Annotated in this window: 105 protein-coding genes, 3 tRNA genes and 1 pseudogene (1 of these 109 running past the window's edge); 64 read left to right on the plus strand and 45 right to left on the minus strand. The window is 70.4% G+C overall.

The genetic code is table 11. From position 1 onward, the window contains the following. Positions 1 to 83: 83 nt before the first annotated feature. The 5 genes from ABD743_RS20860 (at position 84) to mftR (ending at position 2,726) form a co-directional block, all read left to right on the plus strand. Positions 84 to 156: transfer RNA gene (locus tag ABD743_RS20860), tRNA-Glu, on the plus strand. A gap of 37 nt (positions 157 to 193) precedes the next feature. Beyond that, a tRNA-Asp gene (locus ABD743_RS20865) sits at positions 194 to 267 on the plus strand. Positions 268 to 294: 27 nt separating this feature from the next. Continuing rightward, a tRNA-Phe gene (locus ABD743_RS20870) sits at positions 295 to 368 on the plus strand. 285 nt (positions 369 to 653) lie between these two features. Continuing rightward, positions 654 to 2,003: a sensor domain-containing diguanylate cyclase gene (locus ABD743_RS20875; RefSeq protein ID WP_344723807.1), complete on the plus strand. Its 1,350-nt coding sequence runs from the start codon at positions 654 to 656 to the stop codon at positions 2,001 to 2,003. Positions 2,004 to 2,105: 102 nt separating this feature from the next. After that, positions 2,106 to 2,726 (plus strand): mycofactocin system transcriptional regulator, encoded by a 621-nt coding sequence (gene mftR, locus ABD743_RS20880; RefSeq protein WP_344723808.1) that lies wholly within the window; start codon positions 2,106 to 2,108, stop codon positions 2,724 to 2,726. 21 nt (positions 2,727 to 2,747) lie between these two features. Here the strand turns inward: mftR and ABD743_RS20885 are convergent, their stop codons facing one another. Beyond that, positions 2,748 to 3,677, minus strand: coding sequence for an acyl-CoA desaturase (locus tag ABD743_RS20885; RefSeq protein ID WP_344723809.1), 930 nt, complete (start codon positions 3,675 to 3,677; stop codon positions 2,748 to 2,750). 299 nt (positions 3,678 to 3,976) lie between these two features. On the opposite strand from ABD743_RS20885, the gene ABD743_RS20890 reads away from it, so the two are divergent. Then, positions 3,977 to 4,180: a cold-shock protein gene (locus ABD743_RS20890; RefSeq protein WP_142059975.1), complete on the plus strand. Its 204-nt coding sequence runs from the start codon at positions 3,977 to 3,979 to the stop codon at positions 4,178 to 4,180. A gap of 82 nt (positions 4,181 to 4,262) precedes the next feature. Here ABD743_RS20890 and ABD743_RS20895 read toward each other — a convergent pair whose 3' ends face one another. Next, positions 4,263 to 5,171: an NAD-dependent epimerase/dehydratase family protein gene (locus ABD743_RS20895; RefSeq protein WP_344723949.1), complete on the minus strand. Its 909-nt coding sequence runs from the start codon at positions 5,169 to 5,171 to the stop codon at positions 4,263 to 4,265. A 275-nt stretch (positions 5,172 to 5,446) separates the two neighbouring features. On the opposite strand from ABD743_RS20895, the gene ABD743_RS20900 reads away from it, so the two are divergent. From ABD743_RS20900 to lon, 7 genes are all read left to right on the plus strand, one after another. After that, the gene (locus ABD743_RS20900; RefSeq protein ID WP_344723810.1) at positions 5,447 to 5,965 is read left to right on the plus strand and encodes a bifunctional DNA primase/polymerase; all 519 of its coding nucleotides are present in this window, start codon (positions 5,447 to 5,449) and stop codon (positions 5,963 to 5,965) included. A 368-nt stretch (positions 5,966 to 6,333) separates the two neighbouring features. Continuing rightward, a complete protein-coding gene (locus ABD743_RS20905) occupies positions 6,334 to 7,548 on the plus strand; it encodes a DUF445 domain-containing protein (protein WP_344723950.1) in 1,215 nt (404 codons plus the stop codon). Positions 7,549 to 7,874: 326 nt separating this feature from the next. Next, entirely contained in the window at positions 7,875 to 8,225 is a 351-nt protein-coding gene (locus ABD743_RS20910; RefSeq protein ID WP_344723951.1) for a helix-turn-helix domain-containing protein, read from the plus strand. Positions 8,226 to 8,246: 21 nt separating this feature from the next. Further along, positions 8,247 to 9,002, plus strand: coding sequence for a hypothetical protein (locus ABD743_RS20915; RefSeq protein WP_344723811.1), 756 nt, complete (start codon positions 8,247 to 8,249; stop codon positions 9,000 to 9,002). Between the two features lie 112 nt (positions 9,003 to 9,114). Further along, complete coding sequence (locus ABD743_RS20920; protein WP_241038661.1) at positions 9,115 to 9,417, plus strand: DUF2516 family protein; 303 nt, start codon at positions 9,115 to 9,117, stop codon at positions 9,415 to 9,417. Beyond that, positions 9,414 to 9,965: a YbaK/EbsC family protein gene (locus ABD743_RS20925; RefSeq protein WP_344723812.1), complete on the plus strand. Its 552-nt coding sequence runs from the start codon at positions 9,414 to 9,416 to the stop codon at positions 9,963 to 9,965. The genes ABD743_RS20920 and ABD743_RS20925 overlap by 4 nt, the downstream gene beginning before the upstream one ends. A 173-nt stretch (positions 9,966 to 10,138) precedes the next feature. Next, on the plus strand, positions 10,139 to 12,448 hold the full coding sequence (gene lon / locus ABD743_RS20930; RefSeq protein WP_344723813.1) for an endopeptidase La: 2,310 nt from the start codon (positions 10,139 to 10,141) through the stop codon (positions 12,446 to 12,448). Positions 12,449 to 12,524: 76 nt separating this feature from the next. On the opposite strand, the gene purU is transcribed toward lon, so the two are convergent. Next, a complete protein-coding gene (purU, locus tag ABD743_RS20935; protein ID WP_344723814.1) occupies positions 12,525 to 13,418 on the minus strand; it encodes a formyltetrahydrofolate deformylase in 894 nt (297 codons plus the stop codon). A 144-nt stretch (positions 13,419 to 13,562) separates the two neighbouring features. Between purU and ABD743_RS20940 the strand changes: the two genes are divergently transcribed. Further along, positions 13,563 to 14,759: an MFS transporter gene (locus ABD743_RS20940; protein WP_344723815.1), complete on the plus strand. Its 1,197-nt coding sequence runs from the start codon at positions 13,563 to 13,565 to the stop codon at positions 14,757 to 14,759. Here ABD743_RS20940 and ABD743_RS20945 read toward each other — a convergent pair. Next, a complete protein-coding gene (locus ABD743_RS20945; protein ID WP_344723816.1) occupies positions 14,728 to 15,231 on the minus strand; it encodes a DUF2505 domain-containing protein in 504 nt (167 codons plus the stop codon). The genes ABD743_RS20940 and ABD743_RS20945 overlap by 32 nt on opposite strands. A gap of 24 nt (positions 15,232 to 15,255) precedes the next feature. Here ABD743_RS20945 and ABD743_RS20950 point away from each other — a divergent pair, with 24 nt between their 5' ends. The 3 genes from ABD743_RS20950 to ABD743_RS20960 all read left to right on the plus strand — a co-directional run bounded on the left by ABD743_RS20950 (position 15,256) and on the right by ABD743_RS20960 (position 17,997). Continuing rightward, positions 15,256 to 16,293, plus strand: coding sequence for a UDP-N-acetylmuramate dehydrogenase (locus tag ABD743_RS20950; RefSeq protein WP_344723817.1), 1,038 nt, complete (start codon positions 15,256 to 15,258; stop codon positions 16,291 to 16,293). 95 nt (positions 16,294 to 16,388) lie between these two features. Next, a complete protein-coding gene (locus tag ABD743_RS20955) occupies positions 16,389 to 17,585 on the plus strand; it encodes a L,D-transpeptidase (protein ID WP_344723818.1) in 1,197 nt (398 codons plus the stop codon). A 202-nt stretch (positions 17,586 to 17,787) separates the two neighbouring features. Beyond that, positions 17,788 to 17,997 carry a hypothetical protein gene (locus tag ABD743_RS20960; RefSeq protein WP_344723819.1) on the plus strand — a complete coding sequence of 70 codons (210 nt, stop codon included), beginning with the start codon at positions 17,788 to 17,790 and terminating at the stop codon, positions 17,995 to 17,997. Positions 17,998 to 18,009: 12 nt separating this feature from the next. Here the strand turns inward: ABD743_RS20960 and ABD743_RS20965 are convergent, their stop codons facing one another. From ABD743_RS20965 to ABD743_RS20975, 3 genes are read right to left on the minus strand one after another with little or no spacing between them, the layout of a single operon-like run. After that, positions 18,010 to 18,930: an SMP-30/gluconolactonase/LRE family protein gene (locus tag ABD743_RS20965; RefSeq protein WP_344723820.1), complete on the minus strand. Its 921-nt coding sequence runs from the start codon at positions 18,928 to 18,930 to the stop codon at positions 18,010 to 18,012. Then, the gene (locus ABD743_RS20970; protein WP_344723821.1) at positions 18,930 to 19,667 is read right to left on the minus strand and encodes an SDR family NAD(P)-dependent oxidoreductase; all 738 of its coding nucleotides are present in this window, start codon (positions 19,665 to 19,667) and stop codon (positions 18,930 to 18,932) included. Before ABD743_RS20970 ends, ABD743_RS20965 begins: the two co-directional genes overlap by 1 nt. 28 nt (positions 19,668 to 19,695) lie before the next feature. Then, on the minus strand, positions 19,696 to 19,947 hold the full coding sequence (locus ABD743_RS20975) for a DUF2530 domain-containing protein (RefSeq protein WP_344723822.1): 252 nt from the start codon (positions 19,945 to 19,947) through the stop codon (positions 19,696 to 19,698). A 44-nt stretch (positions 19,948 to 19,991) separates the two neighbouring features. Between ABD743_RS20975 and ABD743_RS20980 the strand changes: the two genes are divergently transcribed. Beyond that, entirely contained in the window at positions 19,992 to 21,428 is a 1,437-nt protein-coding gene (locus tag ABD743_RS20980) for an NCS2 family permease (protein WP_344723823.1), read from the plus strand. A 142-nt stretch (positions 21,429 to 21,570) separates the two neighbouring features. On the opposite strand, the gene ABD743_RS20985 is transcribed toward ABD743_RS20980, so the two are convergent. From ABD743_RS20985 to ABD743_RS21015, 7 genes are all read right to left on the minus strand, one after another. Beyond that, positions 21,571 to 22,485, minus strand: a complete 915-nt coding sequence (locus ABD743_RS20985) for a glycoside hydrolase family 16 protein (RefSeq protein WP_344723824.1) — start codon at positions 22,483 to 22,485, stop codon at positions 21,571 to 21,573. A gap of 57 nt (positions 22,486 to 22,542) precedes the next feature. Continuing rightward, positions 22,543 to 24,129, minus strand: coding sequence for a family 16 glycosylhydrolase (locus ABD743_RS20990; protein WP_344723825.1), 1,587 nt, complete (start codon positions 24,127 to 24,129; stop codon positions 22,543 to 22,545). Positions 24,130 to 24,148: 19 nt separating this feature from the next. Further along, complete coding sequence (locus ABD743_RS20995) at positions 24,149 to 24,760, minus strand: hypothetical protein (protein ID WP_344723826.1); 612 nt, start codon at positions 24,758 to 24,760, stop codon at positions 24,149 to 24,151. Between the two features lie 4 nt (positions 24,761 to 24,764). After that, positions 24,765 to 25,901, minus strand: coding sequence for a VldE C-terminal domain-containing protein (locus tag ABD743_RS21000; protein ID WP_344723827.1), 1,137 nt, complete (start codon positions 25,899 to 25,901; stop codon positions 24,765 to 24,767). Positions 25,902 to 25,904: 3 nt separating this feature from the next. Then, positions 25,905 to 26,576 carry a hypothetical protein gene (locus ABD743_RS21005; RefSeq protein WP_344723828.1) on the minus strand — a complete coding sequence of 224 codons (672 nt, stop codon included), beginning with the start codon at positions 26,574 to 26,576 and terminating at the stop codon, positions 25,905 to 25,907. Then, the gene (locus ABD743_RS21010) at positions 26,573 to 27,484 is read right to left on the minus strand and encodes a hypothetical protein (RefSeq protein WP_344723829.1); all 912 of its coding nucleotides are present in this window, start codon (positions 27,482 to 27,484) and stop codon (positions 26,573 to 26,575) included. The genes ABD743_RS21005 and ABD743_RS21010 overlap by 4 nt, the downstream gene beginning before the upstream one ends. Before the next feature lie 280 nt (positions 27,485 to 27,764). Next, entirely contained in the window at positions 27,765 to 29,273 is a 1,509-nt protein-coding gene (locus tag ABD743_RS21015) for a glutamate-cysteine ligase family protein (protein WP_344723830.1), read from the minus strand. A 177-nt stretch (positions 29,274 to 29,450) separates the two neighbouring features. Here ABD743_RS21015 and ABD743_RS21020 point away from each other — a divergent pair, with 177 nt between their 5' ends. Further along, positions 29,451 to 30,263 (plus strand): TrmH family RNA methyltransferase, encoded by an 813-nt coding sequence (locus ABD743_RS21020; RefSeq protein WP_344723831.1) that lies wholly within the window; start codon positions 29,451 to 29,453, stop codon positions 30,261 to 30,263. 4 nt (positions 30,264 to 30,267) lie between these two features. Beyond that, positions 30,268 to 30,825 carry a DUF2537 domain-containing protein gene (locus ABD743_RS21025; protein WP_344723832.1) on the plus strand — a complete coding sequence of 186 codons (558 nt, stop codon included), beginning with the start codon at positions 30,268 to 30,270 and terminating at the stop codon, positions 30,823 to 30,825. Positions 30,826 to 30,836: 11 nt separating this feature from the next. Here the strand turns inward: ABD743_RS21025 and sepH are convergent, their stop codons facing one another. The 3 genes from sepH to ABD743_RS21040 all read right to left on the minus strand — a co-directional run bounded on the left by sepH (position 30,837) and on the right by ABD743_RS21040 (position 34,398). Continuing rightward, positions 30,837 to 31,919, minus strand: coding sequence for a septation protein SepH (gene sepH / locus ABD743_RS21030; RefSeq protein ID WP_344723833.1), 1,083 nt, complete (start codon positions 31,917 to 31,919; stop codon positions 30,837 to 30,839). Positions 31,920 to 32,158: 239 nt separating this feature from the next. Then, complete coding sequence (serC, locus tag ABD743_RS21035) at positions 32,159 to 33,295, minus strand: phosphoserine transaminase (protein WP_344723834.1); 1,137 nt, start codon at positions 33,293 to 33,295, stop codon at positions 32,159 to 32,161. Then, positions 33,292 to 34,398, minus strand: a complete 1,107-nt coding sequence (locus tag ABD743_RS21040; protein ID WP_344723835.1) for a GlxA family transcriptional regulator — start codon at positions 34,396 to 34,398, stop codon at positions 33,292 to 33,294. The genes serC and ABD743_RS21040 overlap by 4 nt, the downstream gene beginning before the upstream one ends. A gap of 71 nt (positions 34,399 to 34,469) precedes the next feature. On the opposite strand from ABD743_RS21040, the gene ABD743_RS21045 reads away from it, so the two are divergent. Further along, entirely contained in the window at positions 34,470 to 35,741 is a 1,272-nt protein-coding gene (locus ABD743_RS21045; RefSeq protein ID WP_344723836.1) for an MFS transporter, read from the plus strand. Positions 35,742 to 35,760: 19 nt separating this feature from the next. Here ABD743_RS21045 and ABD743_RS21050 read toward each other — a convergent pair whose 3' ends face one another. After that, complete coding sequence (locus ABD743_RS21050; RefSeq protein ID WP_344723952.1) at positions 35,761 to 36,876, minus strand: citrate synthase 2; 1,116 nt, start codon at positions 36,874 to 36,876, stop codon at positions 35,761 to 35,763. 364 nt (positions 36,877 to 37,240) lie between these two features. Here ABD743_RS21050 and pdxH point away from each other — a divergent pair, with 364 nt between their 5' ends. The 6 genes from pdxH to ABD743_RS21080 all read left to right on the plus strand — a co-directional run bounded on the left by pdxH (position 37,241) and on the right by ABD743_RS21080 (position 44,990). After that, positions 37,241 to 37,891 carry a pyridoxamine 5'-phosphate oxidase gene (gene pdxH / locus ABD743_RS21055; RefSeq protein WP_344723837.1) on the plus strand — a complete coding sequence of 217 codons (651 nt, stop codon included), beginning with the start codon at positions 37,241 to 37,243 and terminating at the stop codon, positions 37,889 to 37,891. A 205-nt stretch (positions 37,892 to 38,096) separates the two neighbouring features. Beyond that, positions 38,097 to 39,473: an MFS transporter gene (locus tag ABD743_RS21060; protein ID WP_344723838.1), complete on the plus strand. Its 1,377-nt coding sequence runs from the start codon at positions 38,097 to 38,099 to the stop codon at positions 39,471 to 39,473. A gap of 83 nt (positions 39,474 to 39,556) precedes the next feature. After that, the gene (locus ABD743_RS21065; protein ID WP_344723839.1) at positions 39,557 to 40,915 is read left to right on the plus strand and encodes an APC family permease; all 1,359 of its coding nucleotides are present in this window, start codon (positions 39,557 to 39,559) and stop codon (positions 40,913 to 40,915) included. A gap of 97 nt (positions 40,916 to 41,012) precedes the next feature. Beyond that, positions 41,013 to 42,311: a citrate synthase gene (locus ABD743_RS21070; RefSeq protein WP_344723840.1), complete on the plus strand. Its 1,299-nt coding sequence runs from the start codon at positions 41,013 to 41,015 to the stop codon at positions 42,309 to 42,311. Positions 42,312 to 42,449: 138 nt separating this feature from the next. Further along, a complete protein-coding gene (locus ABD743_RS21075; protein ID WP_344723841.1) occupies positions 42,450 to 43,838 on the plus strand; it encodes a cryptochrome/photolyase family protein in 1,389 nt (462 codons plus the stop codon). 96 nt (positions 43,839 to 43,934) lie between these two features. Then, positions 43,935 to 44,990, plus strand: a complete 1,056-nt coding sequence (locus ABD743_RS21080; protein ID WP_344723842.1) for a sunset domain-containing protein — start codon at positions 43,935 to 43,937, stop codon at positions 44,988 to 44,990. A 27-nt stretch (positions 44,991 to 45,017) separates the two neighbouring features. Here ABD743_RS21080 and ABD743_RS21085 read toward each other — a convergent pair whose 3' ends face one another. Both ABD743_RS21085 and ABD743_RS21090 read right to left on the minus strand, forming a co-directional pair. After that, positions 45,018 to 46,205 (minus strand): ABC transporter permease, encoded by a 1,188-nt coding sequence (locus tag ABD743_RS21085; protein WP_344723843.1) that lies wholly within the window; start codon positions 46,203 to 46,205, stop codon positions 45,018 to 45,020. Further along, the gene (locus ABD743_RS21090; protein ID WP_344723844.1) at positions 46,202 to 47,128 is read right to left on the minus strand and encodes an ABC transporter ATP-binding protein; all 927 of its coding nucleotides are present in this window, start codon (positions 47,126 to 47,128) and stop codon (positions 46,202 to 46,204) included. Before ABD743_RS21090 ends, ABD743_RS21085 begins: the two co-directional genes overlap by 4 nt. A 109-nt stretch (positions 47,129 to 47,237) precedes the next feature. Here ABD743_RS21090 and ABD743_RS21095 point away from each other — a divergent pair, with 109 nt between their 5' ends. Next, positions 47,238 to 48,113 (plus strand): SDR family oxidoreductase, encoded by an 876-nt coding sequence (locus ABD743_RS21095; protein WP_344723845.1) that lies wholly within the window; start codon positions 47,238 to 47,240, stop codon positions 48,111 to 48,113. Positions 48,114 to 48,124: 11 nt separating this feature from the next. Then, positions 48,125 to 48,616: a MerR family transcriptional regulator gene (locus ABD743_RS21100; protein ID WP_344723846.1), complete on the plus strand. Its 492-nt coding sequence runs from the start codon at positions 48,125 to 48,127 to the stop codon at positions 48,614 to 48,616. A gap of 23 nt (positions 48,617 to 48,639) precedes the next feature. Here ABD743_RS21100 and ABD743_RS21105 read toward each other — a convergent pair whose 3' ends face one another. Next, a complete protein-coding gene (locus ABD743_RS21105) occupies positions 48,640 to 50,457 on the minus strand; it encodes a sigma-54-dependent Fis family transcriptional regulator (RefSeq protein ID WP_344723847.1) in 1,818 nt (605 codons plus the stop codon). Between the two features lie 391 nt (positions 50,458 to 50,848). Between ABD743_RS21105 and ABD743_RS21110 the strand changes: the two genes are divergently transcribed. From ABD743_RS21110 to ABD743_RS21135, 6 genes are all read left to right on the plus strand, one after another. After that, positions 50,849 to 52,486: a ferritin family protein gene (locus ABD743_RS21110; RefSeq protein ID WP_344723953.1), complete on the plus strand. Its 1,638-nt coding sequence runs from the start codon at positions 50,849 to 50,851 to the stop codon at positions 52,484 to 52,486. Positions 52,487 to 52,591: 105 nt separating this feature from the next. Next, positions 52,592 to 53,647 carry an FAD-binding oxidoreductase gene (locus ABD743_RS21115; protein WP_344723848.1) on the plus strand — a complete coding sequence of 352 codons (1,056 nt, stop codon included), beginning with the start codon at positions 52,592 to 52,594 and terminating at the stop codon, positions 53,645 to 53,647. Then, positions 53,644 to 54,831, plus strand: a complete 1,188-nt coding sequence (locus ABD743_RS21120) for a ferritin family protein (protein ID WP_344723849.1) — start codon at positions 53,644 to 53,646, stop codon at positions 54,829 to 54,831. Before ABD743_RS21115 ends, ABD743_RS21120 begins: the two co-directional genes overlap by 4 nt. After that, positions 54,828 to 55,208: a propane 2-monooxygenase effector subunit MimD gene (gene mimD, locus ABD743_RS21125; protein WP_379659326.1), complete on the plus strand. Its 381-nt coding sequence runs from the start codon at positions 54,828 to 54,830 to the stop codon at positions 55,206 to 55,208. The genes ABD743_RS21120 and mimD overlap by 4 nt, the downstream gene beginning before the upstream one ends. Before the next feature lie 95 nt (positions 55,209 to 55,303). Then, positions 55,304 to 56,992: a chaperonin GroEL gene (gene groL / locus ABD743_RS21130; protein ID WP_344723850.1), complete on the plus strand. Its 1,689-nt coding sequence runs from the start codon at positions 55,304 to 55,306 to the stop codon at positions 56,990 to 56,992. A 7-nt stretch (positions 56,993 to 56,999) separates the two neighbouring features. Continuing rightward, the gene (locus tag ABD743_RS21135) at positions 57,000 to 58,112 is read left to right on the plus strand and encodes an amidohydrolase family protein (protein WP_344723851.1); all 1,113 of its coding nucleotides are present in this window, start codon (positions 57,000 to 57,002) and stop codon (positions 58,110 to 58,112) included. Positions 58,113 to 58,181: 69 nt separating this feature from the next. Here ABD743_RS21135 and ABD743_RS21140 read toward each other — a convergent pair whose 3' ends face one another. The 3 genes from ABD743_RS21140 to ABD743_RS21150 form a co-directional block, all read right to left on the minus strand. Next, entirely contained in the window at positions 58,182 to 59,390 is a 1,209-nt protein-coding gene (locus tag ABD743_RS21140) for an amidohydrolase family protein (protein ID WP_344723852.1), read from the minus strand. Positions 59,391 to 59,449: 59 nt separating this feature from the next. After that, on the minus strand, positions 59,450 to 60,811 hold the full coding sequence (locus ABD743_RS21145; protein ID WP_344723853.1) for an MFS transporter: 1,362 nt from the start codon (positions 60,809 to 60,811) through the stop codon (positions 59,450 to 59,452). Positions 60,812 to 60,891: 80 nt separating this feature from the next. Further along, positions 60,892 to 61,947, minus strand: a complete 1,056-nt coding sequence (locus ABD743_RS21150; RefSeq protein ID WP_344723854.1) for a gamma-glutamylcyclotransferase family protein — start codon at positions 61,945 to 61,947, stop codon at positions 60,892 to 60,894. A gap of 50 nt (positions 61,948 to 61,997) precedes the next feature. Here ABD743_RS21150 and mtnA point away from each other — a divergent pair, with 50 nt between their 5' ends. Beyond that, a complete protein-coding gene (gene mtnA, locus ABD743_RS21155) occupies positions 61,998 to 62,972 on the plus strand; it encodes an S-methyl-5-thioribose-1-phosphate isomerase (RefSeq protein WP_344723955.1) in 975 nt (324 codons plus the stop codon). A gap of 4 nt (positions 62,973 to 62,976) precedes the next feature. Here the strand turns inward: mtnA and ABD743_RS21160 are convergent, their stop codons facing one another. The 4 genes from ABD743_RS21160 to ABD743_RS21175 are packed head-to-tail and all read right to left on the minus strand — an operon-like array spanning position 62,977 to position 65,417. Further along, positions 62,977 to 63,369 carry a type II toxin-antitoxin system VapC family toxin gene (locus tag ABD743_RS21160; RefSeq protein ID WP_344723855.1) on the minus strand — a complete coding sequence of 131 codons (393 nt, stop codon included), beginning with the start codon at positions 63,367 to 63,369 and terminating at the stop codon, positions 62,977 to 62,979. Next, positions 63,366 to 63,653: a type II toxin-antitoxin system Phd/YefM family antitoxin gene (locus tag ABD743_RS21165; RefSeq protein WP_344723856.1), complete on the minus strand. Its 288-nt coding sequence runs from the start codon at positions 63,651 to 63,653 to the stop codon at positions 63,366 to 63,368. The genes ABD743_RS21160 and ABD743_RS21165 overlap by 4 nt, the downstream gene beginning before the upstream one ends. Positions 63,654 to 63,699: 46 nt before the next feature. Continuing rightward, the gene (locus ABD743_RS21170) at positions 63,700 to 64,335 is read right to left on the minus strand and encodes an MBL fold metallo-hydrolase (RefSeq protein ID WP_344723857.1); all 636 of its coding nucleotides are present in this window, start codon (positions 64,333 to 64,335) and stop codon (positions 63,700 to 63,702) included. Further along, positions 64,332 to 65,417: an S-(hydroxymethyl)mycothiol dehydrogenase gene (locus tag ABD743_RS21175; RefSeq protein WP_344723858.1), complete on the minus strand. Its 1,086-nt coding sequence runs from the start codon at positions 65,415 to 65,417 to the stop codon at positions 64,332 to 64,334. The genes ABD743_RS21170 and ABD743_RS21175 overlap by 4 nt, the downstream gene beginning before the upstream one ends. A gap of 77 nt (positions 65,418 to 65,494) precedes the next feature. Between ABD743_RS21175 and ABD743_RS21180 the strand changes: the two genes are divergently transcribed. After that, on the plus strand, positions 65,495 to 66,259 hold the full coding sequence (locus ABD743_RS21180) for an enoyl-CoA hydratase/isomerase family protein (protein ID WP_344723859.1): 765 nt from the start codon (positions 65,495 to 65,497) through the stop codon (positions 66,257 to 66,259). A gap of 277 nt (positions 66,260 to 66,536) precedes the next feature. Then, the gene (locus tag ABD743_RS21185; protein ID WP_344723860.1) at positions 66,537 to 67,373 is read left to right on the plus strand and encodes an alpha/beta fold hydrolase; all 837 of its coding nucleotides are present in this window, start codon (positions 66,537 to 66,539) and stop codon (positions 67,371 to 67,373) included. Between the two features lie 68 nt (positions 67,374 to 67,441). Here ABD743_RS21185 and ABD743_RS21190 read toward each other — a convergent pair whose 3' ends face one another. Together ABD743_RS21190 and ABD743_RS21195 are read right to left on the minus strand one after the other, a co-directional pair. After that, the gene (locus ABD743_RS21190; RefSeq protein ID WP_344723861.1) at positions 67,442 to 70,723 is read right to left on the minus strand and encodes an ATP-binding protein; all 3,282 of its coding nucleotides are present in this window, start codon (positions 70,721 to 70,723) and stop codon (positions 67,442 to 67,444) included. A gap of 267 nt (positions 70,724 to 70,990) precedes the next feature. Beyond that, positions 70,991 to 71,491 carry a dimethylsulfonioproprionate lyase family protein gene (locus ABD743_RS21195; RefSeq protein ID WP_344723862.1) on the minus strand — a complete coding sequence of 167 codons (501 nt, stop codon included), beginning with the start codon at positions 71,489 to 71,491 and terminating at the stop codon, positions 70,991 to 70,993. A gap of 167 nt (positions 71,492 to 71,658) precedes the next feature. Here ABD743_RS21195 and ABD743_RS21200 point away from each other — a divergent pair. Then, positions 71,659 to 71,808, plus strand: a pseudogene (locus ABD743_RS21200) (helix-turn-helix domain-containing protein); the annotation flags it as partial. Here the strand turns inward: ABD743_RS21200 and ABD743_RS21205 are convergent. Continuing rightward, a complete protein-coding gene (locus tag ABD743_RS21205) occupies positions 71,772 to 72,344 on the minus strand; it encodes a TetR/AcrR family transcriptional regulator (RefSeq protein WP_344723863.1) in 573 nt (190 codons plus the stop codon). The pseudogene ABD743_RS21200 and the gene ABD743_RS21205 sit on opposite strands and share 37 nt — an antisense overlap. A 240-nt stretch (positions 72,345 to 72,584) precedes the next feature. On the opposite strand from ABD743_RS21205, the gene ABD743_RS21210 reads away from it, so the two are divergent. Continuing rightward, complete coding sequence (locus ABD743_RS21210; protein WP_344723864.1) at positions 72,585 to 72,977, plus strand: DUF3224 domain-containing protein; 393 nt, start codon at positions 72,585 to 72,587, stop codon at positions 72,975 to 72,977. 6 nt (positions 72,978 to 72,983) lie between these two features. On the opposite strand, the gene ABD743_RS21215 is transcribed toward ABD743_RS21210, so the two are convergent. From ABD743_RS21215 to ABD743_RS21225, 3 genes are all read right to left on the minus strand, one after another. Beyond that, positions 72,984 to 73,403, minus strand: a complete 420-nt coding sequence (locus ABD743_RS21215; protein ID WP_344723865.1) for an acyl-CoA thioesterase — start codon at positions 73,401 to 73,403, stop codon at positions 72,984 to 72,986. Between the two features lies 1 nt (position 73,404). After that, positions 73,405 to 73,938 carry a YbhB/YbcL family Raf kinase inhibitor-like protein gene (locus ABD743_RS21220; RefSeq protein ID WP_344723866.1) on the minus strand — a complete coding sequence of 178 codons (534 nt, stop codon included), beginning with the start codon at positions 73,936 to 73,938 and terminating at the stop codon, positions 73,405 to 73,407. A gap of 73 nt (positions 73,939 to 74,011) precedes the next feature. Further along, positions 74,012 to 74,740, minus strand: coding sequence for a MerR family transcriptional regulator (locus ABD743_RS21225; protein ID WP_344723867.1), 729 nt, complete (start codon positions 74,738 to 74,740; stop codon positions 74,012 to 74,014). An 88-nt stretch (positions 74,741 to 74,828) separates the two neighbouring features. Between ABD743_RS21225 and ABD743_RS21230 the strand changes: the two genes are divergently transcribed. Both ABD743_RS21230 and ABD743_RS21235 read left to right on the plus strand, forming a co-directional pair. After that, positions 74,829 to 76,052, plus strand: a complete 1,224-nt coding sequence (locus ABD743_RS21230; RefSeq protein ID WP_344723868.1) for an acetyl-CoA C-acetyltransferase — start codon at positions 74,829 to 74,831, stop codon at positions 76,050 to 76,052. A gap of 17 nt (positions 76,053 to 76,069) precedes the next feature. Next, positions 76,070 to 78,226 carry a 3-hydroxyacyl-CoA dehydrogenase NAD-binding domain-containing protein gene (locus tag ABD743_RS21235; protein ID WP_344723869.1) on the plus strand — a complete coding sequence of 719 codons (2,157 nt, stop codon included), beginning with the start codon at positions 76,070 to 76,072 and terminating at the stop codon, positions 78,224 to 78,226. A 31-nt stretch (positions 78,227 to 78,257) separates the two neighbouring features. On the opposite strand, the gene ABD743_RS21240 is transcribed toward ABD743_RS21235, so the two are convergent. Continuing rightward, on the minus strand, positions 78,258 to 79,346 hold the full coding sequence (locus tag ABD743_RS21240; RefSeq protein ID WP_344723870.1) for a glutamate--cysteine ligase 2: 1,089 nt from the start codon (positions 79,344 to 79,346) through the stop codon (positions 78,258 to 78,260). A 106-nt stretch (positions 79,347 to 79,452) separates the two neighbouring features. Here ABD743_RS21240 and ABD743_RS21245 point away from each other — a divergent pair, with 106 nt between their 5' ends. The 9 genes from ABD743_RS21245 (at position 79,453) to ABD743_RS21285 (ending at position 87,756) form a co-directional block, all read left to right on the plus strand. Beyond that, positions 79,453 to 80,061 carry a DedA family protein gene (locus ABD743_RS21245; protein WP_344723871.1) on the plus strand — a complete coding sequence of 203 codons (609 nt, stop codon included), beginning with the start codon at positions 79,453 to 79,455 and terminating at the stop codon, positions 80,059 to 80,061. A gap of 148 nt (positions 80,062 to 80,209) precedes the next feature. After that, positions 80,210 to 80,998, plus strand: coding sequence for a GAF and ANTAR domain-containing protein (locus ABD743_RS21250; RefSeq protein ID WP_344723872.1), 789 nt, complete (start codon positions 80,210 to 80,212; stop codon positions 80,996 to 80,998). Between the two features lie 6 nt (positions 80,999 to 81,004). After that, the gene (locus ABD743_RS21255) at positions 81,005 to 81,838 is read left to right on the plus strand and encodes an ATP-binding cassette domain-containing protein (RefSeq protein WP_344723873.1); all 834 of its coding nucleotides are present in this window, start codon (positions 81,005 to 81,007) and stop codon (positions 81,836 to 81,838) included. 108 nt (positions 81,839 to 81,946) lie between these two features. After that, positions 81,947 to 82,318 carry a GntR family transcriptional regulator gene (locus ABD743_RS21260; RefSeq protein ID WP_344723874.1) on the plus strand — a complete coding sequence of 124 codons (372 nt, stop codon included), beginning with the start codon at positions 81,947 to 81,949 and terminating at the stop codon, positions 82,316 to 82,318. After that, a complete protein-coding gene (locus ABD743_RS21265) occupies positions 82,315 to 83,220 on the plus strand; it encodes an ABC transporter ATP-binding protein (RefSeq protein WP_344723875.1) in 906 nt (301 codons plus the stop codon). The genes ABD743_RS21260 and ABD743_RS21265 overlap by 4 nt, the downstream gene beginning before the upstream one ends. Beyond that, the gene (locus ABD743_RS21270; protein ID WP_344723876.1) at positions 83,217 to 83,915 is read left to right on the plus strand and encodes a hypothetical protein; all 699 of its coding nucleotides are present in this window, start codon (positions 83,217 to 83,219) and stop codon (positions 83,913 to 83,915) included. Before ABD743_RS21265 ends, ABD743_RS21270 begins: the two co-directional genes overlap by 4 nt. Before the next feature lie 146 nt (positions 83,916 to 84,061). Continuing rightward, positions 84,062 to 85,099: a maleylacetate reductase gene (locus tag ABD743_RS21275; RefSeq protein ID WP_344723877.1), complete on the plus strand. Its 1,038-nt coding sequence runs from the start codon at positions 84,062 to 84,064 to the stop codon at positions 85,097 to 85,099. Positions 85,100 to 85,135: 36 nt separating this feature from the next. Further along, entirely contained in the window at positions 85,136 to 86,008 is an 873-nt protein-coding gene (locus ABD743_RS21280) for an intradiol ring-cleavage dioxygenase (RefSeq protein WP_379659329.1), read from the plus strand. Continuing rightward, positions 86,005 to 87,756 carry an FAD-dependent oxidoreductase gene (locus ABD743_RS21285; protein WP_344723879.1) on the plus strand — a complete coding sequence of 584 codons (1,752 nt, stop codon included), beginning with the start codon at positions 86,005 to 86,007 and terminating at the stop codon, positions 87,754 to 87,756. Before ABD743_RS21280 ends, ABD743_RS21285 begins: the two co-directional genes overlap by 4 nt. A gap of 21 nt (positions 87,757 to 87,777) precedes the next feature. Here the strand turns inward: ABD743_RS21285 and ABD743_RS21290 are convergent, their stop codons facing one another. Both ABD743_RS21290 and ABD743_RS21295 read right to left on the minus strand, forming a co-directional pair. Beyond that, complete coding sequence (locus ABD743_RS21290; protein WP_344723880.1) at positions 87,778 to 88,914, minus strand: right-handed parallel beta-helix repeat-containing protein; 1,137 nt, start codon at positions 88,912 to 88,914, stop codon at positions 87,778 to 87,780. Between the two features lie 91 nt (positions 88,915 to 89,005). Then, positions 89,006 to 89,818, minus strand: coding sequence for an alpha/beta fold hydrolase (locus tag ABD743_RS21295; protein ID WP_344723881.1), 813 nt, complete (start codon positions 89,816 to 89,818; stop codon positions 89,006 to 89,008). Between the two features lie 81 nt (positions 89,819 to 89,899). Here ABD743_RS21295 and ABD743_RS21300 point away from each other — a divergent pair, with 81 nt between their 5' ends. Both ABD743_RS21300 and ABD743_RS21305 read left to right on the plus strand, forming a co-directional pair. Further along, positions 89,900 to 91,231: an aminotransferase-like domain-containing protein gene (locus tag ABD743_RS21300; protein WP_344723882.1), complete on the plus strand. Its 1,332-nt coding sequence runs from the start codon at positions 89,900 to 89,902 to the stop codon at positions 91,229 to 91,231. A gap of 22 nt (positions 91,232 to 91,253) precedes the next feature. After that, positions 91,254 to 91,865 carry a GNAT family N-acetyltransferase gene (locus ABD743_RS21305; protein ID WP_344723883.1) on the plus strand — a complete coding sequence of 204 codons (612 nt, stop codon included), beginning with the start codon at positions 91,254 to 91,256 and terminating at the stop codon, positions 91,863 to 91,865. 8 nt (positions 91,866 to 91,873) lie between these two features. On the opposite strand, the gene ABD743_RS21310 is transcribed toward ABD743_RS21305, so the two are convergent. The 3 genes from ABD743_RS21310 to ABD743_RS21320 all read right to left on the minus strand — a co-directional run bounded on the left by ABD743_RS21310 (position 91,874) and on the right by ABD743_RS21320 (position 94,161). After that, on the minus strand, positions 91,874 to 93,187 hold the full coding sequence (locus ABD743_RS21310) for an MFS transporter (RefSeq protein WP_379659330.1): 1,314 nt from the start codon (positions 93,185 to 93,187) through the stop codon (positions 91,874 to 91,876). Positions 93,188 to 93,262: 75 nt separating this feature from the next. Continuing rightward, positions 93,263 to 93,517, minus strand: a complete 255-nt coding sequence (locus tag ABD743_RS21315) for a hypothetical protein (protein ID WP_344723884.1) — start codon at positions 93,515 to 93,517, stop codon at positions 93,263 to 93,265. 2 nt (positions 93,518 to 93,519) lie between these two features. Continuing rightward, positions 93,520 to 94,161, minus strand: coding sequence for an HNH endonuclease family protein (locus ABD743_RS21320; protein ID WP_344723885.1), 642 nt, complete (start codon positions 94,159 to 94,161; stop codon positions 93,520 to 93,522). 246 nt (positions 94,162 to 94,407) lie between these two features. Between ABD743_RS21320 and ABD743_RS21325 the strand changes: the two genes are divergently transcribed. Next, positions 94,408 to 94,704, plus strand: coding sequence for a hypothetical protein (locus tag ABD743_RS21325; protein ID WP_344723886.1), 297 nt, complete (start codon positions 94,408 to 94,410; stop codon positions 94,702 to 94,704). A gap of 15 nt (positions 94,705 to 94,719) precedes the next feature. Here the strand turns inward: ABD743_RS21325 and ABD743_RS21330 are convergent, their stop codons facing one another. Beyond that, positions 94,720 to 95,661 (minus strand): LysR family transcriptional regulator, encoded by a 942-nt coding sequence (locus ABD743_RS21330; protein ID WP_344723887.1) that lies wholly within the window; start codon positions 95,659 to 95,661, stop codon positions 94,720 to 94,722. A 98-nt stretch (positions 95,662 to 95,759) separates the two neighbouring features. On the opposite strand from ABD743_RS21330, the gene ABD743_RS21335 reads away from it, so the two are divergent. From ABD743_RS21335 to ABD743_RS21345, 3 genes are read left to right on the plus strand one after another with little or no spacing between them, the layout of a single operon-like run. After that, positions 95,760 to 96,797 (plus strand): maleylacetate reductase, encoded by a 1,038-nt coding sequence (locus ABD743_RS21335; protein WP_344723888.1) that lies wholly within the window; start codon positions 95,760 to 95,762, stop codon positions 96,795 to 96,797. Then, positions 96,794 to 97,657, plus strand: a complete 864-nt coding sequence (locus ABD743_RS21340) for an intradiol ring-cleavage dioxygenase (protein WP_344723889.1) — start codon at positions 96,794 to 96,796, stop codon at positions 97,655 to 97,657. Before ABD743_RS21335 ends, ABD743_RS21340 begins: the two co-directional genes overlap by 4 nt. Continuing rightward, positions 97,654 to 99,405, plus strand: a complete 1,752-nt coding sequence (locus ABD743_RS21345; RefSeq protein ID WP_344723890.1) for an FAD-dependent oxidoreductase — start codon at positions 97,654 to 97,656, stop codon at positions 99,403 to 99,405. The genes ABD743_RS21340 and ABD743_RS21345 overlap by 4 nt, the downstream gene beginning before the upstream one ends. Before the next feature lie 70 nt (positions 99,406 to 99,475). Here the strand turns inward: ABD743_RS21345 and ABD743_RS21350 are convergent, their stop codons facing one another. Beyond that, a complete protein-coding gene (locus ABD743_RS21350) occupies positions 99,476 to 102,373 on the minus strand; it encodes an FAD-binding and (Fe-S)-binding domain-containing protein (RefSeq protein ID WP_344723891.1) in 2,898 nt (965 codons plus the stop codon). After that, entirely contained in the window at positions 102,370 to 103,539 is a 1,170-nt protein-coding gene (locus ABD743_RS21355) for a pyridoxal-phosphate-dependent aminotransferase family protein (RefSeq protein WP_344723892.1), read from the minus strand. The genes ABD743_RS21350 and ABD743_RS21355 overlap by 4 nt, the downstream gene beginning before the upstream one ends. A gap of 215 nt (positions 103,540 to 103,754) precedes the next feature. Here ABD743_RS21355 and ABD743_RS21360 point away from each other — a divergent pair, with 215 nt between their 5' ends. The 5 genes from ABD743_RS21360 to ABD743_RS21380 are packed head-to-tail and all read left to right on the plus strand — an operon-like array spanning position 103,755 to position 108,542. Then, complete coding sequence (locus ABD743_RS21360) at positions 103,755 to 105,146, plus strand: SLC13 family permease (RefSeq protein ID WP_344723893.1); 1,392 nt, start codon at positions 103,755 to 103,757, stop codon at positions 105,144 to 105,146. 2 nt (positions 105,147 to 105,148) lie between these two features. Further along, the gene (locus ABD743_RS21365; RefSeq protein WP_344723894.1) at positions 105,149 to 106,375 is read left to right on the plus strand and encodes a CaiB/BaiF CoA transferase family protein; all 1,227 of its coding nucleotides are present in this window, start codon (positions 105,149 to 105,151) and stop codon (positions 106,373 to 106,375) included. Next, complete coding sequence (locus tag ABD743_RS21370) at positions 106,372 to 107,142, plus strand: enoyl-CoA hydratase (RefSeq protein ID WP_344723895.1); 771 nt, start codon at positions 106,372 to 106,374, stop codon at positions 107,140 to 107,142. The genes ABD743_RS21365 and ABD743_RS21370 overlap by 4 nt, the downstream gene beginning before the upstream one ends. A gap of 57 nt (positions 107,143 to 107,199) precedes the next feature. Continuing rightward, complete coding sequence (locus tag ABD743_RS21375; RefSeq protein ID WP_379659331.1) at positions 107,200 to 107,979, plus strand: IclR family transcriptional regulator; 780 nt, start codon at positions 107,200 to 107,202, stop codon at positions 107,977 to 107,979. Continuing rightward, positions 107,979 to 108,542 (plus strand): class I SAM-dependent methyltransferase, encoded by a 564-nt coding sequence (locus ABD743_RS21380; RefSeq protein ID WP_344723897.1) that lies wholly within the window; start codon positions 107,979 to 107,981, stop codon positions 108,540 to 108,542. Before ABD743_RS21375 ends, ABD743_RS21380 begins: the two co-directional genes overlap by 1 nt. 59 nt (positions 108,543 to 108,601) lie before the next feature. Here the strand turns inward: ABD743_RS21380 and ABD743_RS21385 are convergent, their stop codons facing one another. Continuing rightward, complete coding sequence (locus ABD743_RS21385) at positions 108,602 to 109,609, minus strand: AraC family transcriptional regulator (RefSeq protein WP_344723898.1); 1,008 nt, start codon at positions 109,607 to 109,609, stop codon at positions 108,602 to 108,604. A 60-nt stretch (positions 109,610 to 109,669) separates the two neighbouring features. Beyond that, positions 109,670 to 111,349 carry an AMP-binding protein gene (locus ABD743_RS21390; protein WP_344723899.1) on the minus strand — a complete coding sequence of 560 codons (1,680 nt, stop codon included), beginning with the start codon at positions 111,347 to 111,349 and terminating at the stop codon, positions 109,670 to 109,672. Between the two features lie 233 nt (positions 111,350 to 111,582). On the opposite strand from ABD743_RS21390, the gene ABD743_RS21395 reads away from it, so the two are divergent. Beyond that, positions 111,583 to 112,590, plus strand: coding sequence for a LacI family DNA-binding transcriptional regulator (locus ABD743_RS21395; RefSeq protein ID WP_344723900.1), 1,008 nt, complete (start codon positions 111,583 to 111,585; stop codon positions 112,588 to 112,590). A gap of 100 nt (positions 112,591 to 112,690) precedes the next feature. Next, a protein-coding gene (locus ABD743_RS21400) for a glycoside hydrolase family 13 protein (protein WP_344723901.1) crosses the window boundary here: on the plus strand, positions 112,691 to 112,979 show its beginning. The gene runs 1,370 nt beyond the window's last position; only the first 289 of its 1,659 coding nucleotides appear in the window; its start codon is at positions 112,691 to 112,693; the stop codon falls past the right edge of the window.

Below are 112,979 nucleotides of genomic sequence, written 5' to 3' on the forward strand. Positions count from 1 at the left end.
GTCGGGCCCCTCAGGCCCTGTCATATGCTTATGCGGCTCCCAACGGACAGCCGTTGCGGGCGGGGACTGCCCTGGTGGTCCAAGCCCCCATCGTCTAGCGGCCTAGGACTCCGCCCTTTCAAGGCGGCAGCGCGGGTTCGAATCCCGTTGGGGGTACGTTTCACCGGCACGACCGTACGATGCAGTACAGCAAGGCCCAGTGGCGCAGTTGGTTAGCGCGTCGCCCTGTCACGGCGAAGGTCGCGGGTTCGAGTCCCGTCTGGGTCGCTCCACCTTCCGGCACACCGCCGGTTCGGCCAGGTAGCTCAGTTGGTACGAGCGACCGCCTGAAAAGCGGTAGGTCGGCGGTTCGACCCCGCCCCTGGCCACAACTTCTGCAGCGCTCGGCATCACGAGCTTTCCTGCTCCGTGGCGGTACGCCAGGTATCCTGGCCTGGCCATGTCGCGTTCGGCCTGCGGGAAAGGCTGGAAGCGCGGCCCCCTGGATGTATGTGCGGCGTGTGCCGCTGCCCGCCTCGCTGCGGCAGCTCACCGCTCGGCGGGTGGATCAGTCCGCCCGAGCCGCTGACGTAGGGTTGTCATCCGGCTACCATCCGTCGGGGGATGGGGGGCATGCGAACGTGACGACAGCCCGCTCGAAAGGGTTCTCGGGAATGCGACTGCCACGGCGCGGCCCTGCGGGCCTCACCCGTTGGGGCGTGTGGTCGCTACCCGCACCGGTACTCACCGTGATCCTGCTCGTCGAGCTGGTGGCTGTCGGCACACTCGCCGTGAGCCTGCGCCACGGCATCGGCCATCTACCGCACTCGTGGGCGCCCATCCTGGCCGTGCTGATCGCGGCCGGCATCGTCAGCACCGAGGCCTCGCTGGGCGTCGAGCGTGTCAGACGCCAGTCCGACGAGGGGCCGCACATCGACCTGAGCTCGGTCTGGACGTTCGCGGCTGCCGCGCTGCTTCCGGCGCCGATGGCCGTGGCCGTGGCGCTCGTGCTCTGCCTGCACATCTACGCGCGCGTGTGGCGCCGCTCGGGTGTGCCACCTCACCGGGCCCTGTTCAGCACGGCCACCGTCGTGCTCGCCGTGCAGGCCGCCGCGGCCGTGATGGCTCTGAGCGAGCCCGCTGTTCTCTTCCGCACTCTCTGGGGCCTGCTGACGGTGCTGCTCGCCCTGGTGGTGTACGCAGCGGTCAACATGACCCTGGTGGTCGCGGTGATCGTGTTGTGCGGCCCGAACCGCCGCTTCTCCACGTTCGTGCAGACGCTCTGTCACGGTGACGACGCCGTTCTGGAGTTCGCCACGCTCTCCATGGGGGCGCTCGCCGCGTGCGCGATGGCGTCCTTCGGACCTGGGTACGCGGTACTGGTGCTTCCCCCGCTGATCGTGCTCCACCGCACCGTCCTCGTGCGCCAGCTCGAGGAGGCCGCCAGCACCGACGGCAAGACGGGGCTGCTCAACGCCGCCGCGTGGCACGACCAGGCCAGCCGGGCGCTGCGCCGCATCGAGCGCTCGGGCGGGCACGCCACCGTGCTCGTGCTGGACCTCGACCACTTCAAGCACGTCAACGACCGGTACGGACACCTCGTGGGCGACCAGGTGCTGGCCACCGTCGCGGCGGCGGTGCGCAGCGAGGTGCGCGACGACGACATCGTCGGGCGTTTCGGGGGCGAGGAGTTCGTCGTCCTCCTGCCCGGTCTCGACGGTGAGGACGGTCACCCCGGGGCGGAGGCGGTGGCGGAGCGCATCCGCCGGAGGATCAGGGCGCTGCGGGTCGACGTCGCCGACCCGGTGGGGCAGGCGGTGATCGACCACCTCAGCGTCTCCATCGGGGGCGCGATGATGCCGGTCGACGGCAATGAGCTGGGACGGCTGCTCGAGGTGGCCGATGCCGCGATGTACTGCGCGAAGCACGCCGGTCGCAACACCGTGCGGATGGGGCTCTCCGCCGTGCCGAGCGCACCGGGAGGGGCTCGCGCCGCGAGGCCCTCGCCGTATCGCCGCGCCTGACAACCGGGGTTTGCGGCGGCGCGGCCCGGTGTCCATCAGCCCGCCGTGGGACGATCAGGCGGTTTGTGGCCGCCAGTGCTCGCGCCCGCCGAGGAATTCGACATGTCCGCACGCCCGATCGATGACACGGCTCCGGCCCGCAGAGCCGGCCGCCGTCCCGTCACCACGCGGTCCGAGATCGAACACATTGCTCTGGAGCTGTTCAGCGAACGCGGCTTCGACACCACCACCGTGGACGACATCGCCAATGCGGCGGGCATCGGACGGCGCACCGTCTTCCGCTACTACCGCTCGAAGAACGACATTCCATGGGGTGCGTTCGACGAGGAGCTCGACCGGATGCGCCGGACCTTCGCCGCGCTTCCCGCGGACCTGCCGATAATGGCGGGAGTCCGGCGCGCTGTCCTCGACTTCAACGAGGTTCATCCGCAGGAGCAACCGTGGCATCGGCGGCGGTTGCGACTGATCCTCGACACACCTGCGCTCCAGGCCCATTCGACATTGCGCTACGCGAAATGGCGTCGGGTGGTGGCGGAGTACGCCGCGTCACGACTCGGCCTGTCGCCCGACGATCTCGTGCCACAGACGATCGGGCACGCCAGTCTGGGCGTGGCGCTGGCCGCTTACGAGCGCTGGCTCACGGAGGGCGGCGACCTGCACGAGCTGCTCGACGTGGTCTTCCGCGCGCTGGAGAGCGGCCTGGTGCCGGAGCCGGCCCGATAGCGGCGCCGGCTCCGGGTGAGCTCACCGCGAGAGCCGCTCCAGCCTGCGAGCCGTGGGCCAGCGCACGGAGTGGGCCCAGCCGAGCTTCTCGAAGATCCGGATGACGCCGGCGGAGATGTCCACCTGTCCACGCTTCACCCCGTGCCGCGCGCAGGTCGGGTCGGCGTGGTGCAGGTTGTGCCACGACTCGCCGAAGGAGAGCACGGCGAGCCACCACACGTTCCCGGAGCGGTCGCGTGCGGCGAACGGGCGGTCGCCCACCATGTGGCAGATCGAGTTGATGGACCAGGTGACGTGGTGCAGCACCGCCACCCGGACGAGGCCGGCCCAGAAGAAAGCGGTCAAGGCGCCCCACCACGACCAGCTGACCAGACCGCCGATGAGGGCGGGCAGGCCGAGGCTCGCCAGCGTCAGCAGGATGAAGCACCTGTCGACCGCCGCGATGTCACGGTCGGCCAGCAGGTCGGGCGCGAAGCGGCGTGCGTTGGTGCGGTCGCGGCCCAGCAGCCAGCCCATGTGGGCGTGCCAGAAGCCGCGGACCAGGGCCGCCGGACCGGTGCCGAACAGCCAGGGCGAGTGAGGGTCGCCGTCCTTGTCGGAGAAGGCGTGGTGGCGCCGATGGTCGGCCACCCAGCCGACGACGCTGCCCTGGAACGCGATGCTCCCCGCCACGGCGAGAGCGACCCGCAACGGCCGCTTCGCCTTGAACGAGCCGTGCGTGAAGTAGCGATGGAAGCCGACAGTGACGCCCAGCCCGCTCAGGACGTAGAAGGCCACGGCGAGGCCGACGTCGAGCCAGCTGAGTCCCCACCCCCAGGCCAGCGGTACCGCGGCGGCCACCGCCAGCAGCGGTATCACCATGAACGCGATGACGAGGGCCTGCTCGGTGTCGGACTTGCGGCCCTCGATGAGGGCGGCGGCCGGCGGGCGTTCCTGCAGGACAGGGGGCATGTGGATCCTTCGCTTCGTCGCAGGGAGCTGAACAAAGGTCACGGTACGGCAACGGGCGGCTTTCGCTTTGGCCATGCGAACCAACCATCGGTCGAATCGAGTTACACGGGCTCACAGGCCCCCGTGATAGGTTCTGCCGCGGTTGCAGTCGTGTCTTCCTCGATCGTTGTGAAGCGTCCGTGGAGAGTGACGGTGGGCTTCACAGGCGATGCAGAGGTTCCAAGCGTTCGTCGGTGTTCCCGTGCAGCCCCCGGTCGGCACAGTGCCGGCAGGGTCCGCTTCACGTATGGAGAACAGGTATGCCGCAGGGCACCGTCAAGTGGTTCAACGCCGAGAAGGGCTTCGGCTTCATCGCGACCGACGACAACGGCCCGGACGTCTTCGTCCACTACTCGGCCATTCAGTCGGACGGCTTCCGCACCCTGGAGGAGAACCAGCGCGTCTCGTTCGAGGCGAGCCAGGGCGCCAAGGGCCCGCAGGCCGACACGGTCCGCCCCATCTGAGAGAGCTTCTCTCGGATCGCAGCTTCGATGCCGGCGCCCTTCATGGGCGCCGGCATCGGCGTCTCGGCGCCAGGCCGACCGGTCAGCTGCCCCCGGCCCATGCCGCCGTGCGGGCCACACCCTCGTCCACGCCGACCGGTGAGAAGCCCAGCGCCCGCGCGCCCGCGTCGTTCACCCGCACCGGCGGCAGGTGCCCGTAGACCTCGGAGCGGCGGGCGTAGGTGTCGGCGTCCTCCCCGAGCGATGAGCCCGGTGGCAGCGTGCGCACCCGCACGCCACCCACGTGGTCGGCGAAGGTGTGCAGAACGCGGCCGAACGTGGCGACCTCGCCGCTCAGCACGTACCGCCGGCCCGGCTCCCCACGCTCCAGCGCGAGCAGGTGCCCGGCTGCCGCGTCCTCTGCGAGGACCCATCCCACGGCGGCGTCCACCACGGCCGGCGCCTCACCACGCGCGGCCGCGATGAACAGACCGTTGTAGGACAACGGCCCCCGTGGGCTCGGGCCGTAGATACTCACCGGGTTGACGATGACCGCGCCCATACCGCCTGCGGCGGCCGTCAGCACAAGCTCCTCGGCAGCGGCCTTGCTCACGGAGTACGGATCGGTGAGGGCGTGCGCCCCCGTCGGGGACTCGGCCACCAGCCCCGAGGAGTCGATCACCGCCGCACTGCTGCTGGTGTAGACGAAGCGCGCCACCCCCGCATCCGCCGCCGCGGCCAGCACCGAGCGCGTGCCCTCGACGTTGGCCCTGCGGGTCGCCTCGGCCGAGCTCTCCACGGAGCCCGCGAGGTGGAGCACCGCGTGGCAGCCGTGCACGGCCCGGCGCACCGCATCGGTGTCGGCCAGATCGCCCACCACGACGTTCACGCCCTCAGGCAGCAGCTCAGCCGCCTTCGCCCGGTCTCGCGCGAGTACACGGACGTCGTGCCCCTCCCGCACGGCCAGCTCGACCAGCGCGCTCCCCAGATAGCCCGTCCCACCGGTGATCATCAGCACCGGAGCATCGTTTCAGCCGCTGGCCGACGATAACCGGCGACAAGTGACATACCTCCACACGGAGCAGCCGTCGATCCTCCGACGCCTACCGGTCGCCCGCCGTTCACGGAGGCCGAACGGACTACGCGCGGAGGCGCCCCCGCTCGTCTCGGAGTCGGGCTCGGTCGCCGCTATGAGCTCTGAAACGCGTGTCGGAACCGTCATGCTCAGTGTTGAGCCTCACAGAGACATGCCAACAGGGCGTGCTCGCGAAACATCGGAGGTCAAGGATGCCGGGCTGGGACAGCTACCGCGCGGTGTACGGCGCGGAGCTGCGCGCGGCGGCGCTGGAGTTCGTCGACCACGGGTGGCCCGTGGTGGAGGAGTCAGCCACGTCGCTCCTATTGATCACCGGCTCGGCCCTCGATGTCCTCGAGGTACCGGCGGCCTGTGGGCGCCAGGTCTGCGCACAGCTGCGCGCCGCAGGAGCGGTCGTGCCGGTCGCGGCCACGCCCACCGGGTCGTGGTGGTTCCCGGTCGCTACCGGGGGCGCGCTCACGGAGGAGCTGAGGGAGACCGCTGGCGTCGCCCTTCACACCGACGGTGCCCCGGTGCTGGCTCCGCCGTCCCAGGTGCCCGACGGCTGGGTGCACTGGCGGGTCGCGCCCGCGCTCACCGGCTACCGGGTGCCGTCGCCAGACCTGATCGTGCATGCCGCCGCCGACGCCGTTCGGTGGCGGGCCGACCGTGAGTTGCACCCGGGCGCCCAGCGGCCCGCCGGTGCGATGGCGGTCGGACTGCGGTTCTGACGGACCGCGCAGCCGGCACCCGGCTCACCTCCCGCTGACGCAGCTCGTCGCGCTGCGCCGGGAGGATCCGGACTCGCCGGTGGTGTGGCGCCCGAGGGCTACTCCCAGGGGGGAGATCCCTTGCTGTGCGGCCGCACCACGAACGTGGCCGGGGTCGGTGGAACACCATCGACCCCGGCCAGACCCAGTTCCGGACAACGGGACTGCGGTCGGGCAGGCAGTATGGGTTCGTGCAGATCTCGGAGAGCCCCGGATCGGAAGCGCCGGAGGCGAAGCGCCCCGCGGGCTCGTTCCCGCGACCTGTCGTCGAGGTCGGCCTGGGTTTCGGCCGGATCGACGCCGCCACCCGCGTGCGTGACCTGCGGCGGATGAAGCGCTTCGCCACTGGGCTGCTGCTGCTCGCCACGGTCATCTTCCTGGTGTCCCGTTGGTGGGAGGTCAACGACGGCCCGGCGTGGATCGGGTACATCCGCGCCACGGCCGAGGCGGGGATGGTGGGCGCGCTGGCCGACTGGTTCGCCGTCACCGCGCTCTTCCGGCGCCCGCTCGGGCTGCCGATCCCGCACACCGCGATCATCCCGACGAAAAAGGACATGATCGGCGACAGCCTCGGCGACTTCGTCGGGGAGAACTTCCTGGCCGAGGACGTGGTGCGCGACAAGCTCGCCCGCGTCCAGGTGTCGCAGCGGGTGGGGGCGTGGATCGGCCAGGAGGCCAACGCCTCCCGCATCACCGCCGAGCTCGCCACGGCCGCCCGCGGCGTCGTCACCGTGCTGCGCGACGAGGACGTGCAGGAGGTGATCGAGCAGATCCTCGTGCCGAAGCTCCTGGAGCGCCCGATCGGGCCGCCGCTCGGCACGGTGCTGGAGGGCGTGCTGGCCGACGGGTCGCACCTGCGCCTGGTCGACCTGGTGTGCGACCGCGCATACGACTGGGTCACGGCCAACCACGACATGGTCCTGCGGGTCGTGCACGAGAGGGCGCCGTCGTGGTCGCCCAGGTTCGTCGACGACCTCATCGCCGACCGGGTCTACCTCGAGGTGCAGAACTTCGCGTGGAACGTGAAGACCGACCCCGAGCACCCGCTGCGCAAGGCGGTCGACCGGTTCCTCGTCGAGTTCGCCACCGACCTGCAGCGCGACCCGGAGACCATCGAGCGCGCTGAGCGGATCAAGTTCCAGATCGTCGGGCACCCGGACGTGCAGAAGTTCATCGGCCAGGCCTGGAGCACCGTCAAGGGCATGATCCTCGACGCCGCCGCCGACCCGTCGAGCGCGCTGCGCAACCGGGTACGCGACGGGTTCATCGCACTCGGCACCCGCCTCAGCAACGACACGGAGCTCCGCGACAAGGTCGACGGCTGGCTGGCCGACGCGGCCGGCTACGTCGTACGGCACTACCGGGCGGAGATCACCACGCTGATCACCGACACCGTCGAGCGCTGGGACGCGGAGGAGACCTCACGCAAGGTGGAGCTGCAGGTGGGACGTGACCTGCAGTTCATCCGCATCAACGGCACGGTCGTCGGCGCGCTCGCCGGGCTCGTCATCTACACGGTCGGTCAGCTGGCGTTCGGCTCGTAGCGCCGGTGGCTCTCCGCGACTGTGCGACAGCGCACGGTGGCCTCCCGTCTCGCCGGTGCAGTCTTTAGCAAGCACACCTAACTCGACCCGTGGCGAGTCCTTGCTGCTCGAACCGGTGACGAAGGCCACGCATCGTGCAAGCTCTGTGCTTGCAACAGCTAGCGTTCGTGGGTAAAGTCGGCGGCGCGAACGGGAGGTGATCGGACGTGCCAGTACCGAGGGCCCCGAAACAGGACGGGCCCGGGGAGCGCGTCGGACACGCGGTCGAGCATGTCGGCCAGGTCGTCGAACAGGCGGGCCAGGCCGTCGGCCAGGCCGTCGACGACATCGGCGGCTACATCCGCAGCCAGCGGGAGAGTGCGCAGGTGTCGCTGCGCCAGCTGGCTCGCACTGCCGGCGTCAGCAATCCCTATCTCAGTCAGATCGAGCGGGGGCTGCGCAAGCCGTCGGCCGAGATCCTGCAGCAGATCGCGAAGGGGCTGCGTATCTCCGCGGAGGCCCTGTACGTGAAGGCCGGGATTCTCGACGAAAGGCCGGCGAGCGACGTCACCGACGCCGTGCTCGCTGATCCGACCCTGACGGAGCGCCAGAAGCAGGTGCTCCTCGAGATCTACCAGTCCTTCCGGCAGGAGGGTGGCAAGCACGTCGCCCCCGGCCACACCACCGAATCATCCTGACGAGGAGTGATCATCATGCCCGTGTCACTACCTACCGCCGCGGACGTCCGCAAGGCCCGTGAGCAGGCCGCCAAGAACGCCGCCGAGCGTGCCGAGGTCGCCCGCACCCCGTTGTTCGCCGTCCTGGGCGCAGGGGAGATCGCCGTCTCCGCCGTGTCCAAGGCCGCCGAGATCGCCCGTGCCCGCGCCGCCGTGGCCCGCACGCGTGCCTCGGCCCAGGCCGAGGACGTGCAGCACCGCGTCGCCGAGCTGCCGCAGCGCCTGTCATCCGAGGAGCTGCGCAAGACCGTGGCGGAGCTGCGCGCGCAGGCCGAGCAGGCCTACGCCGGCTTCGCGGAGCGCGGTGAGAAGACCTGGGGACGTATCCGCAAGCAGCCCCAGGTGGAGCAGGCACTCGCGACGTTCGGCTCCTACACGGAGAAGCTCGACGCGCGTGTCGACGGCCTGGTCGACGACGCCCACGATGCCGCCACCAAGGCCCTGGCCACGGTGACCACCCAGACCCGGTCCACCGGCGAGCGGGTGGCCCGTGCCAGCAAGCTCATCGGCGGGCGCACCGCCGACAAGGTCGCCGACGTGAGTGGTGACGCGTCGAAGGCCGTGGCCAAGGCCGGTGCCGAGACGGCCGGCGCGATCAACGAGGCCGGCGACGAGCTGGCCCACGACGCCCGCAGTGCCACCCGCAGGGCCGCCAACCGCACGGCCCCCAAGGATGCCACTCGCCGCCCGGCCACCCGCCGGACCGGCACGACGAACGGCACGGGTCCGAAGAGCTGACCTGGCCTGCCGCGTGCGCACCCGGTCATTCGACACAGCGCCCCTGAGGATCTCCTGCTCCTCAGGGGCGCTGTGTCGTGGTCGTCCAGGGTAGGCTGCCCGTGTGAGCCTGCTGTACGACCTCGATGACTGGGTGCTGTGGGCGCTGTGGCTGCTGGCCATCCCCGTGGGTGCCTATGCCTTCATTCACGCCCTGATGCAGCGTGCCGACGCGTTCACCGCGGCCGACAAGCTCACGAAGCCGGCCTGGCTCGGCATCACCGGTGCCAGTGTGCTGGTGCTGGTCGTGTTCCAGGGAGGTCCGCGCAGTAGCGGCACCCTGTTCTGGTTGGCGGCTCTGGTAGCCGTGCTCGTCTACATCGTCGACGTCAAGCCCGCGGTGGTGGGCGTGCAGGGCGGCGGTAATCGCTGGTGAGTGACTGGTCCGTCCTCGGCTCGCTGGAGGCGGTCCCCGCGCTCGACCGTCCCGATCTGTTGGGTGAGCCCGTCGCTCACGCCCTCAAGCTGCTAGATCCTGCCGACGCTGCGCTGGTCGGCGTCGCGGAGATCGACCCGGGGCTGGCCGACACAGCGGCGTTCTGCGAGGCCTACGGCTCCCCGCTCGACGGCTCGGCCAACTGCGTGGTCGTGGCCGGTCGGCGCGGCGAGGAGACCCGCTACGCGGCCTGCCTGGTGCTCGCCACCACTCGTGCCGACGTCAACGGGCTGGTCCGCAAGCGGCTGAACGCGCGCAAGGCCTCCTTCGCGCCGATGGACGACGCCGTCGCGCGCAGCGGCATGGAGTACGGCGGGATCACCCCGATCGGCCTGCCCGAAGACTGGCCGGTGCTCGTCGACGCTGCGGTGGCGGCAGCACCCGCCGTCGTGATCGGGAGCGGCGTGCGGCACTCGAAGCTCGCCCTGCCCGGGGAGTTGGCGGCTCGGCTGCGCGGCGCGGAAGTGGTCGACGGCCTGGGCCGGTAGGCCCGGCTCCACGACCAGGCCTTCCGTCGGAAGAGCTCTGGCCACGGTTTCCGTTCATCAGGTGTGGACCGTCAACAGAGTAGAGCCGGAGCGGCTCAAGCTTCCTGTGTTCGCTGCTGGCGGACTTACTTGAGAGCTGGAATTCGTTCAACGGTGTAAGCGTTGACTGGGGCATGACAGAGACGCTGAAGCTGCCGGTGCTTCCGCTCGCCGACTCGGTGGTGCTGCCCGGCATGGTGGTTCCTGTCCGGCTCGACGAGCCGGATGTGCAGGCAGCGGTCGATGCAGCGAACAGCGTCGATCGCAAGGTCCTGATCGTTCCGCGCCTCGACGGCAAGTACGCCGCAGTGGGCACGATCGCCGTCCTCGAGCAGGTCGGCAGGCTCCCCAGTGGAGAGCGCGCGGCCGTGGTGCGCGGTGAGGGCCGCGCGCAGATCGGGTCCGGTGTCACCGGCCCCGGTGCCGCCCTGTGGGTGGAGGCGACTCCCATCCCCGACCCGCCCGTCACGGGCAAGGCGACCGAGCTCGCCAAGGAGTACAAGGCCCTCGTCATCGGGATCCTGCAGCAGCGGGGTGCCTGGCAGGTCATCGACTCGGTGCAGCAGATCACCGACCCCGGCCAGCTCGCCGACACGGCAGGCTGGGCGTCCTACCTCGACCTGGACCACAAGTCCCAGCTGCTCGCCGAGACCGATCCGGTCAAGCGGCTGGAACTGCTGATCGAGTGGACGCGCGAGCACGTCGCCGAGCAGGAGGTCTCCGAGAAGATCGCCAACGACGTCCGCGAGGGCATGGAGAAGACCCAGCGCGAGTTCCTGCTGCGCCAGCAGCTGGCCGCGATCCGCAAGGAGCTGGGTGAGGACGAGCCCGAGGGCGCCGACGACTACCGCACACGGGTCGAGAACGCCGACCTGCCGGAGCACGTGCGCAAGGCCGCGCTCACCGAGGTGGGCAAGCTGGAGCGTGCGTCGGACCAGAGCCCGGAATCGGGCTGGATCCGTACCTGGCTGGACACCGTCCTCGACATCCCGTGGACGACGACCACCGAGGACACCGACGACCTCGTGGCCGCCAGGGCGATCCTCGACGCCGACCACGCGGGCCTCGACGACGTCAAGGAGCGGCTGATCGAGTTCCTGGCCGTCCGGGCTCGGCGCAACCGCCGTGGCCTCGACAAGGTCGGCGGACGTGGGTCGGGTGCCGTTCTGTCGCTGGTCGGCCCGCCCGGCGTCGGTAAGACGTCGCTGGGTGAGTCGGTCGCGCGGGCCCTGGGCCGCAAGTTCGTCCGCGTCGCCCTGGGTGGTGTGCGGGACGAGGCCGAGATCCGCGGGCACCGGCGCACCTACGTCGGCGCGCTGCCCGGCCGGATCGTGCGGGCCATCCGCGAGGCGGGCTCGATGAACCCGGTCGTGCTGCTCGACGAGATCGACAAGGTCGGCAGCGACTTCCGGGGTGACCCGACCGCGGCGCTGCTCGAGGTGCTCGACCCTGCGCAGAACCACACGTTCCGCGACCACTACCTCGAGGTCGACCTCGACCTGTCGGACGTGCTGTTCCTCGCCACGGCCAACGTGTACGAGGCCATCCCCGGCCCGCTGGCCGACCGGATGGAGATCGTGACGCTCGACGGCTACACCGAGGCGGAGAAGGTCGCCATCGCGCGCGACCACCTGCTGCCGCGGCAGGTCGAGAAGGCGGGCCTGGAGCCGTCCGACGTCGAGTTCTCCGAGGTCGCACTCGGCATGATCGCCGCCGAGTACACGCGCGAGGCGGGTGTGCGGCAGCTGGAGCGTGGCCTGGCGAAGGTCCTGCGGAAGGTCGCCGTGCAGGTCGACTCGTCGGACGTCGAGCGTCCGGTGCACATCGACGCCGACGCTCTGGTGGGCTACCTGGGGCGGCCGAAGTTCACGCCGGAGACGGCGGAGCGGACGTCCGTGCCTGGTGTCGCCACCGGGCTCGCGGTCACCGGCGCCGGCGGGGACGTGCTGTTCATCGAGGCCACCTCGATGGAGGGCGAGCCTGGTCTGACCCTGACCGGCCAGCTGGGTGACGTCATGAAGGAGTCGGTGTCGATCGCGCTGAGCTACCTGCGCTCCCGCGGCCTGGCCGGCGACCTGGCGTCGCGCAAGCTGCACGTCCACGTGCCGGCGGGCGCCGTGCCGAAGGACGGGCCGAGCGCCGGCATCACGATGACCACGGCTCTCGCGTCGCTCGCCAGCGGGCGACCGGTGAAGTCGAACGTCGGGATGACGGGTGAGGTCACGCTGCAGGGCAAGGTCCTCCCGATCGGTGGGGTCAAGCAGAAGCTGTTGGCCGCGCACCGGGCCGGGCTGACCGACGTGATCATCCCGAAGCGCAACGAGCCCGACCTCGACGATCTGCCGGAGTCGGTGCGCGGTGAGCTGCGGGTGCACCCGGTGGCCGACGTCGCCGACGTCCTGAAGCTGGCTCTCGAGCCGGTTCAGGTGGCTACCGCCGCCTGATTTCCCTACCCGCGACGAACGGCACTCTCGTCCGAAAGGATCGGACGGGAGTGCCGTTCGTACGTTCAGGGCGTCGTCAGCGGAACACCACCGTCTTGTTGCCGTGCACCAGCACCCGGTCCTCCAGGTGCCACCGCAGGCCGCGGGCCAGTACGAGCCGCTCGATGTCGCGGCCGCGGCGCACCATGTCGCTCGCGGTGTCGCTGTGGTCCACCCGGATCACGTCCTGCTCGATGATCGGTCCGGCGTCCAGGTCGGGTGTGACGTAGTGGCACGTGGCGCCGATCAGCTTCACCCCGCGCGCGTATGCCTGGTGGTAGGGCCGGGCGCCGACGAACGAGGGCAGGAAGCTGTGGTGGATGTTCAGAGCCCGCCCGGCCCACGCCCGGCAGACCTGGGCCGGAAGGATCTGCATGAAGCGGGCGAGCACGATCGCGTCGGGGTCGTAGCCCTCGACGAGCCCGCTCAGCTCGTCGAACGCCTTCTCCTTCTCCACCGCGTACCGCACGTTGCCCGGCGGCGGGAACTCGACGTGGTGGAACGGCACACCGTGCGCGCGCACGATGTCGCCGAGCTCGTCGTGGTTGCCGATCACGGCGTCGAGCTGCACCGGGAGCTCACCGGCCGCGACGCGGCCCAGCAGGTCGTGCAGGCAGTGCGGTTCCTTGGTCACCAGGAGCACGGCGCGCTTGGGCACCGCGGTGTCGGTGACCGTCCAGTCGGTCTGCCCGCCGAGCTCCGCGGCGACCTGGGCGAAGCGGTCCCGCAGCTCGTCGACCCCGTAGGGGAGCGAGTCGGCGCGCACGACCTGGCGGGTGAAGAACCATCCGGTGTCCGGGTCGGAGTGGTACCCCGCCTCCGTGATCCAGCCGCCGGCGTCCGCGAGGAAGCCTGCGATCCTCGCCACGATGCCGGTGGTGTCGGGACAGCTCAGGGTGATCACATAGCGCTGGTCGGCGGTCGCATCCACAAGGGGATCGTGCCTTGTGGCCGACGCGGTGTGGCAGACGGCATGCCCTAGACGGCGCAGCCGCAGCGCATCCTGTTCCCCGTGACTTCACGGGCAAACGGCACCGATGACAGAGCCCACACCCGGCGTCGCGCAGTAGCCGCAATGACGTTCGCGACCGGTGTCATCGTCGCCAACAACTACTACGCCCAACCGCTCGAAGACGCACTCGCCGAGGCTTTCCACGCCACCTCGTCGCAGGTCGGCGTGGTTCTCACCCTCATCCAGCTGGGCTACGCGTTCGGGCTCGCCACCATCGTGCCCCTGGGCGACCTGCTGGAACGCCGCAAGCTCGTCGTCACGATGCTGTCGATGACCGTGGCGGGCATGCTGGTCGTCGCCGTCGCCCCGTCGCTGAGCGTCCTCGGCGCGGCCGCGACGCTCGTCGGGCTCACGACGGTGGCCGCGCAGGTGCTCGTCCCCTTCGCCGCGCACCTCGCCCCTGAGGGCCAGCAGGGCAAGACGATCAGCACGGTGATGAGCGGGTTGCTGATCGGCGTGCTGGTCTCGCGGGTCGTGGCGGGGCTGGTGTCGCAAGCGCTCGGCTGGCGTGCGGTGTTCGTGCTCGGTGCCGTGCTCACAGCGGTGGCGGTCGTCCTGCTCTGGCGCACGCTGCCGGTGCTGCCACCCACCACGAAGATGCACTACTTCGCACTGCTGCGCTCGGTCGTCACCCTGCTGCGCGAGGAGCCGGTGCTGCGCTGGCGGGTGGTCTACAGCGCGACGAGCTACGCGGCGTTCAGCGCCCTCTGGACCAGCATCGGCTTCATGCTGGCCGCACCCCCGCACGACTTCGACCAGGGCGTCATCGGGCTCTTCGCCCTGTTTGGCGTGGCAGGGGCGGCGGCCGCTCGGTTCGCAGGCCGGTTGGCCGACCGTGGCTGGGCGCACCACGCGGTGGGCGGGTTCCTGCTCGTCTCGACGCTGGCCTGGCTGCTGATCGGCCAGGGCGCCGGTCCAGGGGCCGGCGCGGTGGTGGCGCTCGCGATCGGGCTGCTGCTGTTCGACCTCGGCGTGCAGGGCGTGCACGTCAGCAACCAGGCGATCGTCTACGCGCTGCGCCCCGAAGCGCGCAGCCGGCTCAACTCGGCCTACATGACGCTCTACTTCCTCGGCGGCGCGGTGGGAAGCGGCTTGTCGGCGGCGGCCTATGCGAGCAACGGCTGGCTCGGGGTGTCGGTGCTCGGCGGGGTGCTGCCGGCGGTCGGGCTCGCGTTCTGGCTGGTGGACACCGCAATGCGGCGTCGAGCCCGGGAGCGTGCCGGGGTGGTCAGTGTCGCTGCTCCAGCCACTCGCGCGTGAACTGTGTCTCCAGGTCGAACAGCTCTCCGATCCGCCCGACCACGACGTCCTCGATCCGGCCGCCGATCAGGGGGACCTTGACGCTGATGTCGAGGCGCAGGAGGAGCTCGCTGCCCGGGTTGGCGTCGTGCAGCTGCATGCCACCTGCGGCTGAGGCGGGCGTGTTGTGGATCGTCACCGCCACCGTGGCGTCGTAACGGCCCGGGCCCTGCTTCTTCCAGCTCTCGGCGCGCTCGATGGTGATGTTTCCCGGCAGCACCGTGCGGATCGCGGCCGGCATGTCCTGCGAGTCGAGCCCGTGCCGCAGGCGGTAGCGCACGCCGTCGGCATCGGGGTGGTGCTCCAGGAGTGCCGCGCCCGGGCCCCCGATCTTCGCCAGCCGCGCGCGTAGGTACTCGGGGTCGGTCATCGTGGCGTACACCTCGTCGGCGGGGTACGGCCACGTGGACCGGTAGTCGAATTCCCGTGGCATAGGGGGAGGCTACCGTTGACCCTCGTGCCGGTACCTGAAGTGGCCACGCGGCTCGCGCCGCTGACGACGTTGCGGCTCGGCGGACCGGCGCGCACGGTCGTCGCTGCGCCCTCCGCAGAGGCAGTCGTCGAGGCCGTTCGGGCGGCCGACACATCCCGGGAGCCCCTGCTGCTGCTCGGCGGCGGGTCGAACGTCGTCATCGCCGACGAGGGGTGGAAGGGCACCGTCGTGCGGATCGCCAGCACCGGACGGGCCGTGGAACACGGCGAGAACGGCTCCGTGGTGCTCACGGTTGAGGCGGGCGAGGACTGGGACGGGGTCGTCGCGGCCAGCGTGGCCGATGGGCTCGGCGGACTGGAGTGCCTCTCCGGGATCCCCGGCAGGACCGGCGCCACCCCCGTGCAGAACGTCGGTGCCTACGGTGTGGAGATCGCCGAACTGCTCCTCGACGTCGACCTCTACGACCGCGGCGCAGGCGTCGTCCGTGAACGCGTGCCTGCGGACGAGTTGGGCCTGGGGTATCGCACCAGCGCCCTCAAGGGCCGCGACGACGCCATCGTGTTGCGCGTCCGGCTCGCGCTCTCCACCGACGCCACGAGCGCGCCGATCCGCTACCCGGAACTCGCCAGGGCGCTCGAGGTCGAGCCCGGCTCGCGGGTTCCGGCGGCAGCGGCACGGGAGGCCGTGCTCGAGCTACGCCGCGGCAAGGGCATGGTGCTCGATGCGGCCGACCACGACACGTGGAGCGCCGGCTCGTTCTTCACCAACCCCGTGCTCCCGGAGGCCGAGGCTCCGGAGGGCGCGCCGCGCTGGCCGGCCGGTCCGGGACTGGTCAAGGTCCCGGCGGCCTGGCTGATCGAGCACTCCGGGTTCCGGAGGGGGCATCCCGGGCCCGGGGGGCGCGTCGCGCTGTCCGACAAGCACGTGCTCGCCCTCACCAACCGCGGCGACGGCACCACCGCCGACCTGCTCGCGCTGGCGAGCGACGTGCGGCGCGGCGTGCAGGAGCGGTTCGGGATCGAACTGGTGCCGGAGCCGGTGCTGGTCGGCTGCCGGATCTGATCAATGCGTACGCTCCGCAGAGCAGCGTTGCAGGGCAACCGGGCGGGGGGTCCGGGCGTCTCTCTCCCTGCGGGAAGTGCTGTGAGGGGAAGTTCATGAAGAGGATCCTGCTGGTCCTGGCAGTGGTGCTGATCGGTTCGCTGGGTGTGGTCACCGCGGCCACCGCCGCCGGACGGCAGGCCATGGAGTCGGTCTCGAGTGCAGCGCAGCCGGAGCCGGACCCTCCACAGGTCGCGGCTCCCGTGGCCAAGGTCTCCTACTCGCCCGCGGCCGGTTCGGACAGCACCAACCCGACGGCCACGGCCACGGCCACGGTCCGGGACGGAAAGTTCGACGAGGTCACCCTCACCGGTCCGAAGGGGAAGCCGGTCAAGGGCTCGTTCAACAGCGAGCACACGGAGTGGACCACCGAGGGTCCCCTCGCCTACGGCACGACCTACACCTGGAGCGGCAGCGCCGTCGGCACCGATGGCAAGTCCGAGCCGGTGAACGGATCGTTCTCCACCCTCTCGCCCGCGAAGACCGTGCGCGGCACGCTCAACATCGGTGACGGGCGCACCGTCGGCGTCGCGGCACCGGTACGCATCCAGTTCAACGGCCACGTCGCCGACCGGGCCGCAGTCGAACACGCCCTGTCGATCAGCACGTCGGTGCCCGTGGAGGGCTCGTGGGGCTGGCTGCCCGACGAGGGCGGCGGCTCGCGGGTCGACTGGCGGCCCAAGGAGTACTGGCCGAGCGGCACCACCGTCACCGTCAAGGCCGAGCTCTTCGGGGTGGGCTACGGGCAGGGCGCCTACGGCGCCGCCAACGTCACGTCCACCTTCGAGATCGGTCGCGAGCAGATCGTCAAGGCCGACGTCAACAGCCACCGGATGATCGTCATCCGCGACGGGAGCCAGATCGCCGACTTCCCGGCGAGCTACGGGCTCGGCACCGACCCCAACCGCAACACGCGCTCGGGGATCCATGTGGTGAGCGAGAAGTTCACCGACAAGCGGATGGTCAGCGAGCAGTACAACTACGACACGGTCGAGCAGTGGGCGGTGCGGATCAGCAACAACGGCGAGTTCATCCACGCCAACCCGGCGTCGGCGGCCGCGCAGGGCTCCGACAACGTCACCCACGGTTGCGTCAACCTCTCGATCGACAACGCGAAGTCCTACTACGACACGGCGCTCTACGGCGACCCGGTCGAGGTGACGGGCACGCCCGTCCAACTCTCCGCGCGTGACGGCGACATCTGGGACTGGACGCTCAGCTGGGACCAGTGGGAGAAGCTCTCCGCCCTCTAGTGCCGAGGAAACGAGGTCGTCTTACCCGCCTCCGGCGCCCAGACGGCGCCTCGCGGCGTTGTCGTCGGCGCCGATACAACAGCGGTATCGGCGCCTCCTCCGCCTTGCGATGCATCCGTCTGGACACCGGATCCGGGCAAGGAACCCCGTTCCCGCGACACTAGTTCCGGTTGGCGCCCGGCTCGTCGGGGTACGCGCCCGCATGCGCCCCGATGATCTGAGCGAGCAGGCGGTCACCCGCGCCGAACCCCTCCCCGAGGAGTTGGCGGTCGAGCGCGGCGGAGAGGACCGGCGGGCGGCGGCCGTCGAGATCCTGCGCGACTCCGAGGAGCGGATCGCGGAGGCGGTGGAGGGCAATGCGCCCGCCGACGCGGCCACCGAGCGCAGGCAGTCCGAGGAGACGACCTCGTAGCTGAGGCCGGCGCTACCGGCCCTCGGGCGCTCCGCGGAGCACCGCAGCGGCGTCCCGCACCGTGGTGCGGATCCGGTACAGGCTCGAGGTCGCGACGATGTAGAGGGTGCGCCCGTCCTCACCCCCGAAGCACAGGTTGCCGATCTTCTCCGGCACGGGCACACGCTCCACCCGCTCGCCTGCCGGGTTGAACACCTGCACCGAGTCCAGGCTCGACGTCCACACGTTGCCGGTCTCGTCCACCCGTATGCCGTCGGGCAGCCCGGGGTCGACCTCGACGAACTCGCGACCGTTCTTGCACCGCCTGCCGTCGAACACGTCGTAGCAGTGGATCGAATGGCCGCCCGGCCGGTTCGGGTCACGCCGGCCGTCGGGCGGGGCGACGCCCGAGTCGGCGACGTAGAGCAGCGACTCGTCGGGCGAGAACGCGAGCCCGTTCGGCATCTCGACGTCGATGACGACCGGGGTGACCGATGCGTCCCGCGGATCGAACCGGAACACGTAGTGGTCGCGGTACTCCAGTTCGCCGGGGTGGCCTTCACCGGGCTTCTCGATCCCGTACGAGGGATCGCTGAACCAGATGGTGCCGTCGCTCTTGACGACGACGTCGTTCGGCGAGTTGAACCGCACCCCGGCCCACCTGTCGACGATGGACTCGACGACGCCGTCGCGCTCCCGTTCCACGGCACGCCTGCCGTGCGAGCACTGGACCACCGAACCGTCGAGGTCGAGCGTGCGTCCGTTGGTGAACTCCACGTCATCGCGGTACACGCGCAGCTCGCCGGATTGCTCCGAATATTCGAGGATCCGGTTGTTCGGGATGTCGCTGAAGCGCAGGGTCCTGCTCTCCTGCAGCCACACCGGCCCTTCGGCCCAGACGGCTCCGGAACCCACCTTCTCGAGCACGGCACCGGACTCGATCAGCATCGCCATCAGCCTTCCCGCTTCATCCGCGTGGCGCTCGCCTGGTTGCGCGGCTTGATGACGATCTCGTCGATGTTCACGTTGCTCGGCCGGGTGGCGGCGAACGCGATCACGTCGGCGACGTCGTCGGGTGTCAGCGCCTCGATGCCCCGGTACACGCCGGCCGCCCGGTCCGCGTCGCCGTCGAAACGCACGAGGGAGAACTCGGTCTCCACGAGTCCGGGCAGGATTTCCGTGAGCCGCACCGGCTGGCCGAGCAGCTCGCCGCGCAGGGTGCGGTGCAGCATCGCCTGTGCGTGCTTGGCCCCGGTGTAGCCCGCGCCGTTGTCGTAGGCCTCGATGGCCGCGATCGAGGTGACCGTGATGATGTGCCCGTCGCCCGATGCGAGCAGCGCAGGCAGCAGCGCCTTGGTGACGCGAAGGGTGCCGAGCACGTTGGTCTCGAACATCCAGCGCCAGTCCTCCTCGTCGGCCTGCGCGACCGGCTCTAGGCCCTTGGCGCCTCCCGCGTTGTTGACCAGCAGTCGGCAGACGGGTACCGCGGCGGCGAACGAGGCGACCGACTCTGGATCGGTGACGTCCAGGCGCACCGCCGTGCCGTCGATCTCGGAGGCGATCTCGGCGCATCTGTCGACGCGGCGCGCTCCGAGTACGACGTGGAAGCCGGCCTTCGCGAGGGCATAGGCCGTGGAGGCCCCGATGCCCGAGCTGGCGCCGGTGACGACGGCGGTGGGTCGGTCGGTCATGGCCCGAGCCTAATGCGGTGGGAGAAGCTCACTCCAGGCCCTGCTGGGCGCTGCGCGAACCCCGCCGCACGGCCGCCCGCTGCCACGAGTACACCCCGTACCCGAACGCGCCGAGCAGCGTTCCGGCGATGCACGTGGCGAACCAGATGTCCAGTGGCCTGCCGGTTACGGCCCACGCGGCGAGCAGGACCACTGCCCCGACAAGCCACAGCGTCGTGCCGACTACCGCCACGGTGCCGACGTGGCTCAGCCGGGGCGAGAGCGGCGGTGGCTCGACCATGTCGCCAGCGTACGTCCGTCACCCGATCGATCTACGGTGAGCGCGTGCTCGAACGTCTCTTCCACGTGTCCGAGCGCGGCTCCACCGTCGGTCGTGAGCTGCGCGGCGGGCTCGTCACATTCGTGACGATGTCCTACATCATCGTTCTGAACCCACTGATCCTCGGCAGTATCGCCACGAGCGGACCGGGTGCCAAGCCGGACGCGTTGGGCAACGTTCTCGGAATCCCGCAGGTTGCGGCGGTCACCGCACTGGTCGCCGGGATCATGACGCTGTTGTTCGGGCTCGTCGCCAACTATCCGTTCGCGATCGCGACCGGACTCGGGATCAACTCGCTCGTCGCCGTCACGCTCGCACCGATCATGAGTTGGCCGGAGGCGATGGGTCTCGTCGTGATCGACGGAGTGATCATCGTGTTGCTCGCCGCATCCGGATTCCGCACGGCGGTGTTCAACGCGGTGCCGCCGGAGCTGAAGGCTGCGATCGCCGTGGGGATCGGGCTCTTCATCGCGTTCATCGGGCTCGTCGACTCCGGCTTCGTGCGGCGCATCTCCGACGCGGCCGGCACCACCGTGCCGGTGAGCCTGGGCATCGAGAACTCGATCGCGTCGTGGCCGACGTTCGTGTTCGTGATCGGGCTGCTGATCACCACGGTCCTCGTGGCACGGCGGGTGAGGGCAGCGATTCTGCTCGGTGTGATCAGCACCACGGTGGTGGCGATCATCGTCGAGGCGATCGTGCACGCCGGGCCGTCGGCGGGCACGAACCCGAAGGGGTGGGCGCTGTCGGTGCCGACACTTCCCGACAGCATCATCGGCCTGCCCGACCTCTCGTTGGTCGGTGCCGTGTCCTTCGGTGCGTTCGTCCACCTCGACCTGATCACGGTCGTGCTGCTGGTGTTCACGCTCGTACTGGCCAACTTCTTCGACGCGATGGGCACGATGGCCGGACTGGGCCAACAGGCCGGGCTCGTCGGCCCGGACGGTCAGTTGCCCCGCGTCGGCAAGGCCCTCATTGTCGAGGGTATGGGCGCGGTGGTCGGTGGCGCGGCATCGGCGTCGTCGAACACGGTGTACGTCGAGTCGGCAGCGGGCATCGCGGAGGGCGCACGCACCGGCCTGGCCAACGTGCTCACCGGCCTGCTCTTCCTGCTCGCGATGTTCTTCACCCCGCTCTACTCGATCGTGCCGATCGAGGCCGCGGCGCCGGCGCTCGTGATCGTGGGGGCGTTGATGATGCGGCAGATCACCCAGATCGACTTCACCGAGTTCCGGGTGGCGCTGCCGGCCTTCCTGATGATCGTCGTCATGCCGTTCACGTATTCGATCGCCAACGGCATCGGAGCGGGCTTCGTCGCCTATGTCGTGCTGGCCGCGGCCACGGGCCGTGTCCGCTCCGTGCACCCGTTGATGTGGGTGGTGGCCGTGGCCTTCGCCGGCTACTTCGCGGTGGGGCCACTGCGGGGACTGTTCGGCGCGTAGAGGCCTTGCGCCCCAAGGAAGGGCAGGCTAACCTTCCCTACGTCGCTTCGTGGTGGGAGTGACGCGTCAGTTCGGGATCGCGTCGGGGTCCTGGCCCACAGGCCAGGGCCCCGACGCACGTTCTGGGTCGGTGCTGCCCGTCTCAGGGGGCGTAGATGCGCACCCAGTCGACTTCGAGCTGTACCTGGGCCGGGGTGGTGTCGTCGAGTGGCGGGATCCAGTCCTTGCCGTAGGGGCCGATGTCCTGCTGCATCGCGAGGTGCATCGGGCGCGGCGGGATGGTCTTCGGGTCGGTGCTGCGGAAGATCTCCTGGCCATCGATGAAACCGGCCACGTGGTCGGGGCCCCACTCCACGGCGTAGTTGTGCCACTGGGTGAAGTCGCCGGGTGTGGTGGTGCCGATCTGGCTGTTGTCCTCGCTGTAGTGCAGGACGAAGTGACTCTCGTTGCGCTGCCCCTTGGGGATCTCCATGAAGTTGATCTCGCCCCCCTCCGGCCAGTCCTCGGCGTCCGGCCAGAGCAGGATGACCGCGCCGTAGCCGGTGCCCTGCTGCGCGCGGGCCCGCACCTCCCAGCGTCCGTACTGCTGACCCTCCGACCACGCCATGCCTCCCGAGGAGTAGCCGTGGCTGGTGATCTTCAGCGTCCCGTTCGAGACCGAAATGTTGTCCGGATCGTGGCGGCCGACGCCGCCGGTGGTCTCCCCGCTGTAAGCGGACCAGAGGCCGGTGTTCAGCGTGGTGCCGTCGAACTCGTCGTTCGACACGAGCGGCCAGTTGTTCCGTATCGCGGCCTCGGTGTCGGAGCGGGTGCTCGGGTCGAGGGTGGAGCGGCCCTCAGGGCGAATCGGGTCGCGGGTGTCGATGCCCTCGGCCGGGGCTGCGGCCGGTGTCTGCCCGCCGTCACCCCCGCCCTGGCTGACCGCGACGCCGATCAGCACGCCCAGCAACGCGGCCACCACCGCGACGGCCACCATGACGATGGCCGTCCGGCGCTTGACCGTCGGCGGGGGATTGTCCGGTGGGTCGGGCATGGTCAGCTGTTGCGTGTCGGCCACGCCGGAAACCGTAATGTGACACCACTGTGTGAATGCTGAGAGTGGGTCACGAACGGGTCACCGCCACGAAAACAGGCGGCGGAGCAGTTCACGCACCGGGCTCTCATTGTCGTCCCCCTCGTCGCTGTCATCGCGCTCGTCGCTCTTCCGGCTGCTGCCGTCTGCGGAGCCGCGTTCGTTGTCGTCGTCTTCGCCCGCGCTGCTCCGCTTACCGGTGGTGCCGTTATCGTCCGTGGAGCCGTCGAGCGAATACTGCCGCACCCAGTCGACCTCCATGATCGACTGCTTGGGTGTGTCGCCCTCGGGGAACCAGTCGAGCTGGATGCACAGGTGCATCGGTCCGGGCGGAAAGATACTGGTGTCGGTGGTGCGGTACCACTCCTCGCCGTCGACGTAGGCGGTGATCGCCTCCGGCGTCCACTCCACCGCCCAGTTGTGCCACTCGGTGCCGTCGATCTCGACCGAGCCGTTGACCTGCGAATTGTCCTTGCCGTAGTGGATGAAGATGTCGGTCTTCTGGCGAGTGTGGTCCATCATCTCCATGAAGTCGATCTCTCCGCCCACCGGGAAGTCCTCGGCGTCGGGCCAGAGCAGCAGTAGCGCGTTGTAGGACGGATCCGATACCGGGGCCCGCACCCGGCCTTCCCACCTCCCGTACTTCTGGCCGGGGTTCCACGCCATTCCGGCTGTGGTGCCGGAGGAATCGCCGGTGATCGTGAGAATCCCGTCCTCCACGGAGACGGCCGACGGTGAGCGAGTGCCCTCCCCGCCGTGGCCGGGGCCGTCGTAGATGTCCCACTGATCGGTGCCGGAGGAGAAGTCGTCCTCGCGGTTGGGTGTGCCCCAGCCGTGCTGCTCCGCCGCCGTGGTGCCTTCACTTGCACCCGATCCGGTGGCTGAGCCTGCCCCGGCGGTGTCGCGAGAACTGTCGGCGCGGCTGGTGGAGCCGCTGTCGGAGTCCGAGTCGGCGTCTGAATGGCCTGAGTCGGAATAGCTCGAGTCGGAAGAGCCAGAGTCGGAGTCGGAGCTGTCCGAGCGGGAGGCGGTGCCGGAGCGATCGCTGTCGGCCTCGTTTCTCGTGGTCCTGCTGTCGGTATCGGAGTCGGAGTCGCCGCGTCCGTCGCCAGAACTGCTGCTCATGTCGTTCTCGTCGCTGTCGTTCTCACTGCTGTCGCTCTCATCGCTGTCGTTTTCGGTGCCGATACTGCTGCTGGTGTCGCTGTCACCGGTGTCGTTCCGGTCGTCGTTCTCCGCGGCGTCGGCCGAGCTTTCGTCCGAGCCGCCGGTGGAGCGCGGAGCATTGTCCGTGGTGTCTCCGGACGTGTCGTCGCCGCTGTCCTGAGAGCCGGATCCAGAGGCGCTGCCGCTCGACCCGGTGTCACCGGACTCGGCATCATCGGGGTCGCGGCCGGCGGCGCCGGTGCGCTCGTCAGGGGCGTCCGGGGCGGTGTCGGCCGGTTCCTCGTCGTCCGCGGCGGCGGTCAGGGAGCCGCTCACCCCGGGTTCGATGACCTTGATCGACGGCTCCGAGGGCAGTGCGTCGCCGGTGGCGGCATCGGTGCCGGGCGCGACGAGGATGACCACCACGGCGATGCCGGTCGACAGGTACTTCCGGACCAGCTCCTCGAGCTCCTGGAAGCTCATGACGGGCACTCCTGTCGCATCAGTGCTCCCCGGAGGGGAGATCGGGGGTGGCAGGGGAGTCGGCGGCCACCAGCCACCGGCCGTCCCCCTGGCGGGCCAGCACGACGTAGCGGGTGACGAGCTCGACCACGACCTCGCCACCGGGCGGACCCGTGGCCGTGCCGACCTCGGCGCGGTAACCGCGCCGCACGTCGTCGTGGTCGACGGCCACGAGCTCCAGCGCGGTGGCCGCCGCGGTGCGCAGAGCGCCCGGAGGCGGCGGATCGAGGACCACTTCGCCGACGGCCCCGGGAGCCGTGTCCGGCGCTGCGTAGCCAGCCGCGCGCCGGTGCGTGCGGCCCGTGTCGGCCGGGGTGACGGAGTGGGCGGCGGCGAGGTAGGCGCGGGCGACGGCCTCGGGATCGGTGAGGTCGACGCCAGGGTCGACCGGGATGGGAGGGGCGCCGCGCTGCACGGGCGGCGCGTCGAGCGCGACCCGGTCGTCCTCGCTCAGCGTGCCGCCGAGAGGGGGGTCGCCCGACGGGGGAACGACACCGGCGGCCGCACCCCCCACCAGCACCAACGTCATCACGGCCACTGCGGCGGCAGCGAGTGCGGCCAGCAGGGGCACCCGGCGGTCTCCACGCTTCACGGCGTCACTCCCGGAAACTCACGTGAACGTGGTCGAAGTGGCCGCCGGTGGCGTCGCGGACGTCGTAGACACCGCCGCCGGTGTAGCGCCGGCCCCATCCGCCGTCGTCCTTGACGCTGGGGTCCCAGTAGCGGCCCTGCCAGATCAGGTACTTCACCCGTAGCGGCTCGGCATTGGTGCGGAACCAGTTGGCCACCTGCCAGCCGTTGTCCAGCTCGGCCCCTTTGGGGAACGTGCCGGCAGCGGTGGGGAACAGATCGCACGCGCGGCCACGCGAGTGGTCGCTGCGCGGATTCCAGGCGTGCTTGTCCCAACAGCCCGCCGAATGGATGAGGGGGCCGCCCGACCAACTGCCGAAGGCCGCAGCTGCGGCTTCGAGGCCGTGGCGGGTGGCCCCGGTGAGACATCCGTCGCCGGTGGGGTCGGGTGGCCGGCAGGCGGTGGCGCCGCCGGTCCACGCCGCCGGAGCGGCGGCCGGGGCCGGCACCGCGGCGGCCGCAGGAGCGGGTGGAGCGGCGAACCGTTCCAGGTTGCTGTGGACTGCGGCGATGTAGCGCCGCACCACCTGCGCGCACCGCTCGCCGCAGCCGGCCTCCCCGGCCACGGGTACGCCGGTGGCGCTGCCGGTCACCCGGCCGCACCCCGCGATGTGGCAGACGAGCATCGCGTCGAGCGGGGCGGTCTGCTTGCCGGTCGACTGCAGGTGCGCCGTGACGGCTCGCAGGTTCGCGCAGACCCACGGCACCGCGACCCGCAGATGCTCCTGCGCCGTGAGGACCTGGTCGTCCGGTTGGGGTGGGTCCGACCGCCAGGCCTGCCCACCGGCGGCCTCCCAGTTGCCGCGGCTGAACTGGTAGAGCCCGGCAGGTCCTCCGGAGCGCTCTGACTCCAGCGCCTGGTCCCACCCGGACTCGGCCTGAACCTGGGCCACCACCCACACCGGTGGCAGTTCGGGGCACTGCGTCGTGGTCAGCTCGGTGATCAACGGGAGCGACTCGCGGGCGAGCGCAGGCACGCGCTCGACGGCCACACCCGACACCGACGGGGGCACGGGTGCCGGCGCCGCACCCAACAGGAGCAGGCCGGCCATCGCGGCCAGCACCGGCGTCGCCCACCCGGGCACACGGGACGTTCGTGCCACTGCTCACCCCGCTCGTCCCGCCGCGACGACTTCGGCCTCGAGCGCCTCGTCGTCGGGCTCCAGGTCCGGTTCGAGGCGTGGCACGGGCACCGGCGCGACCGGGCGTGGCGCGCCGATCAGGACGGGTGGGAACTGCGTCGCTCGCTCGGCCGGCCTGATGATCGGGACGGGGATCGCCCTCGGCAGATCGGTGCTCGGCCGGGCGAGCAGCGGTGGCACCGGCCTGGCGAGCAGGCCCGATCCGACCAGAGCCGCGACGAGCGCGCGCAGCGCTGCCGCGTGCTCCCGCAGCGGGCTGGTCAGCTGCTCCGGCGGCTTGGCCAGTACGGCGGTGGCGTCGTGGTGGGTTTTCGCAAGGTGGTGCCACTGGGCCACGTACGGGAGCGCCACGACGGCCTCGAAGCGCTGATGCAGCGCGTGGTGGAGGCCATCTGCCGGTTCCTGCTCGTCGCCCGGGCCGAGGGTGACCGCGAGTAGGGGGCGTGGGCGGGCGGGCGCGCAGACCAGAGTGACGGCGTGGCGCAGCGACGCCTGGCGGCACACCACGATGTCGGCTTCGCGGGCGGCCCGTGCCTCGAGCCGCCCCCCGTCGTGGGCGTGCAGAGCGGCGGCGAGCGTGGTGGCGCCGTCGCCGGCGGCGAGCCCGACGATCACGGGCCTGCGGACGGTGCTCACCAGGCACCCGCCGCGCGGGGCTCGCTGAGCGGGTCGTCGTCGGCGAGCGTGTGGTCGTCGGCAGCGATGGCGGGCGACGGCTGCGGCTCGGGCTCCTCGCCGAGCGTCTCCTCGCCGGCGTCGATCACGAGGCGGCCGCAGTCCGACACCACGGCGACGCTCAGCCGTATCCAGGACGACGGGAGGCCGCGCCAGCCGCGGCCGGTGGGAGCGGGGGCGGACGCTGGTGTGCCGACGGTGCTCCCGGCCTCCGGCCCGGCTCCGGTGGCCCGGTCGGCGTCCCGCTCGCCCACGCAGCGGTAGGGCGTGACCCGGACCCGGACGTCGACGAGAACACGCCCGTCGCCGTCGAGACTCACCCGGCCGGGCAGCGCGAACTCGGCGCGCTGCCGCCCGTGGCCGGACCAACCCAGGTGCGCCGGGTCGGCGCCGGAGGCGGCCAGATAGTCCTGCAGCACCCGCCCCCGCCGCTGGGGGTCCTCCTCGTCCCAGGACAGGTAGTCGACGGCGAAGGCCCCGGCCAGCGCGGCCGCTTCGGCCGGATGGGGCGCGGGCGGGCCGGGAACCGGCGGTGGCGCTGCTCGCCCCCACTCGTCGGGCGGCTGGGGTGCGGGTGGCCGGGGGGCCGGGACGGCGGGGATCGGCGGGAAGCCGAAGGGGTCGGTGGGGGGATCTGCCGGTGGCACCCCGCCTCGCGGCGGCACCGGGCGGGCTGCGCGAGTGGCCGGCCCGGCGACCTGAGCGGGCCAGGGAGCACCCGCACCGATCGGGGGTGGGCCGGCGGCGCCCCAGGGCGGCGGCGGGCCGTAGGGACCGGGAGGGCCGTAGGGCCAGGCACCGGGGCCGGGCGGCGCGGGCGACGGGCCTGCAGGTGCCGGGGCGCGGCCGAAGAGCCGGAAACGAGCCACGGTCGTCACCGGCCACGGCCGGGGAGCGCGGCCCCGCGCCTGCGAAGGGTCGGATGGGGTCGCTCGGGCATGGTCCCCCCGTTCTGCGGGCGCGCGAGATCGCACCCGCAGCGGGGCGCCGGGGCGCGCGGACTAGTGGTGAGGACGACCGGATCGGCCGGTCGACCTGCGGCTATCGGGAATCGGCCGCGATCGGAACGGGATCGACACTAGGAGCGAGGCGCAGCACCGCGAGGCGGAACGGGAAAGGGCTTTGCGATGGTGAACGGGCCGGATCGGGTCAGGCCGGGATGGGCCAGTCACTCACCGGTTCGTTGGCCGCTGAGGAGTCCAGATAGCGCTGGAGCATGCCGCGCAGCGCCGTGTGCCGGTCGGCACCGCGGGCCTCGAGAGCCGCCACGGTGTCGAGCTGCCAGGCCGCTCCGGTGCGCCGGTTGACGCAGCGCCGCTCGATCACCGAGAGGTAGCGATCGCTCACCTCGGCCGACACGCCCCAGCGGCGGAGCCCCTGGGCGGCCTGCGGAAGCAGCTTGCGCAGAACGAGCTCGTCGGGCCGGATCCAGCCGCTACCCGGCCAGTAGAGCGGGCCTTCCATGCCGTGCCGCGCCGCGGTGGTGAAGTTCTCCTCGGCGGCCTCGAACGACATCGAGCTCCACAGTGGCCGCTCGGCCTCCACGAGCTCACGCAGCAGCCCGTAGAAGAACAACGCGTTGGCCACCATGTCGATCGGGGTCGGCCCGGCCGGCAGCACGCGGTTCTCGATGCGGACGTGCGGCATCCCGTCGGCGACGTCGTACACGGGCCGGTTCCAGCGCCAGATGGTGCCGTTGTGCAGCCGCAGCTCGTCGAGTCCGGGTACGTGACCGTCGTGCAGCTCGGCCATCGGGTCGGTGTCCTCGGTGACGGGCATCAGCGCGGGGAAGTACCGCCCGTTCTCCGAGAAGAGGTCGAGGATCGAGGTGATCCAGCGCTCGCCGAACCACACCCTCGGCCGCACGCCCTGGTTGCGCAGCTCGGGCGTGCGCACGTCGCAGGACTGTTCGAACAGCGGGACCCGCGTCTCGGCCCACAACCGGGAGCCGAGCAGGAACGGGGAGTTGGCGGCGACGGCGAGCTGCACGCCTGCCAGGCACTGCGCGGCGTTCCAGTACCCGGCGAACGAGTCGGGGTGCACCTGCAGGTGCAGCTGCATGGAGGTGCAGGCCGCCTCGGGAGCGATGGAGTCGAAGTCGGCGGTGAGGTGCTCGGGTTCCACGCCGTGTTTGCCCGACGGGTCGTCGCCTGCGATGTCGAGCCGGATCGGCTCGCCCCTGGCGTTGAGCATCTGCTCGTTGAGCATCTCGTAGCGCTGGTCGGGCGACAGGGCGTCGGGCACGAGGTGGCGGCGCTCCAGGGTGGGGAGGATGCCGATGACGGCCAGGAGAGCGCCGCAGTCGCGTGCCTTCGCCCTGGCGACGGCGAGCTCGTCGAGAAGCTGGTGCTCCAGGTGACGCCACTGGTCACCCGGAAGCGGCCGGGGAGGCAGGTTCAGCTCGAGGTTCCAGCGCCCGAGCTCGGACTGGAACTCCGACGACCCGATCGCGTCCAGCACGTCGGCGCCGGTCAGGGAGGGTTCGAAGTCGCGGCCGACGAGGTTGAGCTCCACCTCGATCCCCGTCATCGGTTCGTCATGGGCGAACGGGTGCTCCCGCAGCATCAGGGCGAGGACATCGAGGCAGCGTTGCACCTTCGCCCGGTACTGCTGTCTGTCCCGTCGACTGAACGTTCGCCGGTCGACGTCCTGACCCATGCGTGCAGTGCCTCCTGCCCCCGGGCCGAGCCGGAGCTGTCTCGATGCTCGGACCCGAGCAGTCCTCGGGCGTCGGTCGCCTCCGGGCGGTTGTCAACCGTGACACGGTGGGTGAACCCGCCGCTACGGCCGACCGGATGACGGAGCCGACACGCCGCGGCTGGGACGATTCGGAGCGTGGCGACCATCATCACTCTCGACGATCCGGGCGACCCACGGGCGGATGACTACCGGGACCTCACGTCCGCCGACCGACGCCCGGACCGGCCGGGAGGCCGCGGCCTCGTGATCGCCGAAGGGGTCGTCGTGGTGCGGCGCATGATCGACTCGCCGTACCCGGTGCGCTCACTGCTGGGCGTGCGGCGGCGGATCGACGAGCTCGCGACGGATCTTGCCGGGCTGGAGGTGCCTGCCTACGCCACCGACGCCCCGACGATGGCCGAGGTCGTCGGGTTCCACCTCAACCGGGGTGTGCTCGCGGTGGCGGATCGGGCGGCGCCGCCCGATCCGGCAGTGCTGGTGCGCGACGCACGTCTCGTGGCGGTGCTCGAGGGCGTGAACGACCACGAGAACCTCGGCGCCCTGTTCCGCAACGCGGCAGCGCTCGGCGTCGACGCGGTGCTGCTCGGGCCGCGCTGCTCCGACCCGCTCTACCGGCGCAGCGTGCGCGTCTCGATGGGGCACGTCCTGCGGGTGCCGTTCACCGAGCTCCCCGGTCCCTGGCCTGCGTCGCTCGACGTGCTGCGGGAGGCGGGCCTGCAGGTGGCCGCGTTGACGCCCGCGGCCGATGCCGTGCCGATCACGGCGTCGGGGCTGCACGGAGAGCGCGTCGCGCTGCTGCTGGGCGCGGAGGGCCCCGGTCTCTCGGACGAGGCGCTCGAAGCGGCGGATCTACGGGTCAGAATCCCGATGACCACCGGTGTCGACTCCCTGAACGTCGCGACCGCGGCCGCCGTCGCCTTCCACGCCGTTGGATCAGTCGTAGGGTGAGGCCGTGGAGCTCGTCGCGGGGGGCCGGGTCGTACTCGGGGAACGACAGCCGGGCGACCCCGCGTTGCCACGCGATCTGCAAGAGGCGCTGCGGGAGTGGGCGGCGTTCGCGGTGTCGGTGACGCGCTCCGGTGGCCCACGCGAGCTCGAGCTTCTGCAACGTCGCGGGCGTCAGCTGGCGTCGCGCGTGGCCGACCACCTCGGCCGCTCCGTGGACTTCACCGATCCGATCACCGGGGAAGTCGAGTCGATCCAGGTGGGTTCCACCGGCCCGATCCCGCGGACGTCGGGGGAGCCCACCGGCCCGACGCCCTGGGCCACGGGGCTCGCCGTCTCCGCGTTCTTCGCGGTGCTCGTCGCGTTCGCCGACATCGCGCTCAGCCGCGCGTTCGCCGAGGCGTTCGGGCTGCTGTGGGTGCCGGCCAACCTGCTCGTCGGGCTCGGCCTGGCCCCGTCGCTCTACCTGCTGCGGGCCACGCCGTTCTGGCGCTGGCCTGCGATGGGCGCGGCGGCGGGCCTGGTGGCGGCGTGGCTCGTGCTGCTACTGGGGCTGCTGGGCTGAACGGCCGGCGGTCAGCGCTGGCCGCGCACTCCCAGGAGGACCTCGTCCCAGGACGGCATCACCGGCTTGCCCTTCTTGGTGCGCCGGTTCGTGGTGGGCGCCTCGGGCGCCGGCTGGCTCGCGGCCGGCTCCTCAGCGGCGGGCTGCTCAGCGGCAGGCTCGGCCACCGGCTTCTCGGTCCGCGCGGGCGCGGCTGGCTGCTCGCGCTTCGCAGCCGGGGCAGGAGCAGCCGGCGGAGGAGTGGTGCGGGGCTCGGCCGGTGGCTGGCGCTGGGCAGGCGGCGCGGCCCGGCGAGGCTCGGGCGCGGGGCGGGCGACAGGGCGCTCCGTCGCCGTGCGGGACGTCTCGGAAACGGAGTGGTCGCGGCCGCTGTCGATGCGCCCGCTGGTGCGCACGGTGTCGGAGGCGGCTGCGCGCAGCTCCTCGGTGTGGTCGGGCGCGGGCGGCTCCGGGATGTCCTCGGTGCGGCCGAGCTCGATGACCGGTCCGACGGTGCGCAGCGGCCGTGCCGGCAAGCCCTCGACCAGGTCGCTGGCGTGCTCGTCCACAGCGGTGACGGTGCCGCCGTTGGCCCCGGGCTGGAACGTCCAGTGCGCGCGGTTGTCCGACCGGCCCGCGCGCCAGGACAGCGCGACGACCCAGCGGCCGTCCTCGCCCTTCCAGGAGTCCCACTCGGCTTCGCCGTAGTTCTGGCCGCGCAGCCCGAAGGTGTGCGCCACGACGTCGCCGAGCATGCGTGTGTCGGGTCCGTCGGCGCGCACCGGATGGGCGCGCTGCGCCACCTCCGCCGTGCGGGAACGTTCCAGCAGCACCGGGTACGCGAAGCGTTCGATCTTCTGCAGTGGCACACCTGCGGCCGTGGCGACCTGCTCGACGGATGCTCCGGCACGGATGCGGGCCTGGATCTCGCGAGGGCGCAACTGACTCTCCAACTCGATCGCGATCTGTCCGAGCCGGGAGAGGTCTCCCCGTGCGGCAGCACGTAACTGCTCATCCGCCGGTACGGTGAAGCGCTCGTGGCGAACAGGATCCTCGAGAACGACGGAGATCTCACCGCCGCTCTCGGTGATCCCGACGACCCGCAGCGCCCGCATCGACGGCCTCCCCGCTCTCGTTCTCCCCGTCTGGGTGACGGTAGTTGCCGAATCGCAACCTGAGGTGGAGGCGCGCCGGGCCGGTGCAACGTCGCCTCGCGTCGACGCTGCCCCGGTCAGCGCTTCCCCCGCGCGCAGCATTGCACGTTTTCGCCTCAGAGGCGCACTGATCCGACATTACGGTTTCGACTACCCAGTGTTACCAATGGAGATCGAAACAGGACGCGACCGGTGGACGGTCAGGCCATCTGCTCGACGACCCAGTCGATGCAGGCGGTGAGGGCCTGCACGTCGTCCGGCTCGACCGCGGGGAACATGCCGATGCGCAGCTGGTTGCGCCCGAGCTTGCGGTAGGGCTCGGTGTCGACGATCCCGTTGGCCCGCAGCGTCTTGGCGACCGCCGCCGCATCCACCGAGTCGGCGAAGTCGATCGTGCCGACCACCTGCGACCGGTGCGCCGGGTCGGCGACGAACGGCGTGGCGAACGAGGACTTCTCGGCCCAGTTGTAGAGCCGCCCCGACGAGTCGGCGGTGCGGGCGACACAGGCGTCGAGGCCGCCGAGCCCGAGCATCCAGTCGATCTGGTCGGCCATCAGGAACAGGGTGGCGACCGCGGGCGTGTTGTAGGTCTGGTCCTTGCCCGAGTTGTCGACGGCCGTGGCGAGCGACAGGAACGGCGGGATCCACCGGTCGGTGGCCGAGATCTCGGCCACCCGCTCCAGGGCCGCGGGGCTCATCAGCGCGATCCACAGGCCGCCGTCGGAGGCGAAGCCCTTCTGGGGCGCGAAGTAGTACACATCGGCGTTGCTCATGTCGACGGGCAGCCCGCCCGCCCCCGAGGTGGCGTCGATCGCGACGAGCTGGCCGTCGGTGGCGCCGTCCGGGCGCACGACGGGAACGGCGACGCCGGTGGAGGTCTCGTTGTGGGCCCAGGCGAGGAAGTCGCACGACGGGTCCGAGGTGGGGGCGGGGGCGCTGCCGGCGTCCGCCTTGACGATGACGGAGTCGCCCAGGAAGGGGGCGCCGCCGGTGGAGTCGGCGAACTTCGACGAGAACTCGCCGTAGGCCAGGTGGAGGGCGCGCTCACGCACGAGGCCGAATGCCGCGGCGTCCCAGAACGCCGTGGTGCCGCCGTTGCCGAGCACGACCTCGTAGCCGTCCGGTAGCGAGAAGAGGTCGGCGAGCCCGGCGCGAATGCGCCCGACCAGCGACTTCACCGGCTTCTGCCGGTGCGACGTTCCCATCACAGCGGCGCCGGCGTCGACGAGCGCGGCGAGCTGCTCTGGGCGAACCTTGGACGGGCCGCAGCCGAAATGCCCGTCGGCGGGCTTGAGTTCGGCGGGGATCTTCAGGTCGGTTGTCGTCGAGGCTGTCACCGGTCCAGTGTCGCAGCCGTTGGCGTGTCGAGCCGGGTGTGGGTACTCACGGAATCGTGACGGGACACGGGCCCGGACCTGTGCTGATCGTCCTGCGTTGCGACCCCGCCGCCGCGGTATGTGCGCCGGTAGACGAGCGGGGACACCCCGATGGCGGCGTGTAGATGCAGGCGCATCGACGTGGCGGTACCGAACCCGGCGTCGGCCGCGACGCGCTCCACCGGGAGGTCGGTGGTCTCCAGCAGCCGCCGTGCAAGGGCCACCCGCTGCATCGCGAGCCAGCGCGCAGGACTGAGTCCGGTCTCGTCGCGGAACCGCCGGGTGAACGTCCGCACGCTCATCGACGCGTGTGCGGCCATGTCGGCGAGTGCGAGGGGCGTGCCGAGGTGCTCCAAGGCCCATGCCCTGGTGGGGGCGGTGCCGGGACCGTCGGGGTCGGGGAGCGGCTCCATGAACTGGGACTGCCCACCGTCGCGCCACGGTGCCACCACGCTGCGCCGTGCCACGCGGTTGGCCACCGCGGCGCCGTGGTCGCGGCGCACGATGTGCAGGCACAGGTCGATCCCGGCGGCGTTCCCCGCGGACGTCAGCACGTCGCCGTCGTCGACGTACAGGACGTCGGGATCGAGCAGCACCGCCGGGAACATTTCCCGGAACGCCGCGGCGTGCATCCAGTGGGTGGTGGCCGGGCGGTCGTCGAGCAGGCCTGCCGCGGCGAGCACGAACGCCCCGGTGCAGATGGACACCATGCGGGCGTCGAGGCCGTGCAGCGCGGCGGCGAGCTCCGGCTCGAGCTCGCCGCGCTGCCGTGCGGCGCCGCCGTAGATCCCGGGGACGACCACGGTGCCTGCTGTGCGCAGGATCGACGCGTCGTGCTCGGGCAGCACCTGGTACCCGGCCGAGGTGCGCACCGGTCCGCCGTCCAGCGTGGCGACGCGCACGCGGTAGAGCGGGCGCTCGTCGTCGTCGACGGCCCCGCCGAGCAGCCGGTGCGGCAGGCCGAGCTCGAACGCCACCACGGTGGGCAGGGCGAGCACGGCGACCTCATGGACGCGGTGCGGGCCGTCGGCGCCGGAACGAACCTGTCCGTCGTGATGGGACATGGCCGAATCCTTACACATGATGGCCATCCGGCCACTTTCGTCCCGAGTGTGCAGGACTGATCCTTACCGGCGTGACCGAACTCAGTACGCCGGCGCGCACTCGCCGCATCCATCCCGCCTGGTGGGCCGCGGCCGTCACGTTCCTGGCGCTGGTCGGCGCCGCGGGTTTCCGGGCCGTCCCCGGCGTGCTGATGGACCCGCTGCACATGGAGTTCGGCTGGTCGATCTCGACCATCTCGCTCGCCGCCGCCGTCAACATGGCCCTCTACGGGCTGACGGCGCCGTTCGCGGCCGCACTCATGGAGCGCTTCGGCATCCGTTCCGTGGTCACGGTGGCGCTGGTCGTGGTGGCAGCGGGCAGCGGCCTCACCGTGTTCATGACGGCGAGCTGGCAACTCGTGCTGTGCTGGGGTGTGCTCGTCGGGCTGGGCACCGGCTCGATGGCGCTCGCGCTGGTGGCGACCGTGACCGGACGGTGGTTCGTCGCCCGCCGCGGGCTCGTCTCCGGCGTGCTCACGGCAGGCGGGGCGGCGGGCGGGCTCGTGTTCCTGCCGCTCGTGTCGCAGCTCGCCGCGGCGTACGGCTGGCGACCCGCCGCTCTCGCCGTGGCGGCCGCGGCGCTGGCCGTGGCCCCATTCGTGATGTGGCTGCTGCGCGACCGTCCGCGCGACGTCGGCGTGGCGCCCTACGGCGGCACCGAGGCCGACGACGTGGACCCGGTGCGGTCGGGCGCGGCGCGGCTGGCGTTGCGGTCGCTGGGGACCGCGGCCAGGACGGGCCCGTTCTGGTACCTCGCACTGGGAATGATGATCTGCGGCGCCACGACGATGGGGTTGATCCAGCCGCACTTCATCCCCGCAGCCCACGACCACGGGATGCCGCAGACGACCGCGGCGGGGCTCCTCGCGCTCGTCGGGATCTTCGATGTGGCGGGCACGATCGCGTCGGGCTGGCTCACCGACCGCGTCAATCCGCGGCTGCTGCTGCTCGCCTACTACGTGCTGCGCGGGCTCTCGTTGCTCGCGCTGCCGTGGCTGTTCGGGCCCGACATTCAGGCCAACATGGTGGCGTTCATCGTGTTCTACGGGCTCGACTGGGTGGCGACGATCCCGCCGACGATGGCGCTGTGCCGGGAGTTCTTCGGCGCGGCCGCGCCCGTCGTGTTCGGCTGGGTGTTCGCCTCCCACCAGGTGGGGGCGGCCTTGATGGCTCTCGGCGCGGGGATCGTGCGCGACGAGCTGGGCGCGTACGACATGGCCTGGTACGTCGGCGGAGCGCTGGCTGTGGTGGCCGGCGTGCTCTCGCTGCTGGTGCGCCGGATGCCGTTGCCGGCCCCGGCGTGACCCGGGGCCGGCGCGGCCGTCAGTCGTGCTTGATCTCGCCCCAGCCCTCGACCTCGGACGGCCTGCGCGGGCCGGGGCCGATGTACTGCGCGGACGGGCGCACGAGCTTGTTCTCGCGCTTCTGCTCCAGGATGTGCGCCGACCACCCGGCGGTGCGGGCGCTGGTGAACATCGCCGGCATCATGTGCGGCGGCACCTCGGCGAAGTCAAGGATCACCGCGGCCCAGAACTCCACGTTGGTCTCGATCGGGTGGTCGGGGCGCCGGGAGCGCAGCTCACTCAGGGCAGCCTGCTCCAGCGCCACCGCCACCTCGTAACGCGGGGCCTTCAGCTCCTGGCACGTGCGACGGAGCACGCGGGCCCGCGGGTCCTCGGCCCGGTAGACCCGGTGCCCGAAGCCCATGAGCTTCTCCCTGCGGTCGAGGATGCCCGTGACCAGCGCCTTCGGGTCGCCCGACCGCTCGACCGCCTCGAGCATCGGCAGCACCCGGGCGGGGGCTCCGCCGTGCAGCGGCCCGGACATCGCGCCGATGGCCCCCGACAGCGATGCTGCGACGTCGGCGCCGGTGGACGCGATGACGCGGGCGGTGAAGGTGGAGGCGTTCATCCCGTGCTCGGCCGCCGAGACCCAGTACGCGTCCACGGCCCTGATGTGCGCCGGGTCCGGCTCTCCGCGCCAGCGCGTCATGAACCGCTCGGTGATCGTGCTGCATTCGTCGATGCGCGACTGCGGCACCGCGGGCACGCCGATCCCGCGGGCCGACTGGGCCACGTAGGACAGGGCCATCACCGACGCCCTGGCGAGCTGCTCGCGGGCCTCGTCCTCGGAGATGTCGAGCAGCGGGCGGTAGCCCCAGTACGGCGCCAGCATCGCGAGTGCGGCCTGCACGTCCACGCGGACGTCACCCGTGTGCACCGGGATGGGGAACGGCTCGGCGGGGGGCAGGCCCGGTCCGAAACGGCCGTCGACGAGCAGCGCCCACACGTTGCCGAACGTCACCTTGCCGACGAGGTCCTCGATGTCGACGCCGCGGTAGCGCAGGGCACCGCCGTTCTTGTCCGGCTCCGCGATCTCCGTGCGGAAGGCGACGTGGCCTTCGAGTCCTGGTGTGAAACCCGGCGGTGGCGGGGGTATCTCATGGTCGGCCGAGGCCGGCGGTTTCGAGGCTTCCGCGGTGCCGGAAGGGGTCGTGCCCAATGGGATCGGCGCAGTGGTCACCGCGTCCTCCTTGTCGTGGTGCCCGACATGGATCACCGGCCGCAGGCACCGGTGGCGTCGTTGGCCGGGCTTCGCTCGCCGTCCGGCGGAGTGCGTCCGGGCCGGCGCGCCGATCGCGGCCGTCCTGCACGGTTGACGTGCACGGTCGACGCGGTCGCGTCACCTTGCCTTCGGCGAGCCCGTCGAGGCAACGGGCAGACGGGGTGGCATCCGTCACCGGATCTATCGGACCAAACCGCCGGGTCATAGCGTGACCTCGTGGAACCCGGGGAGGCGCGGCATGGCGGAGCAGCTGGCGACGATGCGTGTTGATTACGACAGCGCGGAGTTCGACGTCGCCGCGCTGGCTCCGACCTGGCACGAGCAGCTGGCCCGCTGGCTCGTCGAGGCCGAGGCGGCCGGAATAGCGGAGGCCAACGCGATGGTGCTGGCCACAGCGGGTGCGGACGGCCGTGCGTCGTCGCGGACCGTGCTGTGCAAGGCCGTGGATCCGCGGGGGGTGGTGTTCTACACCAACTACACCTCGAAGAAGAGCCACGACCTGCGGATCAGCCGCTACGCCTCGGTCACCTTCCCCTGGTACAGCATGCACCGGCAGGTCCACGTCCGCGGTCCCGTCGAGCTCGTGGCGCCGGAGGAGACGCAGAAGTACTGGGCCACGCGGCCGCGCGGGGCACAGCTCGGGGCGTGGGCGTCGGCACAGTCCACGGTGGTGCGCGACCGCCGGTCCCTCGATGACGCGCTCGAAGCCGCCACGCGCCGCTTCGCCGACGATGCCGCGGTGCCTACGCCACCGCACTGGGGTGGCTGGCGGCTCGTCCCGGAGCAGGTCGAGTTCTGGCAGGGCCGCGCCAACCGGATGCACGACCGGCTGCGCTTCGAGGTCGACGGTCACGACCGCAGCTGGAGGGTGCGCCGGTTGGCACCGTGACACCGGCCGGGGGACACCGGTCACCGTGATCCTCGGCACTCATCGCGTGCGCGATCCGGGCCCTGGGGTCCCGTGACAGCGCTCCTCGTTCGCGGATGCGCAGGTGACGGTCGCTGCCGGGCTCAGCCCGAGGGCGGCCGGTGGTTTGTCCGGTTGTGATGCTGGTCGGAACTCTCGGTACAGAGGTGGTACTCGTATCCGAGTGATGCCCGGACCCGACGAACCCACCCGCCCGAGCCGCCTGGGTCCGGAAGCACCAACCGGGCGGATCAACTCGGGACCCGACGCACCGACGCGGCGCACTGCCTTCACCACCCAGCGGTTGCGCGTGATCGCGCGTAGCGCGCTGGCCGACACGCGCCCGCTGCGCACGCCGGCCTACCGGCGGCTCTGGACGGCCGGCGTGGTCACGGTGGTCGGCTCGCAGTTGTCTGTGGTTGCCGTCCCGACGCAGATCTACCAGCTCACCAACTCGTCGGCGTACGTCGGGCTGACGGGCGTCTTCGGGCTCGTGCCGCTGGTCGTCTTCGGGCTCTGGGGCGGCGCCATCGCGGACGTGATGGACCGGCGCGTCCTGCTGCTGGCCTCGGGTGGGGCGATCGCGCTGTCGTCACTGGGCCTGTGGGTCACGGCGGCGAGCGGCTTCGGCGGCGTGTGGAGCGTGCTGGTGCTGTTCGCCGTGCAGACCGCGCTCCTCGCGATCAACCAGCCCACTCGCAACGCGGTGATCCCCCGGCTGCTGCCTTCCGAGCAGCTACCGGCGGCCAACGCGCTCAACATGACGGTGCAGCAGGTCGGCGCCATCGCCGGACCACTCCTGGCCGGCGTCCTGATCCCGGTCGTGGGACTGCCGACGCTGTATCTCATCGACGCCATCGCGCTGCTCGCCACCCTCTGGGCCACCTGGCGGCTCCCCTCGCTCCCGCCGGAGAAGGCGGTCAAGCGCCGCGCCGGGGCCCGCCAGGTCATCGAGGGGTTCCGCTACGTCGCACTGCACAAGGTCCTGCTGGTGTCGTTCCTCATCGACATCGTGGCCATGGGCTTCGGGATGCCACGGGTGGTGTTCCCCGAGATGGCGCACACGGTGTTCGGCGACCCGATCGCCGGTGGTCCGGCCCTCGGGCTGCTGTTCGCCGCGATACCGATCGGGATGGTGGTGGCCGGGCTGTTCTCGGGCTGGCTCACGCACGTTCGGCGGCAGGGCGTGGCGGTCACGTTCGCGATCTGTACGTGGGGGGTCGGCATCGCCTTGTTCGGGCTGTCGGGCTCGCTGTGGTTCGCGGTGCTGTTCCTCGCCGTGGCGGGCGCAGGCGACATGGTCAGCTCGGCGTTCCGGAACTCGATGCTGCAGACGGTCGCCACCGACGACATGCGTGGCCGGATGCAGGGCGTGTTCACCGTGGTGGTGGTCGGCGGCCCGCGGATCGCGGATCTCTGGCACGGGCCGGCCGCGGCCGCGGTGGGTCCTTCGGCGGCCGTCGCGGTGGGCGGCTTCGCGGTGATCGTGTTCGCGATCGTCGTGGTCGCGGTGTTCCCCGTGTTCTGGCGTTACCAGGTGCCGGTGGCCTCCGACCGGTCGTGAACCGTGGGGCATGCAGGTCTCGATCGTGACAAACCGGACGGCTCGAAGGTGACGTAAGCCGCATCAGCAGTCACCATCATCGTATGACTGATGTGAGCACGGTCACTGGCCAGCCGGCTCTGAAGCGGGCGATCGGTCCGAAGCTGCTGCTGTTCTTCGTGATCGGCGACATCCTCGGCACCGGTATCTACGCCCTCACCGGATCGGTGGCCGGCGTGATCGGCGGCGCGTTGTGGGTGCCCTTCCTGCTGGCCTTCATCGTCGCGTTCATCACGGCGTTCAGCTACCTCGAGCTGGTCGGCAAGTACCCGAGGGCGGCCGGTGCGGCGCTCTACACGCACAAGGCGTTCGGCATCAACTTCCTGACCTTCATGGTCACGTTCACGGTGATGGCTTCCGGGGTCACGTCCGCCGCCACCGCCGCCAAGGCGTTCGCCGACACCTACCTGCGGCAGTTCATCGAGCTGCCCACCTGGGCCGTGGCCGCTGCCTTCATCGTGGGGCTCGCGTTGATCAACTTCCGCGGGGTCGGGGAGTCGGTCAAGGCCAACGTGGTGCTCACCATCATCGAGCTGTCCGGCCTGCTGCTCATCATCGGTGTGGGCATCATCGCGGTGGCGGGGGGAGCGGGGGAGCCGTCCCGGCTCGTGGAGATCAACACCGGGGAGACCACCGCGTTCATCGCGATCACCGCCGCCACATCGCTGGCGTTCTTCGCGATGGTCGGCTTCGAGGACTCCGTCAACATGGCCGAGGAATGCCACAACCCGCCGCGGATCTTCCCGCGGGCGATGCTGCTCGGCATGGGCATCGCCGCGGCCATCTACGTGATCATCGCGGTGCTGTCCTCGATGCTCGTGCCGGCCGACGACCTCGCCGCGGCGAAGAGCAGCGCCCTCTTCCGGGTGCTGGAGGTGGGGGCACCCGGGTTCCCGCTCGGCGTGTTCGCCGTGATCGGTCTGTTCGCGGTGGTGAACTCCGCGCTGATCAACATGCTGATGGCGAGCCGCCTGCTCTACGGGATGTCGAACGAGCGTGTCCTCCCGCGGGTGTTCGGCAGAGTCCACGAGGGCCGCCGGACGCCCTGGTTCGCAATCGTCTTCACCAGTGTCATCGCGATCATCCTGGTCGGAAGTGTCGACATCACAGCGCTCGGTGGTACTACGGCCCTGCTCCTGCTGGCCGTCTTCACCGTCGTCAACATCGCGGTGCTCGTGCTCCGCAAGGACAAGGTGGAGCACAACCACTTCCGCGCGCCGACGTGGAGCCCTTACCTCGGCGTCGTGCTGTGCGGCTTCCTCGCCACACCCTTGTCCGGTCGGCCGTTGCAGCAGTTCCAGCTGGCTGGGATCCTACTTGCGGTGGGCGCGGCGCTCTGGCTCATCAACTATCTCGTGGTCGGCAGAGTGGACGTGGACCCCGAACGGCTCACCAAGGGCTGAGCGCCCCACGTCACATATTCCGGCGGGCGCACTCACCCGATCGAGCACTAGCGTTGCGGCCAACCACGAAAAACGAAGAGTGCGAGGGAACCTCCACATGGCCGACGAGACCACGACCGCTGTTCTGCGCCACCCCGGCGGTGAGCACGAGATGGCTATTCATGCTGGTACCGAGGGTGCGTCCGCCTTCGACATCAGCAAGCTCCTGCCCTCCACCGGGCTGGTCACACTCGACTCCGGCTACGGCAACACTGCGGCGTGCAGCTCGGCGATCACCTACATCGACGGTGACGCCGGGATCCTGCGCTACCGGGGCTACCCCATCGATCAGCTTGCCGAGAGCTCCTCGTTCCTTGAAGTCAGCTACCTGCTCATCTACGGGGAGCTGCCCACCCAGTCCGAGCTCGACGCCTTCACCAACAAGATCAGCCGCCACACCCTGCTGCACGAGGATCTCAAACGGTTCTTCGACGGCTTCCCACGCGACGCTCACCCGATGCCGGTGCTCTCGAGCGCCGTCAGCGCACTGTCCACCTTCTACCAGGACAGCCTCGACCCGTTCGACGAGGACGCCGTCGAGCTGTCGACAGTCCGGCTGCTCGCCAAGGTGCCGACGATTGCGGCGTACGCCTACAAGAAGTCCGTCGGGCAGCCCTTCCTCTATCCCGACAACTCCCTCGGCCTGGTCGAGAACTTCCTGCGGATGACGTTCGGCTTCCCGGCCGAGCCGTATGAGATCGACCCCGACTTCGCGCGTGCCCTCGACGTGCTGCTCATCCTGCACGCCGACCACGAGCAGAACTGCTCGACGTCCACGGTCCGGCTGGTCGGGTCGTCGCAGGCCAACCTCTTCGCGAGCATCTCGGCAGGCATCAACGCCTTGTTCGGTCCGCTGCACGGCGGCGCGAACCAGGCCGTTCTGGAGATGCTTCAGCGCATTCGCGACGTGGAGGACGGCAACGTCGACGCGTTCGTCGAGCGGGTGAAGAACCGGGAGAAGGGTGCCCGCCTGATGGGCTTCGGGCACCGCGTCTACAAGAACTACGACCCGCGGGCGAGGATCGTCAAGCAGAGCGCCGACGAGATCCTCAAGAAGCTCGGTATCACCGACCAGCTTCTCGACATCGCCAAGGCGCTCGAGGAGCGCGCGCTCGCCGACGACTACTTCATCGAGCGCAAGCTCTACCCGAACGTCGACTTCTACACCGGTGTCATCTACCGGGCCATGGGCTTCCCCACCAAGATGTTCACGGTCCTGTTCGCTCTCGGTCGCCTTCCGGGCTGGATCGCCCACTGGCGCGAGATGATCAACGACCCCACCACCAAGATCGGCCGTCCTCGCCAGCTCTACGTCGGTTCCTCGGAGCGTCCGTACGTTCCCATGGGTAACCGCTGAGGTCCTGAGGTCCTTTCGCACACCAGCGGGGCCGCATCGCTGACGTCCGGCGTCAGCGGCGCGGCCCCGCCGGCTTTCGGCCGTCGTCGACGCGCGGGATACGCCCACCGCCGTTAGCGTCGGTCCATGGGTGACCCCATGAGTGACACAGCCGTCGTCTGGTTCCGCCGTGACCTGCGGGTACGGGACCAGCCCACGTTCCTCGCCGCGGCCGGGGCCGCGCGCCGGTCACTCGCTCTGTTCGTGCTCGACCCGGCTCTGCTCGGACCGTCCGGCCCGGCCCGCCGGACCTTCCTCTATCGGTCGCTGCGCGCGCTCGACCGGGATCTCGGTGGGCGGCTCCTCGTCGTGCGCGGCGACCCGGCCGACGTCGTGCCCGCGGTCGTGGCGTGCGTCGACGCGGCCACCGTGCACGTCGCGGCCGACTTCGGTCCGTACGGGGTGCGGCGTGACGAGGCGGTCGAGAAGGCGCTCGTCGCCGAGGGCCTCGAGCTCGTCCGTACCGGGTCGCCGTACGCGGTTGCGCCGGGCCGCGTGCGCAAGGGCGACGGGGAGGGGTTCCGGGTCTTCACGCCGTTCCGGCGAGCCTGGGCCGAGCACGGATGGCGCGCGCCTGCCGACACCGACGCCTCGACCGTCACGTGGCTCGATCCCGCGACGCGGCGTGGCGGCCCGCGCGCGGTGAGCGTCCCGGAGGACGAGCAGGTGGACGCCGATCTCCCCGACGCCGGAGAGGACGCCGCGCTCGCCCGGTGGCACGAGTTCCTCGACGCAGGGGTGTCGGGCTACGGGAGCGACCGGAACCGGCCCGACAGGGAGGGCACGTCGCGGATGTCGGTGTACCTCAAGTACGGGGTGATCCATCCGCGCACGATGCTCGCCGACCTGGCGTCCCGGCGCTCGTCGTCGACCGAGACATACCGCACAGAGCTGGCGTGGCGCGAGTTCTACGCCGATGTCCTGTTCCAGCGTCCCGACTCGGCGAGGGCGAACTACGACAGCGCGTTCGACGCGCTGCCGCTGGCGTCCGGTCGCGAGGCGCAGGTGCGGTTCGACGCCTGGTGCGAGGGCCGCACCGGCTACCCGATCGTCGACGCCGGGATGCGCCAGCTCCGGGAACAGGCGTGGATGCACAACCGGCTGCGGATGATCGTGGCGAGCTTCCTCGTCAAGGATCTGCACCTGCCCTGGTGGCGCGGTGCGCGTCACTTCATGAAGCTGCTCGTCGACGGGGATCTGGCGTCCAACCAGCACGGCTGGCAGTGGACGGCCGGTAGCGGCACCGACCCGGCTCCGTACTTCCGGATCTTCAACCCCGTGCTGCAGGGGGAGAAGTTCGACCCCGACGGTGAGTACGTGCGGCGGTTCGTCCCCGAGTTGCGTGGTGTGGCAGGCAAGGCCGTGCACCAGCCGTGGATGCTGCCCGGCGGTGTGCCGGACGGCTACCCGGAGCCGATCGTCGACCACAAGGCCGAGCGGCAGGAGGCGTTGGCGCGCTACGAGCGGGTGAAGGCCGCGAGAGGCTGATCCGGAGCCGGCGGGGAACTACTACGCCACCCGCTTAATTGCTCCATATGGGCGACGACCTTACCCTTCGGGACACAGCGACAAGAAGGGTGGGCGATGGCCGAGAAAGACGTGAGGCGGTCGCCGCGGCGTCGCGGTCGGCTCGGGCTGGTCGTGCTGCTGCTGGGTGTTGCCATCTGGATCGTCCGGTCCCGACGGGCTGCCGCCAACGCCCGTGTGCAACCGTGGCCGGGCGTGCAACCCGTGCCCGCGCTGGTACCTCCGGCGCCGGCACAGCAGCTCCGGTCCCCATCGCGAGCGAGCGCCACGATCGCTCCGTCTCCGATGCCGGCCGGCTCCGGTACGACGGCACAGGCGCCCTCGACGCCCGTCGCGGTGGAGTCTGCGGAAGCCGCTCCCGAGGCGCCCGCCCCGGTGGAGGCGGCTGCTGCGGCCGAGCCGGTGGAGCCGGCCGAGGCCGTTCCGGCAGCGTCCGAGGTGAGCGACCCGGCCGCTTCGGCTGCGCCGGTGGAGCCCGAGTCGGGTGAGGCTTCTGCCGACCAGACTCCCGAGGCGGTGCCCGTGCCGGACGAGCCGGTCGCCCCTGCTCCAGTGGAAGGAGAGGCGCAGGCGACCTCGGGTCCGGCGACCCCGCCCGTGTCCGAGACGGCCGCCTCGATGTTCGAGCCCGCCGAGCCCGCCAAGCCCGCCGAGCCCGCTGCTCCGGCTGCTCCGGCCGCGCCCGCCACGGATGGCGTCGTGACGACCGGCTCGACGACCTCGCCCGACGACGCAGAGACCGAGCTCCTGCCGGTGCAGCCCGCCCCCGTCTCGTGGGCGCGGCCGGTGGAGCCGGAGCCGCACTCGCTCTTCACCCCGGCACCTCCGAGAAGGGCCACCCCCCGATCGGACCGGCCGTCGCCGCGCCGGCGCAAGCCTTCGCCGTCACCGCAGACCTCCACGCTGCCCCCTGGCGCGGTCGCCGCGGGCCCGGACGGCTCGGCGCCCGACCCCGAGTACACGATCAAGGCCAGCACCGGCTCTCTGCTCTTCCACTCGCCTGCCAGCCCGTACTTCCGGCGCACCAAGGCGGAGATCTGGTTCCGCTCCGCTGCGGACGCCCAGGCGGCCGGGTTCACCGAATGGACGCCGAAGAAGCGCACCGAGAGCTGAGTCGGCCCCGACCCGGGAGCGGCGGGGTCAGGAGCGGTTGGTCAGTGCCTCGCGCAGGCTCACCCTCGCGCCGGTGCGCAGCACGGAGTTCCGGTAGACCCGCCCGGCCAGGCGCACCACCACGACGATCGCGGCCAGCGCGATCAGCGCGGACACGAGCACCTGCCACAGCGGCGCCACGCCGAGGGCGTAGCGGGCGGGCATCACGGTCTGAGAGAAGAACGGAACGAAGGACAGCACTTCGGCCACGCCGTTGCGGGGGTCGTTGGGCAGCAGGTTCAGGGTCAGTACGAACGGGATGAGAAGCAGGAAGATCATCGGTGCGACCACCGAGTTGAGCTCCTCCTGGCGGGACACGGTGGACCCGATCGCGGCGTAGAGGGCCGCGAAGAGGAAGAACCCCAGCAGGTACCAGACCACCACCATGACGAACATCCCGGCGGCGGCGGTCGGCACGGTCAGCAGGCCTGCTGCGCTCGCGGTCCCCGCACTGATCGCGCTCAGGATCACCAGCTGCAGCAACCCGACGGCGCCCAACCCGATGATCTTCCCGGCCATGAGCTGCCACGGCTTGATGGTGGCCAGCAGCAGCTCCACCACGCGGCTCTGCTTCTCCTCGACCACTCCCGTGGCCACGACCTGACCGTTGCCGCTGAGCGTGAAGAACAACAGGATGACCCCGACCAGGGCGAGTGCGAGCTTCTGCCCGGACTCGGGATCAACCGGCTCGAGCGTGTCCACGCTCACCTTCGCCTGGGCGGTGAGCTGTGCCGGGTCGATCCCGGCTCCGGTGAGAGCCGATGTCAGGGTCTGCTGCTGCACGGCCGACGAGACGAGCGACTGCAGCCTGCTGTCCACCGAGTCGAGGCCGAGCAGCTCGTAGCCGCCGGACTCGCCGGTGAACAGGGCGTCGAGGTCACCGGTGTCCACCTGCTGCCTGCCGGCCCCGTCGTCGACCGTCCGCACCGTGAGGTCGATGCCCTGGGCCTTCGCGGACTGCTCCAGCTCCGGCTGCAGCGCCGCCGTCTGCTGCGTGACGCCGAGGGTCTTGCTGTCGGACTCCGAGCTGATGTACGCCGAGAGCAGGAACAGGCCGCCGAAGAGAACGATCGTGATCACGATCCCGATCACGAAGCCGCGGGACTTGACCTGGGAGACGAACTCGCGGCGCGCCACGAGCAGCACCACCTGCCGAGGATTGAGTGGGGCCGTCATGCCGCCGGCACATCCCTTGGCTCGGTCGTAGCGGTGGGTCCGGCCTCGACGACGTCGCGATAGAGCTCGGTGAGCGGGGGTCGCCAGCGCCGGAACTCGTGAACCGGGCCTGCAGCCAGAGCTGCTCGCAGGACGTCCTGGTCGTCGACGCCCTCTGCAAGGCGCACTCGGGTGTGGTCGATGTCGTCGCCGGTCACGAGCTCGACGCCGGCGAGGGCGTCTGCCCAGCCGGGGCGCGGCCCGTACACGTCGAGGACGATGCCGTCACGCGCCCGGAGCTCCCCGACCGTGCCGACGGTGACCATCCGCCCGGCCGCGATGATCCCGATCCGGTCGCACAGGCGTTCCACCAGGTCGAGCTGGTGGCTGGAGAAGATCACGGGCACGCCCGAGTCGGCCTTGTCCCGCAGCACGCTGCTCATCACGCCGACGGCCGTGGGGTCGAGCCCGGAGAACGGTTCGTCCAGCACCAGCACCTCGGGGTCGTGCGCCAGCGCCGCGGCGAGCTGGACGCGCTGCTGGTTGCCCAGCGACAGCTTCTGCACCTCGTCGCCGACCCGCTCGGCGACCCCGAGCCGCTCCGTCCAGTGCTGCACGGAGGCGGTGGCCTCGGCGGCGCTCAGCCCGTGGAGCCGGGCGAGATAGCGCAGCTGCTCACCCACTCGCATCTTGGGATAGAGGCCCCGTTCTTCCGGCATGTATCCGATGCGCCTGCGCAGATCGGCGTCGATCGGGGAGCCCTTCCAGCGCACCTCGCCAGAATCGGCCTCGAGCACGCCGAGCACGATCCGCATCGTCGTGGTCTTGCCGGCCCCGTTGCTGCCGACGAACCCGAACACCTCGCCTGGCCGCACCGCGAAGGTCACGTCCGCGAGTGCCTGCCGGGATCCGAATCGCTTCGAGATCCCCCCAATGTCCAGCACGCGAGTGACCCTACTGGTCGGTCAAGCCGCTTTTCGCCGTCTCGCGACCCACAGCCGTCGGACGTCGCGGCTTGCGTTCGAGCGCGCTCGAAGACCTAGCTTCGCGGGCATGACAACCCCTGGTACGACACCATCGACCTGGATCATCACCGGCGCCTCGCAGGGCCTCGGCCGCGGGCTGGCCGAGTCCGCGCTGGCTGCGGGGGACCGCGTCGTCGCCGCTGTCCGCCGTCCGGACGCGGTGGCCGACCTCGCGGCGGCCCACCCCGACCGGTTCGCCACGATCGCCGCCGACGTCCGCGACACCGCCCGTGCACCGGAGGTCATCCAGGCAGCGCTCGACCGGTTCGGCCGCATCGACGTGCTGGTCAACAACGCGGGACGCGGCCTCGTCGGGGCTGCCGAGGAAGTGGACGAGGCAACCCTGCGTGACCTCATGGACCTGCACCTGTTCGGTCCGGCCGCGCTTGTGCGCGCCGCGCTGCCGGCCATGCGCGAGCAGGGCAGCGGCACCATCGTCCAGATGAGCAGTCAGGGCGGACGCATGTCGTTCCCTGGCGTGGGCTCCTACTCGGCCGGCAAGTTCGCGCTCGAGGGATGGTCGGAGGCGCTGGCCGGGGAAGTCGCGCCGTTCGGCATCCGCGTGCTGATCGTCGAGCCGAGCCGGTTCCGCACGTCCTTCAATGCGCCGGGCGTCCTGGGCTTCGCCGAGGCGAGCAACACCTATACCGACGTCCTGGCCGCGGTTCGGGCGGACATGGCCGGCGCGGACGGGTTGCAGCAGGGCGACCCGGCCCGCGCGGGCGACATCCTGGTCGATCTCGTCCATGGCTCGGACCTGCCGCTGCGGCTTGCCCTGGGCCGTGAGGCGGTCGAGCGGATCTCCGCGTCCTACCGCCGCGGCCTCGACGAGCTCGAGCGCTGGCGGCATGTCGCGGTCGAGGCCGACTTCGCGGGTGCCGTGCCCTCGGTCCGCCCGATCTAGGCTCGATGACGATGGCTACCGAGGACCTGATGAGCAGGGCGCTCAGCGCGCTCGGCGAGGTGGACGGACCGATGTCGGTCGAGGTGATCCATCGGCTCGTCGACGTCACCGGCGTCGAGGAGCCGATGACGATCGCCGAGGTGGCCGACCTGCTCGACCTGTCGCCGCACACGCTGCGCTACTACGAGCGGATCGGTCTGATCGAGGTCGGCCGGGACGCGGGAGGCCACCGCGTCTACGAGCCTGCGGTGGTGCGGCGCCTGGTGTTCCTGACCCGCATGCGGCTGTCCGGGATGGCGATCCGGGACCTGCAGCACTACGTGGCGCTGGTCGACGCGGGCGAGGACACGGTGCCCGAGCGGCTGGAGATGCTGCTCGAGCACCGCGACACGGTCCGGCGCCAGATCCGCGAGCTCACGCTGTCGCTGGCCGCCACCGAGTACAAGATCGCGACCTACGGCGGCACCACCGGCGACGGTCTCGGCACCACCACCGAGTCGTAGCCCGGTCGAGCCTGATCGTCCGGTCAGCCCCGGCTTCCGGCTTCGAGGCCGGGCGTCGAGATCCCGTAGCCGCGGATCTTGCGGTAGATCGTGGCGCGCGACATCCCCAGGTGACGGGCGGCCTCTGCCTTGTTGCCGTCGTTGTCGAGCAGGGCGTTGACGATGGCGTCGCACTCGATGGCCTCGAGCGGCGTGAGCACCCGGCGGGTGATGGCCCGGCATTCCGGGGGCAGGTCCGCCGCCGCCAGCACGCCGGACCGGCGACGGGCGACGGCCTTGCGCAGCACCTGGTAGAGCTGTTCGACGTTGCCCGGCCAGCGGTGCCGCATGAGCACACGCATGGCCTCCGATGAACAGGTGAGGTCGCTGCCTCGCGTGAGCCGCGCGAGCAGGTGGGGGACCAACTCGGTGACGTCCTCGACGTGGTGGCGCAACGGCGGCACCACCACGGTGCGGGGGAAGGACTCCAGAAGAGCGCTCGAGTCGAGGCCACCGGGGCCCACGGTGACCACGACCCAGGGGCGCTCGGGGTCGGTGGACTCGCGGTGCGGTTCGAGGGCGTCGACGAGAGCCTGCAGCCCGTCGGGAGGAAGCCGGTCGACGTGGGAGAGCACGAGCGTGCCGCTGCCGTTCTCCAGTTCGTCGATGATCTCCGCGATCCACCGCGGCCCGTAGTCGTCGGCGTCGAGCAGGCGCAGGTGCGCGGCCGGGGTGCGCCGCTGGTGGGTGGCCCGGGCGATGGTGCTCTTCCCGACGCCCGGCTCGCCTTCCAGCACGAGCCACTCCCGGTTGCGGAAGTGGCGGTCGACGGCCTGGCAGCACTTCATCCAGAGCACCCCGGACCCGACGGCGAGCTGCGACGACGTCGCCGGCGTCGGGCCCTGGCGGGGACGGGCGATCTCGGGCGCGGCGAGCTGAACGGTCAGGACGCCGCCGGCCGTGTCGCGGTCCGACCAGCTCGGGCGGCAGTGCACGCGGGCGACGGCTCCACTGGGGAGGTCGACGAGGAGCAGCCGGCGGCCGGAGCGCAGCGCCTCGGTGGCCCCGGCGAGCAGCGTGACCTGGTCGGTGGGGTCGATCAGCGCGCGGGCGCTGTCGTTCATCATCACCAGGTCGGGGCTGACGGCCAGCACCGCTCCGCGGCCTCGCCGGCATGCGGTCAGGTAGTCGTGCAGCAGAGCGAGCTCGCGCGGCCCGGACTGGTCCAGCAGGGCGTTCTCGATCTGGCGCGCGATCCGGGCCACCGCGGTGGACATGAAACGACCGGCGTCGGGGCGCCAGCAGGTGAGGTCGACGACGCCGAGCAGCTTGCCGTTGACCGGGTGCCAGATCGGGGCGCCTGCGCAGGCGAGGTCGGCGAGGTGGTCGACGTAGTGCTCGTGGCCGAACACCTGCGCGGGGCCGCGCCCTTCCAACGCCGTGCCGATCCCGTTGGTGCCGATGAAGCGCTCGGCGTAGGAGAAGCCGGGGGCGAGCCAGACCTTGTCCAGGTGCTGGTTCAGCCCGGAGTCGCCGGTGCGCCGCTCCAGCACGACGCCGTCGGCGTCGGTGAGGATGAGGCTCACCGGTTCCCCGGCCAGCTGGTCGGCGACGTCGGCCATGATGGGCGCCGCGGCCCGGACGAGCGGTGAGTCGGGCTCGGTGTCGAAATCGCACGACAGCTCGACACTGTCGGTGGCGACGTCCCACTCTCTGGAGCGCGTCCAGGACGCGAGGATCGTGTCGCGGACCGTGCCCTCTTCCACATGGTCATCGACCAGGAAGGACGTGCGAGCGCGGACGAGTACCTCGGCGGACCTATCGGTCCGTCGAGGCGGGAGTGCGTGGTTCGATCGGACCAAGCGCGTGCTCTCCCTTGGCGCAGCGGGTCGACTCGCGACGATGCGGAACCTTGCGTCTGGCAGAAGGTACCGCAGCAGTGAGACGGGCTGGGGGGAGCAATCGGCAACCGTCTCATATTGAGACCTCTGGGTGACGGCCAGGGCGGTGTGATTCCGGGCACGAGGCGAAGGTTCGGACTCGGGGTGCCCGCGCGGCTGGGCCCGGACCGGCGGCTCGGGTCCACCTCCGCTGCCGGCGCCACCCGCGCACGGACCGGCACCGCGGAACGGGGGCAGACCACGGGGAGCGGCGTGTGCTCCCGCCGGTCCGGGTGACTCCGGGCAGGCGGACGGCGCGCACGCCGGTCCGCGGCCCACCACAACGTGAGGAGTCGATGTGAGTCGGCAGAGTCTGGCGAAGGCTCATCAGAAGATCCAGGAGCTCGCCTGGGAGCCGCAGTACCACGAGCCGTACATGAAGTACGGCACCGACTACACCTTCCGGAAGGCCGCCAAGAAGGACCCGCTCAAGCAGGTTCTTCGGTCCTACTTCCCCATGGAGGAGGAGAAGGACAACCGCGTCTACGGCGCGCAGGACGGCGCCATCCGCGGCAACATGTTCCGCCAGGTCCAGGAACGTTGGCTGGAATGGCAGAAGCTGTTCCTGTCCATCATCCCGCTGCCCGAGATCTCTGCCGCTCGATCGATGCCGATGCTGTTCCACGTGGTTCCGAACCCGGAGCTGCACAACGGCCAGGCGATCCAGATGATCGACGAGGTTCGCCACAGCACGATCCAGCAGAACCTCAAGCGGCTCTACATGAACAACTACATCGACCCGGCAGGCTTCAATAACAGCCTGCGTAACTTCCAGAGCGACTACTGCGGCACCATCGGCCGGCAGTTCGCCGAGGGATTCATCACCGGTGACGCCATCACCGCGGCCAGCATCTACCTGACGATCGTCGCCGAGACGGCCTTCACGAACACGCTGTTCGTGGCCATGCCGGCGGAAGCGGCGGCGAACGGTGACTATCTGCTGCCCACGGTGTTCCACTCGGTGCAGTCCGACGAGTCGCGGCACATCTCCAACGGCTACGCCACCCTGCTGATGGCGTTGTCGGACGAGGACAATCGCCAGCTTCTCGAGCGCGACCTGCGCTATGCGTGGTGGAACAACCACCGCGTGGTGGACGCCGCTATCGGCACGTTCATCGAGTACGGCACCAAGGACCGCCGCAAGGACCGTGAGTCCTACGCGGAGATGTGGCGTCGCTGGATCTACGACGACTACTACCGGTCCTACCTGGTGCCGCTGGAGAAGTACGGCCTGACGATCCCGCACGACCTCGTCGAAGAGGCGTGGAAGCAGATCTGGGACAAGGGCTACGTCCACGAGGTCGCGCAGTTCTTCGCCACCGGTTGGCTCGCCAACTACTGGCGTATCGACGCGATGACCGACGAGGACTTCGAGTGGTTCGAGTACAAGTACCCGGGCTGGTACGACAAGTACGGGAAGTGGTGGGAGAACTACTCCCGCCTGGCCACGCCCAACGGGCACAACGCGATCGTCGCCGAGGACGTGGACTACGTCTACCCGCACCGCTGCTGGACCTGCATGGTCCCGTGCCTGGTGCGTGAGGACATGGTCATGGCCGAGGTCGAGGGTCAGTGGCGCACGTACTGCCACGAGGTCTGCCGGTGGACCGACGTCGAGGCCTTCCGGCCGACCTACCAGGGCCGGGAGACGCCGAACATGGGCCGGCTGGTCGGCCACCGTGAGTGGGAGACGCTCTACCACGGGTGGAACTGGGCCGACGTCGTCAAGGACATGGGCTTCGTCCGCGACGACGGCAAGACCATGACGGCGCAGCCGCATCTCGACCTCGACCCCAAGAAGATGTGGACGCTCGACCACATGCGGCGGATGCCCCCGCTGCTGAGCCCGAACGTCGTGCTCAACGAGATGAGCGACGACGAGCGGCAGGCGTTCCACGCCGACTACGTCCGCCAGGGGCCGGCCGGACGTCCGGCACCTACCGACGCCTGAGCGCGGGTCAGGCGAGGGGGGAGGGTCGCGCGAACGGCCCTCCCCCTGCTTGGCCCTGCTCGTACTCCGCTCATTCCCCGCACGAGCCGAAGGGCTTGAGATCAGTTGGGTGACAAGCACGTCGTCCGGTTCGAACCGGTCGGCATCGAGATCGAGGTCGACGAGGACCAAACCATCCTGCGCGCTGCGGCCGAGCAGGGCGTCCAGCTCATGCACGGCTGCAAGGAAGGCCAGTGCGCGGCGTGCAAGTCCTTCGTCCTCGAGGGTGAGGACATCGAGCTCGACAAGTACTCGACCTTCGCGCTCCCGGACTTCGAGAGGGAGGAGGGGCAGACGCTGCTCTGCCGGGCACACGCCTACGAGGACCTCGTCATCGAGCTCCTCAACTACGACGAGGAGATCATCCGGGGCGGGCTCCCGCTGCGCACCGGCACGGTCGAGGTGGTGTCCAACGAGGCGGTGACGCACGACATGCGACACCTCGTCGTGCGCCTCGTCGAGCCCGAGGAGATCAAGTTCTTCCCCGGGCAGTACATGGACTTCAAGGTTCCGGGCACGGATGAGAGCCGGTCGTTCTCGATGGCGAACACGCCGAACCGGGACGGTCTCTTGGAGTTCGTCATCAAGATCTACCCGGGCGGCCTGTTCTCGGAGCATCTCGCCGAGAAGGTCGAGATCGGGGACCGTCTGCAGGTGGAGGCGCCGTTCGGCACCTTCACCCTCCGCGAGAGCCGCACGTCCGACCTGCTGTTCGTCGGCGGCGGTGCGGGGATGGCCCCGATGCTCGGACTACTGAGGTCGATGGCCGAACGAGGGGTCGAGCGCAAGGTCACCTTCTACTACGGCGCTCGTGGGCTACGCGACCTCTGCTTCACCGAGGAGCTGGCAGAACTCGGGGGCCGGTTGACCGACTTCACCTACGTCCCCGCGCTGTCGGAGCCCGCGGCGGATGACGAATGGAGTGGGGCGACGGGCCTGATCACCGAGGTCGTGAAGAGCCGTGAGTCCGGGTTGGGAGGAGTGGATGCCTATGTCTGCGGTCCGCCGCCGATGGTGGATGCGGCCATCGCAACGCTGACCGCGCTGGGAGTGAGTGAGAACCAGATCTTCTACGACAAGTTCACCACCACTGGTGAACCGGAAGGCGAGGACGGCCCATGACCACCACCGAGCGCCCAGAACGCAGCGTCCCGAAGCCCGTCTTCACCGACGCGGAGGCCGGGGCGCGCGAGTTCCCCGACTCCGGCGCCAGCGCCCGTCGGTACAACTACTTCTCACCCGCGAAGCGCAAGCAGACCCACTACGAGGACGTCACCGTCGAGGTGCAGCCCGACCCGCGGCACTACCTGACGCAGGGTTGGATCTACGGCTTCGCCGACGGCGAGACCGGCTACCCGCTGCACTGGACCAAGCTCAAGGCCTGGGGTGTCGACCTGCCCGAGCCCCAGCGTGGGATCGGCACGGGCGGCCTGCCCGTGGAGAACTGGCCGGCGCACGGCTGGCACGAGTTCCGCGACCCCAACGAGGAGTGGGAACAGACCATCTACCGGTACAACGCCAACGTTGTCCGGCAGCTGAACCAGAACGTCGAGAACGCGCGCAACGCCAAGTCGTTCGACTTCTGGGCTCCGAACTGGGTGCGGTTCGTCGAGCGCCACGTCGGTGCGTGGATGCACATCGAGCACATCCTCGGGCTCTACGTGTTCGCGTCGAACGAGCGCTCCGGCCCGACGAACATGCACAACACGGCGATGGCGGTGAACAGTGCGCACAAGATCCGGTTCGCGCAGGATCTGGCGCTGTACAACCTCACGCTGACCGAGGAGATCGACGGGTTCGACGGCGTCGCGCATCTCGACGCGTGGAACAACGACGTCGAGTGGCAGGGCGCCCGCAAGCTGACCGAGGCCCTCACGGCTGTCGAGGACGACTGGTGCGAAGCGATCTTCGCCGCCAACGTCGTGTTCGAGCCGCTCGTGGGCGAGCTGTTCCGCAGCAACCTCGTGATGCAGTCCGCGGCGCCGCACGGCGACTTCGTCACCCCCACGGTGATGGGTGCCGGGGAGTACGACTACGCCCAGCGTGACCTGCGCTGGACGGTCTCGTGCTTCGGGCCGCTCGTGCAGGACCGCGAGTTCGCCGAGCACAACAGGCAGCTCTTGCAGGGCTGGCTGAGCAAGTGGGTGCCGCAGGCGCTCGAGGCGGCCCGCACGATGCAGCCGCTCTGGTCGGCAGTCGACCACAAGCCGCCGCGCTTCGAAGACGGCCTCGACAGGGCCAAGAACCGGTTTGCCGGGATCTGCAGCGATCTCGGTCTCCAGACCCCCGAGGAGCTGAAGCAGTGACGACCACACCGACGACCGGCGCGGCCGAGAGCCGCTTCCAATCCAACAACACCGCATCGAACATGTGCGGTTTCACCCTGATGAACAGCCAAGTCGGCGTACTCATCTCGAACGTGCTGACCAGAATCGACAACGTCAAGGTGACTCACCTGCCCTCGATGATCCGCGTCGACGGCCAGGGCAAGTTCGAGCTCATCTACGCCGACGTCGACGAGGAGGCCGGCGAGGAGGAGGGCTGGTTCAACGCGGCCGAGTTCGAGGAGGCCATGTCCACCCACTACGGCCGCATGGTGCACCTCGACGACCGCACGATCATGTTCGCCAACCCCGAGGACGCAGCCGAGTACATCGACTTCGACCTCAAGCCCGTCTCGTAACCAGGTCCGGGCCGCCGTCCCGTCGTGGGCGGCGGCCCGGCTCTTTCGTTGATCCGCACCCGCGCCGCAGACCAACGTCTCTGGAGGTCCCCGTTATGGCCAAGGAATTGCGTTTCGGTGAGGAGGGCCGCCGCCTCCTGCAGGCAGGCGTCGACCAACTCGCCGAGGCCGTCAAGAGCACTCTGGGCCCGAAGGGCCGCAACGTCATCCTGGAGAAGATCACGGGGTCCCCCGAGGTCACGAACGACGGCGTGACCATCGCTCGCGAGATCCATCTGCGCGACCCGTTCGAGAACATGGGCGCCCAGTTGGTGAAGGAAGCCGCGGTCAAGACCAACGACACCGTCGGCGACGGCACCACCACCGCCACCGTCCTGGCGCAGGCCATCGTCCGGCAGGGCATGAAGGCCATCACGGCAGGCGGCAACCCCGTGCTGGTCAAGCGTGGCATCGACACGGCGGTTGCCGCCCTCGTCGAGCGGCTCGCCGAGGTGGCACACCCGGTGTCGTCCGAGGAGGACTACGCGCGCGTCGCCGCGATCTCCGCCAACGACGACTACGCGATCGGCCGGGCCGTGGCACGGGCGTTGCACACCGTGGGCGACGACGGCGTCGTCACCGTCGAGGACTCGCCGTTGCTCGGTCTGTCGGTGTCGTTCGTGGAGGACTTCGAGTTCGACAACGGCTACGTCTCGCCGTACATGGTGACGAACCCGGGCACGCTCCAGGCGATCGTCGAGGACCCGTACATCCTCTTCTCCGCGGAGAAGATCAAGGATGTCCAGTCGATCATGCCGGTGCTCGACAAGATCATGCGTGCCGAGCGGCGGCCACTGGTGATCGTCGCGGAGACCGTCGAGGGCACCGCGCTGCAGATGCTCGTGCACAACCACGTCAACCGGGTCTTCCAGACGGTCGCGATCAAGGCGCCAGGCTTCGGCCAGAAGCGCATCCACCTGCTGGAGGACATGGCCGCGCTGTGCGGCGGCAAGGTGCACAGCAAGAGCTCCTCGTTCTCCCTGGAACAGATGACGGTGGAGCACCTCGGCCGCGCCACCCAGGTCCGGGTGACCAGCGACAACACCACCATCATCGGCGGTGGCGGAGACCGTGAGGCGCTCGAGCTGCGGCTCACGCAGCTGCGCGCCGAGCTGGCCCGCGCCACCATCGGCACGGACGAGGACTTCTTCTCCGAACGCATCGCCCGGCTCTCCGGCAAGGCCGCGATCATCGGGGTCGGGGCCCCGACCAACGCGGAGGCCAAGGAGGTGCGCCACCGCGTCGACGATTCGCTGCAGGCCACGCGGGCGGCCATCGCAGAGGGCATCGTGGCGGGCGGTGGCTCGGCGCTGCTGCATGCCGAGCCCGTGCTCGACAAGCTCGACGTCGCCGGCGACTACCGGATCGGCGTCGAGATCGTGCGCCAAGCGCTCACCGAGCCCGTGCATCTGATCGCCTTCAACGCCGGGTACGACGGCGACGATGTGGTCAAGCAGGTCACGGCGATGGGCGTCGACGAGGGCTTCGACGCACTGGAGGGCCGCTACGGGAACATGGTGGAGATGGGCATCATCGACCCGCTCCGGGTCGTGCGCTCCGCCCTGCAGAACGGCGCATCGGTCGCGGGGCTGATCCTGACCACCAACTCGCTGGTGGCCGAGGAGGTCACGCCCTGGAACAAGTCGCTGATGACCGAGTTCGGGCCGCTCGACGAGGGCATCCCGCAACCGTCGCCCGACTCCAGCACGCCGCAGTCGCTGGGCCTCGGCCCGTCGGTCGGCTAGACGCGCCATGTTCACCGTCGGGGGCCAGCGGATCCTCGTCATCGACGCCCAGGTGCACGTGTGGGACGCGAGCCCGCACAACCAGGCGATTCCCGACGGCGAGGCCTATGCCACGGACCTGCTGCGCAGGCACCGGGAGCTCGACGGTGCGGGCCTGCCGCCCCACGACGTGGAGCGCGTCTCCGAGCACAGCCTGACGCGTGACGTCTTCGAGGGCGGTTACGTCGACCGTGCGGTGCTGCAGCCCGTGGTGCTCGGCGACCTGTTCGTGCTGGGCTTCAGCCCGCTGGAGTGGCACGCGGAGATCGCCGGGTGGATGCCCGGGCGGTTCGTACTGAGCGGTGAGCTCGACCCCGGCGGCGGGCAGCCGGGGGCGCGCGGGCTCGGACCGCGGGTGCGGCGGTTCGACCTGCGAGGGCTGACGCTGTGCGAACGGCGCAGGCCTGCGGGCTGGCAACGCCTGGGTGACCCGTGGCTGCGCCGCACCCTCGCCCGGTGCGGTGCAGCCGGGGCGGACGTCGTGCACATCGGTGTCGGCCCCTCGACGTTGCCCGCGCCGTGGCGGCGCGAGGAGAAGGGCACCACCACATCACCACCCGGGGCGGCGCGAGACCGCCCGCCCCGGGTGCCGGGATGGGCGGAGCCCGTGCGGGCGGGCTCCGCCCTTCCGGCGCGGACGAGAGCGGCCGAGCGGGTGGCACCCGCCGGGTTCGACGTGGCGCAGTTCCGGGAGCTGGCCCGGGCGTTGCCGGACATCCGGTTCGTGCTGGGCGCGGGCTGCCTGCCCGGTCCCCGGCTCTGCCGGCTGGCGGAGCTGCCCAACGTCTACATCCTGCTCACGGAGATCCTGCCGTGGACGGACTCACTCGACTTCGCCCACGCGTTCGGGCAGCTTCTCGCGGCGTACGGGCCGGAGCGGCTGCTCTTCGGCAGCGGGTACCCGCTGGTGCGGCCCGGCCGGCTGGTGCGCGAGCTCGCGGCGTACCGCTTCCCCGACGAGCTGCGCCATCGCTACCCGCGCTTCGACACGGCCGCCAAGCGCGCGGTGCTCGGCGGCAACGCGGCGCGCCTGTATCGCATCGGCCGCAGCGTCCCGGCCACGGCTGCAGCAGGCGCCTGACCGCCACCGGAGATCGGACGAGCGGCACGTCCGTCCGAAGCCATGGGACCAACGTGCCGCTCGTTGCCGTCATCGCGTGAGCCAGACCCGCCAGAGGGCGGTCGGGTCCGACAGCGGGTCGCCGTGTACCAGGCTGAAGTGGGCGGGGTCGCCTACGCGGAGCCGCCCGGCGTGCGGGATCCCGAGCAGGTCACCCCCGCGCCACGTCACCGCCGCCAGGGCCGTCTGCGGGGAGACCCCCGCCGCGACGAGCGCCTCCACCTCCCAGGCGAGCTGGTTGGCACGCAGCGAGCCGCCCCCGAAGTCGGACCCCGCGGCGATCGTGACGCCCCCGGCGTCGGCGAGCCGCACGCTCGCCCGTGCGATCTCCTGGCGGTCCTGGATCCTGCGGCGTGCGTCCGCCTCGGTGAACCGGGGGATGGCGGTGGTCTGCGCGAAGGTCGACCAGGAGTACAGCACGGAGAGGGTGGCGACCATCGCGACGCCGCCCGCCTTCATGAGGGCCACCGTGTCGTCGTCGAGCTCGTAGGCGTGCTCGAGGCTGTCCACCCCCGCCTCCGCGCCGACGCGGTTGCCGGAGAGAGCCGTGGCATGGGCGGCGACCGTGGCACCGCGATCGTGGGCCACCTGCACCGCCGCGCGGACCTCGGAGACGGTGAAGGGAGCGGTATCGGGGTCGGGCCCGTCGAGGTACAGCTTGACCAGGTCGGCGCCCTCGTCGAGCTGCTGCCGCACCGCGCCGACGAGGTCGGCGCCGTGCTCCACCTCGACGGTCAGACCCTCTGGCAGGGCGCCCTTGCGGCTGACCCAGGTGCCCGCCGCGCGGATGTACGGGCGGTCCTGCCTGCCCTGCCACCGGTTGCGCAGGAGCAGGCTCACCGCCCGTTCGTCGCCGCTCCCCGGATCGAGCCGGCGGGGTGAGCCGACGTCCCTGGCCCATCGGATGCCGGCACGCAGCATCAGCTCGGCGTTCTCCTCACCGACCGCGAGCAGCTCGTCCAACGGGTCCCCGCCGCGTTCGATCCAGCGGGCGCCGCCGGGCATCGACACGTGGGCGTGGGAGTCGACCATGCCCGGCACGATCGACGTCCCCGCGCCGTCGATCACCGTGACGTCGCCCAGTGATCGGGGATCCGGATGGTCTCCCTCGGTCCACAGGCCGGTCACCGTTCCGTGCTCCGCCAGGAGCCACACGCCCGGAACGAGGGTGGGGGAATGCCCGTCGGCGAGTGCGGCGTCCGTGACGAGGACACGTGCGGCGCTGAGCCGCGAACCCATTGTGTGATCCACACCCTCACCCAAGCACGCCGCCCTGTGCGAGCGGCGCCTTCGGGGGGCTACCGGGCGAGAGTGCCGGCCGCTTCGACCGGCTCCGTGCCCGGGATCTTCGTGGGGTGGCTGATCGAGATACGCGCCGTCTCGGGCATGAGCAGGATCGGGATGATCGCGACCGCCGCCGCGCCCATCAGGTAGAAGGCCGGCACGGCCGTGTTGCCGGTGCGGTCGATCAGCGCCGTGATGACGAGCGGAGCGGTGCCGCCGAACAACGCCGTGGACACCGAGTAGCCGATGGAGAAGCCCCCGTACCGGTTGCGCGTGGGGAACATCGCCGGCAGCGCCGAGCCGATCGTGCCCAGCATGAGCACCAGTAGCACTGCAAGGATCACCATTCCGGCCGTCACCGGGAGCGGGTCGCGCATGCCCACCAGCGCGATGGCCGGGTAGGCGAGAATCAGGAAGCCGACCGCCGAGGTGAGCAGCAGAGGTTTGCGGCCCACCCGGTCCGACAACGCGCCGACCGGCGCGATCACGAGCATCATCCCGATCATCACGCCGATGATGACGATCAACGCCTCGGTGTCGCTGATCTCCAGCACCTGAGTCAGGTACGTGGGCATGTAGGTCAGCAGCGTGTAGTCGGCGACGTTGAGCAGGATCACGAAGCCGATCAGGTTGATGATCTGGGGCCAGTACGTCCTGACGACCTCGCTGAACGGGGCCTGGGTGGTCTCGCCCGCGCGCTCGCAGCTGCGGAATGCCGGGGTGTCCTCGATCCGGTTCCGCAGGTAGAACCCGATCAGACCGAGCGGCCCGGCGATCAGGAACGGGATGCGCCAGCCCCACGAGTTCAGCGCCTCGTCGGACAGCGAGAGCTGGACGGTGGTGGCGATGCCCGCGCCGAGCACGTAGCCGGTGAGCGTGCCGAACTCGAGGAAGCTGCCGTAGAAGCCGCGCTTGCGGTCGGGCGCGTACTCGGCAATGAACGTTGCCGCGCCGCCGTACTCGCCGCCCGTGGAGAAGCCCTGGATGAGCCGGGCGAGCAACAGCAGGATGGGTGCCGCGATGCCGATCGTGTTGTAGCTCGGGATGAGACCGATGAAGAACGTGCAGCCCGACATCATGAGGATCGTGACGGCCAGTACCCGGCGGCGGCCGAACTTGTCGCCGAGCGGGCCGAGGAACACCCCACCGAACGGGCGCAGCACGAACGGGATCGCGATGCCGGCGAAGACCAGCATCGTCTGTGCCGCGGGGTTGGCCTCGGGGAAGAAGTTCAGCCCGATGCTCGTGACGAGGTAGCTGTAGATGGCGTAGTCGAACCACTCCACCGCGTTGCCCATGGCCGCGCCGGCCACGGCCCGCCGCACCGTCCGTACATCCGGTTGATCGGCGACATCCGGTCGCTCGTCGTCACTCATGGTTCACCGCCCAAATCCGCATACGGCGCTCGACGCTAGCCCGGAGGGATCGTCGATGCAGGACGGACGGCGGCCGCAGGTCAGCCCTTCGGGGGCCATCCCGCCGCGAGCCGGGGCATTCCGCGGGACGGCGCCTGCCACGCGTACACCCAGCACGAACGCTCGCCGGGCCCTGCCGCTGTCCGGATTCGCCGGTACTCGGGGCCCTCGTACTCGTCGATGGCGGGGAACGCGGCGACCGGATCGCGCAGTGGCACGAGCCAGCCGGGAGCACGGTCGCCGGTGCCCGGGAGCAGCGCCGGATAGCCGCGTCCGGTGTCGAGCACGGTGCCGTTGACGGTGCCGCGCACAGGGGCGCCCGCCACGTGGGGCGCAAGGCGGTCCCACGACGGGTTGCCCGGTTGCAGCAGGCCGTAGGCGAAAAGCGCGGCAGGCCACTCGTCGGGGTGCGGCTCGCCGTGCACCGTGACGGCATCGAGGCCGTCGCCGGGAGCGGCTTCCCCCGTCAGCTCGACGGCCGCCGCCTGTGGCACGTCCGCGCAGCGCACGGCCGCCCCGTCGACGAGCAGCGGGCGGCGGATGGCGGCGTGCCCGAGGTAGCACCATGGGGCGTCCAGGCGCGTGCCGTCCTCGAGGTGCACATCGCCGGTGCGCAGCCGAGCCAGGCGGAACCGCTCGTCGCGACCCTCGCAGCGGTCTAGCACCGCGATCTGCTCAGGTGTGGCCAGCCACACAGCGTGATCCTCGACCGTTCCCGGGGATGCCGCCAGCACCGCGGGGCGCTGCCCGTCGCGGTGGCGGAGCCCGGCGGCCCAGACCGCGGCGACGTCGTGGGTTCGGGCGCGCAGGACCACCACCGGGTCGGGCCCCAGCCCGAGCTCGCGGCGCAACCACGTGATCTTGCTCGGGCAGCGGTTGGAGCCGTAGGCGAGCACGGGGACGCGCTCCGCGGCGGGTGCGCAGCCGTGGCCGACGAGCCATGTGTCGAGCGGCGTCTCGCCTGCGTTCGAGACGAGCCAACCGGAATGCTGGTCGGGGCGCACCGGATACGAGACTTCGTCGAGATGTACGAAGGAGGACGGTGGGACGGCACCGGGGTAGGGGTCGGCAGGGAAGTCGGCATCGGGCCAGGACACTTCTCGACGGTAACCCGATCACGCACGCGGCCCGTTACGCTCGATCGGTGCTGCCGCAGACGATCGACTGGGTGGACGGCCGTATCGCGCTGGTTGACCAGACAGCGCTGCCGGAGCTGCGCATCGTGCACATCGACGATGCCGACGAGCTCGTCGACGCGATCCGTCGGCTCGTCGTGCGCGGCGCCCCCGCGCTCGGTGCGGCCGGTGCTCTCGGGGTCGCGCTCGCGGCCAGGTCCGTCGCGGGTGCCGAGTTGGCGGCCGTCGCCGCCAGGCTCGCCGCGGCGAGGCCGACCGCAACGAACCTCGCGGTGGGGGTGCGGCGCGCGATGGCCGCAGCGGCCGACGGCCCGGAGGCGGTGCTCGCGGCGGCGCAAGCGGTGCTCCAGGAGGACATCGCGGCCTGCCGCGCCATCGGCGCCCGTGGCGCCGACCTGCTCACCGAGCTGTGCGGCCCGGAGCCGCTGCGCCTGCACACGCACTGCAACGCCGGTGCCCTGGCCTGCGTCGAGTGGGGCACCGCTCTGGGTGTGATTCGGTCGTTGCACGAGGCAGGCCGCGTCGCCAACGTCGTCGCCGACGAGACCCGCCCGGTCCTGCAGGGCTCGCGGATCACCGCCGTCGAGCTGGCGGCGATGGGGGTGCCGTTCCGGCTGGTGGTGGACGGGGCAGGCGCCTCGATCATCGCCCGTGGGCTCGTGGACGCGGTCGTCGTCGGCGCCGACAGGGTGGCGGCCAACGGAGACGTCGCCAACAAGATCGGCACCTACCCGCTGGCCCTGGCCGCGGCGCGGGCCGGCATCCCGTTCGTCGTGGCGGCGCCGGAGTCGACGCTCGACCCTGCCACCCCCGACGGTGCCGCCATCGAGATCGAGGAGCGGGCCGCCGAGGAGGTGCTCGTCGTCGGCGGGGTGAAGATGGCCCCGGAGGGCAGCGCGGCCTGGAACCCGGCATTCGACGTGACGCCTGCCGACCTGGTCACGGCCGTCGTCACCGAGGAACGGGTCTGGCGTCCCGGTACGTGAGAGGTCAGACCGGGGCGGCCGTCGGGATCCCGTGCGCCGCCGCGGCGTCCAGGAGCCGCTCGTCATAGCTCAGCAGGACGGAGAGCTCCTCCCGCACGAGCAGCGCCGTGGCGAGGTGGATGGCGTCGAGAGAACGGAGCATCGGATCCGGGAGCCGACCGGCCGACTCGACGACGGCCGCGGAGATCTCGACCTGTGTCACGGTCGCGAGCAGCATGTCGATGCGCGGCAGCCGTGCGGGGTTCGACCGCATGGTCTCGCGGCGGGCCTCGATGGCGATGAGCGCGCTGGAGAGGAGGCCAGGTGTGCCATCGGCAGCCAGGTAACCCCGCAGCGCTCGCGATTCCGCCTCGTCGCGCACGAGCTTGAGCAGCGCCGAGGTGTCGACGTAGATCAATACCGTTCCTCGTCGCGCATCTGCCGCAGCGCCTCGGACAGGGACGGTTCGCCCGGCTCCGCCGGCGGCGGCAGCAGATCGAGAATGTTGCCACGGCCGCGCCGCAGCTGACCCGCCGCTTCCAGCCGGTCGAGGATCGAGGTGGGCTCCTCGGCCGGCACGAGGTACGCCACCAGCTCGCCCCGCACCGTCACCGGCACCCGCTTGCCCGCCTTGGCCATGGCGACGTACCGCGAGGCATGCTGGCGCAACTCGCGGATGCCGATGCTCTCCGGTTCACCCACGGAGGGAATGTAGCACCTATGTGCTACGACGTCCGTAGTAAGGCGGCTAGTGACCCCGCGCGATCCACTCCTCCAGGTGCGGCGCCTCCTCGCCGCTCGTGGTGGAGTCGCCGTGGCCGGGACGCACGACCGTGTCACCAGGCAGCGTGAGCAGCTTCTCCCGGATCGAGTCGATGATCGTGTCGAAGCTGGAGTACGACCTCCCGGTCGCTCCCGGGCCGCCCTGGAACAGCGTGTCGCCGCTGAAGACGGTGCCGAGCTCGGGCGCGTACAGGCAGGACGAGCCGGGGGAGTGCCCAGGCGTCACCAGGACCCGCAGCTCCACCCCGCCCGCGGTCAGCACGTCGCCGTCGGCGAGTTCCCGATCGGGCGCCCGGTTCGGGTGGGTCATCTCCCACAGCGGTGCTTCGGCCGGGTTGAGCAGGATCGGTGCGGCGAACCGGTCGGCCAGTGCGGGCGCCCGGTTCACGTGGTCGTCGTGGGCGTGGGTGCACACGACGGCCACCACGCGCCGCCCGCCGACGGCCGCCGCGATCTTCTCCTCGTCGTGCGCGGCGTCGATGACGAGCACCTCGTTCTCGTCGCCGACGATCCAGACGTTGTTGTCCACCTCCCACGTGCCGCCGTCCAGCGAGAACGTCCCGGAAGTGACGACGTGGTCGATCGGGCCGGGGGGCGTCACAGCACGACCACCGATCGCAGTACCTCGCCCTTGTGCATCTTCTCGAACGCGGCCTCGACGTCCTCGAGCCCGATCGTCTCGCTGACGAACTTGTCGAGCGGCAGCCGGCCCTGCAGGTGCAGGTCGACGAGCATCGGGAAGTCGCGGCTGGGCAGGCAGTCGCCGTACCAGGACGACTTGGTGGCGCCGCCGCGGCCGAAGACGTCGATCAGCGGCAGGTCGATCGTCATGTCCGGCGTCGGCACGCCGACGAGCACGACGGTGCCGGCCAGGTCGCGAGCGTAGAACGCCTGCTTGAACGTCTCGGGCCGGCCGACCGCGTCGACGACGACGTTCGCGCCGTTTCCGTCGGTCAGCGCCTGCACGCCCTCGACCGGATCCTGCTGCCGCGAGTTGATGGTGTGGGTGGCGCCGAACTCCTTCGCCCACTGCAGCTTCCGGTCGTCGACGTCGATCGCGATGATCGTGGTGGCCCCGGCGAGGTTCGCGCCGGCGATCGCGGCGTTGCCCACGCCACCGCAGCCGATGACGGCGATCGAGTCGCCGCGCCCGACCTTGCCGGTGTTGATCGCGGCGCCGATGCCGGCCATCACGCCGCAGCCCAGCAGACCCGCCGCCTCCGGCTTGACCGCCGGGTTCACCTTCGTGCACTGCCCGGCGTGGACCAGCGTCTTCTCGATGAACGCGCCGATGCCGAGAGCGGGGGTGAGCTCCTCACCCGACTCCAGCGTCATCTTCTGGGTGGCGTTGTGGGTGGAGAAGCAGTACCAGGGCTCACCGCGGCGGCAAGCGCGGCACGTGCCGTCGACGGCGCGCCAGTTGAGGATCACGAAGTCGCCCGGCTCGACGTCGGTGACGCCCTCGCCCACGGACTCGACGATCCCGGCTGCCTCGTGGCCGAGGAGGAACGGGAACTCGTCGTTGATCCCGCCCTCGCGGTAGTGCAGGTCGGTATGGCAGACCCCGCACGCCTGCACCTTCACCACGGCCTCACCTGGGCCCGGATCCGGCACGATGATCGTCTCCAGCGAGACCGGCTCGCCTTTCTTGCGAGCGACGACCCCACGCACCTTCTGTGACATGTTCTCCCTCGACTCTCTGCTCTGGACGGTCCCATGCGCAGCGTGCCATGGGACGGGACGGTGCGTAGGTTTCGGGCATGATCGAGCTCGAGGATGACGGCAGCGGTGACGATCGTGTCGCGGTACTGAGGCTCGACCACGGTCCGGTCGGGGCGATGGACATCGAGCTGTGCGAGGCGATCGCGGAGCGCTTTCGCACCCTCGCCACCAGCCCCGTCCGGGCCGTGGTCGTCACCGGATCGGGCCGCGCCTTTTCGGCAGGTGTCGACCTGAAGCGCTTCCTTGCCGGCGGTACGCCGTACGTCGAACGGTTCCTGCCGGCGTTGTGCGAGTCGTTCCGTGCGGTCTTCGAGCTGTCGAAGCCCGTGGTCGCCGCGGTCAACGGACATGCGATCGCCGGGGGCTGCGTGCTGGCCGCGTGCGCGGACATCCGGCTCATGGCCGAGGGCGGAGGGCGGATCGGGGTGCCGGAGGCCCGGGTGGGCCCACCGTTCCCGCGGATCGCGATCGAGGTGCTGCGCCACACCGTGGGCGACGTGGCGGCGCGCAGGCTGACGATCGGTGCCCTGACCTACTCGCCTGCCGAAGCGCTGGCCATGGGGCTCGTCGACCGCGTGCTGCCGCCGGAGGAGGTGCTCCCGCAAGCCGTCGCCACGGCGAGGGCGATGGCCACGGAGGTGCCGCCCGACACGTTCGCCCTGACGAAGGCGCAGTTGCGCCGTGACGCCATGGAGCGCACCGCCCGGTACGCCGACGAGGACGCGGCGGTGACGGCGCTGTGGAGCCGTCGCGCCGCCGACGGCTGGACGGCCCGCTACATGGACTCCGTCGCTCGGCGGTGAGCGCGGGTCGTCACGGTCTGGTGAGCGTGGCGACCGAACTGCGGCTGCCGTCTCAGGTGTTCAACTGGATCCCAACTCGGCTCCAATGGACGCGACGCATTGTTTGGTGCATGACTTATCCATCAGCCCTGTACCACGGCGACGGCGGCGAGATCAGCGCTACGGCCCGCCCGGAGGGCGGCGGTTCACCTTCGACCCGAAGCCGGCCGAACGTTTCCAGGGAATGTTTGCCAGTATGGCCGGACTTGGCGATCGGCGCGACGGCAGGAGCTGAGGTATGAGCGCGCACGCAACGCCTGAGATGTGGACGCCGGTTCCCTTGCCGGAGCAGGTGCTGGCCAGGGAAAGCATGGCGCCGATATCTGGCACGTCACTCTGGTTCTGGGACACGGGCGGCGAGGGGCCGGCGGTGGTGCTGCTCCATCCCGGCACCGGCAGCGGCGCGTCCTGGGGCTATCAGCAGCCCGTGCTCGCGAAAGCGGGCTATCGCGTCATCGGCTATTCACGGCGTGGGCATTTCCAATCCGCCGAAGGCGACCCTGACAATCCCGGCGTAGCCTCTGTCGATCTGAACGAACTTGTCGATCTTCTTGGGATCGATGAGTTCCACGTCCTCGGGCTGGCTGCCGGCGGCACGGTCGCAACCGATTACGCGCTGTCTCATCCGGATCGCCTGCTCAGCCTGACACTCGCGTCCACGATCATGGGCGTGACGGACAAGAGCTACATCGATCTCCTCACCAATCTCGTTCGCCCGTCGTTTTTCACCTCGCTGCCGAAGGACTTCCAGGAGCTTGGACCGTCCTATCGCGCCGGCAATCCAGCAGGCGCAGCGGCATGGCTGAAGCTGGAAGAGGAGGCGATCTCCGGCAAGCAACTGACTCAGAAGAACGCGAACGCGATCACATGGGCTGCTGTGGAGACGATCAGGACGCCGACGCTTCTTCTCACCGGAAGCGCCGACCTCTACACGCCGCCGTCGATGCTGCGCCTGCAGGCAAGTCATCTTCGCCACGCCCGGGTGGAGATCATCGAAGAGGCAGGGCATGCGCCGAACTGGGAGCAGCCTGATCGCTTCAACGCGATCCTGCTGGATTTCCTGAAGCGGCATTGAAACGCTCGCGCGCTACCCGTCGGCAAACCGCTGAGCTTTTGCGCGGCTTGCCGGTGTGAAGGCGGGGCTCAAGCGGCCCAAGCCTTCGCAGCAGAGCCACGGCGTAGAGCTTCGGCCAGCCAGTGCGGTGATTCCCAGCGCCGCGCTATCGAGGCTGCCATCGTGAAGTGCTCGTCGGCCTCGGAGGATCGGCCCTGAAGTTGGAACAGTCTGCCGAGGGCCAGGGCGACCGGTTCGATGACGATCGTTGCGCTCGAGAGGCCCGCGAGCAGGTTGCGTACGGGCAGGAGGGCGTCGATGACGGGTTGCGCCAAGTCTTTTCGCCCGAGCGCGATCAGGGCCCTGGCCCGGATGGCCAGCAGGCCGGTCTGGAAGATGTCTTCGGGAGGGCAAGGATAGGCGCCGACCGGCACGGTGCGTGCCTCGTCGGTCTGGCCGGCATGCATGAGTACCAGCGCGAGCAGGTCATCGAACATAGGACCGTGCGACTTGCGGGCGAGGCGGGTCGCGTCCAGGTGCGACGCCAAGCCGCCTTGGCTGAGTAGGACGCTGCTGGTGCCCGCGAACTGGATGGCGTCAGCACCTATCGATCCGTGTTTCCGCATCTGGGCGGAACATTCGTCGTAGAAGCGCTTCGCTGCCGCGAAGTCACCCGTGATGTGCGCCAGCGCGCCCCGGGATGCGAGGTTGATCGCCTGCGGTTCGGCCAGCTTGTAGGTGTCGGCGATGGCACCTTGCCGTGTGATGCTTGCGCGCACCTCAGCGGGCTCGCCGAGTACGGCCGCGCTGTGACCTATCACTTGCTCGGCGTACCAGCGGTACGCCACGAGGCCATGCTTCTCGGCGAGGAGGCGTAGCGACGTGGCGAGTTCGGCTCGCTCTCGGGCTTCCCGGTGGTGGCTCATCGTCCGCAGACGCGCCGTTAGGCCGAGCGCTTTCCACTCGGGGTCCGTGATGGTCAGGGACAGGGCCAATGCCTGGATGCCGGCCTCAACACCGCGCGGATCCGGTTCACCTTCCAGCTCGGCGGCCAGTACGGCGTTGAGCAGGAAGCGGTCAGCCGGTGCCAGGTCGTTCCGGCGCACCAGCATGGTGAGCAGGTCGACGATGCGATCGTCGACGATGCGGTAGGCCCTGGTCAGGCACGGCGTCGGCACCCGCCACGTAGTGAACGCCGCGATCAGCAGGTCATCACGCCCCGACTCGACGGCGGTGTCGACGGCGCGGACGAGACTCTCCCGGGCAGCGGACAGTGCGCCGGCGCGGACCTGCACGCGCAGCAGGCGGCCGAGCACATCCACGCGCAAGGCATCCCGGTCGCCGGGCACCATGTCGGCGGCGTCGAGCGCGTCGGTCAGCAGCCGGATCGCGGCGTCGTACGCATAGCGGCGCTCGGCGCTCTCCGCGGCCCGGACTGCGTGCTCGACGGCCAGTGGTGCGGTGTCCGACGACGCGGCGGCCCGATAATGCCGGGCCAGCGCCGGATGATCGTCCGTCCGCAAATGCTCCGCTATTCGTGCGTGCATCCGAGCCCGCCGCAACAACGGAACGTCGGTGTAAAGGGTGTCGTGTACCAAGCCATGCACGAATTGCACCCACCCTGGCTTGGGCTCGGTCAGCAACCCGGCGCCGAGACCGGTCTCCAGCGCATCCAGCACCGTCCCCTCGTCCGCGTCGGCGGCCCGGACCAGCGTTTCCACCTGAGCCTCCCGCCCGGCGACGGCGGCCAGGCGCAGCACGGCCACGGCTTCCCCCGGCAATCTCGCAAGCCGTGCTCGCAGCACATCCCGTACGCCTTCGGGCACTTCGGAAATCGCGACAGGAATACCCTCGGACGCCAGGAGACGAGCCGATTCCCGTACGAACAGGGGGTTGCCCCCGGTCCGCTCGGCGAGCGTTGCGAGTGTCTCCGCATCGACCGGTGTCCGGGTGAAGGCGCCGACCAGCCGTTGCACCTCCTCGATGCTCAGCCCGTCGAGATGTACGCGAGTGGGCGAACGCCGGGCGAGGGCGGCCAACGAGCCGGCTAGCCGCGGCGACTGCTCGGCGGGACGAAACGCGAGCACGAACAGCACGGTGGCGTCGATCTCGCTCATCGCGTTCAGCAGTCGTAGCGTTTCCGTGTCGCCGGCATGCAGATCGTCCAGCAAGATTGCGACGGGCCGGCGCGCTGACGCGGCAGCCAACCATTCACGGACGGCCTGGTGCAGCCGGAACCGTCCGTCCGTGACATCGCGCGCGCCACCGTCAGGGCCGGCATCGTCCAGCAACGGCGCCAACTCGGCCGCAAGTGACCCGGGCGATTCCGCGGCGGCGAGCTCGCGGAGCGCCTCCACCCACGCCAGTGCCGGCGGCGCCCCCTCGACTTCGGGGCAGTGACCGGCGGCGACCACCCATCCACCGGTCTCCAGGTGGCGTCGCAGGTGGGTGAGCAGGGTGGTCTTTCCCGCTCCGGCGTCTCCGGTCACCAGGCCGAACCGCACGCCGTCGCGCACCGCGTCGCGGGCCGTCTCGGCGAGGGTCGCGAGCTCGGCCTCCCGGCCCACGAATGGCTCGGCCGCCACGCGTCGCTCGCCTACCGGCGATTTCTGCGGCGGCGCCGGGAGATCATCGGGGCGCCGCGTGAGAATCGCGGACTCGAGCGCTACCAGCGCCGACCCGGGGTCCAGGCCCAACTCCTCGGCGAGCGTCGTACGCGCGCGGCGCAACGCGGCCAGGGCATCGCCCTGCCGACCGGTGTGCCACAGGGCGAGTGCCAGCAATCGCCACGGCTCCTCCCGCAACGGCGCCTCACGGGTCAGCGCCTCCGCCTCGCCGACCGCCTCCACAGCTTCGCCCGTACGCAATGAAACCGCGGCCCGCAGCTCCCGGGCCGCCCATCGCAGATCTTCCAACCGGATCGCCTCCGGCCGCGCCCACGGCTCGTCGCTGAACTCGGCAAACGCGGCGCCACGCCACAGCCCTAACGCGGAGACGAGCAGCTGCCGAGCCCGATTCGGGTCGGTGTCGGCGACCGAGCGCGCCGCTGTGAACGCCTGCTCGAATCGCCAGGCGTCGACCGCCGAGGACGGCAGCCGCAACGCGTATCCAGGCGCGGCGGAGACCAGCAACTCGGCACGCGTGCGAGACGGCCGGCCCGGTTCCAGGACGCGCCGCAGGTTGGAGACGTATGCCCTGAGTGATGCGATCGCGCGCGGAGGCGCCTCGCCGCTCCAGACGTCCTCGATCAGCCGGTCGACAGAGACTACGGCGCCGCGCGCGACGACGAGCCGGGCGAGTACCGCACGCTGGCGGGGCCCGCCGAGATCGGCCGCATCGAGCGCGAACGGTCCCAGAACCCGTAGCAACATGATCGGTAGAGCGTAGCTCTCGCTCCTGCAACGCATCAACGCCTATCTGATGCGGTTCTTCCGACGCAAGTTCAAACGGCTGCGGAACAAGACGCCGGAGATGGATAATCCCACTCGGACCCCGCTTGTGAAGGCTCTGTGGAGCCGGAGGGTGAGACTCCCTCCGGCCATCCGACAGGGCACCTTCATACTCGGGACGCCGCCGACTCGTTATTCATCGGCAAAGCGAGGCTGAGTCGGACCGGGGTTTCTGGGTCCGGCTCAGCCTCATCCGTCGACGGTGAAGCCGCCGCTCATCCCAAAGGTGTCGTGGAAATGGAAGAACTCTACCTTCTCCTCGTCGGTCATCTGTGCCAGCCGGACCACGCCCTCAAAAAATTCCTCGCGCGGGGCGCCGGGAGAGAAGTGCAGCAGCATCGATACCGGCGCGCCCGACTCGTTCTTGAACGCATGGATGCCGCCGGGTGGGACGTGCACGTAGTCGCCCTGCTCTGTGGTCACCCACTGCGTGCCGTCGTAGATGCGCATGCTGCCGGACAATATATACCATGACTCGCTCGTCGACCGATGAAAATGCGGATCGGGGCCGGTCAATTCGGGTCCGAACTCGTAACGGTGCAGACCGAACAGCCCACCGGTCGACTTGCCTGTCGCCAGGTAATGCACGCGGGAGCCGTTCGGGTATACCAGTTCGGGTTCGCTGCCGTTCCGGCGCAACGTAGTGCTTATCTCGCCGTTGTCGCCGTGGTACAAGGGTGGATAAGTCATGTGTCCGATTGTGCGCGGCGTCCATTGGAGCTGAGTTGGGGTCCAGTTGGATCCTCGGCAGTAGTTTCCTGAGTCGTTACTCATTGTCAGTGGTCGTGCCGGCGTGCGCGGATGCGCCTGACGAGTCGAACGGCCAGATCGCTGGGGGCTCGGGATCACGCAACATGGTCACGAAGTGGCGTAACCGGTTTGCCGCCGATCGGCTGGAGGCTTTGCTGGACGAGCCTCGTCCGGGCCGGCCCCGCATGATCACCGACGCGGACGTGGAACGCGCGGGTTGTCACGCTCTGGTGAGCGTGGCGACCACCGAGTCGACGTAGTCGTGCCGGTCGGCCCCCATGGGAACGAGCTCGGGGCTGGTGGTGGCGAGGTGCGCGTGCCCGAGGAAGGCGGTGTAGGCGAGAAGGCTTCGCCGGCGGGCCTGGTCGTGCGGAAGGCCGGAGGCCGTGAACAGCTCGGTGATGTAGTCGAGCCGCCGCCGGGTGACCCTGGCCAACACGGGTGCCACCAGTGGGTGGTTCGCACTGGCCTGAAGGGCGAGCATCACGTGGTCGCCGGGGCGGTCGTCGGGGTGCCCCAGGGCCAAGGTCATGAGGTGGCGGAGCCTGCTGTGTGGGTCCGGGTCGGCATCGAGGAGCGCGATGATCTCCTCGGTGTTGACCCGCTCCCATCGCAGCAGCGCCGCCTCCAGCAGGGCGTCCCGATTGCTGAAGTGCCAGTAGAAGCTGCCCTTCGTGGTGCCGAGCCGAGCGGCGATGGGCTCGACGGCCACGGCGGCCACCCCGCCTTCGGTGAGGGCGTCGAGGGCCGCAGTCGTCCAGTCAGCCGCGGTCAGTCGCTTTCGCACTGCCACCTCCGTACGCTAGCGTACGGAAGACCATACGGTGGCGTATGGATCAACCACGGTCTCCGGGTCGGTCCGCGCTGCGCTCCGAGCCCGGGATCGCGGTGGAGAGCTTGTCGGGCACGGGGCAGTCCAGCCGCCCGGGCGTGAGGGGTCGCCCGGATGCTGCGGTACCTCGTGCCCGACACTGGCCGTGCGGCTGTCGCGTTCGTCCAATCCCGGCGCGAGCACGGTGGGCATGATCGCGGCATGACGAGCACGAGCGGCCGGTTCGACCTCACGCGCTGGGACGAGGACGTCATCGACGACGCCGAGGGCGCGAAGCTGGTGCGGGTGAGCAACTCGAAGACGTTCGAGGGCGGGATCTCGGGCACGAGCGACGCGGAGCTGCTGCAGGCGCTCGCGCAGGAGGGCTCGGCTGCCTACGTCGGCATCGAACGGGTGCGCGGCGAGATCGACGGGCGCAAGGGCACCTTCGTGTTCCGTCACTCGGCGGCCGGGAGCGCCGGCGGCGGAGACTTCCGTGTGGACGTGGTGCCCGACTCCGCCACCGGCGACCTCAGGGGCCTGCGCGGCGAGCTCTCGATCGTCAAGACTCCCGAAGGGGAGCACACCTACACGTTCGACTACGAGCTGCCCTGACGCGCTTCAGGCGTGCAGGGGTGCGGGCTCGCCCAGCGCGTCGGCGATCAGCGCCGGGATCTCCCGCTTCCCCGAGCCGTCCGTGGCGATCACGACGTAGACGGTGCGGCCCGTGCAGGTGACCTCACTGCCGTCCCGGCGCACCTCGAAGTCCAGGGCGAAACTGGTGCGCCCGATGCGTGCGGTGGCCACGACGACCTCGATCTCGTCCTGCCAGCGCACGCCGGAGCGCCAGTCGATCTCCGAGCGCACGAGCTGCACGTCGTAGCCGGCCTCCACCATCGTGCGATAGGGAAGGCCGCGCGCCTTGAGGAACGCGGTCATCGCATCGTCGAAGTACGCGAGGTACCACGAGTTGAAGACCACGCCCTGGGCGTCGACCTCCAGGTAGCGGACCGAGACGGGGTGGCTGAAGAGCTCGCCCACCTCAGCCCTTGTTCTCGTGGGTCCCGACGATCACGGCGCGGGCGAGCGTGTGGCTGAACAGGTTGAAGCCCAGGAACGCCGGAGTGGCTCCCTCCGGGACGCCCAGGCTGTCGACGTCCACGGCGTGCACAGCGATGTAGTAGTGGTGCGGGCCGTGTCCGGGCGGGGGAGCCGCGCCGATGAACCGCTTGGCGCCGGCGTCGTTGGCCAGCTGGATGGCTCCGTCGGGCAGGCCGGCGCCCTTGTCGTCGCCTGCGCCGCTCGGGAGCGAGGTGACCGACGCGGGGATGTCGAGCACCGCCCAGTGCCAGAAGCCGGAGGCGGTGGGGGCGTCGGGGTCGTACACCGTGACGGCGAAGGAGCGGGTGCCCTCCGGGAAGCCACTCCACTCCAGCTGCGGCGAGACGTCCTGGCCGCCGGCCCCCATGATCCCGCTGAGCTGGGCGTTGTCGAGCGCCTGACCGTCGGTGACATCGCTGCTCGTCACCGTGAACGACCCGACCTCGGGCAGTTCGTCGTAGGGATTACGGCTCATCGTCCGTCCTTCCTCTCGTCGTCATGAGCGATGGCGTGGTGTGCGGCCCGATCATCGTCCATGGCCCGAGGGATTACCCGATGCGCTCGCGGATCGTCTTGTTGACCGCCCTCCCGAACGCCGTCATGACACCGCGCATGGTGAGGGGCTTCAGCTGCGAGAGAGCGGCGGCCAGCCGGCTGCGCTCCTCGGCCGGACGGCCGCGGTCGCGGTAGGGCTGCAGTATCTCGTCCTGGAACAGCTTCATCAGGTCCTCGGCCAGGGCCGTGGTGTGTTGCTCGATCAGCTGGTGGACGTGCTGCCAGAGGTGGGTGGGCAGCCCGGAGTCGAGCACGGCGACGCCGATGCCGAGCACGGTGGTGCCGTGCAGCCGCACCCGGCCGTCGTCGAGCGGGGTGACGGCGCCGAGCTCCACGAGCGTCGCGAGCTCGTCATGGGAAAGGGTGCGCCCGGCTCGGCGGTCCAGCTCGGCGCGGTCGATCTCCTCGATCTCCTCGGGCACCCAGGGGGCCAGCAGGGCGCGCTGTAGGGCGAGCTCGGCCGCGCCCGCCCTCGCCGGCAGGCGCTCCAGGTGGCCCTCGATGGCCGACAACGTGAACCCGAGCGCGGACAGCTCGCTAACCAGCTCCAACCGGGCCAGGTGGTCGGGCCCGTACAGCCCGGTGCGCCCGCGCAGCTGCGGCGGTGGGATCAGCCCGCGCCCGGCGTAGAACCGGATGTTGCGCACCCTGATTCCCGAGCGCTCGGCCAGCTGGTCGATGGTCATGAGATCGCCCTGATCAGGACCGAAGGTGGCCACCATGGCGTCACATTACGTCACGGCTTGACCTATGTGACAGTGCTACTGTAACAAAAGTGGAAATGAGCTCGGCCGTCGATGAGAGGTTCGCATGAGCGAGATCCCCGAGGCGTACATCTATGACGCCGTCCGCACGCCGCGCGGCCGCGGCAAGGCATCCGGTTCCTTGTACGAGGTCAAACCCATCTCACTGGTCGTCGGCCTGATCCACGAGCTCAGGAACCGGTTCCCGGATCTCGACCCGGCCACCATCGACGACGTCGTGCTCGGCGTCGTGTCCCCGATCGGCGACCAGGGCGGGGACATCGCCAAGGCCGCGGCGATCACGGCCGGGCTGCCGCACACCGTGGCGGGGGTGCAGCTCAACCGCTTCTGTGCCTCGGGCCTCGAGGCCGTCAACGTCGCGGCGCAGAAGGTGCGCTCCGGGATGGAGGAGATGGTCCTCGCCGGCGGCGTGGAGGCCATGTCGCGGGTGCCCATGGGCTCCGACGGCGGCGCTTGGGCGATGGACCCCGAGACCAGCTACGACACCGGCTTCGTGCCGCAGGGGATCGGCGCCGACCTCATCGCCACGCTCGAAGGCTTCTCCCGCGAGGACGTCGACACCTTCGCGGTCGAGTCGCAGACCCGCGCGGCCAAGGCCTGGGCCAACGGCTACTTCAGCCGCTCGGTGGTGCCGGTGAGGGACCGCAACGGCGTAACGGTGCTGGACCGCGACGAGCACATCCGGGCAGGCTCCACGTTGGAGAGCCTCGCGGGCCTGCAGCCGTCGTTCGCGATGATCGGCGATGCCGGCGGGTTCGACGCCGTGGCGCTGCAGCGCTACCACTGGGTCGAGAAGATCGACCACGTCCACCATGCCGGCAACTCCTCCGGCATCGTCGACGGCGCCGCGCTGTGCCTCATCGGCACCGAGGCCGCCGGCAAGGCCGCAGGGCTCACCCCGCGTGCCCGCATCGTCTCCACCGCGCTGTCCGGAGCCGACCCCACGATCATGCTCACCGGCCCGGCCCCGGCCAGCCGCAAGGCGCTGGCGAAGGCCGGCCTGACCGTCGACGACATCGACCTGTTCGAGATCAACGAGGCGTTCGCGGCCGTCGCGCTGCGGTTCATGCGCGATCTCGATCTGCCGCACGACAAGGTCAACGTCAACGGTGGCGCGATCGCCATGGGCCACCCGCTGGGTGCCACCGGCGCGATGATCCTCGGCACGCTGGTCGACGAGCTCGAGCGCCGGGATCTCCGCTACGGCCTTGCCACGCTGTGTGTCGGCGGCGGCATGGGCATCGCCACTGTCGTCGAGCGCATCTCCTGAGAAGGGAACCTGCAACCGTGACCGAGCCACAGGCCGTCCGCTGGGAGCGCGGCGAGGACGGGATCGTCGTCGTCACCCTCGACGACCCCGGCCGCAGCGCCAACACGATGAACGAGCGGTACGTCGCCGCGATGGGTGCGTGTGTCGACGCACTGGTCGCCGACAAGGAGAACATCACCGGCGTGATCATCACGTCGGCGAAGAAGACGTTCTTCGCGGGCGGCGACCTCGACTCGATGAGCAAGGCCACAGAGGCCGACGCCGGGGCGGTCATGGAGAACTCCATGACGGTCAAGAAGCAGCTCCGCAGGCTCGAGACCCTCGGTCGTCCGGTGGTCGCGGCGATGAACGGCACGGCCCTCGGCGGTGGCCTGGAGATCGGGCTGGCCTGCCACCACCGCATCGGGCTCGACGCTCCCGGCGTGGTCTACGGGCTGCCCGAGGTGACACTCGGCCTGCTACCCGGTGGCGGCGGGGTCGTGCGGATCACCCGGATGCTCGGCATCGCCGACGGCTTCATGAAGGTGCTGGCGCAGGGCCAGCGGCACAAGCCCGCTGCCGCGGTCGAGATCGGCATCATCGACGAGCTCGCCGCCGGCCACGAGGAGATGCTCGACAAGGCGCGAGCCTGGATCGCCGCCAACCCCGACGCCGCACAGCCGTGGGACAAGCCGGGGTACAAGGTGCCCGGCGGCACCCCGGCCACGCCGAAGCTCGCCGCGATGCTCCCGGCGTTCCCCGCCAACCTGCGCAAGCAGCTCAAGGGCGCGCCGATGCCGGCCCCGCGCAACATCCTCGCCGCGGCGGTGGAGAGCACGCAGGTCGACGTCGACACCGCCTTCCGTATCGAGGCGCGCTACTTCGTCGAGCTGGTCACCGGTCAGGTCTCGAAGAACATGACCAAGGCGTTCTTCTACGACCTGCAGGCCATCAACGGCGGGAAGTCCCGTCCCGAGGGCTACGACAAGTGGCAACCGCGCAAGGTCGCTGTGCTCGGCGCCGGGATGATGGGCGCGGGCATCGCGTACTCCTGCGCGCTCTCGGGCTGGGAGGTCGTGCTCAAGGACGTCTCGCTGGAGGCGGCGGAGAAGGGCAAGACCTACTCCGAGGGGCTCGTCGCCAAGGGCGTCAAGCGCGGGAAGACCACCCTGGAGAAGGGCGAGGCGCTGCTGCAGCGCATCACCCCGACCGGCGACTACAACGACCTCGCGGGCTGCGACATCGTCATCGAGGCGGTGTTCGAGTCGGTGCAGCTCAAGCAGGAGGTCTTCCGCGAGGCCGCCAAGTACATCGAGCCCGACGCATTGCTGTGCTCCAACACCTCGACGCTGCCGATCACCGAGCTCGCCGCGGGTGTCGACCGCCCGGGCGACTTCGTCGGGCTGCACTTCTTCTCGCCCGTGGACAAGATGCCGCTCGTCGAGATCATCCGCGGTGAACGCACCTCGGACGCCACGCTCGCCAAGGCGTTCGACGTGACGATCGGGCTGAAGAAGACCCCGATCGTCGTCAACGACAGCCGAGGCTTCTTCACCAGCCGCGTGATCGGCACCTTCCTCAACGAGGGCGTGGCGATGCTCGGTGAGGGCATCGACCCGCAGACGATCGAGCAGGCGTCGGCGCAGGCCGGCTACCCGGCCCCGGTTCTGCAGCTGATGGACGAGCTGACGCTCACGCTTCCGCAGAAGATCCGCAACGAGTCGCGCGCGGCGCTCGAGGCGGCGGGCGGCACGTGGAAGGGGCACCCGGCCGAGGACGTGATCGACCGGCTGGTCGGGGAGTTCGACCGCAAGGGCAAGAGCTCCGGCGCCGGCTTCTACGAGTACGCCGACGGCAAGCGGGTGCGGCTGTGGCCGGGCCTGCGTACCGAGCTCGGGGCGACGAACCACGACGTCGACCTGCACGAGCTCGCCGAGCGGATGCTCTTCGTCGAGGCGATCGAGACGCAGAAATGCCTCGACGAGGGTGTGCTCACCTCGGTGCCCGACGCCAACATCGGCTCGATCTTCGGCATCGGGTTCCCGGCCTGGACGGGTGGCGTGGTGCAGTACGTCGAGGGTTACCCGGGTGGCGTGGCCGGCTTCGTCGCTCGGGCTGATGAGTTCGCACGCAAGTACGGCGAGCGCTTCCAGGTACCGGAGAGCCTGCGCAAGCGGACGGCCGACGCCGCCTGACGCGTCGAACGAGCGGCGCTCTCGCCCGAACCTATCGGGCCGGAGTGCCGCTCGTTGCGTCGGAGACCACTGCTGCTAGATCGCCCGTGCGCTCCAGTACCTTGCGTTGCCTGCTTGCGCCTGTGCCTCGCTCCAGCAGGGCTTGCAGGAGCTCGTCGACCGTGTCCTTGTCGCCTGCTTGCTCCAGCGCCGGTCGCACGTGCTCGACCAGCCGTCCGACCACCTCGGCGGCGGGAGCGGGGCGCCAGGTTCCCGGGTCGAGCAGGTCGCCCTCCATCCCGGAGCGTCCGGCGCGCCACGCGGCGAGCCGGAGCACTTCGGTGCGCACCGGGGCGGGCTCCTCGCCCGTCTGCCACGCTTGTATCGCGGTCTGGACGAGCGCGCGCGTGAGCGCCGCGACCAGCACGGCGTCGTCGGGTTCCCGGCACACGTCGGCCACGCGGACCTCGACGGTGGGGTGCTGCCGCGACAGGCGGGCGTCGAGGTAGAGCATCCCCTCGTCCAGCACCGTCCCCGTGGCGAGCACCGAGTCGACGAACTGCCGGTAGGCGGCGACGGAGCCGAACGGCCCGTACGGGCCCGCGGACGGCCACCGCCCCCAGACCTGGCTGCGGTAGCTGGCATAGCCGGAGTCCTCGCCGAGCCAGAACGGGGAGTTCGCGCTCACCGCGATGAGCGGGGCCAGCCAGGGCCGGATCCGGTCCAGGGCGGCGACGCCCTCCTCCGCGGACTCGATCGCCACATGGACGTGGCATCCGCAGGTGAGCTGTTCGTAGGCCGTGAGTCCGAAGCGGCGGGCCATCTCCTCGTAGCGGGGCGACGGGGAGACGGTCGGTTCCACCGGAAGCGGGGACGTAGCCAGCGCGGCGAGAGCCACCCCCACCTCACCTGCCGCGCCCGCCGCCGTCGCCCGGGCCGAGCGCAGCTCCGCCCCCAGCTGGTCGAGGGTGTGGCAGGGCTTCGTGCCGGTCTCCAGCTGCTCGCGGTGCAGCTCACCGGTCAGCTCGTCCTCGTCGGAGTCGGTGACGGCGAGCGCCACATTGCCGACCGCGCGCGGCCGACCGGTCTCCGGGTCGACCAGCAGGAACTCCTCTTCGACACCGACTGTCCGCACGCTCACGCGCAGCAGTATGGCGCTCGCGACGAGATCCGCTCGGTGTGGCACGGCCGGGTGGACGCCCCTCGTGCGGACGGTTGGAGTGGTACTTATCGGGCATCATGGACATGTGGCCGACTGGGTGTTCGGGATCGTCGACCGTCTCGGAGCAGTCGGTGTGGGGCTCCTCATCCTGCTGGAGAACCTGATTCCACCGATCCCGTCCGAGGTCATCCTGCCCCTGGCGGGGTTCCGCGCACGGACCGGAGCGCTGAGCGTCCTCACTGTGTGGCCCGCAGCGACCGTCGGTTCCGTGCTGGGGGCGCTGGTGCTCTACGGTCTCGGGGCCTGGCTCGGCTACGACCGTCTCCACCGCCTGGCCGACCGCCGCTGGTTCGTGCTCGCGAGCCAGAAGGACATCGAGCGGGGGCACCAGCTGTTCGAACGGCACGGGGGCAAGGTGGTGCTGCTCGCCCGGTGCGTCCCGCTCGTACGCAGCATCGTGTCGATCCCGGCCGGTGTCTCCGGCATGCCGTTGGGCAGGTTCGTGCTGCTCACGGCGATCGGCAGCGGGGTGTGGAACGCGGTGTTCATCGGGCTCGGGTGGGTGCTGGGCGAGAACTGGGACCACGTGGAGAGTTGGCTCGGGCCGATCGGCTACGTGGTGCTCGGGCTTCTCGTCGTCGGATTGGTGATCCTCGTGGTGCGCCGGATCCGCGCCCGAGCCCTCGTTTCCTGACCAGTCCGTTCGTCCGTTCGGCCGTGCGCAAGTGCGTCCGAATGTCGGCCGCTCTGGCCCCCGGCTTGCCCTGCCGCCGCGCTCTGGGTCAAGCTTCCGCGCCGGTTGCCAATTCGGGCCGGCAGCCGGCCGGATGATCGAGGTGGACGTGACGACGGAGCAGGAGTGGGCCGAGGATCGGAAGCGGTTCGCCGCCGGCGGTTCGGACGGCTCGGCGGGCCTCGCGGACGCGGGTCCGCTCGCGCGAGAGTTCGTGAATCTCGCCGCGAAGCTCGCGGGCGAGGCGTCGGTGCACGGTGTGCTGCAGCGAGTGGTGGAGGCCGCTCGGTCCGCGGTGCAGGGTGCCGACCTCGTCAGCGTCACGCTACGGGCGCCCGGCGGCTTCCACACGCCCGTCGAGACCGATCCGCTGGCCACCGAGCTCGACGAGGTGCAGTACCGCCTCGACGAGGGTCCGTGCGTGGAGGCCACCCGGATGGCCGGGCTCGGGATGACCTACTGCTCCGACCTCGGCAACTGCCCCGAGTTCCCGCGGTTCGGGCGTGCCGCCGTCGGCATGGGTGTGGGCAGCATCCTCGCGGTGGGGATGTTCCCCCACGGCGGCGACGCGCCCCGGATGGGCGCGCTGAACATCTATTCGCACGAGGTCGGCGGCCTCGACGAGCAGGACCGGGAGATCGCGCTCGTGCTGGCGGCGCACGCCTCCACGGCGCTCGCGGCCACCATGGCGTGCACGGCCGCCGACCTGGAGGCCGCCCAGCTGCGTGAGGCTCTGAACACGCGCGACATCATCGGCCAGGCCAAGGGCATTCTCATGGAGCGCCGCAAGATCTCCGCCGACGAGGCGTTCGACCTGCTGCGCTCTGCCTCGCAGTCGCTGAACATGAAGCTCACCAAGGTGGCACAGACGTTCGTGGAGCGGCGTGCGGACATCTGAACGCACATGATCCGTCTTGCCGGTGTCCGTAAGCGCTACCGCGGCCGGGTCGAGGTCCTCGCAGGCGTCGACCTCGAGCTGATTCCGGGACGTCCCGTGGCAGTCGTCGGCGGCAACGGCACCGGCAAGTCCACGCTCCTGCGGATCGTCGCCGGGTGCGCCGCCCCGACGGCGGGAACGGTCTCGGGCCGGCCGCGGGTCGTCGGTTTCCTGCCCGGTGGCTTCCCGGCATCCCCGCGGATGCCTGTCCGGGCGTACCTGCGCCATCTGGCGGCGCTACACGGTGTTCGCGCCGCGGACGCCGCACGTGACGCCGCCGCACTGCTCGACGCCCTCCGCTTCACCGGCGACCTCGACGCCCCGGTCGCCCGGCTCTCCACGGGCAACGCGCAGAAGGTGGGCCTCACTCAGGCGCTGACCTGCCGTGCCGAGCTTCTGGTGCTCGACGAGCCGTGGTCGAGCCTGGACGCGTCGGCGGCCGCGGCGCTCGACGCCCGGCTCGGCGCCGAGCTCGCCCGCGGGGCCGGGATGCTCGTTGCCGACCACACCGGACGTGCGGGTGCACTGCCCGCGGCCACGGTGCTGCGTCTCGCCGGCGGCGTGCTGAGCCCGGCCGCGGTCGAGAGCGACGTGCACGCGACCGGGCACACGGTGGTGGAGCTGCTCTGCCCCGACGGCGCGGCCGACGTCCTGCGCCGCCTCCCGCCGGTGGACGACTGCCGCACCGGGCCGGGCTGGCTCGTCGTTCGGGTGCCCGTCCGGCACGGAGACGCCTTGCTGGCCGCGGCGCTCGCGGCCGGCTGCTCGGTGGTCGGTGTGCGGCGGGACGGACGCCCGTAGCCGTCCCGGCGCCTCGCCGTTGATCTCTCCCTGTTCGCGATTGACAAGGCGCCCCGTTACCGCCATGGTTAGCTACATGAGTAATGAACCGACGAACCGACGAGGTCGGTGGTCGGTGTGAAGGACGACGGGCGGCCGCTGTTCGCGCAGATCGCCGAGCAGATCGAAGGCCAGATCGTCGACGGATCACTGGCCGAGGAGGCGCAGGTGCCTTCGACCAATGAACTGGCGGCCTTCCACCGGATCAACCCGGCCACGGCGGCGAAGGGCGTCAACCAGCTGGTGGCGGACGGGCTGCTCTACAAGAGACGAGGAATCGGAATGTTCGTCGCGACCGGGGCCCGGACGCAGTTGCTGGAGCGCCGCCGCGAGGACTTCGCGCGTCAATACCTGGCTCCGCTGCTGGTAGAGGCCCGCAAGCTCGGCATCGACGCCGAGCAGATCAAGAAGATGATCGACGTCTGGGGGGACCAGGGATGAGCGTCATCAGGATGAATGGCGTCACCAAGCGATACGGCCAGGTCACCGCGGTGGACGGGGTGAGCGTGGAGCTGGCCGAGAACCAGATTCACGGCCTGCTCGGGCGCAACGGAGCCGGCAAGACCACGGTGATGCAGATCCTTACCGGCCAGGCTTTCGAGACCAGCGGCACGGTGGAGGTATTCGGACAGCATCCCTACGAGAACGCCGCGGTGTTGAACCGGGTGTGCTTCATCAAGGAGAGCCAGAAGTACCCGGACACCTTCCGCGTCAAGCACGCCATTCGCGCCGCGGAGCTGCTCTTCCCGAACTGGGATGCAGCATTCGCCGCCGAGCTGATCAGCGACTTCGGCCTGCCGGGCAACCGTTCGATCAAGAAGCTCTCGCGGGGAATGCTGTCGGCCGTCGGTGTGATCATCGGGCTGGCGTCGCGCGCCCCGCTGACGTTCTTCGACGAGCCCTACCTCGGCCTGGACGCCGTGGCGCGGCAGCTGTTCTACGACCGGCTGCTCGCCGACTACGCCGAGCACCCTCGCACCGTCGTGTTGTCCACGCACCTGATCGACGAGGTCAGTGATCTCATCGAGCATGTCGTCCTGATCGACAAGGGACGGATTCTCATCGACGAGGACGCCGAGACGCTGCGCACCCGCGCGGTCACCGTCACCGGGCCCCGCGACTCCGTCGAGTCCTTCGTCGCCGGGCGCACCGTGCTCCATCGCGAGGAGGTGGGCGGTTTCCTGCGCGCCACGGTCTCCGGCATCCCCGACCGTCCGACGGTGGGCGGCCTGGACTTCGAGCCGGTGTCGCTGCAGCAACTCGTGGTCCGCACGACGCAGCAGAACGTTCCGCGCAACGGGCAGCCAGTGGGTGCCGGCACCGGAGAAGGGGGTGCCCGATGAAGCGGGTGTTCGATGTCGCACGCATCCAGACGGTCAACTGGTTCTGGATCTTCGTCTTTCCGCCGCTGCTGCTCCTCGTGGTGTTGGCGCTCAACCTGGGGCTCTTCGCGGCCATCGGGGACGCGGCGCCACCGGAAGGCCGGACCACGGGCGCAGTGCTGTCGATCTACATGGTGATGCTCGTCGCCCACCTGCAGACGATGACGCAGGTCTTTCCTTTCGCCCTCGGCCTGAGCGTCACCCGGCGGGCCTTCTACGCAGGCACCGGACTCGTGGTCGGGGCGCAGTCGGTGCTCTTCGGTGTGCTTCTGCTCCTCTTGGGGCGCATCGAGACGGCGACCGGTGGATGGGGGATCGACCTCAAGTTCTTCGCCCTCCCGTTCCTGGTTCAGGACGGCCTGTTCGCGCAATGGCTCGTGTACACCGTTCCGTTCGTGGCGCTCTCCTCGATCGGCGTGTTCGCGGGCGTGGTCTTCAAGCGGTGGGGCCAGCCCGGCGTCTACGCGCTGACCGTCGGCACGTCGTTGGTGCTGGCCGGCGTCGCGATCGTCGTCACCTGGCAGGACTGGTGGCCCGCGGTCGGCTCGTTCTTCACCGACCAGCCGACCTTTGCGCTGCTGGTCGGCTATCCGCTGGTGATCGCCATCGTGCTCGGTGGCGCAGGCTGGCTCGCGATCCGGCGCGCCACGCCGTAGCCCGCGCCGATCTGGACGAGTTCCACCTCTCACACCGCAGCTTCTGCAGATTTATGCCGCATCCATGGCCGGCTATCCGATCCTGTATTGGACGGATGGCCGGCCGTCGCGCATTGTGAAGGAAACTCGTTCGGGCGGGAGCGAAAATGCGGGAATTCACCTATAGCGTACTTCCTGCGCGAATCGTGTTCGGCTCCGGGGCGGCGCGCACCCGGCTCGCGCCCGAGATCGAGCGGTTGGGCGCCCGGCGGGTGCTGCTGGTCGCATCGGACCGGGACACGGCCCGGGTGCGGGCGCTCGTCGACCCTTTCGCCGGGCAGGTGGCCGCAGTGTTCACCGCGGTGCGCGAGCACGTACCGCTCGCCACGGCCGAAGCCGCCCGCGCCGCCGCTGCCGAGGCCGATGCGGACGTCGTGCTGAGCATCGGCGGCGGCTCGACGATCGGCGCTGCGAAGGCCGTGGCGCTCACAGCTCGGATTCCGGTGGTCGCTGTGCCGACGACGTATTCGGGTTCGGAGGTCACGCCCGTGTGGGGTCTGACGGTGGATGGTCGTAAGACCACGGGCGTCGATCCGGCTGTGTTGCCCCAGGTGGTCGTCTATGACCCGGAGTTGACGGCGTCGCTTCCGCGGGAGTTGGCCGTTGCGAGTGGTTTCAACGCGCTGGCGCATGGTGTCGAGGCGTTCTGGGCGAGCGGGCGCAACCCGGTGAGCACGGCGGTCGCCGAGGACGGGATCGCTGCGATCGTGGTCGGTTTGCGTAAGGACGATCCCGTGGCGCTGCTCCGTGGAGCCTGGCTCACGGCGAGTGCGTTTGCCGCCACGGGTTCGGGGTTGCATCACAAGCTGTGCCATGTGCTCGGTGGCACCTACGACCTGCCGCATGCGCGTACTCACGCGGTGGTGCTGCCGCACGTGTTGGCGTTCAACGCGCCGGGTGCCCCGGATGCGGTGGTGCGGGTTGCGCGGGCGCTGGGCGTTGATGATCCGGTTCGGGGGCTGCGGGAGTTGGCTGACGAGTTGGGCGTGCCTCGCGGGCTGCGTGAGCTGGGTTTGCGTGAGGAGCAGATCGATGAGGTCGCGGCTCTCACCGAGCCCGCGGTACCCGAGGACAACCCCGTGCCTGCCGACGCCATCGCGTTGCGGCGATTGGTGCGCGCCGCATGGGGAGGCGAATGGAAATGAGATCGGCAGTGCCGGGGAACAGCAGCGACAGGGGGAATGGCAGTGGGCGAGCAGGAAAAACGCGAGCGGGCGGTGACGGACGCAGCCGTCGCCAGCTTCGATGAGACGAAGGACGAGCGGCTCCGCGAGATCGTGCAGAGCCTCACGCGGCACCTGCATGCGTTCGCGCGGGATGTGCGGCTGACGCAGGAGGAGTGGGAGGCCGGGATCGGGTTCCTGACCCGTGTCGGGCACATCACTGATGACAAGCGGCAGGAGTTCATCCTGCTCTCGGATGTGCTCGGGCTCTCGATGCTCACCGTCGGGATCAACGCGCCCGCGGAGCCGCGGGCCACCGAGTCGACGGTCTTCGGGCCGTTCTTCGTGGAGGGCGCTCCCGAGGTGGCGCTGGGCGGCGACATCTCGCGTGGCGCGAAGGGCATGCCCTGCTGGGTCACGGGCACCATCCGCGACACTGCAGGGAACCCCGTGGCGGACGCCCGGATCGAGGTGTGGGAGGCCGACGAGGACGGCTTCTACGACGTGCAGTACGACGGTGACCGGTCGGCCGGGCGCGGACGGCTGCGCTCGGACGGCGACGGCGGGTACCGCTTCTGGTCGGTGCGTCCGGCCGCGTACCCGATCCCGACCGACGGTCCGGTCAGTGAGCTGATGGCGGCCACCGACCGCAGCGTGATGCGTCCCGCACACGTGCACTTCAAGGTCGACGCCCCGGGCCACCGCACCCTGATCACCCACATCTTCGCGGCGGGCGACCCGTACCTCGACAGCGACGCGGTGTTCGGCGTCAAGGAGAGCCTCATCGTCGAGTTCGCCGAACACCGGCCCGGCACCGCCCCGGACGGCCGTGTGCTCGACACCGCCTGGAGTTCGGTGGAGTTCGACATCGTGCTGGAGCCACTCTCGTGACCGAGGATCTTCAGACGGACGTGCTCGTGATCGGCAGCGGGCCCGCCGGTGGCGGGGCCGCACTGGCCCTGGCCACGCTGGGCGTCGATCACACGGTGATCACCAAGTACCGCTGGACGGCCAACTCGCCGCGGGCGCACATCACCAACCAGCGCACGATGGAGATCTTCCGCGATCTCGGCATCGAGGATGACGTGCTTGCCCAGAGCACTGCGCACGAACTGCTCGGGGACACGGTTTTCTGCACCAGCCTCGCGGGCGACGAGATCGGACGGGTCCGCACCTGGTACACGAGCCCGGAACGCGAGTCCGACTACAGGCTGGCGAGCCCCTCACCGAACTGTGACATCCCGCAGACCTACCTCGAGCCGATCGTCATCGGGCACGCCGCATCGAGAGGTAGCCGGGTCCGTTTCGACACCGAGTTCGTCGGTCTCGTGCAGGACGCCGACGGGGCCACCGTCACGGTGAGGGACCGGCTGAGCGGTCACGAGTACGACATCCGCGCGAGGTATGTGATCGGTGCCGACGGCGGACGCAGCGCGGTGGCCGCCGATGTCGGGCTCCCGTTCGAGGGCCGGATGGACCTCGCCGGTTCGATGAACATCGTGTTCCACGCCGACCTCTCGCAGTACGTGGCCCACCGGCCCAGCGTCCTGTACTGGGTGCTGCAGCCAGGCGCCGACGTCGGCGGTATCGGCATGGGTGTCATCCGCATGGTCCGGCCGTGGAACGAGTGGCTCGTGATCTGGGGTTACGACATCGCGCAGCCGCCGCCCGAGGTCGACGACGAGATGGCGATCAAGATCGTCCATGAGCTGGTGGGCGACGACTCGATCCCGGTGACGATCCGCTCGACGTCGCTGTGGGGCAACAACAAGATGTACGCCACCCGCTATCGGGCCGGGCGGGTGTTCTGTATGGGCGATGCCGTGCACCGGCATCCGCCGTCGAACGGGTTGGGTTCCAACACCTCGATCCAGGACGCCTACAACCTGGCGTGGAAGCTCGCCTATGTGCTGCGCGGTACGGCCGGTGAGGCGCTGCTGGACAGCTACGACGCGGAGCGCGCGCCGGTGGGCAAGCAGATCGTGCTGCGGGCGAACAAGAGCATCGAGGAGTTCGGACCGATCTTCGATGCACTCGGCCTGATCGGCGAGAGCGACCCGGAGGTGATGCGCCGGCACATCGCGGCGCGCGGCGCCAACACCCCGGAAGCCGCGGTCCAGCGCACGAAGCTGCGCGCGGCGCTGGAGCTCAAGAACTACGAGTTCAACACCCACGGCGTGGAGATGGGGCAGCGGTATGCCTCGGCGGCCGTCATGCCCGACGGCACCCCGGAGCCGGAGTACACGCGCGACCCCGAGCTCCACTACCACCCCACCACCTGGCCGGGGGCGCGTCTGCCCCACATCTGGCTCGGGCGCGACGGGCGCCGCGTCTCCACCCTCGATCTCGCCGGTAAGGGCCGGTTCTGCCTGCTCACCGGCATAGCGGGAGAGGAATGGGCAGGTGCGGCCGCGAAGGCTGCCGAGGCGCTCGGTATAGAGATCGCCGCGCACGTGATCGGGCCCGGCCGGGAGTACATCGATCTGTACGACGACTGGGCGCGGGCGCGCGAGGTGGACGAGGACGGGTGCGTGCTCGTCCGGCCCGACGCGTACGTCGCGTGGCGCTCTGCAGGCCTCGGCGAGGACCCGGCGGCGGAGCTGCACCGGGTGCTGTGCACGGTGCTCGCCCGCGGCTGAGACAGTGGGGCCGGACCGGCCTCACTCGCACTTCTTGTCGACCGCCACCAGTTCACCCGTCGGCCGGAAGCCCTCGACGCGGTTGTTCTCGATGCGGTTGCCGCAGCCGGAGGTCTCCGGCTCGGTGATCACGTGCGTCTCGATGATGTTCTTCAGCGCCGGGGCGTTGCCCGTGGTGACGTTGCCGGTGACGGTGCTGTCGTAGCCCTTCACGTCGACCACCGAGTCGGCGAAGTTCGCGCCGCTGATCGCCGACCCGTCGAACCGGTTGCCGGCGATCAGCGTGCCGCCGGTCTCCTCCTTGACGTCGACGTTCTCGGCGGTGATCCGCTGGAAGGTGTTGCCCACGACGCGGTTGTTCATCGACAGGTCCGGCTGCCCGCCGCTGTACTTCTTCCAGTTGCTCTTCGCGCTGCCGACGTAGACGCCCTCGCCGAACTCGGGCTGGTTCAGCCCGGTGTTGCGGATCGTCGAGCGCTGGATGGTGTTGTTGCTGGACCCGCCGCGGAAGTGCACCGCCTCGTCGCCGGTGTCGCTCACGGTGAGCGAGTCGAGCAGAAGGCCCTTGCTGCCGTCGGTCATGATCCCCTTGCCGCCGCCGGACACGGCGAAGCCGACGAGCTGCCAGTGGCTCGCACCGTCGAGGTGCACGGTGTAGCCCTTGCCGCTCCCGCTGATCACGGCGCCCTTGGGGCCGGTGAGCGTGATGGGCGCGGACGCGGTGCCGGAGCGGTTGATGACGACCGGCTCGTAGGTGCCGGCGGCCATCCGGATCGTGTCGCCGGGCCGGGCGGCGGCCAATGCCCGTTCGAGCTCGGCTGTGTCCGTGACGCTCGTCGTGGCACCCCGGCCCTTGACCACTGCCAGCAGGTCGGCGCCTGCCGGTGCAACCCGCTTCCCGGAGTCGTCGGCCGAAGGAGCGTCCTCTGCTTCCTCGGCCGCCTCCTGCTCCGCTGCCTCCGCCTTCGGAGAGGACTCCTCCCCTTCGGCGTCACGCGAGCCCTCGCGCTTCGCGGAGTCGGACGTGGCGTCCTTGCGATTCTCGGCGGCAGGGGTGACGGCGTCGGGACGCGCGGCGTCGGCGCTGTCGGCACCGAGCATGGGAACCGCCCAGACGACCACCGCGACGACGAGCAGCATCCACCGTGGAACCTGCATCAGCGTGACCTCCGCAGCCGGGGTTGGAGCAGGTCAGAGGCTAGGGGGCAGGGTTCTCACCGCGTGGCGTTTTCGATCATCCCGCCGGTGATCAGTCGCCGGCGATCGCCGATCGGTCCTCCGAACGGTCTACGCGCTCTAGCAGACGGAGCAATGCACCGTTGAACGCTTCGGGCTGCTCGAGATTGGGCAGGTGCGCCGCTTCGTCGATGACCACCAGCTCGGCGCCCGGCACACGCTCGGCGATCGCGCGTGCGTCGGCAGGGGGCGTGAACTCGTCCTCGGCCCCGACGACCACCACGGTCGGTACGGCCACGGACCCGAGCCGGGGGAGATGGTCGGGTCGGTCGGCGCGGGCGCGCTGGGCCGCCGCCGCGCCGGCCGGATCGGTGGCCCGCATCATGGCGAGCACGTGGTCGGCCACAGCGCCCGAGGCGTGCGGGCTGACCATCCGGTAGAGCACCTCCACCGCGTAGGGATCCATGCCCTCGTCGAGCAGCCTGTCGGCCATGCTCAGGCGCTGATCGCGGTCCGGCTCGCCCGCAGCCGTGGTGTCGGCCAGCAGGAGCCCTGCCACCCGGCCGGGGTGCCTGCGCTGCAGCTCCAGCACGATCTGGCCGCCCATCGAGAGGCCCGCCACCGCGGCACGCGGCACGCGCAGCCCGTCGAGGAGGCCGACGAGGTCGTCGGCGAAGTCGGTCCAGCCGGCCACCGCTCCCGGGCTCGCCCCGTAGCCCCGCAGGTCGGGGACGATCACGCGGCGCTCGGCCGCGAAACGCTGCAGCTGCGGGCGCCACATCGTCCGGTCGAAGGGGTGCCCGTGTACGAGCAGCAGTGGGGTGCCGCGCTCGGGGCCCGCGTCGTCGTAGGCGAGGGTCACACGGTCCAGGCCGATGGTGCGCATCGTCGCTCCTCTCGTTGACGCTTGCAGTTTGCCCGGTGCAATATCGGCGTTCAATACTTTCAATGACCTCGGAGCAATGCTGTGGACGGCTACCTCACGCTCGCCGACTCCGTCGCCGCCGACATCCGGGCGGGTCGGCTGCGACCCGGCGACCGGCTGCCCACCCAGCGGCGGTTCGCCCGCGACCGAGGCATCGCGGTGTCCACCGCGGCGCGCGTGTACACCGAGTTGGTGCGCCGCGGCCTGGTGACGGGCGAGGTCGGCCGCGGCACCTTCGTGCGCGCAGCCCCTCCTGCGCCCGGTCTCGCACTGGCCGAGCCCGCCGCAGCGGGGCGGGTCGACCTGGAGATGAACATCCCCGTGCTCCCGCAGCAGGGGGAGATGCTTGCACCGATTCTCGAGGGATTGCTCCGACCTGGCGTGCTCGGAGCCTCTCTCACGGCCACCACGGTGACCGGCACGCCCGCGGCCCGCGCGGCGGCGGCCTCCCTCCTGGCGCGGACGAATTGGGCTCCGGAGCCGCAAGGCGTGCTGTTCGCAGGCAACGGCAGGCAGGCGATCGCCGCGGCCGTCTCCGCGCTGGTGCCGGTGGGCGGGCGGCTGGGTGTCGAGGCGCTGACGTACCCGGTGGTGCGGGGCATTGCGGCCCGGCTCGGGGTGCAGCTCGTTCCGATCCCGACGGACGACGGCGGCCTGTTGCCCGATGCCGTGCGTGCCGCCGGGCGGCTCGACGCCGTCTACCTGCAGCCAACGCTGCACAACCCGCTCGGCACGACGATGGCGCCGGCTCGCCGCGTTGCGCTCGCAGAGGTGCTCGCCGAGCGCGATCTGATGGCCGTGGAGGACACGATCTACGCGTTCCTGCGGGACGGCCCGGCCCCGTTGGCGGCGTTCGCGCCGGAGCGGACCGTGCTCGTCGACAGCCTGTCCAAGCGCCTCGCACCCGGACTCACGCTCGGGTTCGTGGTGTCGCCCGCTGCTGTGCACGACAAGATCGCCGCCGCGCTGCGGTCCGGCGGATGGACGCCTCAGGCGTTCGCGCTGGAGGCCGCCACGCGCTTCATGGCCGAGGGGGTGGTGGCTGCCATCGAGACGGCCAAGCGCGCCGACGCCGCGGCCCGGCAGGCGCTGGTCGCCGAGCGGCTCACCGGGTTCGCGCTCAGCACGGACCCGGCCTCCTACCACTGCTGGTGGGAGCTTCCCGCACCCTGGCGGGCGGAGACGTTCGTGGCCGCGGCGGCCCGGCGCGGCATCGCGGTGACCCCGGCCGCGGCCTTCGCGGTGGGAGCGGCCCATGCACCGGGCGCCGTACGCCTCGCACTCGCTGCCCCGCCCATGCCGGTGCTGGCCGCGGCGCTCGACACGCTCGCCCTGCTCGGCAGGGGAAGCCCGGCCGACGACGAGGTGGAGTGACGCAGGCCGTTACGGTGAGCGCATGCCCGTAGTCCGCCCCTATCGGCCGGCGGACCGCAGCGCACTGGTCGACATCTGCGTCCGCACCGGGGATGCCGGCGAGGACGCCCGCGCGCTGTACCCCGATCCCGAGCTGCTCGCGAACATCTTCGCCCTGCCCTACGTCGAGTACGAGCCGCAGCTCGCCTTCGTGGTCGACGACGGCGGCCAGGCCGTCGGTTATGTGCTCGGGACGTCGGACACACCGGCGTACGTCACGTGGCTCCGCCGGGAGTGGTTGCCCACGCTGGCTCGGCGCTACCCGCTGCCGGCCGGCCGGCCGGCGACGCGGGCCGAGGAGATGATCGCTCTGTTGCACCAGCCCGAGCGGATTCTCGTGCCCGAGGTGGCGGCGTACCCGGCCCACCTGCACATCGACCTGTTGCCCGCCTACCAGGGCGCAGGCAACGGGCGGGCACTGATGACCACCTTCCTCGCGGCGCTGGCCCGGGGCGGGGTCAGCGCGGTGCACCTGGGCATGGCCAGCACCAACACCCGAGCGGGAGCGTTCTACGCCCGTATGGGTTTCCACGAGATCCCGGTGCCGGCAGAGCGCGGCACGACCTACTTCGGCCGATCCACCGATCCGCCCTAGCTCGGGCGCTACCGCGCGACGCGCCAGGTCTCGCGGATGAACAGCACGGCGATGAGGCTGATCACCGCGGTGCCCATCATGTAGGCCGACACAGACAGCGACGTGCCGGTGGAGGTCTGGAGCGCGGCGGCGACCAGCGGCGCGAAGCCACCGCCGAGCACCGCACCCACGGCGTAGGAGAACGAGGCGCCGCTGTAGCGGTACCGGGGCTCGAACATCTCGGCGAACAGGGCCGACTGCGGTCCGTAGGACGCGCCGAGCCCGATCGTCAGCACGATCACCGCAACGATCATCAGGGCGGTCGAGCGGGTGTCGACCAGCAGGAAGAACGGCACCGGCCACACCACCAGCAGCACCGATCCCACGAGGTAGACCGGCTTGCGGCCCACCCGGTCGGACCAGATCGCCGACACCACGATGCTGACCAGCCAGGAGATGCTCCCGATGATCACCACCACCAGCATCGTCGTGCGGCTCACGCGAAGCACCGACGTGCCGTAGGAGAGCAGGTAGGCCAGGAAGACATAGCCGATGGCCGTGTTGGCGATGAAGCTGACCGACGCGATCACCAGCTCCCGCGGCCGCTCGCGCAGGACGTCGATCATGGGCAGTCGGGCGCGCACCTGTTCGACCTTGAGCGCCCGGAACACCGGGCTCTCCTCGATGCGCAGGCGGATGAAGAGGCCGACGCCGACGAGCACGATGCTGAAGAGGAACGGCAACCGCCAGCCCCAGCTCGCGAACTGCTGGTCGTCCATGGTCGCGTCGATGACGACGAACACCAGCTGGGCGAGGATCAGCCCGGCCGGTACCCCGACCTGTGAATAGGACCCGTACTTGCCGCGGTGCCCCTCCGGTGCGTGCTCGACCGCCATGAGTGCGGCGCCGCCCCATTCACCGCCGGCGCTGAGCCCCTGCAGCAGCCGCAGGAACACGAGCAGGATCGGTGCGGCCACGCCGATCTGGTCGAAGGTCGGCAGCAACCCGACCCCGACCGTGGCCACACCCATGAGCACCAGCGATGCGACGAGCATCGCCTTGCGGCCGATCCGGTCGCCGAAGTGGCCCCACAGGATCCCGCCGACCGGACGAGCGAGGAACCCGACGCCCAGCGTGGCGAACGCGGCGAGCGTGGCCGAGGCGGGCGACAGCGTCGAGAAGAACTGGGAACCGAAGACCAGCGCCGCGGCGGTGGAGTAGATGAAGTAGTCATACCACTCGATCGTCGTGCCGACCGCGCTGGCGAGTGCCACCCGCCGCAGCTGCTCCGGCTCGGATTTCACCTCGGCAGCAGCCACGGCCGGCGTTCTCTCCGCGTCCACCCGCTGTCCCCCGTTCGTGTGGGCACTGTTGGCGCACACAGTGCGAGGGGTGGACCTCGGGTGTCAACAGAAAGGTCAGCCCTCGGGACGGTCGAGCACGGCGGCCAGGACGGAGTGCAGAACCTCGGCGTCGGCCGGATCGTGGAGCTCGGCCTTACCTCCGCGCACCGTGTACCACTCGTCGGCCTCTTCGTACCGGACGCTGACCTGCACCTCGCCGTTGTCGGCGCAGGTGGTGCGCAGCTCCAGAGCGCCGGTGATCACGCCGACGTCGTCGGTCCAGACACCGCCTGGTGGTGCGGTGATGAGGGAGCTGTGCTCAGAGGACATCGTCAGCACCTGTTCAGCATGTCGAGGAGCGCGGAGCGTTCGGCGGAGGTTACCGAAAGATCCCATTTCGACTTGGTCTCGATCCAGAGTTCTGCGTAGGTGCACCAGTACTCGGTGAGCTTGGGCTTCCACAGGTTCGGCGGCTGGTCACCCTTGGCCTGGTTGACGTTGTCGGTGACGGTGAGCAGCCCGGGGCCGTCCAGATCGTTGGCGTACTCCTCGCGTCGTTCGTCGTCCCAGTCCGCCGCGCCGGAGCGCCACGCCTCGGCGAGCGGCACGACGTGGTCGATGTCGACATCCGCCGGGTCCGTCCACGTCGCGTCGTCGTAGGGGGAGTGCCAGGTGCCCTTGACGATCTTGCACGGAGGGTCGACGACGACGTCGGTGCCGTCACGCTCCAGCACGAGGTCGCGGGTGTCGCAGCCCTTGCCCCGGCTCGACCAGTGCGGGAACCGATCGCGGGAGTAGCCGCGCATCGACGCGGGCGCGCGCTCGACCAGTGCCGAGAGCTGGGCGTGCGCCTGGTCCGTGGAGACGGGCCGGGCGTCGGGGAGAACAGGTGTGATCGTGCAGCCACTGAGGCCGATGACGAGCAGCAGGGCCGCGAGGACGGCCGCCGAGATCCGCACGAGGTGTCCGAGCACGCCCCACTAGCTCCCTATCCCGGTTGCCGGCACGGGGCGAACCCACGGCCGCGACGGGGCGATCATGCCATCCGCCGGGTACGGGTGGATCACGGCCCGATTCCCGTTTGAACGGCACTCTCGGGCGGACCTATTGAGCGAAAGTGCTGTCGGTGGCGGGCGAAATGCCGGGATTAGGCAGCGGGGTCAGCGGCTATTCCGCTTACGCGAATCAACGCGGGCGGCTCCGAGTTCATGGCGGTGGCGATGAGAGTGCTCCGGGTGTTCGGGGGGGTCCTGCTCTGGCTCGTTGCGACGGTCCTCCTTGTCGTCGCGCTCGTCCTGTGTGTCTCGGTCCTTCTCATGCCGGTCGGTCTTCTGCTGGGGTTCGCCGCGCTGCGCCTCTACGGCGTGGGGTTTCGGCTGCTGCTCCCACGGTCGCGCGACATCGGCAAAGGCCTTCGGAAGGAAGGGCGCAGGTGGCGACGGAAGATGCCGCTGCCGGAGCTGTCGCGGAAACGCTCCGGGTGGCTGGCGAGGACGGCACGCCGAGTGAGGCGGTGAGCAGCGCCGGGCACCTCATTCCTGGCGGGTGCGGGCGAAGGCGGGGCCCAGGACGTCGGGTTCCGGAGTGTCCAGTGCCAGCCGCAGGAAACGCTGCGCCGGGGGGCTCGGGGCGTCGGCGCGTCGGCGCAACAGACCCGTCTCCACCACCGGGACGGGACGGGTCAGCGGCCGCGTCACCGTGTCCGGGCCGCACACCCGCTCCACGGATGCCGGCAGCACCGAGACGCCGAGACCTGCACCGACGAGCGCCACCGCGGATTGGACGAGGTCGACCTCGTGCAGTACGGGCTCGAAACCCGAGAGCCGGCACGCTCCCAGCAGGTGCGGGGTGAGCCCGCCCCACACGGTCCGTCCAGGGCAGAAGAACGGCTCGCCGGCGAGGTCGCTGAGGTCGACGCGGTCGCCGAGATCATCTGCGCGGGCCCGCGGAACCACGGCGACCAGCGGTTCCCGGCGCGCGACTGCGACGTCGAGGTCGGGCCCGACCCCGCTCGCGGCTCCACCGGGCGGAAGGTGCACGAGCCCGAGATCCGCGCGGCGGGAGCGCACGTGCTCGGCGACGGCGTCGGTGTGGCCCTCCAGGAAACGCAACTCCACGTCGGGTCGCGCGGAATGGAACCGGCGCAGCAGCGGCGGCAGCACGGACCATGCCGTCGCCGGCACGAACGCGAGCGCCAGCCGCCCGCTGCGGCCCTGCCCGGTGCGCCGCACCGACTCCGCCGCAGCATCCACATCGGACAGCACCCGCCGGGCGTGCTCGACGAGGTGACGGCCGGCCTCGGTGAGATCGACGCCCCGCCGGTGCCGCACGAAGAGCTCGACACCCAACTCGTGCTCCAGCCGTGCGAGCTGGGCCGACAGCGGGGGCTGCGTGAGGTGCAGCCGCGTGGCCGCACGCGTGACGGAGCGCTCCTCGGCGACCGCGAGGAAGTACCGGAGCTGCCGCAGATCCATAGTTCATCGTATGGCTTGCCTTCATTACTGGTATTGGACGAATAGCAGATTTGGCCGCACTGTGACGTGTGCGACGAGGCAATGCTGGGAGGCACACGGTGCGGGAGTTCACCTACGAGGCGCTCCCTGCGCGGATCGTCTTCGGGGCAGGCGCAGCGCGCACCCGGCTCGCCGACGAGGTCGACCGGCTCGGCACCACGCGGCTGCTGCTCGTGGCATCGGAACGCGACGCGGAACGCGTCCGCTCGCTCGTCGCGCCGCTGGGCGATCGCATCGCTGCGACGTTCACCGCGGTGCGTGAGCACGTTCCGCTCGCCACAGCCGAAGCCGCACGCGCAGCGGCCGCCGCCGTGGACGCCGACGGCGTACTGAGCATCGGCGGCGGCTCGACGACCGGCGCTGCGAAGGCTGTGGCGCTCACGGCCCGGATTCCGGTGATCGCCGTGCCGACGACGTATTCGGGCTCCGAGGTCACGCCCGTGTGGGGTCTGACGGTGGATGGTCGTAAGACCACGGGCGTCGATCCGGCCGTGCTGCCCCGCGTCGTCGTGTACGACCCGGAGTTGGTGGCGTCGCTTCCGCGGGGCCTGGCCGTCGCGAGTGGGTTCAACGCACTGGCGCACGGGGTCGAGGCGTTCTGGGCGCCGCGACGCAACCCCGTGAGCACCGCCATCGCCGAGGACGGGATCGCCGCGATCGTGGTCGGCCTGCGCAAGGACGACCCGGGCGCGCTGCTGCGCGGGGCCTGGCTCACGGCGAGCGCGTTCGCAGCCGCCGGTTCGGGCCTGCACCACAAGCTGTGTCACGTGCTCGGTGGCACCTACGACCTGCCGCACGCGCGCACTCACGCGGTGGTGCTGCCGCACGTGTTGGCGTTCAACGCGCCGGGCGCTCCGGATGCAGTGGTGCGGGTCGCGCGAGCGCTGGATGTCGACGATCCCGTTCGCGGGCTGCGGGAACTGGCTGAGGAGTTGGGCGTGCCCCGCGGGCTGCGTGAGCTGGGCTTGCGTGAGGAGCAGATCGATGAGGTCGCGGCGCTCACCGAGCCCGCGATACCGGAGGACAACCCCGTGCCGGTCGGTGGCGGGGCGTTGCGGCGGCTGGTGCGCGCCGCATGGAGTGGGGAGGACACGTGACCCAGCAGGACCGGGAGGAGGCGGTGACCGATGAGGTGGTCGCCAGCTTCGCCGGCACGAAGGACGAGCGGCTCCGCGAGATCGTGCAGAGCCTCACGCGGCACCTGCATGCGTTCGCGCGGGATGTGCGGCTGACGCAGGAGGAGTGGGAGGCCGGGATCGGGTTCCTCACTCGCGTCGGGCACATGACCGATGACAAGCGGCAGGAGTTCATCCTGCTCTCCGACGTGCTCGGGCTCTCGATGCTCACCGTCGGGATCAACGCGCCCGCGGAGCCGGGGGTCACCGAGTCGACCGTGTTCGGGCCGTTCTTCGTGGAGGGCGCTCCCGAGGTGGCGCTGGGCGGCGACATCGCCCGCGGGGCAAAGGGCACCCCGTTCCACGTGACCGGCAGCGTCCGCTCGACGGACGGGTCGCCGCTCGCCGGGGCCCGGATCGAGGTGTGGGAAGCCGACGAGGACGGCTTCTACGACGTGCAGTACGACTCCGACCGATCGGCCGGACGCGGGTGGCTCCGCTCGGGGGCGGACGGGGAGTACGCGTTCTGGTCGGTGCGCCCGGCGCCCTACCCGATCCCGACCGACGGCCCGGTGGGCGATCTGCTCGCCGCTACCGGCCGCAGCCCGATGCGTCCGGCACACCTGCACTTCAAGGTGGACGCGCCCGGCCACCGCACCCTGATCACGCACGTCTTCGCGGCGGGCGACCCGTACCTCGACAGCGACGCGGTGTTCGGCGTCAAGGAGAGCCTGGTCGTCGAGTTCACCGAGCACCCGGCAGGCGCAGCCCCCGACGGGCGGGTCCTCGACACCGCGTGGGCCGGCCTGAACTTCGACATCGTCCTGGAGGCGAGGCCGTGAGCGAGATCCTGCAGACCGACGTCTTGGTGATCGGTAGCGGTCCGGCGGGTGGCGGGGCGGCGCTGGCCCTGGCCACGTTGGGCGTCGATCACATGGTCGTCACCAAGTACCGCTGGACGGCCAACACGCCGCGGGCGCACATCACCAACCAGCGCACGATGGAGATCTTCCGCGATCTCGGCATCGAGGACGACGTACTGGCGCAGGGCACGCCGCACGACCTGATGGGCGACACGGTGTTCTGCACCAGCCTGGCCGGTGACGAGATCGGACGGGTCCGCACCTGGGGTACGCACCCGGCGCGGGAGGCGGACTACACGCTGGCCAGCCCGTCGCCCAACTGCGACATCCCGCAGACCTTCCTCGAGCCGATCGTCATCGGGCACGCCGCCTCCCGTGGCAGCAGCATCCGGTTCGACACCGAGTACCTGCGGCTCGTGCAGGACGACGAGGGCGTCACGGTGACGGTGCGGGACCGGGTGAGCGGCAGCGAGTACGACATCCGCGCGAAGTACGTGATCGGCGCCGACGGCGGGCGCAGCGCGGTGGCCGCCGACGTGGGGCTGCCCTTCGAGGGCCAGATGGACGTGGCCGGTTCGATGAACATCGTCTTCCACGCCGACCTGTCGCACCTGGTCGAGCACCGGCCGAGCGTCCTGTACTGGGTGCTGCAACCCGGCGCGGAGGTCGGTGGCATCGGGCTGGGCCTGGTGCGGATGGTGCGGCCGTGGAACGAGTGGCTGATCGTCTGGGGCTACGACATCACCCAGCCGCCACCGGAGGTCGACGACGAGATGGCCACCCGGATCGCGCACGAGCTGATCGGCGACGACTCGATCCCGGTGACGATCCGTTCGGTGTCGCTGTGGGGCAACAACAAGATGTACGCGACGCGGTATCGGGCCGGGCGGGTGTTCTGCATGGGGGATGCCGTGCATCGTCATCCGCCGTCGAACGGGTTGGGTTCCAACACCTCGATCCAGGACGCGTACAACCTGGCGTGGAAGCTCGCCTATGTGCTGCGCGGTACGGCCGGTGAGGCGCTGCTGGACAGCTACGACGCGGAGCGCGCGCCGGTGGGCAAGCAGATCGTGCTGCGGGCGAACAAGAGCATCGAGGAGTTCGGCCCGATCTTCGACGCGCTCGGGCTGACCGGGGAGTCGGACCCGGAGCTGATGCGCCGGCACATCGACGCGCGGGCGGCGAACACCCCGGAGGCGGCCCGGCAGCGGGCGGATCTGCGGGAGGCGCTGGAGCTCAAGAACTACGAGTTCAACGCGCACGGTGTGGAGCTGGGTCAGCGGTATGTGTCCGATGCGGTGGCGCCCGACGGCACCAACGAGCCGGAGTACACCCGCGACCGCGAGCTGTACTACCACCCGACGACCTGGCCGGGCGCGCGGTTGCCGCACGCGTGGCTGGGCCGCGACGGGCGCCGCGTCTCCACCCACGACCTGGCGGGGAAGGGCCGGTTCTGTCTGCTCACCGGCATCGCGGGCGAGGAGTGGGCCGACGCGGCAGCGAAGGTCGCCGAGGACCTGGGCATCGAGCTGGTCGCGTACGTGATCGGACCGGGCCGCGAACACATCGACCTCTACGACGACTGGGCGCGAGCGCGCGAGGTGGAAGAGGACGGGTGCGTGCTGGTCCGCCCGGACGCCCACGTGGCCTGGCGGTCCGCCGGGCTAGCCGACGACCCGGCGGCGACCCTGAGCCGAGCCCTCACGGCAGTGCTGTCCCGCGCCTGACGCGAGCCCCGCAAAAGGGAGCCGTAGTGCTGTCGGGAGGCCGTCCCGGACAGCACTACGGCTCCACAACTCAGGGGGCCAGGGCTGCGCGGATGAGTTCCACGGGGTGGTGGGCTTTGTGGGTGGTGCCGTGGGCGATCTGCTGGCGGCACGAGACGCCGGTCGCGGCCACAACCGTGGAGTGGGGTTCGGCTCGGACCGTCGGGAACAGGCGGTCCTCGCCGACCTGCATCGAGACCTCGTAGTGCTCGGCCTCGAACCCGAACGACCCGGCCATCCCGCAGCACCCGGCGTCGAGCTCGATCACCTCGGCCCCCGGGATCCGCTTCAGCAGCGCCATCGTGGCCGCGGTGCCCACCTCGGCCTTCTGGTGGCAGTGCCCGTGGAAGAGGATGCGCTGCCCCGCGGGCCAGGCGTCTTCCCGCAGCTTCAGGGCGCCGCTGTCGATCGCTTCGACGAGCAGCTCGTCGACGAGCCGCGCGCGGCCCGCCACGTCTGCGACGCGCGGGTCGTCGCCGAGCAGCGCGCGGTGCTCGTCCTTCAGCGTCAGCAGGCAGGACGGTTCCACGCCCACGATCGGCCCCGACGTTCCGCCGAGCGCGTCGACCAGACCGGACGCCTGACGTTTCGCCTGGTCGAGCAGGCCCTTCGAGAATGCGGCGCGTCCGCAGCAGCCGGAGTCCTCGAGGCGCACATCCCAGCCGGCGCGCTCCAGCAGCTCGATCGCGGCCATCCCGACCGCGGGCTCGGTGAAGCTCGTGAACGAGTCGGCGAGGAAGGTGAGCGGGCCGCGGTTCGTCTGCGCTGCGGCAGGCCGCCGCCGGAACCAGCGCGGCAGGGTTCGCCGGGCGAACATCGGCAGGGGGCGCTGGGGCGCGATGCCGAGGGTGCGGCCCATCAGCGTGCGCAGCGCGGGGACCCGGCCGGGCAGGTTCGACAGCGGTGCGGTGGCCGAGCCGAGCCGGTTGAGCTGTCGGATCGCGCCGAAGACGCGGGAGCGCAGCGGCGTGCCCTCCACCTGGTGCGCCTGGTGCAGGGCCTCGCTCTTCAGCGTGGCCATGTCGACCGCCAGCGGGCACTCGCTCTTGCAGGCCTTGCACATCAGGCACAGGTCGAGGGCGTCGTGCAGGCCCTCGTCGGTGAGCCCGGCCCGTGGGTCCGGCTCCGACAACGCCTTGACCAGGGCGTTCGCACGGCCGCGCGTGGAGTCGTGCTCGCGGCGCGTGGCCATGTACGACGGGCACATCACGCCGGCGTCGCTCTTGCGGCACACGCCGATGTTCATGCACCGGTCGGCGGCGCCCCGCATGCCACCCGAGCCGCCGGCCACCACCGTGAAGTCCAGCGCGGTGCGCAGCAGGGGCGCCGGGGTCAGCGCCGCGTCGCGCAGGTTCTCCGTCATCGCCGGGGCGTCGACGATCTTGCCGGGGTTGAGCCGGTTCTCCGGGTCGAAGATCCCCTTCACGCGGCGCATCGCCTCGTAGAGGTCATCACCGAACAGTGCCCGGTTGAACTCGCTGCGGGCGAGCCCGTCGCCGTGCTCCGAGGAGTTGACGCCGCCGAACTCCGTGACGAGGTCGCGGATCTCCTCGGCGACCGCGCGCATCCGCTGCACCTCGTCGGGCCGCGACAGGTCGACGAACGGGCGGATGTGCAGGCAGCCCACTGAGCAGTGGCCGTAGAACCCGGCCCGCAGCTCGTGCCGGTCGAGCACCTTCGCGAAGCGCTCGGTGTACTCGGCCAACCGCGAGGGATCGACCGCCGTGTCCTCGACGAACGCGAGCGGCCGGTTGGTGCCCGTGCCCGCGGCCATCAGCAGCCCGAGGCCCGACTTACGGACCTTGAGCAGCGCGCCCTGCTGGGCGGGCGTCTCGGCGCGAAGCGTGTGGTAGCCGTGGTTGTGGCGCTCCCAGAGCGCGGTGAGCCGGTCGAGCTGCCCGGTGAGCTCGGCCGGGTCGTCACCGGTGAAGGAGACGAACAGCAGCGCGTCGGGATCGTCCTGCAGGATCGTGCCCAGTGCCGCGTACTCGATGCGCTCCCGCGAGAGGTCGAGGATCGTGCGGTCCATCAGCTCGACGGCCGACGGGTCGCAGCTCAGCGCGTCCTCTGTGGCGGCGATCGCGGCAGGCGTCGAGCGGAAGTGGCCCACCGCGATCACGGTGTGCTTCGGTTTGGGCACAAGGCCCACGGTCGCCTCCGTGGCCACCATGAGCGTGCCCTCCGAACCGACCACGAACGTGGCGAGGTCGAAGATGGCGGGGTCGGAGCCGACAGCGGCCGCCAGCCGATCCAGCCGATATCCGCCCGACCGGCGCCAGAAGCCCGGGTACCCGCTCGCGATCGCGCCGCTGTACTCCTCGACCAGTGCGGGCAGGTCGCGGTAGAGCCGCCCCTCCAAGGTGGCGGCCGCCGCGCGGCGCTCGCGTTCGGCCCCGTCGACCGGGGCGAAGTGCGCGGTGGTGGCGTCCGAGAGCACAACGTCGAGCGTGCGGACGTGGTCGATCGTCATCCCGTAGCGCACCGAGCCGCTGCCCGCGGAGTTGTTGCCGATCATCCCGCCGAGGGTGGCGCGGTTGGACGTGGAGGTGTCGGGACCGAACATCAGGCCGTGCTCGCCGGCGGCGCGGTTGAGCTGGTCCTGCACCACCCCCGGCTGCACGCGTGCGGTACGGGCATCCGGATCGAGGTCGAGGATCGTGCTCATGTGCCGGGAGAAGTCGAGCACCAGCGCGTCGCCGACCGTCTGTCCGGCAAGGCTGGTGCCGGCGCCGCGGGGCAGCACGGCGACCCCGTGCTCGGCGGCCAGTGTCACAGCGGCCACGACGTCACCGGCGTGCCGCGGGGCCACCACCCCGCGCGGAGTGATCGAGTACATGCTCGCGTCGCGCGAGTAGAGGTGGCGGGTGTAGTCGTCGAAGGCGACCTCACCCTCGATCTCCCGGGAAAGTGCCTGCGCAAGCTCGTTCATCCGAGGTCCCGCAGGTGATCCAGCGCAGCGTCGAGGCCGCCCGGCTTGATCGGCACCCCGGCGAGCTGCAGCCCCATCTGGACGCCCGCCAGCGTGCCGGCCAGCGTCAGGTCGTTGAAGTGGCCGAGGTGCCCGATCCGGAACACCGTGCCGGCGAGCCGCCCGAGCCCGGTGCCGAGTGACATGTCGAACCGCTCGAGGATGATCCGCCGCACCGCGTCGGCGTCGTGACCGGTGGGCAGCAGCACCGCCGTGAGCGAGCCGGAGTACTCCCGCTCGTCGGCGCACAGCACCTCGAGCCCCCACGTCCGCACGGCGGCGCGGGTAGCCGCGGCGTGGCGCTGGTGGCGGGCGAACACAGCGGGCAGGCTTTCCTCGGCGAGCATCGCGAGGGCCTCGCGCAGGCCGTAGAGCAGGTTGGTGGCGGGCGTGTAGGGGAAGAACCCGCGGGTGTTCGCCTCGAGGATCGGCGCCCAGTCCCAGTAGCTGCGCGGCAGCCCGGCCGAGCGCGACGCCGCGAGGGCCTTCTCGCTCACCGCGTTGAAGCCCAGCCCGGGCGGCAGCATGAGGCCCTTCTGCGAGCCCGCGACGGTGACGTCCACGCCCCACTCGTCGTGCCGGTAGTCGATGGAGGCGAGCGAGGAGATCGTGTCGACGAGCAGCAGGGCGGGGTGTCCGGCGGCGTCGATCGCGGCCCGGACGTCGGGCACCCGGCTCGTGACGCCGGTGGAGGTCTCGTTGTGCACCACACATACGGCCTTGATCGCGCGCTCGGTGTCGGCGGCCAGCCGTTCGCCGACGGCGGCGGGGTCGACACCGCGGCGCCAGTCGCCGGGGATCACCTCGACGCCGAGCCCGATCCGTCCGGCGAGCTCGGCCCAGAGCGTCGAGAACTGGCCGGTCTCGCCGATCAGCACGCGATCGCCGGGGCTCAGCGTGTTGACCAGGGCCGCCTCCCAGGCGCCCGTGCCGGACGACGGGTAGATCACCACCGGCGCCGTGGTGCCGAACACCGGGCCGAGCGCCGGCAGCAGGGCCTTCGTGAGCTCGGCGAACTCCGGGCCGCGGTGGTCGATCGTGGGTGCCGCCATCGCCCGCAGCACCCGGTCCGGCACGTTCGTCGGGCCCGGGATCTGCAGGAAGTGACGCCCGCCGGTCGGACTCATCGATGCCTCCAGGTGCGTCCTCGTTGTCGCTTTGCGGAAGACATGTACCGCATCGCGGGCAGCGGCGACAGTTCGTGTGACGGATGTACGCGCTCCACCACTGCTTCATCCTGCGTGTCTGGCCTTGACCTGGCAGTGTGACCCGAACCATACTGCAAGACGGAAACAGCCTTCCGCATTACGGAACATCGTCGTCCCTGTCGTGAGGAAGTGGCATGTCCTATCAGGTGATATCGATCCTCGCGCTGGTGGCGGCGTTCGTCCTCGCCACCGTGCTCCCCATCAACCTCGGCGCGATCTCGCTCGTCGCCGCGCTCATCATCGGGACGCTGGCGATCCCCGGGAGTCCCGACGACGTCGCCGACGCGATCTTCGCGGGCTTCCCCGGCAGCCTGTTCGTGATCCTCGTCGGCGTCACGTTCTTGTTCGCCATCGCCCGCGCCAACGGGACCGTCGACTGGCTCGTGCACGTAGCCATGAAGGGCGTGGGCGGCCGGATCGCCCTGATCCCCTGGATCATGTTCTTCGTCACCGCTCTGCTCACGGCGTTCGGCGCCGTCGTGCCGGCTGCGGTCGCGATCATCGCCCCTGTCGGCATGGGCTTCGCGGTCCGCCACAAGATCAACCCGGTGCTGATGGGCCTGTCGATCATCAACGGGGCCAGCGCGGGTGGGTTCTCCCCGCTCAGCATCTTCGGCGTGATCACCAACGGCGTCGTCGCGCAGAACAACCTGCCCGGCAGCCCGCTGATCCTGTTCCTCGGCAGCCTCGTGTTCAACGTGCTGCTCAACATCGTCGTGTTCCTGCTCTTCGGTGGCCGCGAGCTCCTCGGCCGGGTCGCTGACACCAGCGGCGAGACCACGGACGAGACGGCCGGCGCCGCGGCGAGTGCTCCTCGCGAACCCGGCACCAGCGGGATCGCCTCCGGCGGGCCGGGCGCCGCGCGGGCCACCACCTCGGGCGCCACGGGCGCGGGCTTCACCGACGGCGAGCACCCGCCGGTCACCTCGCTCGACCTGAACCGCTCGCTCACCCTCGTCGCGCTGATCGGCGTGGCCATCGGGGCACTGGCCTTCCAACTCGACGTGGGCCTGCTCGCCGTCACCGCCGCGGTGCTGCTCTCGCTGCTCGCCCCACACACCTACAAGGGTGCGGTGGCCCAGGTCGCCTGGCCGACGGTGCTGCTGATCTGCGGAATCGTCACCTACGTCAACCTCATGCAGGACATCGGCACCGTCGACTTCCTCGGCAACCAGGTCGCCGCGATCGGCGTGCCGCTCCTCGCGGCGCTGGTGGTCTGCTACATCGGCGCCGCGGTGTCGGCATTCGCCTCCACCACCGGCATCCTCGGCGCTCTGATCCCGTTGGCCGTGCCGTTCCTGCTCGCGGGTCAGGTGGGAGCGATCGGTCTCATCACCGCGCTCGCGATCTCCTCGTCGGTGGTCGACTCGAGCCCGTTCTCCACCTCGGGCGCGCTGGTCACGGCCAACGCCCCGGAGGACCGGCGCGACTACGTCTACCGCCGGTTGATGCGGTGGGGCTTCTCGATGGTCGCGGTCGCACCCCCCGTCACCTGGCTGCTGTTGGTGGTGCCGGGTTGGCTGTAGGCATGCAGCACGACACCGCAGCCGAGGGGCCGCTCGCCGGCGTCACGGTGCTCGAGATCGGCGTCTTCATGGCCGGCCCCTTCGCCACCATGCAGCTCGCCGACCTCGGCGCCAGGGTCATCAAGGTCGAGAACCCGGGAGCCCCGGACCCCACGCGCTCCACCGGCCCGTTCCTCGAAGGCTCCGACTCCTCGCGGCACAGCTCGCCCTTCGCGCGGCTCAACCGCAACAAGGAATCGGTGGCGCTGGACCTGAAGTCGGAGGCCGGACGCGGCGCATTCCTGCGGCTCGTGGCCGGCGCCGATGTGCTCGTGGAGAACCTGCGGCCCGGTGCGATGCGGCGTCTCGGACTCGGACCGGACGAGCTCGCCGAGCTCAACCCCGGGCTCGTGTACGCCTCCGCGTCCGGCTTCGGGCAGGACGGGCCGCTGGCAGCACTGCCGGGGCTCGACATCATGGCCCAGGCGCGCTCGGGGCTCATGAGCATCACGGGATCACCGGAGGGCGACCCGGTGAAGGTGGGAGTGCCGATCTGCGACCTCGTCTGCGGGCTCTACACGGCACTCGCGGTCACCGCCGCGCTGCACCACCGCGACCAGCCGCACAGCGACGGCCGAGGCCAGCAGATCGACGTCTCGCTGCTGGAGTCGGGCGTGTCGCTCGCGGTGTGGGAAGCCGGGAAGTACTTCGCCACCGGGGAGGTGGGGCGCCCGCTGGGCTCCGCGCACCAGACGCAGGCGCCGTACCAGGCGGTGCGGTGCGCGGACGGCTGGGTGACGGTCGGCGCGATCACGCCGAAGACCTGGAACGGGCTCTGTGCGGCTTTGGACCTGCCACACCTGCACGCCGACCCCCGCTACGCCGACTCGGACGGCCGGCACGCGCGCCGCGCGGAGCTGGTCGCCGAGATCGAGAAGGCCACCACGGCCCTGACCGCCGCCGACGTCGTCGCGGCACTCGACATCGCCGGCGTCCCGTGCGCGCCGATCAACGACTACGGCCAGGTGTTCACCGACCCCCACCTCTCACGCCGAGGCTTCTTCTGGGACGCCGAGCACCCCGATACCGGCCCGGTCCGCCAGCTCGGCTCGCCGATGCGGCTGTCGGCCACGCCGGCCCGGCGGGGCGGTGCGGGCCCGGCGCTCGGGGCCGACTCCCGCGCCGTCCTCGGTGAGGTCGGGTACACCGACGCCGAGATGGATGCTCTGCTCGGGACGATGGCGCGATGAGTGACTTGCTCGTCGACCGCGACGGACCCGTCCTGCGCGTCATCTTCAACCGGCCGGCGTCGCACAACGCGCTGACGTTCGCCATGTACGAGGGCCTGCACGACGCCTGCGAGCGGGCGGACGCAGAGGACGACGTCAAGGTGCTGGTGCTGCGGGGCGCCGGGGGCCGGGCGTTCGTGTCGGGCACCGACATCGCCCAGTTCGAGGGCTTCGACGGACCGGCAGGCGTGGCGTACGAGGAGCGGATCAGCCGCGTCGTGCGCAGGCTGGAGGACACGACCGTGCCCACGGTGGCCGCCGTCGACGGCTACTGCATCGGTGGTGGTCTCGCCCTCGCCGCCGCATGCGACCTCCGCATCGCCACCGCGGCGTCGCGGTTCGGTGTGCCGGTTGCGCGCACCCTGGGCAACTGCCTGTCGATGGACACCTACGCCCTTCTGCTGGGGCACCTCGGCCCGGCACGCACCCTCGACATGCTGCTGCGGGCCCGCCTGCTCAGCGCCGAGGAGGTGCACGCCGCAGGGTTCGTCACCCAGCTCGCCGACGACACCGCGGCCCTCGACGCGGCCCTCGACGAAACCGTCGACGCGCTGGCGTCGCACGCGCCACTGAGCATGTGGGCCACGAAGCAGTCGCTCGTCAGGCTGCGCCGGGCCGGGCTCCCGAACGGCGACGACATCGTGGCGCGGGTGTACGGCAGCGCCGACTTCCAGGCCGCGGTTCGCTCCTTCGGGGCCAAGGAGCGTGCAACGTGGAAAGGGGAATGAAGCCTGGCGGATAACCTGCCAGGTCTCGCAACTCGGCGGATCCTGAACCGGAGAACCATGGCTGGTGTGGCGCAACCCGACCGCAGTGGCGGCGTGCAGTCCCTCGACCGGGCGTTCGCCCTGCTCGAGCACATGGCGGACGCCGGTGGCGACGTCGCGCTCTCCGAGCTCGCCGTCCGGTCCGGGCTGCCGTTGCCCACGATCCACCGGATCGTCCGCACGCTCGTGGCGTCGGGGTACGTCCGGCAGCTGCCCTCTCGGCGCTATGGCCTGGGCCCGCGCTTGATCGGGCTCGGTGAGGCCGCATCCCGGATGCTGGGGGAGTGGGCCCGCCCGCAGCTCGCCCAGCTGGTGGACCAGGCGGGCGAGACGGCCAACCTCGCGATGCTCGACGGCGACGCGGTGGTCTACGTGGCGCAGGTCCCGTCGCGGCACTCGATGCGGATGTTCACCGAGGTGGGCCGCCGGGTGCCGGTGCACTGCACGGGCGTGGGGAAGGTGCTGCTCGCGCAGCTCCCACCCGCACAGGTGCAGGCCATTCTGATGCGCGCCGGCATGGTTGCCCAGACCCCCCACACCATCACTGATCCCGACCGGCTCGCCCGTGAGCTCGACCGAGTCCGCCACCAGGGCTATGCCGTCGACGACGCCGAACAGGAGGTAGGCGTGCGCTGCGTCGCTGTCGCCGTTCCCGGTGGGCGCTCCACCACCGCGCTGTCCGTGTCAGGCCCGGAGACCCGCGTGACCTGGGCGGTGGTGGAACGCACCGTTCCGCTGCTGCAACAGGCGGCCGCGGCCCTGGCCGGGCAGCTCGCCGGGCGAGGGGTCACGGCGTAGTGAACGAGGAGCATCTGCGGCTGTGCGCGAGTGCCGAGTGGGCCCAGCTCGTGGCCGACGACCTGCTGCCCTGGGTGCTGGGTGAGGACCTCTCGATCGGGGAGGACGTGCTGGAGGTCGGCGCCGGCCCCGGCCTTGTCACGGACCTGCTGGTGGAACGCGCGTCGCGCGTCACCGCGGTGGAGATCGACCCTGCACTGGCGTCGGCGCTGCGGGAACGCATGAACGGCAAGCCGGTGGACGTGGTCACCGCCGACGCCACGGCGATGCCGCTGCCGGACGGCCGGTTCTCCTCGGCGTTCTGCTTCACGATGCTGCACCACATTCCCGATGCCGAGAGTCAGGACCGCGCGCTCGCCGAGATCGCCCGCGTGCTGCGGCCGGGCGGGGTGCTGCTCGGCACCGACGGCGAGGACACCCCGCCTCGACGCGCACTGCACGTGGACGACATCTTCAACCCCGTCGACCCGGACGTGCTGCCCTCCCGGCTCACCGCCGCCGGGTTCACCGACGCCGAGGTGGAGAGCAACGGCGACCGGTTCCGGTTCCGCGCGCGCCGCTGATCCACGCTCTCGGGCTGGTCGGCCTGGACGGCCGCTCCCAGCGTGTCGCGAGGCGCCGCCTATCTGGCTCGGCGGAGGGTCTCGCGCGGGTTCTCCCCGTAGACGGCATGGTGCGCGGCGGCGAACTTGCCCAGGTTGGCGAAGCCCCACCGGGTGGCCACCGACGTCACCGTGACCAGGGCGGGGTCTGCCGCGCGCAGTTCCTCGTGCGCGTGCCGCAGCCGCACCGCACGCAGGTACGCCATCGGCGAGGTGTCCAGGTGACGCTTGAAGCCCTCCTGCAGGGAGCGCACGCTCACGAAGCAGCGGCCGGCCAATCCGGCGGTGGTCCACGGCTCTGCGGGCAGGGCATGAATGAGTTCGACGGCGGCCCGGATCGCTGCAGGGGCCGCTGCGGCCGGTTCCTCCGCCAGTGCCGCGCGCCCACCGTGGTCGGTGGCCAGGAGCAGGCCATGGACGAGCGCGTCGACCAGCGGCCGGGCGATCAGCGGCTCACGGGCCAGACCGTCGTCCCTGGCCAGCTGCGTGCGCAGCAGCAGCACCAGCTGGGCCCAGTCACGGCCGGCGCCCCGGGCGATGTCCAGGGAGGGCGAGAGCAGGAGCTGCCGGTCGACTGGCGCGCTCCCGCACTCCAGCTGGGCGGCCAGTGCCTCTTCTACCGCCAGCCGGTCGATCTTCACGCACAGCTGCCGGCTACCGGCCCCCCATAAAGGCAGCGAGGTGTCGCCGTCGGGTATGTAGACCCCGGCCCGCGTCGGATCGATCACGACCTGCGTACCCCGATGCTCGGAGTGGATTCGGCCGGACAGCGGCAGGTTGACGTGATAGGTGCCGTGGAACGAGCCGCAGTCCATTCGCACGTTGGCGCCGAAGGTGATGTCGCTGATCGTGATCGGGCCGGTGTCGACAATGCGCTGCCGGAGGAAGAACTGCTCCGGATCACCCAGCCGGATCAGCCGCTGGTGCGGGTACAACGCCGACCCGCACCACAACTCGGCCTGAGTGAAATCAGTTGTGTGCTGCCAGGATTCCGCCGCTGCGTCCCCGGCCGGGTCACGGTCGGCCATTGCGTCATGCTATGCACGCGCGCTCAGAACGAAATTCTTACAACCCTCTTACAAGTATCGTCAGGACAGATCCTGCACGTCCGCGGAACCGTTCAACCAGGCTCTCAGAAGTTCTTTACGGACCTTTCCGGTCGAGTTCCTCGGCAGTCGGTCCAGCCGTTCGAGCCGGGTCGGCAGATACCAGTCCGTCATGCCCTGCGCGCTGAGGTGCTTCCGCAGCTCCTCCAGGGTCGGCGCGGTCTCACCCCGCACCGTGATCACGGCGCACGCGAGCTCGGCACCGTGCTCGTCAAAGTAGCCGACCACCGCGACGTCCTCGACGGCCGGATGGTGCATCAACAAATCTTCCACGTCGGCGATCGGAATCATGAACGCGCCGCCGACCCGGTCGGCGACCCTTCCCATCAGGCGAATTCCACCGTGCCCGTCCCAGGCCGCGAGGTCGCCTGTGTCGTACCAGCCGTCGTCGTGCTCCCTGATCACGGTCAGCTGGTTGTCCTCGCCCCGCACGGTGGCCAGGCACACCGCCGGGCCACGGACGAAGAACCGGCCCGGCTGCTCAGGAGTGACCGGCGCATCGGACCGGAGGTCGATCTCGTAGCCGGGGAAGGGGCGCCCGTCGCTCTGCAGCGTCCAGTCGATGGGGTCGTCGGCCCGGGTGATGGTCGCACAGCCGACCTCGGTCATGCCCCACTCCGAACGCAGGCCGATTCCGAAGGTCTCGATCACGCTCTTCACCACCCGGCTGGGGATCTTCGTGCCCGTGGCGGCCATGACCCGCAGCGACGGCAACCTCGTCGGCCGCTCCGACGCCGCGGCCACGAGCTGGTCGTGGTAGCTGGGCGCGGCCATCATGACCGCGACCCGGGCCTGCTCGAGCACCGCCAGGCCGGCTTCCCCCGACCAGGTGTCCAGCAGCACGGTGCGCGCGCCGGTCTGCAGCGGGATGTGGAGGGAGAAGACGGTTCCGAGGCTGTACATCGCGCTGTGCGGGGTGAAGACGGCGTCCTCCGCGGTGATCGACTCGGCCTCGGCCAGCCCCGATGAGCCCGCGTACCACGTGTTCTGCGTTCCCAGGACCCCTTTGGGCTGCCCCGACGTGCCCGAGGTGAAAAGGACGATGGACACGGCGTCCGGATCCTCTTCCGCGTCGTCCAACGCAACGGGATGCCGCTCTTCCCACGGCGTGTTCTCGAAGAACTCGCCGAATTCGATCTCGGTGCCCGGCTGGGTTCGGCCGAGGACGACGAGCTCGCGCAGGCCGGGCAGATGCGGGGCGACCGATCGTGCCATCTCGGCATGGTCGAACCCGTCCCACTGGTCGATGGTCACGAACACGTCGGCGTCCACCCGCGCGAGAAGTCGTTCGAGCTCACGCCGCCGGATCGTCGTCATGACGGGAGCGATGATCGCGCGAAGGCGGGCTGCCGCGAGGTACATGGCGCAGGACTGCCACCAGTTCGGCAACTGCATGGCCACGATCTGGCCGGACCGGACGCCGAGCTCGTACAGCGCGCCGGCGAATCTTTCCACCAGATGCGCGTACTCACCGTAGGTGACGGTTGTTTGTCGCCCCTCTGATCCGAAGGCGTCGATCGCCACCGCATCGGGAGTGGCGTCACGCCACTTTCGGAGATCGTTGATGAGGCCGGTGTCCCGCCACCAGCCAGCCGCTCGATATCTCGCCGTCAATTCGGTCGAAGCACGCACGGTAAACGTGTCCGCCTGATTCGCGCACATTTGACGTATTCCTCCCCTGTTTGACTGTCGGTGCTGTTGCTAAGGCAATTGCTTCCCAGTCTGATGGATTGACGGGCTGATTTCCGTTCCGAAAACGCGGAGTCTCGGCTCGTCAGCGCGAAACACGAGGCAAGGATCGACTCCTGCAGGGCCGGCTCGAGCCCCCGAATCCTGGGCTGCAAGCGAACGCAAGCCTTGCAAGGACTTGCAACGATCTGCGCTAGAGTTGCGCCATGACGCGGCGGCTGGCGGTTGTGGCGAAGAAGGTCGGGGTCAGCGAGGCCACGGTCAGCCGGGTGCTCAACGGCAAGCCCGGCGTCTCGGACGCCACCCGCGACGCCGTACTCACCGCGCTCGACGTGCTCGGCTACGAGCGGCCCACCAGCTTGCGCGGCGAACGTGCCCGGCTGGTCGGCCTGGTCCTCCCCGAGCTACAGAATCCGATCTTCCCGGCGTTCGCCGAGGTCGTGGGGGGTGCGCTGGCTCAGCAGGGCCTCACCGCGCTGCTGTGCACGAGCTCCGCGGGCGGCGTGAGCGAGGCCGCGTACGTCGACCTGCTGCTCCAGCAGCAGGTGTCCGGCGCGATCTTCGCCGGAGGTCTCTACACCGAGGCCGACGCCAAGCACGATCACTACCGGCTCCTGCTGCAGCGCAAGCTGCCCACCGTGCTCACCAACGCCGCCGTCGACGCGTTGGGTCTCCCGCAGGTGTCCTGTGACGACGGTGAGGCCGTCGAACAGGCGTTCAGCCACCTGGTGGCGCTGGGGCACCGGCGGATCGGGCTGCTCCTCGGGCCGGCCTCGCACGTTCCGTCGCAGCGCAAGCTCGCCGCGTTCGTCGCCGCCAACACGCGGGCCGGACACGCCGAGCAGGCCGCGCTGGTGGAGCACGCGATGTTCTCGCTGGAGAGCGGGCAGGCCTCGATGATGCGGCTGCTCGACCGGGGCGTCACCGGGGTCATCTGTGCGAGCGACCCGCTCGCTCTCGGCGCCATCCGCGCGGCTCGCCGGCGCGGACTGTCGGTGCCCGGCGACCTTTCGGTGATCGGTTACGACGACTCGGCGCTGATGAGCTGCGTCGACCCCGCGCTCACCACGATCCGCCAGCCCATCGAGGCGATGGGGCGGGCCGCGGTCGACCTGCTGGTGCACCAGATCGAGGGGAGCGCGGTGGGCACCGCCGAGCTGATGTACGAGCCGGAGTTGGTGGTCCGCTCCTCGACAGGGCCGGTGAAGCCATGATCATGTAGAGAAATCGACTCGAATTCGTCGAACTCTTGCTCGATTCTGACGAGCGCGGCTACCGTCCTCGCACACGATGGGGTGATGCGAGCGGGGGCGCATGGACGGACAGGCTGCGCGCGACCAGCAGTGGTGGCGCGATGCGGTGATCTACGAGATCTATCCCCGCAGCTTCGCCGACGGCGACGGCGACGGAGTCGGCGACCTGGCAGGCGTCCGGTCCCGCCTCGGCTACCTGCGCGATCTCGGGGTCGATGCCATCTGGTTCACACCCTGGTACCTCTCGCCGATGGCCGACGGCGGCTACGACGTCACCGACTACCGCACGATCGACCCTGCGTTCGGCACGCTCGCCGGGGCGGAGGAGCTGATCAGGGACGCGCTGGCCG

The organism is Pseudonocardia yunnanensis (assembly GCF_039534065.1).
Taxonomy (GTDB): domain Bacteria; phylum Actinomycetota; class Actinomycetes; order Mycobacteriales; family Pseudonocardiaceae; genus Pseudonocardia; species Pseudonocardia yunnanensis.

What these genes read in the sequence shown, in the direction of transcription:
- ABD743_RS21365 (WP_344723894.1), top strand. Translation starts at nt 105,149, where the DNA reads ATGCAGCACGACACCGCAGCCGAGGGGCCGCTCGCCGGCGTCACGGTG.
- ABD743_RS21305 (WP_344723883.1), top strand. Translation starts at nt 91,254, where the DNA reads ATGCCCGTAGTCCGCCCCTATCGGCCGGCGGACCGCAGCGCACTGGTC.
- ABD743_RS20970 (WP_344723821.1), bottom strand. Translation starts at nt 19,667, where the DNA reads ATGACCGACCGACCCACCGCCGTCGTCACCGGCGCCAGCTCGGGCATC.
- ABD743_RS21390 (WP_344723899.1), bottom strand. Translation starts at nt 111,349, where the DNA reads ATGTGCGCGAATCAGGCGGACACGTTTACCGTGCGTGCTTCGACCGAA.
- ABD743_RS20975 (WP_344723822.1), bottom strand. Translation starts at nt 19,947, where the DNA reads ATGGTCGAGCCACCGCCGCTCTCGCCCCGGCTGAGCCACGTCGGCACC.
- ABD743_RS21255 (WP_344723873.1), top strand. Translation starts at nt 81,005, where the DNA reads ATGATCCGTCTTGCCGGTGTCCGTAAGCGCTACCGCGGCCGGGTCGAG.
- ABD743_RS21360 (WP_344723893.1), top strand. Translation starts at nt 103,755, where the DNA reads ATGTCCTATCAGGTGATATCGATCCTCGCGCTGGTGGCGGCGTTCGTC.
- ABD743_RS21100 (WP_344723846.1), top strand. Translation starts at nt 48,125, where the DNA reads ATGGCTACCGAGGACCTGATGAGCAGGGCGCTCAGCGCGCTCGGCGAG.
- ABD743_RS21210 (WP_344723864.1), top strand. Translation starts at nt 72,585, where the DNA reads ATGACGAGCACGAGCGGCCGGTTCGACCTCACGCGCTGGGACGAGGAC.
- ABD743_RS21185 (WP_344723860.1), top strand. Translation starts at nt 66,537, where the DNA reads ATGAGCGCGCACGCAACGCCTGAGATGTGGACGCCGGTTCCCTTGCCG.
- ABD743_RS21195 (WP_344723862.1), bottom strand. Translation starts at nt 71,491, where the DNA reads ATGACTTATCCACCCTTGTACCACGGCGACAACGGCGAGATAAGCACT.
- ABD743_RS21370 (WP_344723895.1), top strand. Translation starts at nt 106,372, where the DNA reads ATGAGTGACTTGCTCGTCGACCGCGACGGACCCGTCCTGCGCGTCATC.
- ABD743_RS21355 (WP_344723892.1), bottom strand. Translation starts at nt 103,539, where the DNA reads ATGAGTCCGACCGGCGGGCGTCACTTCCTGCAGATCCCGGGCCCGACG.
- ABD743_RS21395 (WP_344723900.1), top strand. Translation starts at nt 111,583, where the DNA reads ATGACGCGGCGGCTGGCGGTTGTGGCGAAGAAGGTCGGGGTCAGCGAG.
- ABD743_RS21135 (WP_344723851.1), top strand. Translation starts at nt 57,000, where the DNA reads ATGTTCACCGTCGGGGGCCAGCGGATCCTCGTCATCGACGCCCAGGTG.
- ABD743_RS21225 (WP_344723867.1), bottom strand. Translation starts at nt 74,740, where the DNA reads ATGGTGGCCACCTTCGGTCCTGATCAGGGCGATCTCATGACCATCGAC.
- mftR (WP_344723808.1), top strand. Translation starts at nt 2,106, where the DNA reads ATGTCCGCACGCCCGATCGATGACACGGCTCCGGCCCGCAGAGCCGGC.
- ABD743_RS20945 (WP_344723816.1), bottom strand. Translation starts at nt 15,231, where the DNA reads ATGCCACGGGAATTCGACTACCGGTCCACGTGGCCGTACCCCGCCGAC.
- ABD743_RS21145 (WP_344723853.1), bottom strand. Translation starts at nt 60,811, where the DNA reads ATGAGTGACGACGAGCGACCGGATGTCGCCGATCAACCGGATGTACGG.
- ABD743_RS21085 (WP_344723843.1), bottom strand. Translation starts at nt 46,205, where the DNA reads ATGACGGCCCCACTCAATCCTCGGCAGGTGGTGCTGCTCGTGGCGCGC.
- ABD743_RS20955 (WP_344723818.1), top strand. Translation starts at nt 16,389, where the DNA reads ATGAAGAGGATCCTGCTGGTCCTGGCAGTGGTGCTGATCGGTTCGCTG.
- ABD743_RS20990 (WP_344723825.1), bottom strand. Translation starts at nt 24,129, where the DNA reads ATGAGCTTCCAGGAGCTCGAGGAGCTGGTCCGGAAGTACCTGTCGACC.
- ABD743_RS20940 (WP_344723815.1), top strand. Translation starts at nt 13,563, where the DNA reads ATGACGTTCGCGACCGGTGTCATCGTCGCCAACAACTACTACGCCCAA.
- ABD743_RS21280 (WP_379659329.1), top strand. Translation starts at nt 85,136, where the DNA reads ATGGCAGTGGGCGAGCAGGAAAAACGCGAGCGGGCGGTGACGGACGCA.
- ABD743_RS21330 (WP_344723887.1), bottom strand. Translation starts at nt 95,661, where the DNA reads ATGGATCTGCGGCAGCTCCGGTACTTCCTCGCGGTCGCCGAGGAGCGC.
- ABD743_RS21015 (WP_344723830.1), bottom strand. Translation starts at nt 29,273, where the DNA reads ATGGGTCAGGACGTCGACCGGCGAACGTTCAGTCGACGGGACAGACAG.
- ABD743_RS21230 (WP_344723868.1), top strand. Translation starts at nt 74,829, where the DNA reads ATGAGCGAGATCCCCGAGGCGTACATCTATGACGCCGTCCGCACGCCG.
- ABD743_RS21295 (WP_344723881.1), bottom strand. Translation starts at nt 89,818, where the DNA reads ATGCGCACCATCGGCCTGGACCGTGTGACCCTCGCCTACGACGACGCG.
- ABD743_RS20890 (WP_142059975.1), top strand. Translation starts at nt 3,977, where the DNA reads ATGCCGCAGGGCACCGTCAAGTGGTTCAACGCCGAGAAGGGCTTCGGC.
- ABD743_RS21120 (WP_344723849.1), top strand. Translation starts at nt 53,644, where the DNA reads ATGACCACCACCGAGCGCCCAGAACGCAGCGTCCCGAAGCCCGTCTTC.
- ABD743_RS20905 (WP_344723950.1), top strand. Translation starts at nt 6,334, where the DNA reads ATGAAGCGCTTCGCCACTGGGCTGCTGCTGCTCGCCACGGTCATCTTC.
- ABD743_RS21350 (WP_344723891.1), bottom strand. Translation starts at nt 102,373, where the DNA reads ATGAACGAGCTTGCGCAGGCACTTTCCCGGGAGATCGAGGGTGAGGTC.
- ABD743_RS20960 (WP_344723819.1), top strand. Translation starts at nt 17,788, where the DNA reads ATGCGCCCCGATGATCTGAGCGAGCAGGCGGTCACCCGCGCCGAACCC.
- ABD743_RS21065 (WP_344723839.1), top strand. Translation starts at nt 39,557, where the DNA reads ATGACTGATGTGAGCACGGTCACTGGCCAGCCGGCTCTGAAGCGGGCG.
- ABD743_RS21060 (WP_344723838.1), top strand. Translation starts at nt 38,097, where the DNA reads ATGCCCGGACCCGACGAACCCACCCGCCCGAGCCGCCTGGGTCCGGAA.
- ABD743_RS21325 (WP_344723886.1), top strand. Translation starts at nt 94,408, where the DNA reads ATGAGAGTGCTCCGGGTGTTCGGGGGGGTCCTGCTCTGGCTCGTTGCG.
- ABD743_RS21270 (WP_344723876.1), top strand. Translation starts at nt 83,217, where the DNA reads ATGAAGCGGGTGTTCGATGTCGCACGCATCCAGACGGTCAACTGGTTC.
- ABD743_RS21265 (WP_344723875.1), top strand. Translation starts at nt 82,315, where the DNA reads ATGAGCGTCATCAGGATGAATGGCGTCACCAAGCGATACGGCCAGGTC.
- groL (WP_344723850.1), top strand. Translation starts at nt 55,304, where the DNA reads ATGGCCAAGGAATTGCGTTTCGGTGAGGAGGGCCGCCGCCTCCTGCAG.
- ABD743_RS21080 (WP_344723842.1), top strand. Translation starts at nt 43,935, where the DNA reads ATGGCCGAGAAAGACGTGAGGCGGTCGCCGCGGCGTCGCGGTCGGCTC.
- ABD743_RS20895 (WP_344723949.1), bottom strand. Translation starts at nt 5,171, where the DNA reads ATGATCACCGGTGGGACGGGCTATCTGGGGAGCGCGCTGGTCGAGCTG.
- ABD743_RS21180 (WP_344723859.1), top strand. Translation starts at nt 65,495, where the DNA reads ATGATCGAGCTCGAGGATGACGGCAGCGGTGACGATCGTGTCGCGGTA.
- ABD743_RS21040 (WP_344723835.1), bottom strand. Translation starts at nt 34,398, where the DNA reads ATGTCCCATCACGACGGACAGGTTCGTTCCGGCGCCGACGGCCCGCAC.
- ABD743_RS21095 (WP_344723845.1), top strand. Translation starts at nt 47,238, where the DNA reads ATGACAACCCCTGGTACGACACCATCGACCTGGATCATCACCGGCGCC.
- ABD743_RS21140 (WP_344723852.1), bottom strand. Translation starts at nt 59,390, where the DNA reads ATGGGTTCGCGGCTCAGCGCCGCACGTGTCCTCGTCACGGACGCCGCA.
- ABD743_RS21220 (WP_344723866.1), bottom strand. Translation starts at nt 73,938, where the DNA reads ATGAGCCGTAATCCCTACGACGAACTGCCCGAGGTCGGGTCGTTCACG.
- ABD743_RS21375 (WP_379659331.1), top strand. Translation starts at nt 107,200, where the DNA reads ATGGCTGGTGTGGCGCAACCCGACCGCAGTGGCGGCGTGCAGTCCCTC.
- ABD743_RS21190 (WP_344723861.1), bottom strand. Translation starts at nt 70,723, where the DNA reads ATGTTGCTACGGGTTCTGGGACCGTTCGCGCTCGATGCGGCCGATCTC.
- ABD743_RS21175 (WP_344723858.1), bottom strand. Translation starts at nt 65,417, where the DNA reads ATGTCACAGAAGGTGCGTGGGGTCGTCGCTCGCAAGAAAGGCGAGCCG.
- lon (WP_344723813.1), top strand. Translation starts at nt 10,139, where the DNA reads ATGACAGAGACGCTGAAGCTGCCGGTGCTTCCGCTCGCCGACTCGGTG.
- ABD743_RS21315 (WP_344723884.1), bottom strand. Translation starts at nt 93,517, where the DNA reads ATGTCCTCTGAGCACAGCTCCCTCATCACCGCACCACCAGGCGGTGTC.
- ABD743_RS20965 (WP_344723820.1), bottom strand. Translation starts at nt 18,930, where the DNA reads ATGGCGATGCTGATCGAGTCCGGTGCCGTGCTCGAGAAGGTGGGTTCC.
- sepH (WP_344723833.1), bottom strand. Translation starts at nt 31,919, where the DNA reads ATGCGGGCGCTGCGGGTCGTCGGGATCACCGAGAGCGGCGGTGAGATC.
- ABD743_RS21275 (WP_344723877.1), top strand. Translation starts at nt 84,062, where the DNA reads ATGCGGGAATTCACCTATAGCGTACTTCCTGCGCGAATCGTGTTCGGC.
- ABD743_RS21290 (WP_344723880.1), bottom strand. Translation starts at nt 88,914, where the DNA reads ATGCAGGTTCCACGGTGGATGCTGCTCGTCGTCGCGGTGGTCGTCTGG.
- ABD743_RS21075 (WP_344723841.1), top strand. Translation starts at nt 42,450, where the DNA reads ATGAGTGACACAGCCGTCGTCTGGTTCCGCCGTGACCTGCGGGTACGG.
- ABD743_RS20900 (WP_344723810.1), top strand. Translation starts at nt 5,447, where the DNA reads ATGCCGGGCTGGGACAGCTACCGCGCGGTGTACGGCGCGGAGCTGCGC.
- pdxH (WP_344723837.1), top strand. Translation starts at nt 37,241, where the DNA reads ATGGCGGAGCAGCTGGCGACGATGCGTGTTGATTACGACAGCGCGGAG.
- ABD743_RS20875 (WP_344723807.1), top strand. Translation starts at nt 654, where the DNA reads ATGCGACTGCCACGGCGCGGCCCTGCGGGCCTCACCCGTTGGGGCGTG.
- ABD743_RS21385 (WP_344723898.1), bottom strand. Translation starts at nt 109,609, where the DNA reads ATGGCCGACCGTGACCCGGCCGGGGACGCAGCGGCGGAATCCTGGCAG.
- ABD743_RS21070 (WP_344723840.1), top strand. Translation starts at nt 41,013, where the DNA reads ATGGCCGACGAGACCACGACCGCTGTTCTGCGCCACCCCGGCGGTGAG.
- ABD743_RS20885 (WP_344723809.1), bottom strand. Translation starts at nt 3,677, where the DNA reads ATGCCCCCTGTCCTGCAGGAACGCCCGCCGGCCGCCGCCCTCATCGAG.